Genomic DNA, 113500 nt, shown 5'->3' with positions numbered 1-113500 from the left:
TTCAGCTTGTGGGATTTGGAATAGCTTTTGAAGTTTACCGTATGCCCGCAGTAGTCCATACGTTCCAAAATACCGACAATGGTACTATCCCTCCAATCATAGGGATTTTCGGGAAATGGATTTCCTTTTTTCTTTGCGTAATGGGCTTTGGCAGTCGGCACCTTATCTTCTTTGAGGATTTTTGCTATCTGCATGGGACCTTTCCCTCCAATACATAAATCAAAAATCCGCTTCACCACAGCGGCGGCTTCCTCGTCCACAATCCATTGCTTTTTGTTGGTAGGGCTTACCATGTAACCGTAGGGCGGCTTTGTCAGATGTTCCCCCGCCTGTCCTTGCGCCCGCTTGATTGCCCTTACCTTTTTGCTTGTATCTTTGGCGTAAAAATCGTTAAACAGGTTACGGAACGGGGTAAAATCATTGTCGCCTTTTGCGCTGTCAACACCATCATTGATTGCAATATAGCGCACGTCACGTTCCACGAAAAAGATTTCCGTATAGTAGCCGACTTTTAGATAATCGCGCCCTAATCTTGACATATCTTTGACAATGACTGTCGCCACGTTTCCAGCTTCTATTTCTGCAATCATTCTGTTAAAATTCGGTCTGTCAAACGTCACACCCGATACACCGTCATCAATGAAGAAAACGGGATTTGAAAAGCCGTTGTCCGCCGCATATTTGGAGAGGACTGCTTTCTGGTTCACAATGCTGTTGCTGTCGCCCTCTAACGTATCTTCCTGCGAAAGACGGGCGTATAATGCTGTTATCTGTCCGGGCTTATATGTATTTGCTGTCATATGTTCATTCCTCCTGTAATGAACGCCCGACAAACAGTGTGCTGTCCTTATTATAGCGCATTAATCCCTGTTTGTCATTGGGCGGTTTGACGGTTTCCGATTTTATGAGCCGTATCATCTTGTCGCGGAGCCGTTCCGAGCCGCCGCAGGAGGTAGACACTTCATAGTATGTGCCGCCGATTTTGTAGCAGACAGTTTCCTCTGTCGGTTTCCCTTTTTCCGGCAAATAGCCGCTGTCCTTGATTTCTGGTTCCCAATCCATTCTTTTCCCTTCCTTTCCGTATTTGCGAAATGATAAGTTTCGGAGCAAGCATAGGAAACGGGTACCCATTTCCGTAAATCTGCCCGTCCGCGCTACGGCTTGCCGGACAGATTTTGCTTGTTGGGAAGTTTCCCAAACCCTCTTGAAAATCCTCTCACTACCTACAACACCGCACAGGGCGTTTTTGACGAATATTTGAGAGAAATTTTTCAAAAAGTTTTCCTTGCTTCTTAATACGGGGGAGTTTCAGAAATGCCAAATATGAATAAAAAATAGCAGAGGTTTTTTGTAAGCTGAAATATGGTTTCAGAGTATGTCTATTCAGTTCTATCAGTTAACTAAAATACTTCCTATAATGTAAGGAATGATTTTCTGATTTTGGGGGTATACGGCATTGCTAAATCAAGTTCCCTACTTGACAATAGTTATCAATCGTGCTATCATTCGTTTTGTGAATATTTATAGCGAATATTCGCAAATACAATTCAGAAGAAAGGAGAAGTGAATCTATGCCGTCAAAGCCAGTCCTTTCGGACGCTGATAAAAAAGCAATCCGCAAAAAGCTGGAAGAACTATGCGAGGAATGTTGGATAGCGCAAGGGTACAAAAAGACAAGCATTAAGAATCTATGCGACAAGGCAGTTATATCTATCGGTACTTTTTATACGCTCTACCCGACAAAGGAAGATTTATTCCTTGAAACAATCACAGACATACAAAGGAGGTTGACAGAAAAAATTATCGACATAAACAGGAACAGCCGGACGAAAGAGGGCTTTGCACAGTCCATGAAAAGGCTTTTCCGGGAATACGACAGCAAGCCGTTCCTCTACAATGTCAATACGCCGGATTTTCAGTCTTTTGTAACAAAGCTGCCGGAAGAAACGATTAAGAAAATCAAGTTTGACAGTTTCGATTTTTTCAGACAGGTTATCCATGCCGCAGACCTCAATCTGAAAATGGAGGAAGCACAGGCATATGGAATTTTGAGTGCGCTGCTGTCAACAATCAATGCAAAAGAAACGCTTTCCGTCACTTGTGATTATTTCGCTGTTTTTGATTTTATGGTGGATAGCCTTGTGGCAGATATTTTTGAGTAAAGGAGATTGTTATGACAGAATTTGAGTACAAAACGATAGTAATTGACAGCAAGGAAACAGAACATTCCGAAAAGTCGCTGTCTGATAAACTGAACCATTACGGTAAGGACGGTTGGGAGCTGGTTACTTGTTTCGCCTATCCGTGTATAGGCAGCTCCCAATATTCTCTTATCGGAATCGCACAGAAAGCAACTCTGATATTCAAAAGGCGGCTATGCCCCAAAAAGGGGGCGGGCGAATGACAAATGCGGTTGAAGTCCGGCACTTATCAAAATCCATAGAGGGCAGCCCCATACTGAATGATATTTGCATGAATGTAAGGCAAGGGGAAGTGTACGGATTTTTGGGCGCGAACGGCGCAGGAAAAACTTCGCTGATGAAAACGCTGTACCACGTCATTTTCCCCGATACAGGTACGGTATGTTTATTAGGCGAAACTATCAACAAGGGGAACAATCCCGTTTTCTCCCGTATCGGCAGCATTATTGAAAGCCCTGTTTTTTACAGCCATTTAAGCGCATACGAGAACATGGAACTCCATTGCCGATACATGGGCGCAGGCTATGAAAACATCATGGAAACGCTGTCACTGTTAGGGATTGCAGAAACGGGCAAAAAAGCCGTAGGGAAATTCTCTTTGGGAATGAAACAGCGGCTTGCGCTTGCAAGGGCAATGCTCACGAAGCCGGATTTGCTTATTTTAGACGAACCAATAAACGGCTTAGACCCACAGGGGATTATTGAAGTACGGGAGCTGCTGTTGCGAATCAACCATGAATACCACACAAGCATTTTAATATCCAGCCATATCCTTGACGAACTATCTAAAATTGCCGATACAATCGGAATTATTGACCACGGGGCTATGCTTGCGGAAGTATCAATGAAAGAACTCACAGCCAAAGGGATAGACCTTGAAACCTATTATTTAGGCTTATTGGGAGGAGGTGAAAAAAATGTGGAACCTTATCCGCATGGAAATTAAGAAAGTACCGTTAAAGCCGCATATTGCCGGATTGTTAATCGCTAACTTTATTATCTTTCTGCTTTCCGTCTTTACGTCCAGCCTTTTAACCGCAAGCGGCAATATATCCACGCTTCCGGGATTTGCCCCTGTCCAGTTAGATACAGTTACGTTAGCGGCAATGCTTGTAAGGGCTACTCTGATTGTATGGGAAGCGGTACTGATTTCCGTATTTGTGATTGAAGAATACAGAAACAAAACAATCTGTTTGCTTTTCACTTACCCGATCAGTCGCACAAAACTGATTACGGCAAAACTCATTTTGATATGTGGTATCATGTTCCTGTTCCATGTACTATCAAATATCTTCCAATATGCCACAATCTTTCTTGCGGCAAAATGTTTTGATTTTGTCACGTTCAGCTTTGGAAACATAATGACACAGGCAGTTACAACAATATCCGCAATCCTGTTGGGGCTTCTCCCGCTGTATGTTGGAATGATAAAGAAGTCAGCGATTGCAACCGTTGTTTCGTCTATCATCATTGTTGCCATTGCGTCAAATTCACAGGGAAGCAGCGCAGGACTTTTGTCAATTCCCATTGCGGCAATTATTTTCGGCATCATAGGAATCACTTTTTCAGCAATCACAATGAGGAAAATGATTTTATCAGATTTGAGCAATTAAAAGAAAGGGGGCTATAAAATGAACTTTCCAATTCCCGACTTTGTACCCGTTCCAAGTGCGGAAATTATGCAGACTATTTCAATCATATCATTGATTATCGGTATCTGCCTTGTGGGTGCGGGATTGCTTTTCCTGTTTCTGAACAAGAAAAAAGGGAAAGAAAAGAAAGCCACAGCCTTATGGGTTGTCATAGGCATTGGCGTGTTACTCATTGCAAATCACGGCATACAGTTATTATTTTAGGAGGGCAAAATGATTAAAGAAGTAAACAGGGCTTGCGAAAAGCTGAATGACACACTGGGAATATCCGTAGAGCTTCCCAACCCGAAAAAGAAAGCGTTAAAAACGGCAGCGGTATGTAACTTAGTTGTCGGCGCTGGTCTTGTGGCGGCAGGAATCCTTTTTCCGTCAAAATCTTGTGCGTTATTGGGCGGTATCAGCGTTATCAGCAGTGCTGTACTGAAAAAGGAAAGCAAGAATAAAACCCATGAATCATAACGAGAGCGAGCAATTCAAATGGTTATTATGCCCTGTTTGCGGGAGCAAGACACGTATTAAAATGCGGTTAGATACAGAGCTTCGGAACTTCCCGCTGTTCTGCCCCAAATGTAAGCAGGAAATTTTAATCAATGTAACACAACTTCATATTTCGGTTATCAAAGAGCCGGACGCACAGACGCAGAGCCGATAACACGCAGATTTGAACTGCTGTTATCGGCTCCTTTTTTGATAATTCAATCCAATCTGCTGAATGACGACAAAGAAAAAACTGTTGTTCAGCAGAGAGCTTTTTACACGTTCCTTTTGACGCGATGTCTAAAAAGAGGTACCGCCATGAAGCATAAATCATATCGACAAAATCCAACAATCATTGACCTGTCAAAAAAATCCAAGCCATTAACGAGGATTATTGCGCCTATGAGTATGAATACACATATCATTTAGTATGTCTTAATAACTCATATTACTCAAGAACCTATGCGGATATATTCTGCATGGGTTCTTGTTGTAATAGCCCCCTACTGGGAAGAAAGGGGGTGAGAGAAAATGAGATATTCTGAACAGTTCATGGAGCATATTGAATATGCTTTCCATGCGTTCTGCAAGGTTGTCCTGCGCCATGAAGCAATCAACGCATGGAGGGATTTGAAGCGGAAAATGGAACGGGAAATATCCCTTGACTATCTGATGTCAGAACGATATTTTGAACCGTCTGCTATGGACAGCTACTTTGAAAAGCAGGACAAGCCGACCGTATTTCTTGTGTTGGGAAAGGAAGTTATCGTTGATGATGAACGGTTAGCGACGACATTAGCAAAGTTGCCGGAGTTAAGGCAAGAAGTTTTGTTGCTATATTACTTCATCGGTTATCGTGATGAAGCAATCGGCAGACTGTATGGGCGTTGTAGAAGTACGATAAATCACAGAAGAAATGTCGCGCTGAAACAGTTGCGGAAAGAATGGGAGAGATTGGAACATGAGGAACAAAAAGCTGATACCTTTTGAAGTAATCGAAAAAGCCGTTGCCGGAGAGCCGGAAGCGGTAGACGCAGTATTGCAGCACTACACCGCACACATCAAATACCTGTCTATGTATAAGGGGCATATCAATGACGACACACAGGACAGATTAAAGGCAAAACTGGTTGAAGCCATATTGAAATTCCGCTTCGACCGATAGGAAGTAGCAAAGACGTGAAAAGCTGTCAAGGGTAAACTTCGCGCTACGCGCCCTTGACAGCTTTTCCCGCCTTTGCTAATGGGCAGTCAAGAGGACGAAATCAGTAGACTGCTTTCGCCCTCAATCCAGTATGGAATGATTGTTACACGATAGAGGGTGTTTCTCGCTTGATTTAAGCGCATTACAGCGGCGATAAGGACAAGGGTAAGGGTTTTATACTCCTACCCTTAAAAACGGTGTTCTATTGCGTAACATAGTAAACAATATTTCTTTATACTGCCGTTTCCGTTCCATTCTTTTCCATTCTTGCAGCTCTGTCACTATATTGTGCTTCAAAGGAAAGGGGTTAGGGGAAAGGATAGGAAAGGAATAGATATTTGATTAAGTCTGTATTTGGTTTTTCTTTAGTTAGTTATATCTTTATTTAATTGCGTTGGATTTTCCGATGTCGGATAACCCGGTGTCGGAAAATCCAATATCGGATAATCCAACACCGGGAGTTGTTACGGTGTTCAAAATCCGTCTAATCCAATCGCTTTATAAAACTAATGCTTTCTTGGGTAGGTATGTTACGCAGTAGAGGTTAAAAAGTCCTTGATTTATGCGGCTTTCAGAGCATGGAAAACACTTAGACGATATTTTATATCCCTACCCTCAAAAACAGCGTTCTATTGCGTAACAAAAAGCAGAGAACCGACCACTAATGAAAGTGATGTGTTCTCTGTTCTTGCTTGCACCCTGTTTGTCAGCGTTGATGATAAGTTAGTTTCTATACTTCCTTATCACCGTAAAGCGAAGGTTTTCCGGGGTTTTCTTATACCCAAACAAGCTGATATAGTTTGACCTGATTTGACACAACGAGAGCCATTTTCACCCAATTTTTAGTGGTTAAAAATAGGACAACCGGCAAAAATGGAGGTAAAAAACGGGCTTAGTGGTTAAAAAATAGGACAACCACAGCCCTGATTTCTGGGTATTTCAGAGGCGATTTTTACTCCCTCTCACCCCTCAATTTATACGAGAACAGTTTGGCGTAGTTTGACCGAATTTGAATAATTGAATATGATTTTAATGCAGGCACTCAGTATTTTTTGCTGGGTGCTTTTTGCGTTTCCGGGGAACTGTATTCCGGGATCAGAAAAAGCCGTCACTTTTCAATTTATGAAGTGGCGGCTTTTTCTATTTCCAGAAGCAACCACAACGAATTAGAAACGAGGTGATTATCTTGAACACGCAAATCATCGCCATCGCCAACCAAAAGGGAGGTGTGGGCAAAACCACAACCTGTGCCAACTTAGGGATTGGATTGGCGCAGGCCGGAAAGAAAGTGCTTCTCATTGACGGGGACCCGCAAGGGAGCCTGACCATCAGCCTGGGCAATCCCCAGCCGGATAAGCTGCCCTTTACCCTCTCTGACGCAATGGGCCGTATCCTGACCGATCAGCCGGTCCGCCCCGGCGAGGGGATTCTGCGCCACCCGGAGGGCGTGGACCTGATGCCAGCGGATATTCAGCTGTCCGGCATGGAGGTGTCGCTGGTAAACGCTATGAGCCGGGAAACGATTCTGCGGCAATACCTGGATACCGTAAAGGGGCAGTATTCCCATATCCTCATAGACTGCCAGCCCTCCCTGGGTATGCTCACCGTCAACGCACTGGCCGCCGCCAACAGGATTATAATTCCGGTCCAGGCGGAGTATCTGCCCGCCAAAGGGCTGGAACAGCTGCTCTCTACGGTAGCCAAAGTCAAGCGGCAGATCAACCCGAAACTGCAAATAGACGGTATCCTGCTGACGATGGTGGACAACCGCACCAACTTTTCCAAAGAGATTGCCGCCCTGCTGCGGGAAACCTACGGCAGCAAAATCAAGGTATTCGGCACAGAGATTCCCCATTCTGTCCGGGCAAAGGAAACCAGCGCGGAGGGCAGGAGCATTTTCGCCCATGACCCAGGCGGCAAAGTAGCGGAGGGCTACGCAAATCTGACCAAGGAGGTGTTGAAACTTGAAAAGCAGCGCGAAAAAAGTAGAGCTGGCATCGGTCGATGATCTGTTTTCCACCGAGGAGAGCCGCGCCGATGCGGGGCGGGAAAAGGTGGTAGAAATCTCTTTGAGCGAGCTGCACCCGTTCAAGGGACACCCTTTCAAGGTCAAAGACGATGACGCCATGATGGAAACCGCCGACAGCATCCGGCAGTACGGCGTTCTGGTCCCGGCGATTGCCCGTCCTGACCCGGAGGGCGGCTATGAGCTGGTAGCCGGACACAGGCGGCATCGGGCCAGTGAACTGGCAGAGAAAGAAACCATGCCGGTCATTGTCCGGGATTTGGACGATGACGCCGCCACGATTATCATGGTTGACAGCAATTTACAGCCGGAAAGCCTGCTCCCCAGCGAAAGGGCTTTTGCCTACAAAATGAAGCTGGAGGCCATGAAACATCAGGGAGAACGCACAGACCTAACTTGTTCCCAAGTTGGGAACAAGTCCGCAGGAAGGAAATCCAGCGAAATGTTAGCCGAACAGGTCGGCCAGAGTAAAAACCAGATTTTCCGCTACATCCGCCTGACCGAGTTAATCCCCGAACTGCTGAACATGGTGGACGAAAAGAAAATTGCCCTGAACCCGGCCTATGAGCTGTCCTTTCTCAAAAAAGAAGAACAGACACAGCTTTTGGACGCGATGGACAGCGAACAGGCCACCCCCTCCCTTTCCCAAGCCCAGCGGCTCAAAAAATTCAGCCAGGAGGGGCATCTGTCCATAGATGTAATGCGGGCGATTATGGGCGAGGAAAAGAAAAGCGATCTGGACAAGGTTATGTCCTGGTGGTGGATAAGGTCAACCCCGGCCTGACCGACCTGTTTTTGAAGCAGGCGCGGAAAGTCCTTCAAGCCCCGGAGAAAGGCTCCGTCCTGGAAAAACTCAAACAGGAGCCGCCGGAACGCAAACCCGCCGCCCCTAAGAAACGGGAACCGGAACGATGAGCGCGGCAAAGCGGAAACGGGAGGTACAGGTGAATTTCCGGGTTTCCCCGGAGGAGCTGGCTCTGATTGAGCAGAAAATGTCCCAGCTTGGAACCGTCAACCGGGAAGCCTACCTGCGGAAAATGGCGCTGGATGGGTATGTGGTAAAGCTGGATTTGCCGGAACTGAAGGAGCTGGTGTCCCTGATGCGCTATTCCAGCAACAACCTGAACCAGCTGACCCGTAAAGTACATGAAACCGGGCGGGTTTATGACGCTGATCTGGAGGATATATCCCAGCGGCAAGAACAGCTTTGGGAGGGTGTGCAGAAGATACTGGCCCAGCTTTTCAAGCTCTCCTGACCGGACAATCTGCCCCATCTGCGGAGGGAGGAACGGCGTTCTTCGCCGCGCCTTCCTCCGCTTTTTCTTTTTGACGCTATTTACTTTCGTGCTACAATCATGTATAATAGTAGCACGAAAGGAAGTGAGGGCATGACACAGTTTGAACAGCTGGACACGATTTTAGAGGGACAACACGGTATGCTCCAAACATCAGAGGTGGTGAAACGGGGAATTCCAAAATCCGTTTTTTACAACTATGTGAAGGAAAAAGAATTGGAACAGGCGGCACATGGGGTTTATGTATCGCCGGATGCCTGGGTCGATGGGATGTACCTGCTCCATTTACGATGCAGCCAGGGGATTTTTTCTCATGAAACGGCGCTGTTTTTCCATGATCTGACCGACCGGGAGCCTTCCCCCTATTCCATTACCGTCAGACGGGGATACAGCACGACCAGATTGAAAGCGGACGGGATTTTGGTCTACACCATAAAACCGGAGCTGCATGACGTCGGAAAGAGTACGGCTCGAACCCCTTTCGGGCATACGGTTCCGGCTTATGATATTGAGCGGACCATCTGCGACCTGCTTCGCTGCCGGAGCAGCATTGAGATGCAGACATTTCAAGGGGCGCTCAAAATGTACGCCCGCAGGAAAGAGAAAAACCTGCGGAGGCTGATGCAGTATGCAGGGCTGTTCCGGGTTGAAAAAATTTTGCGGCAGTATTTGGAGGTGCTATTATGATAAAGACAGCAAGGCAGCTGAAAGATTTGATCCGCAATCTCGCAAAGGAGAAATCGGCGGACGCACAGATTTTGATGCGGAACTATATGATGGAGCGTTTCCTGGAACGTATTTCCCTTTCTGAATATCGGGATAACTTTATTTTGAAAGGCGGGATGCTGGTTGCCGCAATGGTAGGGTTGGATGCCCGGTCTACAATGGATTTAGACGCAACCGTCAGAGGGGCCAGCGTGAATGTGGAGGACATTGAAAATCTGATGTCCTCTATCATAGCAGTCCCCATTGAGGACGGTGTGGAGTTCCAGGTGAAAAGCATTTCGGAAATCATGGACGAGGCCGAGTATCCGGGGATTCGGGTCAGCATGGCCACTGTCTTTGACGGGGTGGTGACGCCGCTGAAAATTGATATTTCTACCGGGGATGTGATTACGCCGAGGGCAGTCCGGTACAGGTTCCGGCTTATGCTGGAGGAACGCTCCATTGATATTTGGGCGTACAATCTGGAAACCGTACTTGCGGAAAAGCTGGAAACAATGATTGCCCGGACCATAACAAACACCCGTATGAGGGATTTTTATGACCTCTACATTCTGGAACAGCTTCATGGAAGATCGCTGGATTCCGATATTCTCCGCCACGCGCTCCTTGCTACCGCCCGCAAGCGCGGGACCGAGAGGCGTTTGAAAGAAGCGAAGGAAGTGTTTTCCGAAGTAGAAAACAGCCATGCGATGCAGGCGCTTTGGTCCGCTTACCGCAGGAAATTTTCCTATGCGGCTGATCTGGAATGGAACACCGTTATGGGGGCGGTCCACCGTTTGTATGCTCTGACAGAGGACAGTGAATCGGAATGAAAAAGCGCGGGCATTACTGCAAAATCTGCGGTGAGTATAAATCAAACGAAAAGTTTTCGGGTAAAGGCCATGCGGCGCATATCTGCAAAACGTGCGCCTCCCTGCCGCCGGAAAAGAAATCTGAAATGGCGGCAATGAACCGCCTGTTGAATCTCCCCTGGCGGCTTTCAAAGGAGCGGATTTCCTGGCTGAAAAAGAAGATGCACGATAAACGCCCGGACATTCGGGCGCTCGCAAAGGAACAATATGAAATGCGCTTTTCGCCAGCCCGGTTCGAGGAGGATGAACCAAACGGAGATTTCACAGATTTTCCCTATGACATACTTTGAATAACCAGCAACGGCCTGTTCATCAGGCCGTTATTTTTTTGAGAGGAGGATTCCATCATGGCAACCACACGCATCATGCCGCTGCACATTGGCAAAGGCCGCACCGAAAGTCAGGCAGTCAGTGACATTATCGACTATGTATCCAACCCACAAAAGACAGATAACGGCAGGCTCGTCACCGGCTTTGCGTGTGACAGCCGGATAGCCGACGCCGAGTTTCTACTGGCGAAACGGGAGTACATTTCCACCACTGGACGGGTACGGGGCGCGGACGATGTGCTGGCCTACCATGTCCGGCAGTCCTTTGTCCCCGGCGAGATTACCCCGGAAGAAGCAAACCGGCTGGGCGTGGAGTTTGCAAAGCGGTTCACCAAGGGCAGTCACGCCTTTGTGGTCTGCACCCATATCGACAAGTCCCATATCCATAATCACATCATCTGGAACGCAGTCAATCTGAACTGTGACCGGAAATTCCGAAACTTCTGGGGCAGCACCCGCGCGGTCCGGCGGCTGAATGATACCATCTGCGTTGAGAACGGCTATTCCATTGTAGAGGACCCAAAACCGCATGGAAAAAGCTACAACAAATTGTTGGCGCGGGCGGGCGGGATGAATTCGTGTTTTCCGAATTGGATGGATTCGTTCAGTTTACGGGGGTGACGATGGGCTTGCCGTCCGCGTTCACCAGCACGGTCATCCCCGTGCCGCTTGCTTTATTGTGAGAGCCCAGCACATAATTCACGCCGGTTTCTGTATCGACGACGACTTTCATCACATTCACAATGCCCTGGTTATAGACCTCCACAAAGCGCTCCTTTGCCATTGCGTTTCCCTCCTTTCTCGTCCCGCCTGTCCGCAAAGAGGAGCATACCACTGCCCGGCCCCGCCGGGGGCCGAATTTCCCAAACGGCACAAATTCTTCCTGAGCGGCAAAAATAAAGAGGGAGCCTCAAAAGCTCCCTCTCAATTTCTTCTTCAATTCCGCCTTTCCGGTTCGGGACAGCAAACATATTCTGCCCCCTACCCGGACCTGATTTCCCTTTCCATCCACTGTCTCAATTTTGTCCCACGCCGCCAGAAAGGACCGGTGGACCCGGACAAACCGTCCGTCCAGTTCCTTTTCCAGCTCGTTCAGACTGCCCACGAAATCCAGACGGCTGTCCGCCGTATGAAGATATACATGGTGGGCCTTGGGCGCGGCCTCAAAAAACAGGATGTCGGCCAGGGGAATGTGGCGGGTTTCATCGCCTGTTCGCAGGGAGAACATCTCCGCCGGGTCGCGGCGCTCGTCCAGTAAGCGGGCGTGGACCGCCTCCAGGCAGCGGGCAACGGCAGGGCCGGTCTGCTCTCCCTCCTTCACAATGTAGTCAAATGCCTCCAAATGGTACTGGAAGGTTTTCCAGGCCAGATCGCCATAGCTGGTAATGTAGACCAGCGTGCCATGAGGGTCCCGCCGCCGCAGCTCCAGCCCCAGCGTAAAGCCGTCCCACGCTCCGTCCTTCAAATCCACATCCAGGAAGTAGACGCCCCGGCGGCTGTCCTGCGCCGCGTCCAAAAGCGCCTGGGCGGTGGAGGCGGCGCAAACCACCTTCATATCGTAGTTTTCCACGAAAATTTTCCACTCCAGGGCGGTTTTGAGCTGGTGACGAACACTTTCCTCATCATCACAAAGATAAATTGAAATCATGCTTTTTCTTCCACCACCAATTCCTGAACAAACACGCCATTGGCCCAGCTTGTGGACGCGACCGTATGGGGATAGTCCTTCAAAATCCGCTGATAGCTGGACAGTCCCAATCCCCGGCGCTCTCCCTTGGTGGAAAAGCCCTCCGTCCAGATTCTATCCGGGTCGATGGCCCCATTGTAGGGGTTGGACACCCGCAGAGACAGCCTGTCCTTTTGAGACAGCAGGACAATCTCCACCCAGGGTGTTTCCGCTTCCAAAGCGGCCTCGGCGGCGTTGTCCAGCAGGATTCCCAGGCAGCGGGTGAAATCCCACACGTCCATCCCCACCCGCTCCATGGGGTAGAGCGCTTCCAGGCGGCAGTCGATTTTCTTTTCTCTCATGGCTGCCAGCTTGGACAGCAGGAGGCTGCGCACCTGGGGGACTCTCACATTGCCCAGATGGACGGATGCTTGTATCCTCTCTCCGATGTGCTGGTCAAAGCCCGCGTCCAGTTGGGACAAGGAGGCCCGAAGTTCATCCAATTCTCCTTTTCCGGCCTGTTCAGACAGCCCTGCCAGCAAATTCTTGTAGTCGTGACGGAACGCCCGCACCTCCCGCTGAATCGCCTCCAAATCCCGCTCATAGAGCTGCTGCTGGGCAATGACGTCCCGCTGGACTTCCATCTTCCGGGAGGCGTCCAGCCGCTGGGACAGGTAAATGACCAGCCCCACCGCCAGCCCCGCCATCACCAGCACAAGCGCGTAGTAGGGAACCAGATATTCCGGATGGATTCCCTCCTGCAAAAGAGAGAATGCCTCCATAGCCGCCTCCAGGCCAAAGAAGAACAGGGCCATGCGGCGCTGGACGGAGCTGTCCTCCAGCAGAAGGCGGAACCAGCGCCCGAAGCGGAGCCGGTGCAGCAGCGCGGCGGAGACCAGCGCCACAGCGCCATAGACGGCGATCAACGCCATGTATGGGATCTCGCTGTCCAGAAGCAATATCTGGGCCAGGCCGGACGCGGCCACCTGGAACATGCCCGCCATGCACGCGGCGGCAAAGGCGTGCCAGAACCCGGTCCGCCACGCCCACCGAATCCACAGGGTACACATCAGCAGGATGGCGCAGGAGAACGCACAGTAGCGGACCACATAGTGGTCGGGAAAGCGCGCATACAAAACCGCATCCAGCAGGGTGGCCAGCAGCGGGGAGAGCAGCAGGACGGGCAGCTTTCTCACCACCCGCCGGCCCCGCGCGTCCATAATCACAAACAGATAGACCACCAGGACGGCGTGGGAGATCAGGGAAACTGTAAATTGAAACAGATAATCCTCCAGTGTGAGCATAGCGGACGCCTCCTTTCTGCGGGCTATCATACCACATGGAGGGAATCTTGTCCATGACAGGCCCAATCAGCAATATATCAATTCCTCGAAAAAATTTCCTCCACCTGGGCTTTGCGGCAATTCATCAGCCCCACCCAGGCCAGCGGGTCGCGGGACTTCAAACTCTCGGTGGCCCCAGCCTCCTTTGCCATTCCCGGCATCATGCTGTCCAGCAGGTCATGGGCGGCGTCCTCCACTTCCAGCAGATGGGCGTACAGCTTGCCCTTCATCACATACTCGGCCCAAATGATGGGACGATGCTCTTTCAGATACCGCAGACGCAGCAGGCCATATTTGCCCGGGCCGCGCTTGGGGTACGGCTCCGCTGCCAGGTCGGGGAGGTAGTAATCGCCCACTTTCACATAGTCCAATTCGATTTTCATTGCGCTGCCCTTTCTCCCTTACGGGTCATCGTCCGGCACCAGCGCAATCACATCAGCAATGTCGCAGTTCAGCGTTTCGCAAATCTTAATAAGGGTCTGCATGGAGATATGCTCTCCCTTACCCATGTTGGCGATATGGTTCGTTGTCAAATGTGCCTGGAGCCGCAAATCTTTCTTGCTCATGTTCTTGTCAATCAGTGTTTTCCAGAGCGGTTTGTAGCTGATTTTCATAGCCTGTTCCACCTTTCCGGGCTGGAGCCATCAGAAACGGCCCCGGTCCTATGGCCTTTCGACTATTATACCGCCTCCGTTGAGAAAACACAATGCACTGTTGCAATTCTTCTCCAAAAACTGCGGCATACACAACGCATTTGTCTTTACATCAATTTAGGTGTCAAGTGCTTGATGCCCTGCGACTTGGCCGCAGCGTTGTCCGAGCCGTAGCCCTCCAGCAGATTGACCACGCCCCACACGGCAAGGCCCGCGCCCAGGGCCACAACGAGGGTCTGCAAAGTAGTAACAGCGGTAGAGAAAAACTGCATATAAACCTCCATATTCTCCGGGAATATCATCCCGGCCATGAAAAAAGCCGCCAGTTACGGCGGCAGGTAACATCCTCTGGCCACTCTGGCCAGAAGCTATACAAAAGTGTCCGGGTCGTCCAGGTCATCATAGTTGAGGATGTCCTCGTCCTCTTCCATGTGGCCCCCGTCCGGCACGTCCACCTCGTACACGGTATATTCCTCGCTGGGGTTCAGCTTTTCCATACGCCGCCGGATGAGCCGGGAGAGGTCAAAGGCGTTTTTCTTTTTGTCGGCCTCGGCGGTGTATTTGTAGTTGGGGTGCTGTTCCAAATCGTACTTGGGGGAATAGAACGGCGGCAGGCCCCGCAGTTGCAGGATGCACCTGTCGCCGGGCATGGTGGCAAGCTCGGCGGGGGTCATAAGCTCCCGGCCCAGCCGTTGGGTGTTTTGGCTGAAGCTCTCAGACTGCCCACGGGAACGGCTCTCCGTCTGCATGGAGATCGTTGCTTTCCCCAGCCAGTTTTCGGATATTTCCTTGATGGTGCTGGCCTCCCGGCCCCCCAGGAATATCACGCTGTCCATATTGCCGAGTATCGTTTCCGCGTTCTTGTCGTAGATGGCCTTGCATTGGGCCATCTGCTGGTAGAACAGGGTCAGGCTTACCTCGCGGGAGCGGATGACGGCCACCAGCTTTTCCAGGTTCGGCACTTGGCCCGTGTTGGCCGCCTCGTCCCACAGCACCCGCACATGATGGGGCAGACGGCCCCCGTGTACGTTGTCCGCCCTCTCGCACAACAGGTTGAACATTTGAGAGAACGCCAGGGCCACAATAAAATTGTAGGTGCTGTCCGTGTCGCTGATGATGAAGAAAGCCGCCGTCCGCTTGTCCCCCAGCTTGTCCAGCTCCATTTCATCGTAGCTCATAATCTCCCGGAGCTGGGGGATGTCAAAGGGAGCCAGCCGCGCCCCGCAGGAAATCAGGATCGAACGGGCTGTTTTGCCGCTGGCAAGGCGGTATTTGCGGTATTGCTTCACGGCAAAGCAATCCGGCTTCCGCTTTTCCAGCCCGGCAAACATATAGTCCACCGCGTTCATAAAGTCAGGATCTGGCCCATGTTCCCGCCAGCCGCCAGACGGTAGGCCGTCCCTACTTTCAGACAGGCCCACAGGATGAACAGATAGGGAATGTTAGGCAAAATGTACTTGCGGATATTATCGTTCCTCACGCTCCGCCTCCTTTGTCCGCTCCTTTTGCCGGGGCTGATCGCGTACCAGCTCCTGGGCGCGTTTGAGCTGTTCCCGGAGGGGGACGCGCTGATCCCGGCCACGGTTCATCATCCGGCGGGAGTATTCCGAAAAACAGCCAGTGATGGCGTCCGCCTGTTTCGCCTTGAACAACAGCAGGTATTTTCCCTTTTCCACCCGCTTGATGGCGTAGTCCACGCCCCAGCGCCGGGCCACCCGGTCAAAGTCTTTCACCCGCCCCGGTAGGTCGATGGCGCTGGCCTCCCCGCCGTGGCGCAGAAGCTGCTTCACCGTCTGCTTGCCCTGGGGCGCTTGGGACTTGCGGATTTTCTTGGCCGCCTCCCCCAGCGCGTAGGCCAGCCCCCGCGCCGTCAGCTTACTGGCCCGGACGGAGATTGCGATAGTGCTGCGGGAAATTTCTTCATCTATCATTCAAACGCCCCCTTTCTTGGGCCGCGCACCTCTGGCCAGGATGGCCAGAAGCTACCTGTCCTCCCGGCCAGTGGCAAGCCGCTGTTTCCCCTCGTTCAGCGCGGAGCGGTCAATCACCTCCTGATAGGCCGCCATCTGCTCCCGGATATTGAGCTGGGGATAGGCGAACACCCGATGCTCCGGGGAAATATCCTCTATGCCGTGGTAATGCTCCACAAAGGAGCCGTGGTTGCACATGACATAGCCGCCGGGGGCAAAGTGGCCGCCCTCGTTGATCCGCACATCCCGCCCGTATGCCTCGTAGTCGATGTAGTCAATCAAATGCTCCGGCACAGGAACGGCTTCAAATTCCTGGATATACAGGCGGCCCAGGGCCTCCTCGCTGTCAATATCGGGGTAAAAGTCGTAGCTGTCCAGATTTTGCGTCAGGTTGATTAAATCCTTGACGCTCCCGGTGTATTCGCCGCTGTCCATTACGGCCTCCAGCTTTGCCAGCTCGTCACCGTCCATGCCAGACAGCAGGTGAGCCAGATGGTTCAGCTCGTCAATGCTTTCATACTCGCCCAGGTGGTCGTACAGGCCCAGGATGTCGCTTTCAAAGTCGGTAATGAAAATTTCCTCATACCGAACACCGTCCACCCCGATGCGCTTCAACAGGGCTTGCACGTCCTCGGTGGTGGTGGGGAAATTCAGCGGCGCACCCGCCAGACAGCCCTCGTTGTATTTCCCCAGGTTGGTTACATAGGCTTCAAGAATTTTGCCCTCCATATCAGCGCCGCCTGTGGCCCTGGCCCTTGACGGTGAGGATGCCCTCTAACGTGGTGGCGGTGATCCCCAGCCGCTGGGCGGTGGCGATGTCGTTTTTCATTTCCTCGGTGACGGGGCCGCCGCACACCACCAGAACGCGGGAGCGCCGGAGCAGGTCGCGGCCCATGTCGATGCCTCTCTTATGCTCCTCCGGCACAGCGTCATTGAGGAACAGGGGCAGATACAGCGTGGGGCAGATGGGGGAAAAGCCAGCGTCATACACGGCCCGGCAATACTTGGCCGCCTGTTCCGTGATTTCGCAGGGATCGCCGCGCCATGCGGCGGTCACATAGGCGAGGGGTCGCTTCATATCAAAAATGCCTCCTTTTTATGTTCAGTCGGTGGGGGACGGTCAACCCTATCCCCCCGCCCTTTCCCATTCATGGGAAAGGGGGCGGCTCTGGAGGATATACCCCCGCCGCGCCGCAGGGGATAGCACAGGCGGGGCCGCCCGTCAAGGGCAAGCCGCCGCAAGCGGCGGGGCGTTCCGCCCCCTTGACAGCCGTCCCCGCCTGTACTTTTACGACGGCGGCGACGGGGGATATACCCACCAGAGCCTGGTTTTCCCCTGCGGGGGGACGAGGGACACGGGAACGAAAAAGCCTCTGGTCAGGATGGCCAGAGGTTACTTTTCCATATCCACTTTTTTGTCCCCCTTGCCCAGCTCCGGGGGCTGTTTCTCTTTCCATCCGTCCAGCAGGGCCATGATCTGGTCTTTCATCTGACGGGGCGTGGCCTCCTTGCCGAAATACTTCTCCAGTTCAGCGCCGGAAATAATCACAGAAATATCCTCCTTTTTCTTTTCTTCACTCAAAATCGCGTCTATGGCGTCCGGGTTCAGTTTGTTGTCCTTGTCCAGTTCCCGGAGCCGCTTGGCCTGTCCCTGGGACGGGGAGGACTGCTGGCCCTCAATGGAAACGGCGATATACTTCTGGTGCTTGGGCCGGATGCGGGAAATTTCCACGGCGGGGGTGAAAGACAGCTTGCCAGCGTCCATGACCCCTTTCAGTTCGGGAACAAGGTCGTTCAGCCAGAGATACCGCTGGACGGTTTTCACGCTCATACCGTTGCGCTGGCCCACGCTTTGCAGGGAGAGCTTGCCCGCCTCGTCATCGTCACCCCGCGCCCCCTGGTGCTTGATGGCCTCATACTGCTGTTGCAGGGCCGCCGCCTTTTCGCTGGGCAGGAGCTTTTCACGGTGACGCAGGTTGTCATCGGTCATAGCGAGGACGGCCTGATCGTCCGTCATTTCGCGGATAATACAGGGCATATTCCCAAACCCGGCCAGCTCACTGGCCCGCTGGCGGCGGTGGCCCGCGATGATTTCATAGCCCCCGCCCTCGCGGGGACGCATCAGCGCGGGCTGGTTCACACCGCCGGAGCGGACGGACTCCACCAGCCCCTGCATTTCCGCATCGTCCCGCACACCAAAGGGATGATCTTTGAACGGGTGGAGATCGGAGAGGTTCAGATAGACAACTTCCTCTTTTACGGCGCGGGTCGCGTCACGGGGCTGGGCAGGTTCAGGCGGAGGGGCCGGAGCCTCCTCCTTGGCCGGTTCAGGGGGAGCGCCCTTGCCAGGGGCGGCCCGCTTGCCCTTGCCGGGGGCCTTGTCAGCCTTGGCCTTTGGAGTGCGGCCCCGGCCCTGTTTCTTCTCACCAGCCTCCGGCGCGGCCCGGTCTGCCTTGGGCGGGCGGCCACGGCGGGGCTTTTCAGGTTCTTCCTGGGGCCGCTCCCACTCCTGCTTGGTGTACTCGGTAACGGAGCCAGCAGCGCCCTGCTCCGGGGGAGCCTCCCCAGGGGCGGGGGACTCCGGCCCGGTCTTGTCAGCCTCCGCCCGCACGTCCGACAGGTCGATCACCTTGCCGGAGGGGGCAGGACCGCCGTCCATGCCGGGGATCACCGCTTGTTCCGTCTGCTCCGGCGCGGGAGGGGGAGGGCCGCCCGGCGCTTCCGGCGTGGCGTTGGTCTTGGTTTCGTCTGCCATGTTTGCAAATGCCTCCTTATCATGATTGGGCCGCATACCCACGCGGCCCAGGGTTCAGGGATTTTCCTCCGCATACAAAAACACCGCCTATTGTCCCGTTAGGCGGTGTTTTGTGTAAGGTTGGTAGCACTTTTTTTGCTTCTTTTCCCTGTATGCCCTTGTCAAGTGATGTTTTCTTACATACCTTATAAAGTTCTTTTTCCAGAAGTGCAAACTTTTCTTGCAAGTTTTCATCATTTTTTAATATATCATATGCTATGATAGTATCTCGGTATAAAAATAACTTTTCTATGGGCAAAATTGGGTTCATTAGCTCCTGTAAAATTATTTCAGATGCTGTTTCAAGATATGGTTCTATTGCTTTTATCTTCTCTACTGCAACTATAATTGGTTCCTCTGTTGTTTTATTGTACATCTCTAATATTTCTAAATGTATCCCAGCATAAAAATCCATTAAATTAATATCTGGCATCATAATGCCTGTAAAACAGAAATGAATAGAGATTCCTTTCTTATCGTAATAACACAACACGTAATAACCTAGTTTATCTGAATATCTCTTTAGATAGCAGTTCGTTCCTTCTTGTAAAATAGGCACCTTATGATATCCTTTACTACTTAAAATAACTGTGATTATCTCATCAATATTATTCTCATTATACATAATACGATCTCCCATATACTTCTGTTCTCAACTTCTATTTTTCTCCAAACAATGCTTGTGCATAAATATATGATGACAATCCATATTTTAAGTTTTCTATATCCCTAGTAAAATCCAAGCATTCATAAATCCCTTTCTCTATAAAATAATCTTTTGGAAGTCTATCAATAAAGCTGCTGCAAAGTGCTATTCTTTCTATTCTTTCAGCATTCTCTCCCATTTTCTTATAGTTTTGAAAACATCTATTTTGCAGCAAAACAAACTCTTCTTGTAAATTCTTATCATTCTTTAGTGTATCATAAATTAAGATATATTCACGATAGATAGCCAATTGCCCAAATGGTCTTTTGTTTGAATCAATACAAGGAGATATCAATTCCTGAAGAACAAACTTATAAGAACTGCCTATATACTTTTCTATCACTTTTATTTTATTACCAGCGGCAATCATTACTTTGTCTGTTACTTCCGTATCATACACATCTAATATCTTTACATGAAGTCCCGAAAAAAAATTCATCACACTGTCATCAGGATTCATAAGACCTGTAAAATGCAGATCAATTGTAATTGGACCATTCAAACTTCTGTTATCACGGCATCCAACATAAAAGCCCAACTTTTCTGAATGCCTCTTTATATAATACACCACCCCTTTTCCGAGGGGTGGCGCAAGTTTATATCCATCTGCCTTTAAAATTTTTCCAATTGTTCTCTTTATGTCATTGTTAAACATATATTATTATAGCCTTTCTGTTATTAAAAATCTTACATTTAAGAACAAATTTTGCATATTTTAAACAACAACTTTCTCTATTCCGTTCTAATATTATGCAAAACGCAAATATATTTCGCCGCCGAAAACGGGGAACAGGATTTTACAACCCTGCCCTGCTTTCGTCCGCTTCATTCTAACGGCAAAATCGTCTGCACTACTGCGGCGTCGGTTAGTTTGTCGGTTCAAATTATAGCACACCTTCCCGCTGAAAACAATCCTCGTTCTACGTCCGTTCTGCCTATCCAGACTGTCAAGGGACGAGTAGTATTTTTTCGCAAAGGATGCGAAAAAATCTCCACCCTTAAACCCTTGACCGTCTGGATTTTTGCCGTTGCCATTTCGCCGCCGAAAACGGGGAACAGGATTTAACAATCCTGCCCCCGCTTTCGTCCGCTTCATTCTAACGGCAAAACCGTCTGCACTACTGCGGCGGCAGTCGTTAGGTTTTGCGGTGGCTCTGCCCCCGCGCCCCCGACCTCTCCCAAAGAACAGAATGGATTGTTACGCAATAGGGCTTGAAAAGGCTTGATTTTTAAGGCGTTGCAGACGCGAAAATCCACAGGGTAAGGATTTTATACTACCTACCCACGAAAACGGCTTCTAACCGTCCACAGGCGTATTTTACGCCCCTTTTCCTGCCCGTTTCCCGCCGCACTAACAAGGGCTTGCGTCAATAACTCAAAAAAGCACTTGACAAAACGCTTCATGGGGAACGGAAAAAGACATCAAGCCGTTCACCGACCCCAGGTTTGAAAACAACATCATTCTGACCGGGACGGAATTTCTCACCACCAACACCCGGCCCGCCGTCCCCGCCAACGCCCGGAACCTGAATTGCTGTGTTGTCGGTTCCTCCGGCTCCGGCAAGACCCGGTTCTGGCTCACGCCCCAGCTTCTGCAGGCCCATTCCTCCTATGTGGTGGTAGACCCAAAAGGCGGGGTGCTGGAGCAGGCCAGGTATTTCCTGCAAAGGAAAAAGGGATATAAAATCAAGGTTTTTAACAGCATTGATTTTTCCCGCTCCATGCACTACAACCCGCTGGCCTATATCCGCAACGAGGCCGACATTTTGAAATTCGTCAATACCTTAATAGCCAACACCAAAGGCGAGGGCAAGGAGGGCGACCCGTTCTGGACGAAATCAGAAACGCTCCTATACTGCGCCCTTATCGCCTATATCATCTTCGAGGGCCCGGACGAGGATAAAAACATGAATACCCTTGTAGACATGATTTCCGGCATGGAGGTCAAGGAGGACGATGACGACTTTATGAACGCGGTGGACTATATGTTCGCCGGGCTGGAAAAGCGCAAGCCGGACTGTTTCGCGGTCAAGCAGTACAAAAAGTACAAGCTGGCCAGCGGCAAGACGGCGCGGAGCATACTTATTAGCTGTGGCGCAAGGCTGGCCCCATTTGACATCCCGCAACTCCGGGAGATTATGAGCTATGACGAGATGGAGCTTGACAAGCTGGGGGACAGACGGACGGCGGCTTTCTTCATCATCAGCGATACCGACACCACCTACAACTTTATTGTAGCTCTGGCGTTTTCGCAGATGTTCAATCTCTTGTGCGAAAGGGCGGACAACGTACACGGGGGCCGCCTGCCCCATCATGTGCGGGTGCTGTGGGACGAGGCCGCCAACACCGGGCAAGTGCCGAACCTCGAAAAGCTGGTGGCGGTCATCCGCTCCCGGGAGGTGAGCCTGACGCTGTTCTACCAGCAGTTGGCCCAATGTAAGGCAATCTACGACAAGAACGCGGAAACCATTTTAGGCAACATGGACAGCGTGGTATTCCTCGGGGGCCGGGAGGCCAGCACCATCAAGGAGATTTCCGAGAACTGGCTGGGCAAGGCCACCATCTCCATGCAGACCGAGGGCCGCTCCCGTGGGCAGTCGGAAAGCTACAATCAGAACACGCAACGGCTGGGCCGGGAGCTTATGACCCCCGCCGAGCTTGCCACCATGCCCGGCGACAGGTGCATCCTGCAACTGCGGGGCCTGCCGCCGTTCTACTCCCGGAAATACGATTTGAAACAGCACCCCAACTACCGATACACGGCGGATGCGGACAAGAAGAAAAACGCCTTTTCGCTGGAGCGGCTTATCTGCCGCCGTATAAAAAAGCTCAATCCCAACGAGCAGTACACCGTGTACGAGGCGGACGTGCCGGACGGAACGCCCATAGACGAGGACGAGGACATCCTCAACTATGACGATTTGGACGACCCGGACTCTTTAGTCTTGAGACTGCAGAAACGGAGCAGGAACTGAATAATGTGTTGAAAAGCGCATTGAAAGCGGCAAATATTCTTATGCCTTGGAATGGATATGAAAGCTTTAACCAATTTATGGGTGATAAAAGTGCTAAGTTGGTGTTTGAATAATGTTCGATTGTGATCAGTGTGGGGAATGTTGTCGTCATTTGACTTTATCGCCCCTCTACCAAGAACTTGACCGTGGCGATGGTGTATGCAAATTTCTAGAAGGAAACTTGTGCAGCATTTATGAGTCAAGGCCATTACTTTGCCGGGTCGATGAGAGTTTTGATTTGTTTTTCCAGAGCACTATGAGCCAAGATGAATATTACAAGCAGAATTATGAGGCTTGTCGCAAAATGAAAAATCACATTTTTTGAGGAGAGATGATTATGCCACTACCTTTGATTTTAGGCGCTGCCGCTGCGGTTGCAGGACTGGCTGGAGTAGGGACAGGAATTCATGGCGCTGTTAAAATGAAAGAAGCAAACGATACCATGAAGGCTGCAGATTCCCGCCACAAACGGAATCTGACAAAGTTTGAAAATCAAAATAAAAGAACTAATGGCGATATGGATAAACTGGGATCGTTAGAATTAAAAATTTTGAAAAGTTTTGAGACTTTCTCTGATGTGTTTGAAAAAATTCAAAACAAGCCCGAATTTAAACAATATCAAAAAAATGGTGTCAATATCCCCAAGTATGATGGGGAGGAACTTAAAAAGGTTTCTATCGGCGCTGGAGTCCTTCTGGGGGGAATCGGTGGAGCAGCATTAGGTACGGCTGGTGGATTTGCAGCTGCTGGTGCAACTACAGCGGCTGTCATGGCCCTTGGAACTGCGTCTACTGGAACTGCTATCGCGTCTTTAAGCGGCGCAGCTGCTACAAATGCTACTTTAGCCGCATTAGGGGGTGGAGCAATCGCTGCTGGTGGCGGTGGAATTGCATTGGGGACGACCATTCTTGGTGCAGCCACTTTAGGCGTCGGGTTGCTTGTAGGCGGCGTTATATTTAACTTTACTGGATCGTCTTTATCCAATAAGGCCGATGAAGCATGGGACCAAATGAAACGCGCCGAGGCGGAAATTGATAGAGTCTGTACGTATATGCAATCATTGAGCAGTGTAGCGGTGGACTACACGAAGTCTCTGGATTCTGTTAACCACATCTATCAAGCACATCTCAAGCGTCTGCAGAATATCGTGAACGATATGGAGAAAACCGACTGGAACCAGTTCACCCAAGACGAGAGGCTTTGTACAGAAAATTCTGTGTTGCTTGTGGGTCTGCTATATAATATGTGCAAGGTTCAATTGGTTCAGAAAGCGGCAAACCAAAATGAACTCAATAAGGTCAATACCAAAGAGATCAATAAATCTATGGCAGACGCGAAGGAAATTCTTGCATCACACGATTTCACATTAAACTGATACTGGAGTTTTCTCAGAAAATGCGGACTTGAACGAAGAGACGGTCAACAATTAAAGCGTTTAGAGGAATATGCCCTCTAAACGCTTTTGTTCACATTGGCTTGGCTACTTTATTAAGTTGTTCCTTCTTCTATGTTATCTCTTGTCCTTCAAAACATCTGAATTAGTTTGGTAGGTCTGTTTTGGACTCTTAGGCCGATCCGGGAGTGTCATCCGGATTGTGCCGGATTTCACCAGCGGCTCCAGGTAACGCCGGATGGCATACTGCCCGGAGGCGATCCCCAAAAAGCGCACAATCTCTTTGCGTGTGCGGGGCGTCCTGCAAAAATCCAGCAGCCCACGGTCGTCCGACGGCCGCTCTTCGGCGGGAAGCGCCGGCTTGATTTCCGGAGGCTGTTCCGCTGCCTCCCTGTTATAAAGGCAGACAGAAAATTCCCAGCGGTCATCCCGGAAGACGGGTTCGGGTAGGCCTGCTTCCGCCATGGCGCGGCGAATCCTGGGAATACCAGAGTAGCGGTTTTCCGTCTGGCCCAGGGCTTCCATCGCGGTAATCACCGCCGGATTTCGGGTATCCGGCTGGACTTTTCCCAGTTGATCTACTGTCAGACGGCCGTAAAGCCCGCCGGGGTTCCGGATCTCCACCCGGTCGTGGAACATAATCAGCTGAATGGGCATATTTTCTGTATGCGTGCTGTAGTCCCGGTGGACCAGCGCGTTCAGCACCGCTTCCCGGAGGGCATCAAGGGGATATTCCGGGATATCCTGCCGCTTTCCCGTTCTCGGGTCGATGCGCACAGCAATGCGCATATTGCTGCGCAGGAAGCTGACCGCACCCTCCAGCATTTCCACCAGGGTGCCCTCAATGCGTTTGCTGTCCAGGAAACGCCGCCCTGTTTCGTCCACTTCCCCCATCTCTGTGCCCGGCACACGGGACGCGATGATGCTGAGCTGGGGAAAATAGGCTTGGGGGTACAGGCTGAACAGCAGGACCGCTGTGAGGGTGAACTGCCCCTCCTTTTGCAGTCCGGTCAGCTCATAGAGCTGCTCCGCAGGGACTGAGGCGAAATTGGGGCGGTCCAGCTTGCGCTTCAGCAGATACTGCTCCAGCTGGACCTGATCCAGAGCGGAGGAGGAGATTCCCGCCACCGTTCGCAGATCGTCCCGGCTCCGCTTGCGGTAGGCCTCGTAGCTGTAGACCTCGTACTCGGTCATAGGCTTATCGGCATCGCCCACCCGGATGAAAGCCCCCTTGAGACGGCCCCGCGCTGTTTTGAAGCAGGGGCGCTCTGCCAGATCCAGTGGGGGGATCTCCGCCGCCACAAACAGCATGGTCCCCTCCGCGTAGACCGATAAGACAGGACGTACTACCGGCGTCATGGACTCACCGACCTCCATCAGCTTCTTTTGGAGATCCTGGGCGTCATAGACCCCAACCTTGGCAAAGCCCTGTTTTTCATCCAGGCCAAATAAAAGCATCCCACCCTCGTTCTGGTTGGCGAAGGCAGAAAACGTGTCATAGAGTCGCTCCGGACATCCCTTGTTGGCGGCCTTGACCTCCAAGGTCTGTTCCTCGCAATTTCGCTGCTGAACTCTTAAAAGCAGTTTTCCAAATTCTTCTTCCAGCATAAGCACACTCCTTATTTAAGCCGCAAGAACATAAGAAAGAAAGGGGATAAGTAAGATTTTTCTTATGTTAGTTCTTATGTTGTTATGTTCTTAGAAACATCATAACAGACAAGAGAAGAAAAATCAATCGAAAATGCACAAATCACCCGCAGAGAGCTGTACTCCCTGCGGGTGGGTTCTCTTTCTATTCACTTTACAGGTATAGTCCCGCCCGATATGTAACCATCACCCGATGCCCTATAGCCGTTCTGTCCGCCCGCGCAAAGCTCGCGGTTCGTACGGGTATCATCTTCTTGACCATCTGGCCGCCCACGGAGCCGGCCTGCTTGCTGGTCAGATCGCCGTTGTAGCCCTGCTTCAGGTTGACGCCCACCTCCCTTGGTGTACCTCCTCCATCTTAAGCGGGCTTCTCTTCAGAACATTTTTCGCCGTTTTCAGCCAATTCCCCGATGAATTTGTAGAAGAGCCGCACACTTTGCCGGTAAGGCTGGTTGGCTCGAGCGGGGACCTTGTGTCCGCCGTTTTCGTACACCTTGGGACCGATCTCAATGCGCTCCACAAAGGTCAGCAGGGTATTCCGGTCCAGCGCCTCCAGGTGGGTGTACTGCCTGGCCAGCTCAAAAAAGCGGGCATAATTGTCCACCGCTTCCTGGGCCGCATCGGGGGCATTCAGTTCTTCCAGCGCGACTTTCAGCCCGGCGGATTCCTTTTCCAGGTCGGCCACCATGCGGCTCAGACGGTCGTCGTCCAGCTTACCCATGGCGTTGTCGGTGTAGAGCTTGGTAACGATCTTGTCGATGGTAGCAAGCCGCGCCTCTGCCCGCTCCTTTTTCAGTTGCCGGGTCTTGAGATTCTCCTCGCTGCCCATCCGCCTGACCGCCTCCTGAGCCAGCGCCTCCATGTCCTCATCGCTGAGGGCCAACAGGCTGTTCAGGTCCTGCCGCACCAGCTCCACCAGGTCGGCATAGCGGATGCGCACCCCCTGGCAGGGGTTGGCAATATCCTGCCGCTGGTGGGTGCAGGACAGATACCAGTACTTCTCCCGCTCCCCCTTGTACACCGTGCCGCAGGAGCAGAGAGAGTGCCCGCACTTGCCGCACACCGCCACACCGCCAAATATGCTCTTGCGTACCTGGTCATAGGCCCGGTAGTCTCGGCTGCCCCGGCCCAGGTTTTCCTGGGCCCGTTGGAACAGCGCCTGGTCCACCAGCGGCGGGTGGGTGTCCTCGGTCACTGCCCAGCTGTCCCGGGGGACCGCCACCTTCTTCTTGGACTTGACACTGACCTTTTTGCTCTTGCCCAGCAAGGTGTGGCCCAGATACACCGGGTTTTTCAAAATCCGCTTGACTGTGGTGTAGTTCCAGGTGTCTGAAGCATGGGACGCACCTTCCTCACTGAACTCGTCCCGGTACAGAACCCGGTATTTCAGCGGCGGGATCACCCCGTCGGCGTTCAGGTCCAGGGCGATTTTCCGGGAAGAATCCCCTGCCGCCGCCCGCTGGAAGATGCGCTCCACCACCGGGGCGGTGGCCTCATCCGGAGCCAGGCGGTGCCTGTTCTCCCGGTCCTTCCGGTAGCCGTAGGGCGGACAGGCGCAGTACTGGCCGCTCTCCCGCTTGCTGCGCAGCACGTCCTTCACCTTGCGGGAGCCGTCCCGGAGGTAGACCTCATTCATGGCGAACAGGAATGGCGCCATGATGTTGTCGTGCTCTGTGTCGAAGTTGTCCGCGATGGCGAGGAACTGGATGCCGTGCTCCGGGAAAAACTGCTCGGCGTAGTAGCTGGCCTCCCGCATATCGCGGCCAAGCCGGCTGAGGTCCTTGGTGATGACCAGGTTAGCCTTGCCCTGCTCCAGCTGCTTCAGCATCTCCTTGAAACCAGGGCGGTTGAAGTTGCCGCCGGAGTAGCCATCGTCTACAAATTCCCGGACGAGAGTAATGCCGTTCTGCTTGCAGTAGTTCTGCACAATCATGCGCTGATTGGTGATACTGGACGATTCCCCGTCCTGGGCCTCCTCGTTGGACAGCCGCAGGTAGGCAAACGCCAGTGTGAATCTGCCGGTTTTCATGCTCGCCTCCTCCGGTGAACCGGCCCACTGGATTGATTATACCCCATGGCTGCCACCTCCGTCAACGGGCGGGGCGGTTGGAATATTTTGGACCATCCGCTCCGCCATCAACTCAGAGAGGGGACGTGTACCCTGAAAGACCCGACTCAACTCGTAGGTGACCTGACCCATAGTAATGGTCTGCTGTTCCATTGCATCGCCTCCGGGATTATTCTGCTCCGGAACAGGTCGATTTATCCCACTATTTCCCATCCACACCGTCCTTTGGAATAGCAGCCAGGTAGCCCCGGGTGACGTCAGGCCGCTCGTGGCCCAGCAGCTGGGAGACATGGAGACTGGCGCTGAGCGAACTCATGCCGCTGTCAATCAATTCCTGGTAGGTCCGGGCGGCGAAGCTGTGGCGCAGGCCATGATGGGTCATAGGACGGGTGGAGTCCTCGTCCTGAATCTGGGGCCGCACTTGATAGATGTACTGCTGGAGCCAGGCGATGGCGGCATAGTCCTCGTGACCGTTTACCATACAGGTCGCCAGAAACCGATGGAACTCCCGAACACTCCAGGTACGGTCCACCCCACCGAAACGCCGGCGCTCCAGTTCCACTGCCAGCTCGTCATTGGAGGGCAGACGGTATTTTGTCCGCTCCATTTGTCATGGAAGAAGCGGATGCTCGCTAAATCGGTCTTAATGGCTGCATGGCCTCATAGTAACGCTCTTTGGTGCGGAAGCTGCCCTGTCGGTTGTGCCGGGCGGTCTTGTCCAGTTGAGCGATGAGAGTTTGATAGATACCGGAATTTCTCGTTTTTATGGTCATAGCATTGCTCCTTATTTTTACGGATGATATTCAAATGGGCATAGTTTGCCCGTTGGCACAGGCAGCCGTTTCTGCCTGATTTCTGATAAAACAGACCGCTTCCTCTGTTGTCACTGCTGCTGAAACCCTTGAAATTGCAGGACTTTGAGGACAATGAACAGTGTGTAGAGGACGTTTGTCTCTGTTTGGAATTATACGATAGTGAGTACAATATAGCATATTAAAAAGTAGAGAGGGGGTCTCTTATGCGTACCAGGCAAGAAGTGACTGCAATTATTGCGGAACTGTGCAGTAAGATCGCGATGCTGTTTTCACAAAATAAAATAGAGGCTATCCTGTTTGGCTCCTATGCCAGAGGACAGGAAAGATTGTCCCGGTTAAAAAGGATCATCTGAACGGCTCCATCCCGGTCAGTCACATCAGCGGTTGTTACGGCTATGGCATGGGGCAGCCCCATCGTATCTACGACAACATGGCGTTTGATTCCACATACTTTTTTCCCGCGTCATACCCTTTTTCTTCCGCTGTGTCAGCATTCTGCACACTTTGTGCATCAACAATTCCAAAAGTGGTCTTATCCTGCCGCAGGTCCTCGTTCCGTATCTGCTTTACCAATTTGTGCAGAACCTTGTCAAGAACACTGACGCCTGTCGCATCTTTTTCGGCCCATACCCGGAAATAATAGTACACGCTCTGCCATTTGGGATAATCGCTGGGCAGCATTCGCCATTGTATTCCACCCTGCACCACATACAGCACTGCACAAAACACATCGTACAAATCGTACTGTCTTGGACGCGTTCTTTTTCGTGCTCCTTCCAAATCCTCTCGAATCAAATCATATTCTTCCCGGCTGATATCGCTTGGATATTGATGCATCCTATCCTCATCTCCCGCCTGTTTTCCCTTATTATCTACTTCTCTCCCCCTCTTGTCTAAAGTTTTTAAACAGGCTCTTAGACGAAGGGAGCAGGCCATCCCCGCACAGATTACCCGCAGATCGGGCGGCCAGCGTCCATTGTTTTAATTTGCCAGCAAAAAGAACTTCCCCGCAGGGAGATTTTGTGTTAAAATGTTTATATACAGGACAGGGGGGAGCGTCTGATGAAGATGAAAAAAATTATGGGCCGCGCGCTGGCCGCCGCGCTGGCGGTGTGTATTAGCCTGCCGCTGGCCTCAGCGGCCGGGGCCCACACCCATATCTGGAGTTCTGAATGGGACGCGGACAACCTCTGTCACTGGCACAAGTGCTCTGTCCCCAACTGCCGCACCCTGGTGCCCGCCTGGGCGGACGGCTATTCCTACCATGTTTACGACAGCGTCAATGACCCGGACTGCAATATCTGCGGCTGGGTCCGGGCTGTGGACCCTGGCCACGTCCATACCTGGGGCACCCAGTGGGACAGTGATGAGACAGGCCATTGGCGCCAGTGTACCGATGAAAACTGCCCCGGCGTGGTCCCCGTCCAGGCCATGGACTACGCGGCCCATGTCTATGACGGCTCTCAGGGCACCAGCTGCTCTGTCTGCGGCCGGGTTCGCTTTGTGGACCCTGACCATACCCACACCTGGGGAACGCAGTGGGACAGCAATGAGAGCTTTCACTGGTATCAGTGTACCGGCTCCGGCTGTCCCGGCGTGGTCCCTCTCCAGGCTGAGGGCTGTGCCGCCCATGTCTACGACAGTCCCCAGGCCTCTGTGTGCAGTGTTTGCGGACGCTCCCGCTTTGTGGACCCCAGCCATATTCATACCTGGGGCTCCCAGTGGGACAGCAATGAGACCGGCCACTGGTACCAGTGTACCGGCTCCGGCTGTCCCGGCGTGGTGCCCACTCAGGCAAAGGGCTGGGCTGTTCACGTCTACAACAGCCCCCAGGACATGCAATGCAGCATCTGCGGCTGGACCCGCTTTTTGGATTCCGGCCACACCCACACCTGGGGTTCAGAATGGGAGGGCAATGAGACCGGCCACTGGTATCAGTGTGTCGCCTCCGGCTGTCCCGGCGTGGTTCCCACCCAGGCCAAAGGCTATTCCCTCCACGTCTACGACAGCGAGACAGACCCTGACTGCAATGTCTGCGGCATCACCCGTGTGATTTCTCCCCCCTCCTCCGGTCTGCTGTTTCCCCCTCCAGTGCCTGAGGCCGACGTTACCATCATTGGCCGGGGACAGGTCCGTGCTCGGCCCGCCGATCCCGGCGCAGGAGACAAAGTGACTGTGATCCTCACCCCGGGTGAGCACTATGCCTCCGGTTCCCTCACCGTCACCGGCCAGAGCGGCGCGGCGGTGGAGGTTGTCAGCAATGGCGACGGGACCTGGTCCTTCCTCCACCCCGGGGAGAAGGTGCGGTTTTATGCCGTCTTTCCCCCCGCCTATCAGGCCTGCGGCAAAGACAGCAGCTGTCCCCTGGCCGCCTATGGCGACCTCTCCCCCGATGGCTGGTACCACAACGGGATCCACTACTGTCTGGACTGGGGGTTGATGAGCGGCTGTGACCCGGTCAGCTTTGTCCCGGGAACAGCTGGCCATGATGCTGTGGCGGTACGCTGGCCGGCCCCTGATATCCGAGGGAAATCTCCCCTTTTCTGATGCCGGCGCTCTGTCCCCCTGGGCGGTGGAGGCCGCGCGGTGGGCGGCGCACAGCGGAATTCTGAACGGCCGGGAGAACGGCTGTCTGGACCCCGGGGGCAAGGTCACCCGGGCGGAGGCCGCCTCTATGCTGGTGCGTTTTCTGGAGGGCACGTCTCAGATCTGAGTATGTATGTGAAAGCTCAGAACCATCAAGATTATAAGATAAGGGAGAGAGCCATTTGGCTCTCTCCCTTATTATCGCTTGGGGGATTTTCGGGGATTACTCGTTGGTGATGGCGGTCCAGTTCTCTACCAGATTGCCCTCGCTGCGGCGGGTGTAATCGTGGGAGTTGGTGGCCTCCAGAACCTCGTAGTAATACCAGCTGCCCTCCTGGTTGTCGGGCCACTGCTTGGCCTCGGCCAGCAGGCCTTCCTCATCCACCTCGCGGTCCAGGACGTTGTTGATCAGCGTCATGGCCTCGGCGCGGGTGATGGCCTTCTGGGGCAGGAAGGTGCCGTCGGTGTAGCCGCCGACCCAGCCCTTGCTGGCGGCGAAGGAGATCAGATTCTCAGCCCAGTGGCCGGTGGTGTCGGAGAAGGGGTTCTCCACATTCTCGGTCACAACGTCGAACTGAGCGGCGATAGCCGCGAACTCGGCGCGGGTGATGGTCTGACCGGGACGGAAGGTGCCGTCGGGATAGCCGCTGATGACACCTGCGTTGGCCAGCGTAGAGATGGCCCGGTTGGACCACCGCTCGCTGGCTACGTCGCTGAAGTCATTGACATCAGTGTCGTAGATGGCGCGGGACTCCTCGGTCAGCAGGCGGTAGAAGATGGCGGCAACTTCCTCACGGGTGATGTTGTTGCCGGGACGGACGGTGCCGTCAGCATAACCACTCACGTAGGCGAAGTGGTCATCCTTGTTCAGCTGGGTGTCACCAGCCAAAGGCACTTCGTTGTCCTCGATTGTAGTGGTTCCGCCTCCGGTTCCGCCGGTACCTCCACCGCCGCCGGTTCCACCAGTGCCGCCAGTGCCGCCGCCACCGCCGGTGCCGGTACGGCCAAAGTTGGCGATCACGCTGTAGGTCTGGCCGCCGGCAACCTCGAACTCAACGTCCAGAACAGCGTTGGTGCTCAGGGTATTGGCACCCTGGGTCCAGCTGCTGAAGTAGGTGCGGCTCAGCGTGGTGGTAGAAGCGGTGCTGCTCAGCGTCACAGTGCTTCTGGCGCTCTCCGCGCTCAGGGTGACGACCTGGACAGGCACGCTGACAGTGCCGTAGGCGGTGTTGCTGGAGCTGTAGTAGATAATCGCCTGACGCTCATCGGGGGTGCCGTCAGGCTGGCTGCCGTCGGTGCCGCCGCCGTTGTTGTCAACAGCGTAGCGCACGTCAACAGAGCTTACAGCAGCTCCAACCGTCTTGGGCAGGGTGTCGTTGATCACGTAGTGGTTTCCGTTGGCATCCAGTGCCTCAGGAGCGGAGGTCAGGGTGTAGGGCAGGCCGTTGGTGCCGTAAACGGTAGTGCCGCCGATACGATTGCCGTTGGCGTCCACATAGTTCACCGCAATAGCGCGGGAACCGGCGGGCGCGAAGGTCAGGGTGTAGGCGGCGTCGCCGGTCACAGCGGTGTCAGCGGTCAGCTCGACGTTCCACGTGCCATTTCCGGTAAAGCCGGCGTTGGCAGCGGCGGTGGGCAGAGTGCCAACTGTGACATTCTGCTTCTCCCACTTACCATCGGCGTTCTTCTCATACAGGTTGTAAACCTGAGTCAAAGTGCCGTTCTCATTGGTCCAACCCTCAATGGCATTCCAAGTGCCGCCCTGAACGGTCAGGGTGACCTTGGCCTGCCAGTCGTCGGGAATTCCGTCGGGGCCCTCCTCATTGGGATTCTTCTCATCGACCTCGTCCGCAGCCCACTTGGCGGTGTAGGTGATGGTCATGCCATCATCCGAAACCGTCTTGGTCCAGCCAACAAAAGCAAAGCTTTCCTTGGTGGGATCAGGAGTCAGAGCAACCGCCTCACCTGCACGCACAATGTGCTTAAAGACGCCGTCCACATAAGTCCAATAAGTTCCCACCTTACCGTGCTCCCACTTGCCGCCGTTGGGGTCGACAATGATGATAACGTCCTGATCAACTGCGTCAGTGCCGCTCACGGGGGGAACGGGCTTGCCGTCCTCTTCCTTAGCCTCGGGGTAAGTCACGGTGGCCTTTTGGGCAAAGGTGAGGGTGTAGCTGGCCGCCTCGGTCACAGTTGTTTCAGCGGTCAGTTCGTCGCTCCACACGCCGCTGCCGGCGGTGTAGCCGTCGCTGGCGGTGCCGGTGGGCAGAGTGCCAATAATAGCAGAGGGACTCACCATCTCCTCCACACCGTTAACCAGCTGCTTCACGGTAAAGAGGCGGGTCAGGGTGCCATTGGTCACAGTCCAACCATCGGGAATTTCATCCCAAGTGCCGCCTGCGATATTCAGAGTCACCTCAACCTGATACTTGTCGGGGGTGTTGTCACCGTTGCTGTCAGCGGCAAAGTGTGCGGTGAAGGTGTAAGTCTTGCCGCCATCGACTTTCAGAGTCTCGGGGATGGTAGTGTACTTCTGCTCGCCATCGCTGAGGGTCCAGTAATCAAAGGCATAGCCATTAACGCCCTTCGCCTCAACTTCATTCGACAGAGCTACAGTCTCACCTTCAACCGTAAACACCTGAACAGTGTCGCCGCTGACCCGGCCCTGAGCCAGGCTCTCGCTGACGAACTTCACCAGGGCCTGCTGGTTGTCGGGATTACCGTCGCCGCCGGTCTCGCTGCCGGAATTATTCCAGCTGTCCACGTTGTAGTAGATGTCGATTACCATATTGTCAGTCAGATTTGCATCTGCATTCTCTGTCCGGTCAAAGATGTATTCAACATCATTCCAAGTCGTGTCCTGCTGGCGGCTTGCTACCTGGTCCAGACTACCAACGGCAGCAGAAGCTGTGGCAGTGTAGGGGCCAGTTGTCACAGTAGACTCCGAGCCATCAACGTTCACAAAGTGCTGCACAACGGTGTAGCTCAGCTGGCTCTCCTTCCAGGAGGCAGTAAGAACAATGGTGTTGTCATTACCTTTAACCATCTGATAGAACGCTTCGACGGTCATCTGGAAATGCAAGGACATCAGAGAATCATCGCCGAAATTCCAGCCCACAAACTCACTGTCATCCTCGGTGGGATCATTGGGCTTATTCTCCCCGAGCTTATCAGTGCCCAGCAGGTTCGTGACCTTCTCGATCACATCGTCGCCGTTCTTGTAGACGACAATGTACTTGGTCTCCAGCACGTCGGCGGTGCCGTTATCGTTGGAGTCCACGCCCCAGACCGCGTAGACGGTCTTGTCTGCGGACATATTGACAGCGTACACAATCATGGGCATGGAGTCATCTTTGCCCACAACGCCAAGCTCGCTATCGCTCCAGCCGATGAAGGCATGGCCCTCACGAGAGACCATCTCCTTGCCAGACTTCAGGGAATGTGCGCCTACAAGACCGGTTTCCGAAACTGTCTCCGCGCCCTCAGCGAATGTACCGCCATTGGCGTTGTAGGTCAGGGTGTAGGTCTGCTCCCACTGGGCGGTGAAGGTGACTGTATCTCCGCCTTCCGTCTTTTCCCAGCCCAGGAACAAATGGCTCTCCCAGGTGGGATCGGGCTCCAACTTGATGGTGTCACCAGCCGCTGCAGTGTGAGTGAAGGTGCCATCATTCTCCTCAGTCCAGATACCGATCTGCCCATGCTCCCAGATGCCGCCGTTGGGGTCAACAATGATCTTAACACCAACGTCGACCTGATCGGTTTCCTTACCTCCGGACTCCGTGGGATAGGTGACAGTGGGGATTGTACGGTACTGCTTATGACCACAGTCATCGCAGGTGCGGACCTCTTTGGCAGAATCTGTCTCATCGACCCGCCAAGCACCGTAGCGATGAGCATTCCTTTCAACGTGCTCTTCGCTCAAGGTACAAACGCGTTCGTGCTGTTCATCGTTTCCCTCAATCTCCGACCAAGCCTCAGGATAGCTGTGGGCATTCGCGTCAATAGCAATCTCGACATCTTCTGCTTTCACCGTTGCCTCTTGATCAAGAAAGTTCCCATTGCAGCGGTTGCAGGACCAATACTCAATGGTACCTGGTTGTATACAGGTAGCAGACACGGCGTCATGCTTGGTCGGCTGGTGACCCAGTGCAGAGACCTCATGGCCCTGAGTGCTCACTTCTCCGCAAGCATTACAGGTCACGTCGCCTACACGGCCAGGCTCCGTGCAGGTTGCTACTGTGCTCAAGCCGGTAGTAAAGGGGCCCTCGTGATTACTGCTATTAACAGGAGTCTCAACGCCACCATCCAGCTTTATACCACAGTCCTGGCAATAGGTATCGCCGGTGTAGCCCTTATTAGCACAGGTTGCATCCACGGCACCCCGGATTTCGGTGTTCTCATGCTTGCAACTGGGATCATACTTTCCGTAGAAAGTGGTGTTCTCAGTGACTGCATAAGTTTCGAAATTCACTTGCTCTCCAGAGCACGCCTCATTGTCGTACCAACCATTAAAGATGAAGGTTTCGCCATCGACCACTTTTGTTCCAGGAACTTTGTCTTCACCAGGAACGCTGGTCACATATCCATCTTTCTTAACAAAGCTGGTTGCGTTATCGGCAGCAGCGGAAAAAGAAGTGCTGTTAGGTTGCCGTACCTTGAAGTCAACAGTGCAATAGGTTTTGGACTCAAGGACTACAGAACCGTTGACATGCCACGTCTTCTCTTGGGTGATTTCATGATTGCCATCATCAGCCGTCGTTGCGCCACTGGCTCCAACAACATCATTCCATACAATTTTGAAGGTATCAGGTCCACCCTGTTCATTATATTTGTAGTCCACACCGCCAAGGTGGAGCGTCTTGCACCTATCTGGCATCATTGGTATATCTATCAACAGACCAGATTCCACAGGATAGGACTCCCACCCAGGAGCACCTAAATTGACACTTCCTCGTCCAATATACCACCATTTTGCTTTGTTACCTGTACTATGATCTGGAATTTCTCCATGAGCAGGATTCCAAACATAAAAATAAGCCTCATGTCCTGTTTCAGCCAGCGGTTCTGGGCGGCCCATGCCCAGTTGAGACTGGAGGGACTCCAGCTTCATCAGGGCGCTGTCCACGCCGGGATAGTCGTAGTCTTCCACCTCGAAAGCCTGATACAGGGGCAGGATGTCCTGCATGGCGGCTTCCACGGCGTCGAAGTCCTCGGCGGTCTCAACGCTGTCAGGCAGCGCCGCAACGGCGTTGATGAACTGCTCGGCCACAGTGGGCTCAGCGGGCTCAACAGGCTGGGCGGGATTCAACACAGCTGCGATTTCCCCGGCAGCCTGAGAGAGCTCTTCGTCCTCGGTGGCCTCGGCTACCGCTTCGAACAGGTCCTTGGAGGTCTCCAGGACAATCTCTTCCACAACAGCGCTGGAAATTTCGCCCAGATTAACGCTGTCAGCGTTCTGGACGTCGTCTTCCACACTGCTGTCGGGGGTCTCGTCCTCAGCCTGATCCCCGGCCTCCTCCGCAGGCTCAGACTCGGTGATCTCCTCGGGCTCAGTGGTCTCTTCAACCTCAGCCTCTGTCTCGGGCTCAGCCTCGGGCTCCTCGCACTGCCAGTCAACTGCGTAGCAGCTGTCGCCGTGCTGGTGTTCCTCGGCCTCGCAGGTCAGTTCTTCGCTTGTCTCATAGCATATGTCGCTGTGCTCATGATCTTCGTCCTCGTTTTCACAGATCAGGGTGAGCTCGGTGTTGTAGCACATCTCGTCGTGGGTGTGCTCTTCACACTCACAGACCAATGTCTGGCTGCTCACGCAGTTCCAGCCATCCTCGTTGTGCCAATGACCGGCGGTCCCCTCCTCCGCAAAGACGGAAACGGGCAGCATGCCCATGCACATGATCAGAGCCAGGAACATAGCCAGGCCGCGCCTGCTGAGATTGTTCCAATTTCTCTTAGTCATATAGATATCTTCCTTTCTTTGCAATTTTTCGGATGCAAAGTATCCGGCGGCTGGGCTGCCGTAGCGGTTTTTTGCAAAAAAAACCGCCGTAGGCCCCGTGGCTTTGTGTCCCGTTTTTTCAAACGGTTTACTAGTGTCCAGCAGCCGGGCTAACATAGCACCGCTCCACGAATTCGATGCCTTAGTTCCCATAGCTTTGCAGTCCCACAGTTTCCTATGGTTTGCCAATGTGCCTGTCTGGCCGAGCAAACCGCCCTCCCGCTGCCGCCGGCACTCAACCGCAGCGGGCCATCTCCAGGGTGGATATTCACGTTCCATAGTGCTGCCTCCCTTCAAAATCCGGTCTATGAATCAACCTTCCGCCGCCCCCTCAGAGGCGGCCTGGGCAAATTCCCTCACAAAGCTGTCGTGCAGCTCCTCCTCAGCCCGTTTCCGGGCCCGAACGGCGTCCTCAAACCGGCCATAGCTGCCCAGATACATCCTTCGGCCCTTAAAACAGATCGACGCCCGCCACACCCCCTTGGATGCCCGCCAGTCCACGCCGGGCACGCCGCTTGTGTTGTTGCTTCGCACCGTTTTTGCCGCCAGCATCTCAATGCAGGTGCCATCGATATAAGTCAGCCCCTGGAGGCCCGGACCCCGTGCCCCGGTGCGCTCCCGGCGGGACCGCGGCTGTTCCTCACCTCTCACGCAGCCGCAGCTGGTCGTATGGCCGTCCCGCAGATGGCTGGTCCGGACCACCTTCTCCTGCCCGCAATCGCACCGGCACCGCCAGGCCGTCCTGCCGTTTATACGCTCCGCCGGGGTTAAAACGGTCAGTTTTCCATACTTTTGCCCCGTCAAATCCAACTTTTTTGTAGAATGTCCCATTCTGCACCTTCCTGACTCCATACCTCTTTAGCTTGCAGGAAAGTGTACCTTATAACAAGGTATTTTACAACCTGCTTCTGTTAATAAGATAACACAAAACTATCAAGTATTCAATACTTTCTGAGGAAATTTTTAGAAGGATAGCAGCTTACTAAAAAGTACACTTTTTTGTAACAATGCATTTTGCATAAAGCAGCGCCGCCTGACTGATGTTAAACCAGTCAGGCGGCGCTATCTTGGATCAATATTTTCAAAAACACCAAAACCGCGGGGGCGGCCAAAGGCCGCCTTTATATATAGCAGTGGACGCCCATGCTTTACAGCATGGGCGTCCAGCTTTTCTCAATCTTATCCTACCTTTAAGTCGCGCAGCAGATGGTCCATTACATCCACCAGGTGTCCAATTTCCGGCTTGCTCATCTGCTCGTCAGCACCCAGCTGGCGGCCCTTGATCCGCATCTCCTCACTGATCAGAGAGGAGAAAATAATCAGCGGAACGGGGGCGAAGCGGGGAGTGCTCTTCACCAGCTTTGTCAGCCGGTGGCCGTCCATCTGAGGCATCTCAATATCAGTGATAATCAGTGCCACCTGACTAAAGAGACTATGCTCTTCGGGCAGGGCATTCAGGGCCTCCCAAAGCTCCCGGCCATTGGGGAACATGCGCAGATTGACATACCCGGCTTTGCGCAGGCAGTCCTCAATCATCTTGGACAGCAAAATGGAGTCCTCCGCAATCCAAATGGGCTCGTCACTGCGGGTACGGGGGCCCATCTGATCGATTTCATCCATCTGGATGGTGGTCTCCGGTGCAATCTCAGCCACAATGCGTTCAAAGTCCAGAATAGTCACCAGGTCCTTGCCGCACTGGGCAATGCCGGTGGCCACGCCCTCAGAGCCGCCGGACACCGTTTTGTCCGGTTTGTGGATGTCCATCCAGGAGATCCGGTTGATTCCAACAACCGTGTGCACCCGGAAAGCGATAAACATCTTGTTGAAATTGGTAATAATGAACAGGTCCTTTTCACCCTTCGGGCTGCCAGCACCCAGGTATTCGGGCAGATCGACCACCGTTATCACAATGTCACGGGGCTTGATGATCCCCTCCACAGCCGGGTGGGCGTGAGGCATCATCTTGACCGGGGTAGGCATGATAATCTCCCGCACCTTAGCCACATTGATTCCGTACAAGTTTCCGTCAATCGTAAACTCCATGATCTCGATCTCGTTGGTGCCGGACTCCAAAAGAATACCGCCGTTATGTACCTCCGCCATTTCTGACACTCCTCACTCTATTTAGGATGGCGCCGTCCGGCGCGTTTGGTTCAGGATTTAGAAAATAATGTCTTTCTGGCCGTAGGACCGGATACAGCCCTGGCCGCTGGCCACGTCAAAAAGCAGGGTCCGGGCCACACTTCCGCCCACATTTTCCGCCAAAAGGCGGATATTTTCCCGCTTCAGGATGGCATGGACGCTCTCAATGTTCCGCTGTCCGATATTGCCAAGGCCGCCGCCCCCAGCAATCTCAAACATTTTAGCACCGCCGGCAATCTTTACCGTCATCCGGCTGCGTGAAGCCCCCTTGGCCTCCATCTGCTTCAAGGTCTCCTTAATGCCGGTATCGGCGTACTTTAGCGGATGGGCTCGTCCAGCCTCCATATTCAGCGGCAGCATAATGTGGAGCAGTGCCCCCAGCCGCAGTTTTGGATCATGAAAGCACAGGCCGATACAAGAGCCTAACGCGTAGGTTATCAGGATGCCCTCCCCCTGGAGCATCTTCATATCGGCAATTCCTACTGTCAGTTTGTGCTCAGCCATCGCTAACGCCCAGCTTCCTCATCAAGAACTCTAACGACCGAAGATCGGGGGACAACAGCAGATGGCTGGGGATCTCCTGGCCGTTGCTCACAAAATTGCCGCCAACGGTCATCAAATAGTCGGACATACCGCCATACTCGGCCATCGGCACCGCCAAAATAGCGCCCTGCATATCCACCGCAAAGGCGGGGACCGTCAGGTTGATGTTGACTCCGGCCAGACCGGACAGCGCCGTCACAAAGGCGGAAATCATAATATTGCCGATCTCAATCAGTGCGGACTGCTCCAGCTCAGCCAACTCCTCATAGCCTTGAATTCCCTGGCCCAGCATGGTCTCCAAAATGAAGTTGACCAAGTCAAGCTTCTGTACTGACAGCATGATGCCGCCTACGTCGCCGCTCATCTTCACCAGAACGCCAGCGGTAACCGCCTCTGGACCGCCGATCCACTCGATGGCCTCGTTATAGCCCATAATACGTACCTCCGGCATGGTGATGCGCACCTCTTTGCCCAGCATCTGGGACAGGGCGGTAGCGGCGTTGCCGGTTCCGATACTGCCTATTTCCCGCAGGGTATCAATCTCCAGTGACGACAACTGATCGTAGTTTTTTATCATACCCCAGCTTCCCTTCTTTCTAGTTAGTTAGGTTAGTTAGGCAGGCCGTTGATGGTCTGCTCAATCTCATCTGATGTCTGCACCATCTTCAGCGCGTAGCTGTAAGCCCGCTGAGATTCGATCACCTTGACCAGCTCCTGAGCAAGGTCCACATTGGAGCGCTCCAGATAACCCCGTATCACCTTTCCCGTACCAAGATACAGGTCGCCGTTTTTATCCGTGGGCGAGAAGCGTCCGCTGTCGGCGTGCTGCATACCGTCGTAGATCCGGTAGTCGAAAACACCGATATCCAGATCAGCCTCCCGGTTTTCCGGGTCAACAACAATAAAGTTGCCTGTGCTGTCCAGCACACAGCGCCCCTCGTTGTCGGACAGACGCCACTCCACAGTGTTTTCGGGCGGAATTTCCTCTCCGGTTACAGGGTCAATCTCAGGCTCAGCGTCCTCGTCCGGCTCTACCTCAAACCGGGCCATGATGAACGCGCCGTCCCGGCTGAACGAAACCTCCTGGCTGACCAGATCGTACAGCGCAAAGAAACCGTCTCCGGTAATGGCAAAGTCGAAGGTGAAGCCCGTTTCCACATAGCCGCCGGTCTCGTAGTCCACGCTGGCCTTTACCATTTTGGTGCCGGTGCCCTTGGGCAGCTGCTCCTGGTCGATACCGGTCACATTGCCGTACATCAGGTGATGGAAGGTGGCCCGTTCCGCCTTGTAGCCATAGTTGTTCACGTTGGCAATGTTGTTGGCTTGGACATTCATGCGCTGCTGCTGCTGATAAGCGCCCACAGCGCCGGTGTAGAAGGACATATTCATAGCTTGCTCACGCCTTTCCTTTCCGGATGATTACTGCATCCTGCCGATATCGTTCACAGCCCGGGTGATGACCTCGTCATAGATCTTGCTCATCTGGGCGGCGCTTTGAAGAGCCCGCTGGGTGGTCATCATGTTGGTCATTTCCTCAATCAGGCTTACATTGGACCGCTCTACCCATTTGTGGTGAATGGTCACATTCTCATTGACCTGGGCGCCGTCACCTGTAAACAGGCCATAGGGTGTACGCTCCAGCTCCCCGTTGTCCTCAAACATGAACACACCCAGAGTGGCCAGATACTCGCCGTTCTCGGTGGACAGGTTGCCCTGGGCATCAGCCTCCAGCTTGTCGGTGGGCAGTTGGATCTGATTGCCCTCCCGGTCCAGCACCCGGCCCAGCTCAGACAGGCACAGGTAGCCCTCGTTGTCAAGGGTAAAGCTGCCCGCCCGGGTGTAGGCCACGCCGTCCACTGTCTGGATGGCGAAGAAGCCCTCCCCCTCAATGGCAAAGTCCAGGGGCAGATTGGTCTCCTCAAAGGAGCTCTGGGTGAAGTCGGTATACAGATGATCCGGGGCCAGGATATGGGCCTGATAGGTGGGCAGCTCCTGATAGACTGACTTGTCCTTGTTGCCAATACGCACCGCCATTACCTCGTCAAAGGTGCGGTCGGTGTACTGCTCGGCCTTAAAGCCGGCGGTGGAGATGTTGGTCATATTATTGGCCACAACGTCCAGCCGCCGCCCCTGAGACAGCATTCCGGAAGTCAGATTATAAAACCCCTTCAGCATAGTATAAAACTCCTCTCGTCTTCGGCCTACTTCATGCCGGTCATATAGTGATTCATATAAAGCTTCAGCTTCTGGATGGCTCGGGAGTGGAGCTGGGAAATGCGGGGCTCGCTGACCTCCATCACCTGGGCGATCTCCTTCATGCTGAGGTTTTTGTGGTAGTAAAGGGAGATGACCATCTGCTCATTCTCCCGCAGGGATTCAATGGCCTTTGTCAGCGTCTCCAGCAGCTCCTGGCGGAGCATAGAGTCCTCCGGGCGGCTGTCAGCGGCGCCGTCAGGCACATCCGCTCCGCCGTTCTGCTCCCGGTCCTCAAACAGGGCGTCCAGCGAGAGCACGTTGCACATGGAGGAGTTGGCCAGATCCTCCTGATACTGGTCCTGGGTCACACCCAGGCGCTGAGCCATCTCCTGGTCGGTGGGGTAGCGGCCCAGTTCGGAAAACAGCTCGCTGCTGGCCTGGTCAATATCCCGGGCCTTCCGCCGCACGCTGCGGGGCACCCAGTCCTGCCGCCGGGCCAGGTCGATCACCGCCCCCCGGATTCGCTTGGACACATAAGTTTCAAACTTGATGCCCTTGTCCGGGTCAAATTTGTCCACCGCCCCGGCCAGGGTGAGCAGTCCCTCATTGACAATGTCGTCCACCTGGGCAAAGCTGCTGTATACCCCCCGAACCTGGAGTGCAATGGTCTTGACCAGCCCCACATAGCGCATCACCAAAGGCCATTTCAGCTCCTCATTTTCGGTGCGCTTATAGGTTAAAAGCAGCTCCTCCGTGGTCAGCGCGTCCAGCTCCTCCTGGCTCCAAGTCAGCTTTTCCCGCCCGGACGTCGCCGCCCCGCTCATACCGCTGCCGCCTTTCTCTCAGGCCGGGCCGGCGCAGCGTCCAGGGTGATATTGCCCAGGGACTGGATCTGCACGTCGCTGGTAATCTCGTTAAAGGACAGCACATAGACGCCAGGGTAGAATTGAGACAGCATTCTGCTCAGATAGACACGGATGACCTGACTGGTCAGCACAATGGGGGTCTGAGACAAGTCGCTGAACTTCTTTAAGTAATCGGCCAGCTGGGTGACAATACTCTGCATCAAGTCGGGACCCATGGCCAAGTAGATGCCCTGCTCGTTCTTGCTCAGGGAGCTGATAACCCGCTTCTCCACCTCGGCGTCCAAGGTGACCACCCGAAGCTGACCGTGCTCGCAGAAACGGCGGGTAATGGTGCGGCTGAGCGCCACGCGGATATTCTCGCACACCATATCGATGTCCTTGGTGGTCATCAGGGAGTCCACCGCAGTCTCCAGAATGGTGGCCAGATCCCGGATGGGGACACCCTCCTTCAACAGATTGCGCAGGATACGCTCCAGGTTGGCATAGGACATCACACTGGGGATGGCCTCCTCCACCAGCTCCGGGGCAGTCTTTTTCAGGTTCTCCACCAGCTGCATCACCTCCGCCCGGCCCAACAGCTCGTAGGCGTGGCGGCGGACCACCTCAGACAGGTGGGTCTGCATCACAGACAGGGGGTCGATAACGGTGTAGCCGTAAATCTCCGCCATTTCTTTGTTCTCCGGCAAAATCCACCGGGAGGGGATGCCGTAGGCAGGCTCAATAGTCTCAATGCCGTCGATCTCACCGGCGGGACTGACGGGCTCCAGAGCCAGATAGTAATCCACCAGAATCTCGCCCCGGGCCACCTCTTCTCCCTTAATTTTTACCACATACTGGTTGGTACCCAGCGCGGAGGAGTCGTGGAGGCGGATAGAGGGGATGACAAAGCCCATGTCCTGAGCATACTGCCGGCGGAAAATCACAATACGGCTGATGAGTTTGCCACCGCTGTTCTCATCCACCAGGGGGATCAGGCTGTAACCGAACTCCATTTCAATGGGGTCTACCGTGAGCAACCCGTAGACGTTGTTGATATCCTTATAATAATCGGTTTCGCTGGGAGCCGCCGTCATATCGGTCACCACAGGCTCCTCAGGCTGGACCAACTGGGCGGCCTCCTGGCGCTCCAGACGTCCACTCATCAGATAGCCGAATACGGCCAGTCCCACGCCCACAATGAGCAGGGGGACAGTGGGCGTACCGGGAATGATGCCCAGGATAACCAGCACAGCACCGGCGGTGAGGATGGCCCGGGGCTGACGGGCAAACTGGTTGATGACGTCGGCGTTCAGGCTGCCCTCAGACACCGACCGGGTGACGATCATGCCGGTGGCGGTGGAGATCATCAAAGCGGGCAGCTGAGATACCAGGCCGTCACCAATGGTGGCAATAGAATAGGTCTGTGCCACTGTGCCCAAGTCGCCCACGCCATTGATGGAGCCAATAATAATACCGCCGATCAGGTTAATCGCCGTGATAATCAGGGACATGATGGCGTCGCCCTTGACGATTTTGGTCGCGCCGTCCATAGCGCCGTAGAAGTCGGCCTCCCGCTGGATTTTGGACCGGCGCTCACGGGCCTGCTGCTCGTTGATCAGACCGGAACTGAGGTCGGCGTCAATCGCCATCTGTTTGCCGGGCATAGCGTCCAGGGTGAAGCGGGCGGCCACCTCGGCCACACGCTCGGCGCCTTTGGTAATGACGATAAACTGCACCAGCACGATAATAAAGAAGATAATAATACCCAGCACGATATTGCCTTGAGTAATCATCTCGCCAAAGGTCTGGATGACCTGGGTACCCGGAGTTTCGCCGCTGCTGCCGTCAAAGCTCAGAATAGACCGGGTGGTGGATACGTTCAAGCCCAGACGAAACAGGGTGGTAATCAACAGAAGGGATGGAAAAATAGAGAACTCCAGCGCCTCCGAGATGGTCATCGTGACCATCAAAATCACAATAGACAGGGAAATATTGGTGATGATCAGGATATCCAGAAGGGCTGGGTGCAGGGGGACGATCAGGAACAGAACGATGACCACCACGAGGAGGGCTATGCTGTTTTGAAAAATACGCCGCATGGTGTCATCCTTTCCTTTTTATTTGAATTCCACAAAACGGGAAGAATTCGCAGCTTTATCAGTTTTTTTGGTCCAGCTTCAACACATAGACCAGCACCTCGGCCACCGGGCCGTAGAGCTCGGGGGGGATCTCCCGTCCCAGGTCCACAGAGGCGTACAGAGCCCGGGCCAGGGGGACATTCTCCACTACGGAGACACTGTGTTCCTCCGCTACCTTGACAATGCGCAGGGCCAGCTCATCCATGCCCTTGGCCAGCACTACCGGGGCGCTGTCCTCCTCCTCGTGATAGCGCAGGGCTACGGCAAAGTGGGTGGGGTTACGGATGACTACGTCAGCGCCGGGCACCTGCTGCATCATGCGCTGCTGGGCACGCTGACGCTGGATTTGTTTGATTTTCCCCTTGATCTGGGGGTCGCCTTCGGTCTGTTTATACTCCTCTTTGATCTCCTGTTTGGACATTTTCAGCTGGCGTTCGTAGTCCCACCACTGATACAGATAGTCAAAGAAGGCCAGGGCGGTGAAAGCCACCGCGATCTGAATCACCAGAGTGATGATATCCTGAAAGAGGATACTGCACGACTGGACCAGGCTCATGTCCAGAAACCTGCTGAACGTCAGGGCCACACCGGTGAAATAGTTGTAAATCAAAAAAAGCAGAACAGAGATTTTTAAAATGCTCTTGACAGCTTCAATCACGCTGCGCAGGGAGAACAGCCGTTTTAAGCCCTGCAAGGGGTTGAGCCGGCTGAACTTAGGCTTGATGGACTCTGTGGCCACAAGCATCTTGGTCTGGAAAAAGGTCACTCCCACCGCCAGCAGGGCGGTGACGCCCAAAAAGGGGCCGGCCATCACAAAAAAGGACAGCAGCACCGTCTTAAACAGCTCAAAGAACACTCCAGGGACCATTTCCACCACGCCGGAGCCCATATAATAGAAGCAGAGATTAAACAGAGCTCCCATCTGCTGTACTACCACCTTGCCCATGATCTGGATCATGAACAAACTGCCAATCAGGGTGGAAACGGCAACGGCGTCCTTGCTCATCAGAACATTGCCTTTTTTTCGTTCGTCTCGCCGTTTCTTTGGTGTCGCCTTTTCGGTTTTGGAGTCACCGGCCATGGAATGATCCCCCCTTTGTCAGCCGTTTTGTAGGTTTGCTCAGCCCGACATGAGGGGCAATATATGCTGGAGGGTAAGCAGCATCTCGGTCTCCGCGTCCAGCAGATAGTCGCTGAACGGGGCCAGCAGCAGCATCACCAGCACCAGACCAATGATTACCTTCAAATCAATGTTGATGACAAAGACATTGATCTGAGGAATCACCTTCATCAGAATGCCCATACCCACCTGACCCATCAGCTCCGCCGCCAGAATGGGCATGCTAAGCTTGACACCCAGAATGGTACAGTCAATGAAGATTTGGATCATAGCGGCGTAGAAGTTATCTCCCAGCGCCACCCCGCCGAAGGGAATCACCAGGCTGGAATTGGCAAAGATGCGTATCAGAGTGTGGTGGCCGTTTGCCGCAAAGAACAGCAGTGACATCAACGCGTTGAGCAACGTGGAGGTAGCCGTCACCTGAATGCCCGAGGCGGGATCGTAGGTGGATGCCATAGACAGGCCCATCTGCATATCAATGACAGATCCGGCCATGATGGGAATATAGAAAAAGATATTGACGATCAGGCCCAGCGCATAGCCCAAAAACAGCTCCAACAGGAAGGTGAAGGCCAACCCCAGCAGGGTGGACGGCACCTGGACCTGGGCGGGGCTCATGGAGAACACGCAGATTGACAGCAGCAGGATAAAGCCTGCCTTAATCATATTGGGGATGCCCCGCCGCCCAAGGAGGGGGTTGAACACCACAAAGCCAGTCATACGGCCTGTAATCAGCAAAAAGAGGGTAAGTGAAGTCCAGTCCACAGCGCGCCCCTCCCTATCGGGTGGCCATCAGCTCAAAGATCCCCCGGGTATAGTCCAGCAGGGTCTCCATCATCCAGCCGCCTCCTACAAGGAGCACCAGGATAATCACAGTCAGCTTAAGGATAAAGCCCAACGTCTGCTCATGGATCTGGGTCACCGCCTGAAAGATGGCTACCAGTACACCTACCGCCATACTCAGCACCAGCATAGGACCACCCAGCTTGATTACAACCCAGATGCCCTCACGCAGCTTTTGAGTTATTAATGATGTATCCATGTTCCCTCCTTACCCTAACGAAAAGCCTGCCACCAAGGTGGAGAACAGCAGCTGCCACCCGTCCAGCAGGATAAACAGCAACAGCTTAAAGGGGGTGGAGATCATAGACGGCGGAAGCATGACCATACCCATAGACATCAGGGTGGATGCCACCAGCATATCGATGAGTATGAAAGGGATATACAGCAGGAAGCCCAGTATAAAGGCATGCTTCAACTCACTGGTGACAAAGGCTGGAATAATCACCGTCAGCGGAAGCTGAACCACTTCCTCCTGGGTTTCCGGAGCCTCAACCCCGGACATAGTGCAGTACAGTCCCACGCTTTCCAGCTCCGCCCAGTTCGCCATAAACCGCTTGAGCGGAACCTGAGCCCGGTCAAAGAACTCCTCCTGGGTAATCTCCTCCTGTTGGTAGGGGACAAAGGCCTCCTCATTGATGGCTGCCAGAGTTGGACTCATGGTAAACAGGGTCAGGATCAGGGCCATACCCACCAGCACCATGTTTGGAGGCGTCTGTTGGGTACCCATGGCATTGCGCAGGAAGGAAAAAACCACCACATACCGGGTAAAGGAGCTCATCATGATGATCAGCGAAGGCAGAAGCATCATGACGGTGGTCAGGAACAGGATCTCCAGCGTCTGTACGCTATCACCATTTACATTGATTAGCGCGTCGGTTGGCATCCTTCCTCACCTCGATTCATTCACCGGCACTTCGGGTTATTTTTTCTCTCTCAGCCGCTGCATCAGGGCGCGGAAATCCAGGGGCCGTTTTCCTTCCGGCCCCTCCGGAGACGCAGGCGCTTCCCAGTTCTCTCCTTCCTCCTGGGTCAGCTCAGCCAGTAGAGTCAGTCCAGTGGGGGTACAGCCCAGCAGCAGATAACGCTGCCCAGCCTTTATCAACAGTACAGACTGGTCCCGGCCCAAGGCTGCCCGGTCCAGTATCTGGAGGCGGCTGCCTCCGCTTCGGATCAGCCACCCGCCGGCACCTAAATTTTTTCCCGCCCAGCGGGTGAACACATAGGCTCCAAGCATCACCAACAGGACAACGGCCAGCAGGCCAAGCACGGAGAGAATCTGGGACCAGTAGTACATTAAGGCTCGCCTACAATGGAAGTAACCGTCTTCAGTACGCGCTCGGGCTTAAAGGGCTTAACGATAAAGTCCTTGGCACCGGAACGGATTGCGTCGATAACCATAGTCTCCTGGCCCATGGCGGAACACATGACCACATTGGCGTTGGCATCGGAAGCCCGAATGGCTTTCAGGGCCTCCAGGCCGTCCATGTTGGGCATGGTGATGTCCATCAGCACCAGGTCGGGCTTGAGCTCATTGTACTTCTCAACTGCCATGGCGCCATCCTCGGCCTCGTAGATCTCGCTGTAACCGGCCTTGCTCAGAGTGTCCTTAATGACCTTGCGCATGAAAGCGGCGTCGTCAACTGTAAGAATCTTAGCCATAGTTAAACCATCCTTTTTTTAAAAATAGTTGCTTTTTAGTTGCTTTTTATATACAAAAGGGCTCAGCCCTGGGTCAGCACATTGATATCTGGCTTCTGTAAAATCTCGGTGATCCGGATGCCGAAGTTGTCGTCAATGACCACCACGTCACCCTTGGCTACACACTGTCCGTTGACCAGCAGGTCCACCTGATCGCCCGCCAATTTGTCCAGCACCACCAGAGAGCCCTTGGAGAAGGACAGAATATCCTGGATCTTCCGACGTGTGCGGCCAATCTCCACCGCCACCTCCAGGGAGACAGAGAGGATCAGGTCCAGGTTGTCCTTCTGCTCCTGATTCAGCTGGGTCTCGCTGCTCAGCTCCTTCATGCGGTTGGGCTGAGCGTTGATGACCTTGGGCTCAGGCGGCGCCACAGACTGCTGGGGCGGATACATGGGATAGGGCGGATAGGGATAGGGGTACTGGCCATAGGGGGGATAGCCTGGGTAGCCGGGCATCTCGCCAGCCTGAGGCACGCCAGGGGCAGGGGCGGCGGGAGCTGCGGTCGCACCAGGTGCCGGCTGGGCCGCAGGAGTGGGGGCGGGAGCTGGAGCAGCAGCCGGAGCGCCACCAGCCATCATCTTTTCGATCTCCTCCTGGCTTAGAGACGCCCCTCCGCCGGCAGGGGCAGGGGCGGGCGCAGGTGCGGGAGCCGGGGCCGGTTCGGGGGTCTCCTCCTCCGCGCCCAAGCCAAAGCCGGCGATCAGCTCTTTGCCCAGCTCCACCGACATGACGTTCATAAATTCGCTGTCCAGCACGTCGTCAATGGTCAGGTTAAAGCGCACCACCACCACAGGGCCGTGGGTAACAGGGAAATGCTCCTCCTTCACCTTGTCCAGATCCACCAACTCAAATGACTCGGGGGTAGAGATGTTCACCATCCGGCCCAGCAGGTCTGACAGGGCGGTAGCGGAGGAACCCATCATCTGGTTCATAACCTCGCACACGGCGCTGATAGACAGCTCGTTGAGCTCAAATTCCTCGTCGGGCGTCTCGGTCATCAGCAGAATATCCGTGATGGCCCGTACGTCGCTGCGCTTGAGCAGCATGATGTTGCTGCCCTCCAGGCCGCACACATACTTGATCTCCACGCCTACCGCCGGCTCAATCTTGCCAAGGGTGAAATCCTCCGCGTTGACCACGCTCACCCTGGGCGTTGTGATGTCCACCCGGTGGTCCAGCATGTTGGAGGCCGCAGTGGCAGAGGAGCCCAGGCTGATGTTCATGATCTCCCCGATGGCATCTATTTCCATCGGGCTAAAAATAATATCTTCCATCCAGATTCGCTCCTTTTAGCCTACATCTTGATGTAGGTCTCTCCGATTTTCACGGCCACCTGCTTGTTGCTGGTGCCCATTTTGCCGTCAAACCACCTTCGCCCACCGATGTTCAGGAAGACCGGGGAGTCTTTGGACCGTTTGATGTCCACCACGTCGCCCACATTCAGGTGGTACAGGTCGCTGAGTAATATCCGGGTACGTGCCAACTCGGCCACAATTTCCAGCTCAGAGTCCCGCAGGGTATCAAATATCTCCTCGGACTTATCCTCGCCAGTGGTGCGGCGGCTGGTATTTTTACTGATCTCGGAAAAAACATTGGTCAGCATCTCGCCGGGCAGACACAGGCTTATCCGGCCTGTGCAGTTGGGGAATTTGATATTCAGGCCCACAATTACCACTGTCTCATCATAGCCAATCAACTGGACCAGGGTGGGATTCACCTCGGTGCGGACATAGGAGAAGTGCAGGGTTATGTAGTTCTCCCAGCTGTTGCCCATAATGGGAACCAGGTCTGCAACCAGGCTCTCATACATGTTCAGCTCCAGATCGGTCATGTTGTAGTCGCTTGGTATGGTGGGGTCCGGGTCGCCCTCGCCGCCCATCATGCGATCCAGCATAGACAGCACCACCGGCGTGTCCATATGGACCAGGATAGGATCGTCACCCTGGAGATGCCCCAGGTCAATCTCAGCCAGTGAGACCACGTCACTCTCCGTCAAGCCGTTGGAGAACTCGTAGTAGCGCTGCTCCTCCACACTGTCCACGTCAATTTCGCAGGTGGCATGCAGCAGAGCATTGATTCTGGAGTTGATGACCCGGGCATAGCTCTCAAAGATGCTGTTGAGCATCTTCAGCCTGTCTTTGGTGAACTTGCGCGGGCTGTAAAAGTCATATTTACGATATTTTTGTTCCGCAGATTTTTCCGCCGGTTTGTCTACGTCCAGTTCTCCGCTTCTGGCCGCATTCAAAAGGGCGTCAATCTGACTTTGTGATAAGACTTCAGCCATAACGTTCCCTCATTTTAGAAAATGCTCTTCAAATACCAACCTCAGTTTCCGTTGGTGCTGTAGCTGACGGCGGCGTTGCCATCTGCGGTAAACTCGGTGGTATTGCCGGTATTGGTATCAGACATGGTGTAGTACTGCCGGTAGTCATCGTTCAGCTCGTTTTCCAGGTCGCGGCCGCTGATGATGATCTCCACGCGGCGGTTTCTGGCCTTGCCCTCGGCGGTGGAATTGTCAGCCACGTTGCGCCACTGGCCGTAACCCTCAGCCACATACCGTCCGGGATGGATCACCTCATAACCGATGCTGTCCTGGAAATAGGCCACCACCACGGCGGCGCGCTGGGCGGCAAGGGTCCGGTCCACAATGGAAGTGTTGGGGATGTTGCGGGACTGGGCGGTGTGGCCCAGCACCCGGACCTCGTCGATATAGGGGCCGGCCTCCGCGATAGCGGGAATCAGGGCATCCAGTACAATTTTGCCGTCCTGACGCAGATCGGACTTGTTGCCGTCAAAAAAGACGGCGTCGTCAAAGGAGATGAAGACAAAGTCGTCACCCATACTGACAGAGATACTGTCCGAAGCGGCCGCGCTGCTCTCAATATACTCTGTCAGGTAGTCATACAGCTCAACCAGCGCCTCGTCCACCATGTCATTCTCGTCGGGGAGGGGAAGATCCTTGCCTCCGGTGCCGTCGGGATCATCCACCGGGCCGGGGATGGGCTCCACCTCGTCAATGGCGTCCCGGTTGAAGCTTTTGACAAAGACCATCCACTTTTCCTGGTCAATGGTGGAGATGGAGTAAAGCAGAACGAAGAAGCACAGCAGCAGGGTCACCATGTCGCCGTATGTATCCATCCAGTTGGCGCCGCCGCCTCCGCCGCTTTTTTTCTTGATGCTTGCCATGGTTTCACCTCAGTTCATACAGGGGGACGGGGTTATTCCCCGCCGCCTCCGCCTTTCTTACCGGCTCCGGCGCCGTCGCGCTGCTTCTGACCCATGAAGGTGAGCAGCTTCTCACGCAGGAACTTGGGGTTGGCGCCGGACTGGATGGACATGATGCCCTCCACAATGATAAGCTTGCACAGGGTCTCCTCCTCGTCCCGGCGGCGCAGCTGGGTTGCGATAGGCCCAAAGATCATATGGGCCAGCACGCAGCCGTACAGGGTGGTAACCAGAGCGGTTGCCATGGCGGGGCCCAGGTCGCCGCCGCCGCTCTCCACGTCCATGGCTTTCAGCATGTTAATCAGACCAACCAGAGTACCCACCATGCCGAAGGCGGGGGCCACGGCGGAGGCCTTTTCATACATGCCCGCGCCGTCCTCGTGGCGGGCGACGGACTGCTCAATGTCGTTCATCATGATCTCTTTGGCCTGGTCGGCGTCGTTGTTGTCCACAATGAGCATGATGCACTGCTTAAAAAAGGGGTCGGTCTCCTGATTGCCCTTTTCCTCCAGAGCCAGCAGGCCGTTCTTACGGGCCACCTGGGCCAGATCAACCAGCTTGTCGATAATGGCCATGGGGTCATACTTCTTATTGTTCATGATGGTCGCGAAGTGCTTGGGCACGGCAGCCAGCGCGCTGATGGGGAAGCTGGCTACCAGTACGGCAAAGGTACATCCAATGACGATAAAGATACTGGCCGGGTCGATAAAGTTGCCCAGCTGGCTGATAGTGATAAAGCCATCTGTACCGCCCTGCATCATACCTACGATCATGACCGCAAAAGCGACTACCGTACCGATGATATACGTAATATTCACAGGTCCACACTCCTCTCCCCACCGGGGATGTTATTTCTTTTTCGGGGCGCATTTGAAAGGCGTTGGGTCCAGGCTCAGGAAAGGGCCCCCTCTGCTTCAGGCTTAACGCCTGTCAAATATGCCCCGCAGCCGGCGCTGTCAGCGCCGGTCCACAACAGTCAGGGCACGATGCACATCCTGCACCTTGGCGGAATACTCCATGATACGCTTGATGATGGTGTCCGGGTCCTCGCGGACAATGAAATAGTCCCGGTTCATCATGACAATTTTAGACTCCGGAATCATCTCAATGCTCTCGATCTGGTTGTGGTTTACCAAAAACCGCTCCCCGTTTCTCTTCGTCAGTTGAATCATGACAAACCTTCCTTTCCTATTTCAAAACACTCGTGAGCCTCCCATAAAAAGGGAGGGGGCCCGCCGCTGAAAGCGGCGGAGGAGGGTTCTGCTTCCCATTTTGGAGATAACCCCCGCCCGGCTCACGCCGGGAGCCCCCTCGGAGGGGGCCCGCGGCGCTCAACCGGAAAAATCAATCAGCTTACCGCTTCATGTTCACCAGCTCTTCCAGCATGGAGTCGGTGACAGTGACAATACGGGTGTTGGCCTGATAGCCGCGCTGGGTGGTAATCATCTCAGCAAACTCGTTGGCTACATCGGTACTGGAGGCCTCCAGACCGCCGTTCTTGATCTGGGTGGTCTTCTCAATCAGGACTGCGTCAATAGCCTCAGCGGTTGTACCAGCCGCAGCATTTTGGGTATCAGGAGCCACCTTGTTGCCCAGGTAAGCGGTGGGCAGCTCAATGCCCAGGGTGGACACGCGCACGTTGCCCGCGCCGCCCATGGCCTTGTAGTAGCAGCCGTCCTGGTGGGTCACACCGTCGGGGCTGTCAACCGTGGCCACGGCCACGTATCCCACCACTACCGTGTCGCCGTTGGGGGCAATGCCTGTAATGGAACCGTCTGGGCCAACCTTCATGCTCTTCAGCTGGATAGGCATCACGTCAGAAACCGCATTTTCAGCGGTGTTCTCCGCAACGGCCATACAGGATTTATTCGCGCCGCCAGTTAAATCAGCATTAACGCCTGGAGTCGCGTACTGGTTAGTGCCGCCTGTTGCCGCGCTGAGGAAGGGATAAACCGGGTCACCCTCCTGCCAGTTATAAACATCAGCGCCTCCATTCGCACCTGCTGTAATACCTCCATTAGTCGTGGTGGGGGCAGCGGCGGACAGAGGGACCCGCAGAGGAACCAGATGTGAGCTGATAATGGTTTTGCTGGTAATGTCCTTGCCATTCTGTTTCGCAGCCTCAATCTCTGCGGCTGTAGCATTCGCCTTATAATCAGGGTTCTGCACCCGGGCAAAGCCATAGAGCACCTTATTGTCACGGTTACAGATATAGCCGTCAGGGTCCACCCAGAAGTCGCCCACACGGGTCAGGTCCATCTTAGACACGTCATTGCCGCTGGTAATGCCGCCGACCCAAGTGACGGTGCCGTCCTCATTTTCCACTTTTTCCAGCTTGTCGCCCACCATAAAGAAGCCTTCACCGGTGAGCATGCAGTCCAGGCCCACGCCGGTGGGGGCATAGGTGGAGGGGCTCATGTTCAAGTCGATGGAGCCCACGGAGCAGCCGTAGCCGATTTGGGAGGGGTTGTTGCCGCCCATGGTCACGCCGCCGTTGGAGCCGGACTTGCTGGTGGTGTAAATAGACTCCCGGAAGGTCATACGCTGGGCCTTGTAGCCATAGGTGTTTACGTTGGCCACGTTGTTGCCGATTACGTTCAGCTTGGTCATGTGTGCTTTCAGGCCGCCAATGGCGGCGTACATTGCGCCTGTCATATCGCTAAATTACTTCCTTTCTATGGCGCTGCCGGTCCTCTGTCAGTCGGGCAGAGGACCAAAGCATCCGAAAAGGTCCTGCCTTTGCCTTATTTCAGCAGCACAGCGCCGTCGATATTTGTGAAGATGTTTTCCTGCATCTCCTCCTGGGACATGGTGGTAATCACCCGCCCGTGGGGGACGTTGATGATAAAGGCCCGGGTCGCGTCGAAGGCCAGGATATTGGTGGCTCCCTTGGCCTGGGCCCGCTCGACCGAGTCGGCCAGCTGTCCCATCAGGGCGTCGTCCACCTGGATACCCCGCTCAACAGCCCGGTTCTGGGCGTGCTTGGAGAAGGAGATCGCGGGCTCCGCGACTTTCAGCTCCTGCTGCAGCAGAGCGCCAAACTGTCCGGTCATACTCCGGCTTACCGGGCTGACCCGCTGGACGCGCTCCACCTGGGACACGCCCTGGATGGAATTGATGCGTTCTGCCATTGTCGTTCCTCTTCTTTCTTCACGGACCTCCTGTCCGCTTATTCCGGCCAGATTCCCTCCTGGCCTTTGGCTCACTCTCCGTCGCCGTCGCCGTCTCCGTCACCTGTAGGAGGAGGTGTCTCAGTATCGTCGCTGTCGTCACCTGTGTCGGGGTCTTCCTCCACCTTGGGGGGCAGCTTGCCTACGGCCATGATCTCGCTGAGATAGTAGCCCTTGCCATTCACATAGATGACCTGCTCGCCGTTGTAGGTGCCGGTGCCTTCCACCACGCCTACCAGCTCGTTCAGGTTGCCCTTGCTGTCATACACGCCAATGGTAACGGTCTGTCCCACCAAAGACGCGGCATAGCCCATCACGTTGGCCAGAAGCATCTCGTCCATCTTGGTGGTCAGCTCGGTCATGGCCTGCATAGAGGTCATCTGCACCAGCTGGTTCATCATGTCGGTGGTGCTGGCCTGGTTGTCCATGCTCTGGTTCTGGAACTGCTTGACCATCAGGCCCAGCATGTCGGTAAAGGACAGCGTGGTTTTGTCCTCATAGAGCTGGTCCAGTTTATCCTTTTCCGCCCAGCGGTTTACATAGGCGTCATAGTCAGTCTGCGTGCCGTAGGTTGTATTGCGGTACGCAGCGTCCAATCCAGTGGGCAGTGAAGTATCAGCCATATTGGTTCGCCTCCTTTAAAATCAGTTCACGCCGTCCAGGCCAAACAGTCCCAGGCGGAGCTTTTGCAGGAAATCGCCGTCGTGTCCGCTGTCCTGCTGTTGCTGCTGCTGTTGCTGCTGCTGGCGGTTGTGGCCGTCAGGATCGGCCTGCTGCTGCTGAGCCTGCTGGCTGTCCTCATTGCGCTGGACCTCTACCCGGACCTCGTTGTTCTGCCCGTAGCCCTGGAGAGCCGCGTTCAGGTTGTCGAGGTGCTGATTCAGCAGGTTGGCCGCCTTGGCGTTGGCGGTGTGGAGCACCACCTGGAGGGTGCCGTCGGCACTCTGGGTCAGCTTGACGGTCAGGTTGCCCAGATTTTCGGGGCTGAGCTTGATCTCAATCTGCTTTAAGCCCTGCTGGGCGGCAAAGCGGATGGTATCGGCCAGCTGAGTGTCCATTTCGGGCTCTTCCGTGTCCAGCTGGAAGTTCTCGCCCACCTTCACAGGCGCGGCCTTCACGTCTTTGAACAGCGGCTGGCTGGCTGCCATCTCAGAGGCATCCAGATTGGCGTCGTCCTGCTCCTCCTCGGTTTTAACGGTCAGCTCCATTGTGGGCGCAAAGCCGGTGTCTTCCACCTTCTGCTGCAGCTCACCGATAATGTCCGCCGCAGACCGGGTATCGCCTGTCTTTTGAAGCAGCTGCTCCAGGGCCTGGGTGAACTCCGGGGTGATCTCGTCCAGTACCCATTCACCTGTGGTATCCACCATCATGTCATCCAGGAAGGGGATATTCGCCGCTCCCGGCGCATCCAGCGGCTGGAACACACCGTTCTCGTCCTGAACGGTTACCATCCACACCGTGCCGTCCTCCATGGGAGGAGACAGCTTGGCGTAGCCGGCCACCAGCAGCGCGGCCTCCTCGGGGGTCACATCAATCTGACGCATCCCGGTTTGTGGGTCGGTCTGTACGGTCTTCTGGGTCTTCTGTACGGTCTGGACCGGCTCCTTCTTCTGGACGGTATTCGTCTCCTTGACGGCATTGTCCGGCTGGGAGGACTCCACCTTCTGGTCCTTGGCCTTATCCATCATGTCCTTAAAGCTGTCGCCCTTCTCAGTTTTGGGGGTCTCGCTGTTCTGGCCCGTCTGAGGCAGGGAAGCGGCCATATTGGCGGCCATCTGCTGCATCCGTTCCAGCATCCATTGATCGTTCACATTCATGTCTTGTTACACCTCCTTTCCGGTTTGAGTGGGGTCGCTGGTCTTGCTGGGGCTGTGCGCTTCTGTGACTTCCAAACGGTCCTCTTTGTCCTCCTGCTCCTTGTCCTCCTGGACCTTGTCCTGATTTTCCTGGATCTTGTCGGCCTGTTCAAATGTGAACCGGTCGCCCAGGCAGGACATCAGAACCTGGATGGTCAGGGTCTGAGTGGGATCGAACCAGGCCACCCGCTTGGTGCCATCCTCCTCCACCGTCTCGTGCTGGGCTATGATGGCTTTGCCGGCGTCTGCCAGGGAGTTGGCCGCGGCCATGTCCGTCTTGCCCGCCTCTTTGTCTTCCTCAGAGGCGTTCATGGCGTCGATCATGGCCATCAGGGCATCTTCCTCGGCCTGCTTGGCGTCTTTCTCCTTCTGTTCCTGAACTTTCAGCAGGTAGTTCGTAAAGAACTGCTTGGGGTTCCAGCCGGTCTGCTCCGCCAGAGTCTGCTGGGGAGCGGGCATCTGCCCACACCGTGCGCTGATGTCACAGTACGAAAGCGGAATGCTCATTGCGTTCACCTCCTTCCTGTGACCTATATAGAGAAACACTAAAAAGTGTAACTCACCTTTTAAATACCCATCGCCGCCATGGCGCGGGTGGTGGAGACAAACTCCTCAATGCGCTGCTCCTCGTCCTTCTGCTCCGCCTTGCGGTAGTCCTCCAGCTTGTGCTCCTTCAGCTTCTCAATGGTGGCCGTCTCCTTCCGGGCCTCCACCACTTGGGCGCGCTTGTCTTCCTCCCTCTTCCGCAGCCGGTCCAGCTTGCGGTACTCCTCCTGGAGCTTGCGCTCTAGACAGCGGAGGTACTGTTCATAGCTCATGGCGTCCAAAACGTTGATGCCCTCCATCTTACGCCGGGTAAAATCGGCGTCCGCCTCGCGGTGCTCGGTCTCCAGGTTGTCAATCACCTGCTCCTGTGCCCGAATCTGGGCCAGAATTGCACCGTGCTCCGCCCGAAGGGCGTCCAGCGCCTGGTTTTTGTAATCTAACACGGTTTCCAGAGAGAAGCGAAATTTCTTCATCTATCTGTATGCTCCTTTTCAGGAATATCTCCTGTAGGGGCGCATATCATGCGCCCGCAGCCCGCAGGCGGGCGAATCATATCCACCCCTACAAAAGGCCTATTTCAAAATACGCCGCAGCTGCTCCAAACTCTCCTCATAGGAGAAGGACTCATCCACCCCCTGCATCAGGAACTGATTGATAGCGTCCATCTTGCTCAGCGCGTGGTCCAGTTTGGGATTGGTGCCCGATTTGTAGGCACCGATCGACACCAGGTCGGCGTTTTTCTCATATACGCCCATGATATCTCTCAACTGTCCGGCCAGCTGCCTGTGTTCCGGAGAGACAATCTCCACCATCAGACGGGAAATGCTGGCCCCCACGTCAATGGCGGGGAAGTGGTTGGCATTAGCCAGCTGGCGGGACAGGACAATGTGTCCGTCCAGAATGCCCCGGACCGTGTCGGCGATCGGCTCGTTGGTATCGTCGCCCTCTACCAATACGGTGTAAACGCCGGTAATAGAACCTTTTTCAAAGTTCCCGCTGCGCTCCAGCAGCTTGGGCATCTCGGCGTACATGGAGGGCGTATATCCTCTGGCCACCGGCGGCTCGCCAATGGCCAGACCGATTTCGCGCTGGGCCATAGCAAAACGGGTGAGGGAATCCATCATCAGCAGGACGTCGTAGCCCTGGCCGGAGAAGTACTCAGCAATGCTGGTGGCCACACTGGGACACTTCATCCGCAGCATGGCGGGCTGGTCACTGGTAGCTACCACCAGCACGGAGCGGCGCATGCCCTCCTCCCCCAGGTCCTTCTGCATAAACTCCAGAACCTCGCGTCCACGCTCGCCCACCAGGGCAATCACGTTAATGTCCGCCTTCACGTTCTTGGCAATCATGCCCATCAGGGTGGATTTGCCCACGCCGGAACCGGCGAAGATACCGATACGCTGGCCCTTGCCAATGGTAAGCAGACTGTCAATAGCCTTGACGCCGAACTCCATCCGTTCCCGGATGGGGGGGCGGGCCATGGGGTTGATGTAAGTGCTGTCCACAGAGAAGGTGTCCGCCCGCTGGAAGGGCTCCAGCCCGTCGATAGGTTGGCCCAGGGCGTTAATCACCCGTCCCCGCAGAAAGGGTCCCACCGGAAGCGTAAGCCGCTTGCCGGTGTTGCGGACAAAATTGCCCGCGGAGATACCGCTCATATTGGCGTAGGGCATCAGCAGAATGTGGTCATTTTTGAAGCCTACCACCTCAGCGGGAATTTGCCCGCCGGACTCGTTGGAATAAATACGGCAAATGTCGCCAATGGCGGCCCTGCCGCCGGAGGCCTCAATGGACATGCCCACGATATTTTCGATTTTTCCCGTCCTGCCCACCGTCTCGGCGGAGCGGACGGCGGGAATCAATTCTCGGAACACGTCAATCTCCTCTTACTGGGGCCAGTAGCCCCCCATCTGCTCATAGAGCACATCCCGGATGTTGGACATCTGGGTGGACACGCTGGCATCCACAATTTCCTCCGGAGTCTCCACAATGCAGGTGCCGCTCTCGTCATCCCCCATGGGGACCACCTTGATATGCTGAGACAGAGCCCCCAGGGTGCTGGTCAGCGCTGGGGATATTTGGGCCAGCTGGCGGCTGTCACAACCGGAGATGTAAATATGCACCCACTCCTGCCGCTTCATCCGCTCGGTGGCGGTTTGGATCATGCGGACAATCACTTCGCTGCTGCTCTTCAGGCTGACCCGCACCACCTTTTCGGCTACGGACAGGCACAGCTCCAGCAGCTCGTCCCGACACTGAAGAAGCATCTCCTCCCGGGCCAGGGAGGCCTTTTCCAAAAAGGCCTGGACCTCCTTCTCCAGCCGGGCGGCGGTGGCCTCCCGGTCCCGGACAGAGTCATCCATCGCTTTGGCTATCCCCTGGGCGTAGCCCTCCCGGTAGCCCTCATCCCGAGCACCGCCCCGGATTTCCTCCTGCTCGCTGAGGGCCTTCTCCCGGGCCTGCTCCAGTATCTGCTGGGCTTCCTCCCGGGCCTGATTCAAAATCAACTCCGCCTGGAGCTGCGCATAGTGAACGGGGGTCTCCTTCGGCGGCTCAGGGGGGAGTTCCGGCTCGGGTTCCTCTGGCTCCGCGCCGCCTATGGTGACATCCAAGGCCTGCTCAGGAACCAACTCCTCCTCCACCGGGGGAAGGAATTCCTCCTCCCCTTCAAAATGGATTTCATCAGCACTGGGCAGAACATAGGCCTCCGCTTTGGGCTCCAAAAACCCTTTCAGGATGTTACGCAATGATATCGTCCTTTCCGCCCTTCATGATGATAATCTCGTTTCTCTCCTCCAGGTCCCGGATGACGCTGACGATACGCTGTTGGGCATCCTCCACGTCCTTCATACGGACATTTGTCGTGACCTCCAGGTCGTCCCGGATGCTCTCGGCCATACGGGCGGACATGTTGGTAAACAGCTTGTTTGCCACGTCGGCGTTGGCCGTCTTGAGGGCCAGCACCAGGTCTCTCGGGTCGCAGTCACGGACAAAGCGCTGTACGGAGCGGTCGTCCATAGTGATAATATCCTCGAAGACGAACATCCTCTTGCGGATCTCGTCGGCCAGGTCGGCGTTGTGGGCGGACAGGCCGTCGAAGATGGACTTCTCGCTGGACCGGTCCAGGTTGTTCATAATGCCGGCCACATAGTCTATGCCGCCCACCTTGACATTGGACTGGGTAATAATGCTGGAAAACTTGCGCTCCATCTCCGCCTCGATTGTCTTGATGGCGGTGGGGGAGGCGCTCTCCATAGTGGCGATAGCCTCCACCACTCTGATCTGGCGGCGGGGTTCCAGCTGTTCGATTACGCCTGCCGCCTTGTCGGGGTCCACATAGGACAGCACCAAAGCCACCGTCTGAGGACGCTCGTTTTGCAGTGCGGAGAACAGAGACTTGACATCCGCCTTGTCCAGGAATGCGAACTCCCGGTTTTTCAGGGACTTGGTCACCTTTTCCAGCAGGGCCAGGGCCGTCTGATTGCCAAAAGCCTTTTCTAGCACAGCACGGGCATACTCCAGGCCGCCCTCGGTTACCGCCTTGCTGGTCATGCAGTTTTGATAGAACTCGGTCAGCACCGCCTCGGTCTGTTCCGAATCCAGCATGCCCAGCCGGGCCACCTCCAGGGTAAGGGTCTCAATCTCCTCGGGCTCCATGTGCTGGTACAGGCCGGAAGCCTTATCTGCGCCCAGGGAGACAATGACGGCCGCCGCCTTTTGGGGATAAGTCAGTTCAACTTTTGTTGCCTCAGCCACCAGTGTCATCTCCCTTCAGCCAGGCTTTCACCATCTGAGCGGCGATCTCCGGGTTGTTCTGAGCGAACTGCCGGACTGTCTTACGCAGCTCCATACTCTTCTCGGTGTTGACTTCCATAATATCGGCTCCGCCGGTGGGAGGCGCCGCAGCGATAATGGCGGCCGCCTCGGCCTCCGCCGCGGCCAAGGCCATCTCTTCCTCCAGAGCCTGCTGCCGGGCAAGCTTCTTCTTCCGGTTTCTTCTAAGCAGAAGAATAATGACCAGCAGCAGAATGAGGAACAGGACCAGGCCGCCGATTGCGGCATACAGGACCCAGCTGTTCTGGAATATCGGCCAGCCGGGCGTTCCGGGAGCCACTGTGACATCCTCGTTGAAGGGGGCAATGGTGACGAACACACGCTGCTGCGCGGCCTCCACGCCCTCTGTTCCCACGCCGGCCAGGGTGGCCACGCTGTCCCGCAGGGCGTCAATGGTCATGGCGCCGGCGTTGGGGCAGTTCTGGTTGACGCTCACCGTTACGCGCAGGTCGGCCAGCCGGCCCTCCAGGATCTCCTCCTGCTCGTTGGTGGTGTCAATATTGTGATACCGGTCGACCTGGTTGCCCGCATAGTCCTCGTCACCGGTCAGGCTGCTGTTCAAATCGGGCTGTATCGGGATGTCCGAGTTGCTGGTAGTGCCCACGGTGCCGCCGGTAGGCTGGCTGCCGTCCCGGATGACCTCCTGAAAGAGGTGGTCCTCACTCACCAGTCCGCCGCCTTTCACAGAGCCCTCAGGCTGGTTGTAGAATGTGCTGTCCCGGTACTTGCGGCTCACTTCCACCGTGCTGATGACGCCCACGCTCACATTCTCATAGCCGTAGATGGGGCCCAGGGTCTGGAGAATCTGGCTGCGGACGTTGTTGTTGATCCGCTCCTCATGCTCCAGCTTCAAGGCCGTGGCCTGGCCTGACTGAGCCAGAGTGCTGTTGTCGGAATAGGGGTTGCCGTAGATATCATTCACACTGACATCCTCAGCACTCAGCCGCGCCACACTGTGGCACACGGTATCACGGATGGCCTTGACTACATTGTCATCCAGCTGGCGGTTGCCGTCAGGCGTAATGGTTACCGACACCTTGGCGGGAGTGGCGCTGTCCTGAAGCACATAGACCTGTTTTTCTCCCGGGGTAATCTGCACCCATGCATCCCGCACACCATCAAACATCTGGATAATAGACTCCAGCCGCTGTTCAACGGAAATCCGCAAGGCCTGCTCCTCCTCGGAACTGGTAGAGGTAAGGCCAATATTATCTGTGTAGTAGGGGTACAGAAAACCGCTGTTCAGGTTGCCCGACAGAACCAGCTGAGTCTGGAGCTGCGTTTCCCGCCCGGCGGGCACCAGAATACTGTCGTTTTTGATCTGGTAATCCGTAACCCCGTTGTCACTCAGGAATTTAACGATCGTGCTGGTCTCACTGGCAGTCAGGCCGGTACACAGCGTGGCATATTCCTTCTTGTTCATCTGCACAACGGCAAAGATGATAACAGCGAGGACCACAACCAGGCATACTCCCAGCAGGATCCGGGCCGTTTTATTCAGTTTTTTGAAAAAACCCTTTACTTTTTCCCAGAGCTCTTTCAGCTTTGTCTGAAATTTCTGCAACTTGGATCCCTCCGGACAGTGATCTCAAACTCCCTTATAAGGAGATTCTCATCAACTCATTATAGGCGTCCAGCGCCTGATTGCGCATCTGCATCAGCAGCTCAGCGGCGGTGGTGGCCTTGCTGATGGCCAGAGTTACCTCCGCCGGGTTGTCGATCTGGCCGGTGGCCAGCTTATACTCCAGGTCCACCTGGGTGGCGTTGGTCTGGCGCACGTTGTCAATGGCAGACTGGAACACGCTGGCGAACAAAGACGCTCCGGTGCTCTCCACACTCCGCCCGGACTGGACCTCAGAGGCTCCAAACAGGGGTTGAATAGGTGTAATGGGAGTAAATTCCATGGTAAAAACCTCCAAAACGGTGAATTAAAACAGCTTGTAATCAGGTATCCTATAGTGCAAATCCAGGCCAGACCAAATTTCGCTCCTTGGGCCTCATGCCCTCCGGACAGAAACTCAACCTGACCTAGAATGGTCTTATTTTCCAATCTCCAGTCCTTTGGAAATCAGGGTTTTCAGCAAATTAAACGCCGTGACATTGGCAGAGAACGCCTGGCTGGCCGCCATACCGTCGGTGATTTCCTTCACCAGGTCCACATTGGGCATCTCCACGTAGCCGTCCTCATTGGCGTCGGGATCGTCCGGGTCATATTTCAGCTTGAAGTCAGAGGGGTCCTCGTTAATCTCCGCCACCCGGACACCCCCCTCGGACTCGGAGGCCCAACTGCCCCCCCTTCCGTTCCGGGTGCGGGCCAGCACATCTCGGAAGCGTCCGGTGCTGTCCTGCGCCTGGAAGACCACTACCTTCCTGCGGTAGGGGCCCTCACCGTTTTCGGTGCGGGTGGTGTTCATGTTTACGATATTCTCGGAGATAATGTCAAGCCGCTGCTGCTGGGCGGTAAAGCCGGAGCCAATCACATCAATACTGCTGACAAAAGCCATATGTATCTCCTCCACGATCTATAACGCCGGCGGGGAAAAGCTGTGCTTCTCAGCTGCGCCGGACGGTGCGTTCTATGTGGTTACTGTCCCCGGATCAAAGTACGGAGCAGAGAAAGGTTGCTGTTCAGGGCGTCAATGGTATACTCCATCTGGTAGGCGTTGCGGGTAGCCTCAGTTTCCTGCTCCACAATGTTGACGCCGTTGTCATCCATACGCATGCTCTCGGCCTGGGCCACATGGACAATGGGCTGGGAGCGGTCAATGGCAGAGCGGACGGTGGAAATCTTCCGCTTGTCGGTGCTGTGGAGGGCGGAACGGATGCTGGCGTCCAGGGCCTCCTCAAAGGTGACATACTTCGCCTTATAATTGGGGGTTTCGGCATTGACAATATTGTCGTTGATGGCACACTGCTTGGTCCACTGGAAATTCATTGCGCGCTCCAGCATCAGCTGGGAATTGTTAAACAACAGATTGGACATGGAGGCTCCCTCCTCATAAATAAAATCGACGCAAAAAGTGAGCGCTTGTTATCATACCACGGTTCCTCAAAAAAGGCAAGGGTGGAAAATGACTTTTCACTTCTCTACAAACAACTTCCGTCATCTCAAGCGGCACACTTCATTATAACCCATTTTCCCTGTCATTGCAAGACATTGGGCGAATATATTCTCTACAGATTTTACCTGCGGTTCGTGAAATTGCCTATTCCTGTCTGTGGTGAAAGAGGAACTTTACACCAGCGGTATTTTATAGGATACAGCATATTTCCTGGAATCGCAATGGTAAATACTGTAAATCCTACTCTCCTTCTTTCATCACTTTTTACTTTTTGCCGCAGATGTGTTTTTAGCTCCCTCCAGGCACTACAGGCAAAAGGCTGCACGTCGGTGAACATACAGCCTCTAATGGACGTCCTATTCCTTTTTTTCCTTCAGCACGCCCAGCAGCTCCAGAGGGGACACCTCCTCCTCCGCCGCCTCTCGGTTGGTCTGGGCGGCCACCTTCAGCTCGCTGCGCAGGATGGTGACACTGCGGGGGGCCTGGATTGCCAGACGCACCCGTCCCGCCTCTACGGCCAGGACGCTGATCTCCACCTCGTCCCCGATCAGCAGAGATTCTCCCTCTTTTCGCTGCAGGATCAGCATAGCGCCCCCTCCTCACTGCGTCCGAACTCTGACAGAAGGTGATGCATGTGATAGCCGCCCTCCTCCAGGATAAACTGGGCGGCCCGTCCGGTGTCCTCATTGATGGCTACAGGGCAGCGCAGATTGACTGTGCTGTCCCCCACCGGATTGCGCACTACGCACAGGGCGTAAAAGCTCAGATCCTCGCTGCGCTCCACCCCCATGGCTTTCAGGTCTTTGCCGGTGAGGACCGGGGCGTAGTCCGGTTTCAGGGAAAAGGGATTTACGGCCACAAAGGCCAGGCCGGGGGTAGCCGCGCTCTGGAAGCAGAGAAGGGTGCTGTCGCTGCCCTCAAAGGGCAGAAGGAAGAAGTCCTTCTCCTCTTCAAAGCCGAACAGCCCGTCCGGAAAGTGGAGCTCCTCCTCCTCCCGGCACTCAATTTCGCCAAAATATTTGGTCTTAAGACGCATAGTTCCTCCTAATAATTCTCCTCCCCGCGCGGGGGAGGAGAATCCTTTATACTTTCACATCCACCGGCTCATAGTTGGGGTCGGAGGAGGGCGGGACGTAGATGGGGCCGCCGATATACTTGATCACCACGTCGGGCCGCTGGGTGACAGTGAATTCAACGTCTCCCGGAGTAAACTCAAAGCTGCCCTCATTCATCCGCCAGTCGATATTCAGCTTATCCATCTCATAGCGGATGTTCATTTCGCCCGGGTCCCAGGTGATCTCGGCGCCGGGGTCGGGCAGAAAGTCAATACCCACATTGGTTTTGACATCCTTCATCATGGCGTCCTCGGCGAACTTGGTCACCAGCTCCTCACCCACCTGGGTCTGGAGCAGCAGCTGGCCCTGACGGGCGTAGGTAGCGGTGGCCTCGTAGGCGGCCTGCTGGCCCTTTTGAGCGCTCTGCTCCAGATAGCGGGCCAGGGTGGGGGACAGCGAGTTGCGGGCCTCGAAGGTGTCAATGTTGACCTTGATGGGACGGCTCTTGATCTGAAGATTGCCGTTGTCCCGGGAAATTTCCATTTCGGCGGTTCCACGGGCGTACTCCAGCTTGGCATTGGTGGTCTTCATCTCAATTTGAATGGGAACAGTTGTGATTTCAATCAGCGGTTTCATTGTGTAACACGCGCTCCCTTCTAGTATGATTCGGCATCCTTACCGATATTACACACACTTACATCTAAAAATGTCAAAACTGCGGACAGCGCTCCTCTGGCCGGCCCGTCCGGCGGGGATTAAAGGCCGCTGTCATAAAACACTCAGTTCATATAGTCGATCAGCGACTGGCTGAGCAACTGGTTGCCGATCTTCAACGCGGCGTTGTAGCAGTACATGTCCCAGGAAAAGTTCGTGATGGCCTCGGCCAGGTCCACCTGCTCCACGTCCAGAATCTCCATGTTGATGTCGGTGGCCTGGGTTTCCAGCCGCTCCTGGTTGGTCTGGAGGTAGGAGGACTGGGCGTCCATCTCCACATGGGCGGCGGTGAGCGTCTCCTGGGCCAGCTTCAGCTTATCCATCAGGCGGAAAGCCCTATCCTCCAGCTCCTTGCTGGTCAGGCCCTCGACGGAGGTGCCCTTGGCAAGCTCCGGATTGTAGCCCTGGGGATCGGCGTCCTCATCCCAGCAGTCGAACACGTCGGCCAGCTGTTTCATAAGGATGGCAAAGTTCTTGGGGTCGCCGTCCGCGTCAACGCCGTAGTCCATAAAGTTCAGGGCGGACAGGGCGCTGTTGAAATAGGTGCCCCTGATGGGGTTGTTGGGGGTGCTCTCCTTGGCGCCCATGCCCAGGTCGATATACATCTCCTCCCCGGCCATCTCTTTCAGCTTGATGTAGTCGGCCTGATCCTTGTAGTAGTCGATCCAGCCCTGCTCCACCGGGTCGTCAGAGGCGGCGGGCATGTCTTTGGGAATTCCGTATTCATCCTTATCGCCCCAGGCGGGCTCATCCGCCGTGGGTTTGCCGGCCTGGTGCGCATAATATTGAATCCATTCCTGATCCTTCGCGCTCGGGTTCGGACCGGCAAGGTTATTTAATGTTGTAGTAGGGTCAACGCCATTTTCCGGAATAACATCCGTCTCATGCCTATAATATTTGATCCATGCCATGCCCTGATCATAAGCATCTTGGGTCACAGTACCAGCGGCCAATCCTCCCTTCAGGGCGTCTGACCAGTCATTCAGCCATGTGGGCTCCGGTGCGGTGGGCTTATCCACACCACCGGCGTTAACATTGACGCCCCGGTAATACAGCTCATCGCCCTTCCACTCCAGGGGGGCGCGCAGGCCGTCGTTGCCGGCGAAGATAAAGTGGTCGCCCAGTTGCTGGTTAAAGCCCTGGACCATGGACTCGGAGCTCTCACGCAGAACCTGGGCCAGGGCCTGACGGCTCTCGCCGGCGGTGCCGTTGTTGCCCCGGATAGCGGACACCTTTTCCATGGGGTTAATCAGGTCTTTCAGCATACCTTGCAGGTTCTGCCAGCCGGTGTTGAACTTGCTGTACACATCTTTGGTGTTGGTGATCTGGTTGTTGGTCTGATAGTAGTCCCGGCGCAGGCGGAAGGCCTGAGTCGCGGCGGCGGGGTCCTCGGCGTAGCTGTTGAATTTGCGATGCGTGAGCACCTGGTCCCGGGCGTCTGCCAGCTTGCCGGTGGAGTTTTGCAGATTGTACCGGTAGGAGTTCAACATCATATTTGTGGTAATACGAAAGCCCATCTCAGGTTACCTCCTAATCAAATGGTGCCGTTAATCAGCTTATCCAGCATGGAATCCAGGGTGGTCATCAGCTGGCAGGCGGCGGCATAGGACTTTTGGAACATCATCATATTGGTGGCCTCGTCGTTCAGGTCCACACCGGACACGCTCTGGCGCTGGTTGTCCAAATTCAGCGACGTCAGCTCAAAGCTGTTGTACTCAATGGTGGTGGTCTCCTGGTCGGTGGCCAGGATGGTGTTGATATCGGCCAGGCGCTGCTGGAAGGTGCCCTCAAAGTAGGGCTTGTCGCCGTCCGCCGCGTCGGCCACAATGTCCTTGATCTCATCCGCTGTGAAGGCCATCTTCTCGCCCATCAGCTCAATCATGTGATAGATATTGTCATTGGCGGTGGTATTGTCCAGGATGTTGTATTTCTTGCTGCTCAGCAGACGCACCGAGCCGTTGGCCCAGTCCTTGGCGATAGAGATGTTGGCCGCCGTGATGCCCACACCGTTGGCATCCTGCGTATCGTTGCTGTCGCCGCTGACGCTGAACAGAATGCCGCCGCCGGTAATGGGGTAGCCGTGTCCCTTGGCGCCCTCCACATCCGCGGAGGAGGACAGGTGCTCCTCCTGGAGCTCCTTGATGGCCGTCTGCACATCGGCGGGCAGGCTGGACAGGTCCACCCACTTCTGCTCATCCTGATAGTTGGTCAAGTCCACAACCTTGCCGTCCTTTGTGGTATGCGTGGTATAGGTTCCCAAAAGGCAGTTATCCGTTGTCTTATACTGCTCAACGCCATCCACAATTTCGGTCTCGTAGCCCATCAGGACCGGCTTTCCATCATCCGTTGTATTGGCCGCGTTGAAGCTCTCGGCGAACTTCCGGGCCAGGGCGTCTAAGGCCCGCTGGTAGTAGGGGATACCCCGCTTGCTCTTGGCATTGGGGTCAAAGCTGATGTCGTCCAGGCTGGCGAACTCACCCTCCTCGGTGAGCAGCTCCCGCTTGGCCTGGAGGGAGCCGTACAGGTTGTTGTCCCCCAAATCCACCGTATCAGTGATATCCCGGCCGTACTCGTCCTTCAGGTAGCGGCCCCGCTCATCCTTCAGGGGCTCAAAGCTCATCCACAGCCGGTTGTCGTCCGCTCCCGACTTGGCGTTGTTCACTGTAACCGCCTGATCGGGGTCATCTGTGGTTGCGGCAACGCTGCCGTCCGGGTTGTAGGCGGACACATACTTGTGGCCCGCAATGGCGGAGGCGGAGTAGTTAGGATTCAAAATAAAATTTCCGTTTGCGTCCTGGTCTGCCAACCGTTCCGAATCGGTGGGGTTCCCGTCCGGGTCCAGATATCTCATGCCGGTAATATCGGTCGGGTCATATTTGGGGTTGCGGCCCAGCGTCTCCTCCGGCATGGACAGCTGGGTGCCGTAGACGCCCTCAATCAGCTTGATGGGAGGATTTCCGGAGCCGGCCAGGGTGATGTTCAGCCGCTCCACAGAGGAGAACTCATCCAGCTTCTCCTCGTCGTAGCGCACGTCGATCTTGATATAGGAAGACAGCTCGTCAATCAGCACGTTGCGCTGGTCCCGTAGCTCCAGAGCCTTGTCCCCGTAGATACCCGCGTTGCGAATCTCAACGTTCAGGGCCCGGATTTTTTCCAGGGTGGTGTTTACCGTTTTCACATCCCCCTGCAAATCCTTCAGCTGGTTGTCCTTCACCCTTGTCAGGGCCTCGGCGTAGTCGTGGAACAGGTTCACCAGGCTCTCGGCGGAGGAGCGGACGGTGGTGTCGTACTCCTGGGAGTTGACCCGGTTGTTCAGGTTTTGCAGCTGCTGGAGGAAGTCGTTGAACTGCCGCTCGATAATACCGAACTCGCCCTTGCCCATGCCCACCTCGTCCAGCACGTTGGACAGCTGCTGCAATCCCTTCAGCTTGGCCTCGTAAAAGCCCAGGTGGGAGTTTTCATCCCGGTAGCGGATATCCAAAAAGGGGTCGCGCAGCTGGGACACGCCGTCGGTAATTACGCCGTAGCCAATGTTCAGGTTGAAGCTGTTGGCATAGCGGGCGTCACCGTTGGAATACAGTGAGACCAGGTCCATACGCTGGCGGGTATACCCCTTGGTGTTGATGTTGGCGATGTTGTTGCCCGTCACATTCAGCGACGACTGGGACGCGTAGATGCCCAGCCGCGAGGCGGTGAAGGAACCAAAAGTACCAATAACAGCCATAGTCGTTCTCCTTTATCTTAGCACCGGGGCTCAGGCCCGGAAATCAGTTTGATGGTTTTTACGTGTCTCTTCCGCTTCGGCGGCGTCGCCAGCCTGAACGGCCTGCATGCGCTCAATAGCCCGCAGGTTGACCTCCAAGGTATTCCGGGCCGCCCCGCTGGCAGCCTGAAAAATTTCGTACTGCCGGCGCAGCTCCTCCGCCACGGCCTTGGTCTCCAGCCGCAGCTCCTCGGGGCTGCGGCTCTCCATCTGGTTGAGGGTAAGCCCAGTCATGCCCAGCTCAGCCAGCAGCTTATCCCGTTTCTGGTCATACCCCCGCAAAGTCAGGCTCAGCACCTGCTCCCGCTTCATGCATGCCTCAACCCCCTGCAGATCCCCCCTGGCGGCGGCGGCGTTTTTATCCCGCTCCACCTGGGACAGCTCCTTCATCGTATGGCTCAGGCTGCGCATCAATTTTAAATAGTCCTGCCAGCCCGCCATTTACTCATCCTCCGCCATCAGCAGCATCCTGGCCGCAGTCTCCCGGGCGTCGGGGCGGTACTCGCCGGACGCCACCTGGCTGCGCAGGTCCTGGATCTTGCCCGTAGTATTATAGGTGCGCACCTGCTGAGACAGGCTGACTGCCAGATCCCGGAAGGCTGGGCTGGCCGCCTGGCCGGCAGACAGGGTAATCTGGTCAAAGCTGCTCTCCGCCGACGCCGTCTGGGTACGGCGGGCTCCGGAGGAGCGCACCTTATCCGAAGCCGTGATAGGCGCGGTGGAAAATCTTTCTTGTCTTGTAACCCACATATCGTAACCTCCTGATCCTCCCGCCGGGAGGACGTACGCTTTACAGCTCAAAGAACATTCTGTAATACTTTTATCGGACTGTACAGGGCAAAAAATAACATTCCCGGCGAAAATTTTTTCTCCGCCCTCAATCTTTGTAATTGACCGTTGCACACCGGAGAATTTTCCATTATAATGGATAGGAGAGATTGTCAGGCAAGTCCTGTTAAAAGAGGTGTACAAGATGACTCCATTTTCTCACTGCAAAAAGGCTGAGATTCTTTATCCCAAGGGGGCCGCGCCCATTCTGGCCGTGGTGAGTACCGGCGCCATTGGCGGACTGCTGGTTACCGCCCCCCGTGAGGCGGAATGTCCCCTCCGCACCCCGGTTGACATTCGATTTTTCGACCCCATCCTGGGCGTGGTCCGCTGCCGATGCCGTCTGTCCTCCCCCCTGGTCTCGGGGACCATGCGCTCCTACCGCTGCGAGGTGCTGGAGCAGCTCACCCAGATCCAGCGGCGTGAGGACATCAAGGTCTCCTCCTCCGTCATGGTGGAAGTGGAATGTGAGGGCCTGCGCTCCCCGGCCATGATTCAGAACATCAGCGCCGGCGGGGTCTTTCTGGTCTCCGGCCTGGTGGCCGCCGTGGGTGACCGGCTGTCCTTCCAGTTTAACCAGACAACGCCCCCCATTCTGCTCACCGCGGAAATCCTCCGCGCGGAGCTCCAGGTAAACCAAAACGGCCGGAGCTCCTACGGCTACGGCTGCCGCTTTGTGGATATGGGCGTTCAGCAGGAGTCCCTGCTGCGCAGCTACGTGTTCCAGGAGGAACGGCGGTTCTACAGCCGCACCGCCTCCAAAAAGGAGGATTGACTTTCCCCTTCGGCCGCCCTATTTTCCAGGAAAACAGCGGGTTCCCGGTTAAAACCGGGAACCCGTTCTTTTATTCCATTGCGGCCAGCGCCCGCTCCGCGCTCAGGCAGGCGGTGTAGCGTTTGAGGAAGGCCGCAAATCCGGCCCTCCCAGCGGGATCAGGCAGGGAGCTCTGGCTCTCCGCGCTGCGGAAGACCCTCTGAGTGAAATAATCCTCCATGGTCTCCCCCGTCTCTTTCCGCGCCATGTAGGCGGCCAGCAGAGCCATCCCCCAGGGGCCGCCCTCCCCGGCGGTTTTCATAGTGGTGATAGGCACGCCCAGGGCGTCAGCCATGATCTGCCGTCCCACCCCCTCTGTCTTGAAGAAGCCGCCGTGGCCCAGCAGCCGGTCGGTCTCCACATGCTCCCGCTCAACCAGCAGGTCGATACCCAGCTTCAAGGTGGCCACCGCGCCATAGAGCTGGGCCCGCATAAAGTTGGCCAGGGTAAAACGGCTGTCAGGCAATCGGGCAAACATGGGCCGGCCCGCCTCCGTCCGGGTGACGGGCTCCCCGGAGAAGTAGTTGAAGCTTACCAGCCCGCCGCAGTCCGCTTCCCCTTCCAGAGCCAATCCGAACAGCTTGGGGAACAGCTTCCCCAGATCCGCCTCGTGCCCCATGGCCTGGTAAAACTGGGCGAAGAGCCGCACCCAGGCGTCCGCGTCAGAGGTGCAGGTGTTGGTGTGGGCCATGGCCACCGGCCTGCCCGAAGGGGTGGCTACCACGTCGATTTCCGGGTAACAGCCCTTCAGCTCCCGCTCCAGCACCAAAAGAGCAAAGGAGGAGGTCCCCGCCGAGATGCTCCCCGTCCGGGGCAGCACCGCACCGGTGGCCGCCATGCCGGTGCCCGCGTCCCCCTCCGGGGGACACATCGGGATGCCCGGCTCCAGCAGGCCGCTCTCGTCCAGCAGGGCGGCCCCCTCCGCCGTCAGCACCCCCGCCTCCGCCCCGGCGGGCAGGACGCCGGGGAGAATGTCCCGCAGCTTCCAGGGGCAGCCCCGGCCAGCTATCAGATTGTCAAACAGCTCCACATGGCGGGGAGAAAAATCCCCGATTTTTTGATCGTAAGGGAACATGCCCGAGGCCTCCCCCACGCCCACCACATTCCGGCCCGTCAGGTGCAGGTGGATGTAGCCGCTCAGGGTGGTGAGCAGGTCCACATCCTTCACATGCTCCTCCCCATTGAGGATTGCCTGATACAGATGGGCAATGGACCAGCGCTGGGGGATATTGAACTGAAACTTTTCTGTCAGCTCCGCCGCCGCCTGCCCCGTGATGGTATTGCGCCAGGTGCGGAAGGGAACCAGCAGTTCCCCGGCCCGATCAAAGACCAGATAGCCGTGCATCATGCCTGAGATGCCCATGGCGGCGAAGCGCCGGGGGCGCTGCCCGAATTTCCGCTCCACGTCGCCGGCCAGGGCCTGATAGCAGGCCCGGATTCCTGTTACAACCTCCTCCAGGCTGTAGGTCCATATGCCGTTTTCCAGCCTGTTCTCCCAGACGTAGTCCCCGGAGGCGACAGGCCGGTGCTCCTCGTCAATCAGAACAGCCTTGATTCGGGTGGAGCCCAGTTCCAGCCCCAGCACCGCCCGCTCCAGATCAGGTTTCATGGAAATTCCCCCTTTATTTGAGTTTCCCCGCCCAGCCGGGCGGGGAAATGTTTTTTAAATCGCCTTGGCGTGGGCCAGCAGATACTTCTCCGCCTCCGGATTCCACAGGCCGTTGTGGGCCTTGCACAGCTTATCCAGCTCGGCGAACAGCGGGTCCTCTTTGCCCTTCTCCTCAAAGTCGTCAATGGCAGTGAGGGGCAGGTCAATGTGGTTGTAGATCAGCTTTTTGCCGCCGGGGATTTTGGGCAGGCTGCACACGGTGTCCACCACGGTGTTCAGCCCGCCGATATGGGTGACCATGGCCGCCGGGTTCAGCCTGCCGGCGTTCATCAGCTCCACCGCCTCCCGTAAATCGTCGCTGTTGCCGCCGGAGGTACCTACCACATGGGTATACAGATAGTGGACATTGTACCAGTTGAACTCCGCCTTAAACTTAGAGTCGGTAGGTCCGGCGAAGAAGTTGAGGCAGCCGTCAAAGCCCAGAATATCGCCGGCCTGCTCCACCACCGGCTTGACGGGGGCAAAGCAGATTACGTCGTCATAGCCCGTACCGCCCGACAGCTCCCGCAGATATTCGGTGGCGTTCTCCATTCGGGTGTTGACATAGTGCAGCTCCACGCCCTGCTTTTTGGCCTCCTCCACGGTGAAGATGGACTCCGCCCGTTTCAGCCTGGCGTCGTCAATGTCGGTTACCACCAGCAGGGAGGGCCGGCGGTCACAGTGGAGGGCGTAATCAATAGCGCCCAGGCCCATGGGGCCCACCGAGGCCAGCAGGGCCATCTTGCCCCCCTCCTTGATGCCCATCTCGTGGACATAGGAGCCGCCCTTGGTGTGGTACATGGCATGGAAGGTCCCCACCACACAGCACACCGGCTCGGCCAGGGAGCCGTAAAAATAGGTATCTGAGCTGTAGGGGATCAAGCAGTCCATAATCAGGGTCTCAATGGGGATGTTGGCGTACTGGGAGGAGCCGCCGCAATAGGGGTAGGAGTAGCCGGGAGCGTCCTGGGAGCCCTTGTAGTAGTGGGCGGGCTGGATCACAAATTTGTCCCCCACCTTATATTTGTCCTTCCAGTTTTCCCCCACGGCGATAATGTCGCCGCAAAACTCATGGCCCACAATCACCGGGTGGTCCGCCACGTTGTTGGGCACCCGCTTGTGATCCTCCCCCTCCAGGGCCGCCTTGTGGGTGGACATGCACACGCTGTCGGAAATAATCTTCACCTGCACGTCGTCGGGGCCCACCTCGGGCAGGGCCATCTCCTCCAACCGCAGGTCCATTTTGCCGTAAAGCCGCACGGCTTTGGTATTCATCACGCATTCCTCCTTCTGTTTCATGGCCGGGACTTTCAGCGCAGCGCCGCCCCGGTCTTTTCGTGCTCAATAAGCTTCCAGGTGGCGTCGATCAGATTCTGGAACCGGGGGTCCTCCATAATCTGTGTAATAAAGCTCTGCCGTGGGGAGTTGATATCCTCTCCGGAGACCTGGAACATGCCGTATTTCTCGCACAGCTTCCGCAGCCGCTCCAGCTGGGCGGAGGTATTTCGGGTGGGCATATAGGTGACCGCCCAGACCCCCTCCTCCTTCATGCACAGGAACACATCCTCCAGGTAGCTGTCCTCAAATTTCTGCGCCTTTTTATCCCCGGTGACGCTGTCCACCACATCTCCCAGGTAGGGGTAGCACAAGCAGGCGTCCGTCTCCCGGCACAGCTCCACCACCCGGGACAGCGGTGGGCACTCCTCATCTGCGTCCACATAAACTCTGCCCACAAAGGCCCCCTTGAGGATGCCCAGCAGATCGTACTCGTAAAAGGGGTATTCAGTGTCCTCCAGCTGGGCCCGCTGCTTGTCCGACAGGGTGATGCCCAAGCCGGACAGCCGCTGCGCCATAGCGCTCCCTTTTCCGGTCTGCTCCACCAGCTTTTGGGCCAGGGCATACATCAGGTGGCGCTCGGTGGTCCCGCCCCCCTCCCGGGCCAGGGACAGCGGGAGCACGTCCCGGTCGTAGTCCAGGCCGATACCGGGCAGCAGGGCGTTAATGTTGGCCGTCATATTCCGGTTGCGGACATGTCTCGCCTCCCGGTAGAGGGCAAAAAACCGGTCCAGCACGGGGAACTTGTCGTGGGGCACCGACTGGATGGTCATATAGCTGATTCCCGCCTGATCCGGGTTATTGGTGCGCCGGCCCTCCAGGCGGGTGCCCTTCAATGACACACGGCACTCCATACCCACAGTGGCGGGCATGCCCGCCAGCTCCGCCGCCGCCAGAAACTCTTCCGCTCCAGCGATAGAGTCGTGGTCCACGATGCCCGCTGTACACAGCCCTTCCATCCGGGCGGCGTACACCGCCGCCGTGGGGGAGTAGGGGGAGAAGGAGTAGGTGGTGTGGATATGGTTGTTGATGTACTGGGGCACCGTGGGGGGAAATTTTGTCCCGGCCAGCACGGTTTTCAGGTTGGCCAGCCGCTCCTCCCGGGTGGGGGCGTTGAGCTGCTTTAGAATTTCAATGTCAATCATGGCCGCTCCTTATGCCAGCATAACCTGGCCGCCGGTGACGGGGATGGCCTGGCCGGTCTCATACTGCTGTTCCACGCAGTACATCACAGCCCTCGCCACGTCCAGGGGCAGGCAGCCCCGGTTCATGGGCACCTTGGCCTCGTAAAACCGGCGGACATCCTCCACCGTCTTGGCCCCGGGCACCTTGCCGTCCTCCAGGTACTGGACAAACAGCCCCTTTACCGGATCGGTCCACAGGGGGCCGTCCAGGTAGTTGCCGGGGCAGATGGCGTTGACCTTGATGTTGCAGGCGCACAGCTCCAGAGCAAAGCTCTGCACCAGGCCGATAGAGCCAAACTTGGACCCGGCGTAGGCAAAATTCTTGTTGGAGCCTACCAGGCCCGACTTGGAGGACATGGCAATGATATCAAACATGGCCTGCGGGTCCGCCTCGTGCTGGGCCTGCATGATGATGGCCGCGTACTTGCAGCACAGGAACAGGCCCGTATAGTTGATGGAGGTGACAAACTCCATATCCTTCTTCTCAAAGGTGGCCAGAGGGCCGGAGCGGACCACGCCGGCGTTGGCCAGCATCAGGTCCAGCCCGCCGTACCTCTCCACTGTCTGGGCCACCATGCTGGCCACGCTCTCCTCATCAGACACATTTACCGGGATGGCGCAGGCCCGCTCCCCCAGCTCCCGGGCCACCGTCTCGGCCAGAGGCTGGTTCATGTCGGCGATCACCACGGTGCATCCCTCTTTATACAGCTCCTCCGCGATCCCCTTGCCAAACCCCTGGGCCGCACCGGTGACAATGGCGATTTTCCCCGCCAGACGGCCGGTCCCCGCAGGGCGGTCATGGATACGCTCCTTTGCCAGCTCCTGCCACTTTGTCATATCTACACTCACTGCCGTACACCTCTCATTTCATCATGGATTCCAATTTGCGATAGGCCTGTTCCCACTCCGGGCTGTGGTTGGGCGTGTAGGTGTCCACCTCCACCGTGCCGCGCACGATCTGACGCAGCTCCTCCAGGTCTTTGATATCCCCCAAAGCCATGGCCTGGGTGAGCAGATTGCCCATAGCCGCCCCCTCGATAGGACCGGTAACCACAGTCCGCCCGGTGGCGTCCGCCGCCATCTGGTTGAGCAGCTTGTTTTGAATTCCGCCCCCCACAATGTTCAGGGACTGGATGGCTTCGCCCTTCATCTCCTCCAGCCCCTCCAGCCCCTCCAGGGCCTTGCGGTACTTCAGGGCCAGCGACTCGTAGGCGCACCGGGCAATTTCACCCACCGTCTCCGGAACGCTCTGGCCGGTCCGGGCGCAGTAGTCCCGGATTTTTCTCACCATGTCCCCGCCGGCGTAAAACTCGGGGGCGTCGGTGTCAATGATGGAGCGCAGGGGAGCGGCCCCCCGGGCCTCGTTGACAATGTCGTCCCAGGACAGGTCCTTGCCCTCCTTCTGCCAGTCCCGGCGGCACTCCTGGATAATCCACAGGCCAATGATGTTTTTCAAAGGCCGGAAGCCGCCCTGGATGGTGCCCTCGTTTGAGAAGCCGGAGCCGGCCCCCAGCTCCAGCACAGGCCGGTCTGTCTCCACTCCGAAGAGGGACCAGGTGCCGCTGGAGCAGAAGGCAAAGCTGCCCTGCCCGGGAATGGCCGCCACAGAGGAGGCGGTGTCGTGACTGCCCACCGCCACAAAGGCGGCGGGGTTCAGCCCCAGCTCCTGGCACAGCTCCGGGCGCAGTTGGCCCCGGATAGTGCCGCTGGGCTGAATCGGGGTAAAGATGTGCCGGGGCAGGCCCAGCTGGTCAATGGTCTCCCAGTCCCAGTCCCGGGCGGTGGGGTTGTAGAGCTGGGTGGTGGTGGCGATGGTATACTCTGTGCCCACCGCGCCGGTGAGAAAGTAGCCCAGCAGGTCCGGGGTGAGCAGCAGCTTGTCCGCAATCTCCAGCGCCCCGTCCCCCTCCCGCTGGCGGCGGTGGAGCTGGTAGAGGGTATTAAAGGTGAGGGAGGGATCAATGCCGCTGCGGCGGTAGAGCTCCTCCGCCGGAATTTTGGCGGTCACCGCGTCCACGTCCTCCTGCACCCCCAGCCGGTAGGACCGGGGCACCCCGGCCAGGTGGCCGTTTTTGTCCAGCAGGCCGAAGTCCACCCCCCAGGTGTCAATACCGAAGGAGTCCAGCTGGCCAAAGCCCCCCTGGCGGAAGGCCAGCAGTCCCTGCTTCAGCTGGCTGTATAGATAGGGCGTGTCCCAGTAGAACACCCCATTCATTTCGACGTAATTGTTTTCAAACCGGTGCAGCTCCCGCATCTCCAGGCGCTGTCCGTCAAATCGGCCCAGGATGGCCCGGCCGTTGCTGGCACCCAGGTCAAAGGCAATCATGTTGCGTGTCATAGGCAATATCCTCCTGTTCGGAGCAGTATGTCGGCGCGCCGCCGCGCCATTTAAAAGGCCGGCGCCGCAGAGGCTGCGGCGCCGGCCGGAATTGCTTCAGCCTGAAAATCAAATGATATTCAGCCTTAGATTAGTCATAGACCAGCAGGGCGATCATCTCGTCGTCAATGTTGTCGGCATTGTACCACTGGGCGCCGGTGTCCACGTCGGAAACGGGCTCACCCTTGGCGGCCTTATAGGCCATCTCAACGGCGTTGTAGCCAATGGAGTAGGGGTCCTGGGTGACGGAGCCGTAGAACCAGCCCTGACGGACGGCGTTCTTCTGAGCGGCGCCGGCGTCGAAGCCAGCCACGACCAGGTCGGCGTAGCGGCCGCCCTCTGCCAGGTCCTCACCGTCGGAAACGGCGGCCAGGAAGCCGGTCACAGCACCCTCGTTGGAGCAGAACACGGCAGCCAGGCCCTTGGTGCCCAGCAGGGAGGTGGCGGCGGTCTGGACAGCGGTAGCCTCAGTGGTGGCGGAGATGGCAACCTGGATGATGATAGCGGGATCAGCAACCTTCTTCTCCCAAATGGTGTGGCCCTCAACAGAGACCTTGCCGGGCTGATACTTCTCAGCGACCTCAGCCATCTTGTTCACAAAGCCGGTGGTACGGCCCATAACGGAGGCGGAGACGGCATCCTGAGAGATACAGCCGATAACCACAGGGTTGTCGGGGGTAGCAGCCTGCATCTTGGCAACCAGGCCCTCGTGCTCGCCGAACTTCTCGGCGGCGATGGCAGCGGCGGCCTCATTGTTGGTGGCGGCGGTGGCCTTCACGGCGCCGCTGGTGTCGTCGGGCACGCCGGAGTCAAAGCCGATTACGGGGATACCCTTGGCGGCGCACTCCTCCAGGATCTCCTTCACAGCGTCGGTGGACAGGGCGGCCAGGGCCATGGCCTTGGGGTTCTTGGCCATCTCGGTCTTGACCATGTTCACCTGCTTGTCGATCTCGGTCTCAGAGGCGGGGCCGTCGAAGTAGATCTCCACGCCCAGGTCGGTAGCGGCGGCCTCGGCGCCGGCCTTAACAGCCTGCCAGAACTGGTGCTGGAAGCCCTTGGCCATAACGGGGATGTAGATGGTCTCATCACCGCCGGTAGAAGGGGTGCTGGCGGCAGGGGTACTGGTGGCAGGGGTGCTGGTGGCAGGGTTGCTGGAGGCGGCTCCGCCACCGCCGCCGCCGCAGGCGGCTAAGGCGAGCACCATGGACGCGGACAGGATCGCTGCGAGCAGTCTTTTCTTGTTCATTACATTTCCTCCTTAAATTTTTCGGTTCGATATCTATTAAGCGGACAGACGCGCCGCGCTTAATACCCAAAACTCAGGACTTCTTCACCCGGTTGGCCGCCTTGGTGCGCTGGATATCCAGCAGGACGGCGCCGATTACCACCAGTCCGGTAAAGAAGGTCTGCCAGGGGGCCTGGAGGCCGCAGGCGGACAGGCCGGTTTTCAGCACGGACATGATGAACACGCCGATCAGGGTGCCCACCATGGTGCCCGAGCCGCCGGACATGGAGGTGCCGCCAATCACCACACCGGTGATGCCGTTCATCTCCTGGCCGTTGCCGGTGCCAGGGGTGATGGTGGTGTAGGCGGCGGCGTACATAATGCCGGACAGGCCCACAAAGATGCCGCTCAGGGTGTAAACGGCGATTTTCCAGTTGTCCACGTTGATGCCGCTGAGGCGGGCGGCCTCCTCATTGGAGCCAATGGCAAAGACGTAGCGGCCGAACTTGGTCTTGTGGAGAATCAGGGCGGCAATAACAAAGAAGCCAATCAGCCAGAACACGCCCACAGGAAAACCCTTCACGCCGAACAGGTCGTTGCGGATAAACACCTTTTTGAACCAGCCGCCCACAGGCTCGGTGGCGGTGGGCCAGGTCTGGGACTGCACCTTGGTGATGATGGAGCCAAAGCCCTGGCTCATCATCATGGTGCCCAGCGTGGCGATAAAGGGGGGCAGCTTCAGCTTGGCCACCATCACGCCGTTGAGGAAACCAAAGCCCGCACCCACCAAAATCGCCACAAGCAGGGAGACGACCAGGGGCCAGTGCAGCTGCTTAAAGGTGTACGCGCCCAGCAGGGCCGCGCACATCATCACCGTGCCCAGAGACAGGTCAATGCCGCCGGTGATGATGATAAAGGTGACGCCGAAGGCCATGAAGCCGATATAATAGCTGGATTCCAGAATAGCCTTAAAGGTGTCCAGGGTAAAAAAGCTCTTGCTGGCAAAGGAGAAGAACACATAGAGGATGACCAGCGCCGCCGGCGCCAGCACCTTTTGCATATCAATCTTTTTTTCACTCAATTTCATACCGCTTCCTCCAGTTCACGTTTGGTGGCCAGGGTCATGATCTTCTCCTGAGTTGCCTCGGAGATATCCAGCTCTCCGGTGATCCGCCCCTCACACATGACAACCACACGGTCAGACATACGCAGCAGCTCAGGCAGCTCGGAGGAGATCATGATAATGGATTTTCCTTCCGCCGCCAGCTGATTCATCAGTTTGTAAATCTCGCTCTTGGCACCCACGTCGATACCCTTGGTGGGCTCGTCGAAGATAAGCACATCGCAGTCCCGGTGGAGCCATTTGGCGATTACCACCTTTTGCTGGTTGCCGCCGGACAGGCTGCGGATCAGGGTTTTTACCGAGGGCGTTTTAATGCGGATCTTATCCACATATTCGGCGGTGGCCCGGTTGATCTTACCGTCGTCCACAAACAAAGGGCCGGACAGCTTATCCAGGGAGGGCAGGGCCGTGTTGTCAGACACCGCCAGTCCCAGGCACAATCCGAACAGCTTCCGGTCCTCAGACAGGTAGCCAATACCGGCGTTCACCGCGTCCTTGGGGCTGCGGATGTTGACCTCCTTACCCTGGACCCGGATGGTGCCGCTCTCCCGCCTGTCGGCGCCGCACAGCAGGCGCATGGTCTCGGTGCGCCCGGCGCCCATCAGTCCGGCAAAGCCCAGAATCTCGCCCTTGCGCAGCTGGAAAGATACATTCTTCACATCCAGCGACCTGAGCCCCTCCGCCTCCAGCACAACCTCGGCGTCAGGGGGAACGTTGGAGTGGCTCTTGGGCTCCTCGTAAATCACCCGGCCCACCATCATCTGCACCACCTGGTCAATGGTGGTGGAGGCGGTGTCCACCGTTTCCACATATTGGCCGTCCCGCATAACGGTGATCCGGTCGGTGATCTGTTTCAGCTCATCCATCCGGTGGGATATGTACACAATGCCCACTCCGGTGGCCTTGAGCCGGCGGATAAAGGTGAACAGGTCCTCAATCTCGCTGGTGGTCAGGGCGGTGGAGGGCTCATCCATAATAAGCACCTTGGTATTCTGATAGGAGAGGGCCTTGGCGATCTCCACCATCTGCTGCTTGGCCACCGTCAGCCGCTTGATCTGCGTCTTGGCGGATATGTTCAGGTGGAGGGAGGACAGCAGCTCCTGGGTCATCCGGTTCTGCTCTGTCTTATCCAGGAAGGGCCCCTTGCTGGGCTCCCGGCCAATGAAAATGTTCTCCGCCACCGTCAGGTCCTGCATCAGGTTCAGCTCCTGGTGGACAATGCAGATGCCCTTGGCCTGGGCGTCTCTGGGACCATGGATCTCAATCTCCTGGCCGAAGTACTCAATGGTCCCGCCGTCCTTTTGATAGATACCCGTCAGTATCTTCATCAGGGTGGACTTGCCCGCGCCATTCTCGCCCACCAGGGCCATCACCTCTCCGGCGCGCACCTCCAGATGCGCGTTGTCCAGCGCGTGGACACCGGGGAAGTATTTTTGGATGCCGTCCATTTTTAGGATCACTTCACCCATTCCAGTTCTTCCCTCCCAATCATAAAACTCCGTCTATCCTTTTGAAAACCGTCCTGCCGCCAAGTATCCGTTGTTTTGCACAGTTATCCCGGTTCTTTTTTGGTATTATTATATAAATCAACAACGCAAAACTCGAATCGTTTCGTTTTTTTGGCGGCATTTCAAGGCCGGTTTCGCTGTTCAGGTTTTCATTATAATAGACTTCTCCACAAAAAGCAAGATATTTTTTATAAATTTTTGTATTGACAGCACAAAAGTTTTTCTATATCATTAAATAGTGCAGGGCAGTATCCGACTTTTTAGTCGAAACGATTCGTTTTTACGGGAGGAACCATGGCGACAATCAAGGATGTAGCCCGGATGGCCGGCGTTTCCCAGTCCACTGTTTCCAAATACATCAACGGCGGACAGGTGCGCCCCGCCAATCTGGAGGCCATCCGAAACGCTATCGCCGCCCTGGACTACCGGGTCAACCCCTTCGCCCGCAGCCTTAAAACCCAGCGCAGCCACTCTATCGGCATCCTGCTGCCCACCCTGAGCATCTCCTTTTACAGCTATATCTTCACCGCCCTGGACAAGGTGTTTCGGGAAAACGGCTATCACACCATTATCTCCTGCTACTCCTCCGACCACGGGCTGGAGCGGGACTACCTCAATTTCCTGATCGGCACCGGGGTGGACGGCCTGATCTATCTGCCCGAAAATCTGACCTCCGACGAATTTCTGGAGATCACCGCCAACCGGGGCGTGCCGGTGGTCCAGGTGGACCGGGTGATCCCCGGCATTTCCGCCGACGCGGTGCTGACCGACAACACCGAGTCCGCCTGGCAGGCCATCAGCTACCTGATCCGCAGCGGCCACCGCCGCATTGCCGCTATCAGCGGCCCCAGCTCCCTCCAAACCGCCCGGGAGCGAATCGCCGGCTATCTGCGGGCCCTGGAGGAAAAGGGCGTCCACTATGACGACTCCCTGATTGTCCGGGGGGAACACACCTTTGCCACCGGTTATCAGGGCTTTGTGGACCTGATGGCGCTGCCCGCCCCCCCAACGGCCATCTTTTCCACCAACAGCGACACCACCATAGGCATTATCACCGCCGCCCGGGAGCGGGGGGTCAACATTCCCGACGACGTGACTGTGTTCGGCTACGACTGCCTGGATATCTGCTCTATGATGACCCCTCCCCTGCCTGTGATCCATCAGCCGGAGCAGGAGATCGGCCGCACCGCCGCCGCCTGGCTCATCCAGCGGCTGGAGGGGGACGACAGCCCGCCCCGCACCGTCCGGCTGAAATGCACCATCCATCTGTAAGTATATTACGCTTTCCACAAGCGTCTTATAAGTCCATTTCCAAACAACGCCGCCAGAAACCGGCGGAGCAGTAAATGCAAGGAGGAAGATTATTATGGCAAAGAACCGGTACATTGGCGAGTACCCCGTTATCGGCATCCGCCCCACAATCGACGGTCGGCGCGGCCCCCTGAAGGTCCGGGAGTCTCTGGAGGAGCAGACCATGTCCATGGCCCAGGCCGCCAAGGCCCTGTTTGAGCAAAACATCTGCTACTCCAACGGGGAACCGGTCAAGGTGGTTATCGCCGATACCACCATTGGCCGGGTGGCTGAGGCCGCCGCCTGCGCCGCCAAGTTTAAAAAGGAAAATGTGGACATCACCCTCACTGTCACCCCCTGCTGGTGCTACGGTGCCGAGACTATGGATATGGACCCCATGACCATCAAGGGTGTATGGGGCTTTAACGGCACCGAGCGCCCCGGCGCGGTGTATCTGGCCTCCGTGCTGGCCACCCACGCCCAGAAGGGCCTGCCCGCCTTTGGCATCTATGGCCACGAGGTGCAGAACCTGGATGAGGTAACTGATATCCCCGAAGACGTGAAGGAAAAGCTGCTCCGCTTTGGCCGGGCCGCCGTGGCCGTGGCCACCATGCGGGGCAAGAGCTACCTTCAGATCGGCTCCATGTGTATGGGCATTGGCGGCTCTATCATTGACCAGGAGTTTATTCAGGACTATCTGGGCATGCGGGTGGAGTCTGTGGACGAGGTGGAAATTATCCGCCGCATGACCGAGGGCATCTATGACGAGGCCGAGTTCCAGAAGGCCCTGGCCTGGACCAAGGAGCACTGCAAGGAGGGCTGGGACAAGAACCCCGACTTTGTCAAGGCGTCCCCTGAGAAGAAGGCGGAGGCCTGGGAGTTCACGGTTAAGATGTACTGCATCATCAAGGATCTGATGAACGGCAATCCCAACCTGCCCGAGGGCTGCGAGGAGGAGATGGTGGGCCACAACGCCATTGCCGGCGGCTTCCAGGGCCAGCGCCAGTGGACCGATTTCTACCCCAACTGCGACTATCCCGAGGCCCTGCTCAACTCCAGCTTTGACTACAGCGGCGCCCGCGAGCCCTACATTCTGGCCACCGAGAATGACGTGCTCAACGGCCTGGGCATGCTGTTTATGAAGCTGCTCACCAACCGGGCTCAGATCTTCGCCGACGTGCGCACCTTCTGGTCCCCCGAGGCCACCAAGCGGGCCACCGGCTATGAGCTCACCGGCGTTGCCAAGGAGAATGGCGGCTTTATCCACCTGATTAACTCGGGCGCCGCCTGCCTGGACGCCTGCGGCGAGTGTCTGGACGGCCAGGGCAAGCCCGTGATGAAAAAATGGTGGGAGGTCACTGCGGAGGACATTGAAAAGATGACCGCCGCCACCGACTGGCCCTCCGCCGACTATGGCTACTTCCGGGGCGGCGGCTTCTCCAGCCACTATATCACCCGCGCCGAGATGCCTGCCACCATGATCCGCCTGAACCTGGTCAAGGGGCTGGGCCCCGTCCTCCAGATCGCCGAGGGCTGGACTGTCAGCCTGCCCGACGAGGTGACGGAAAAGCTTATGCGCCGCACCGACTATACCTGGCCCTGCACCTGGTTCGCCCCCCGGTGTGACGGCGTGGAGGGCAGCCCCTTCCGCTCCGCCTACGACGTGATGAACAACTGGGGCGCCAACCACGGCGCTATCTCCTACGGCCACGTCGGCGCCGACCTGATTACTCTGTGCTCCATGCTGCGCATCCCCGTGTGCATGCACAATGTGCCCAACCAGGATATATTCCGTCCCGCCGCCTGGAACGCCTTTGGCATGGACAAGGAGGGCCAGGACTACCGCGCCTGCGCCGCCTACGGCCCCATGTACCGCAACATCCGCTGAGTTTAAGCGTCCCCTCCCCTCACGGGGAGTCAAATAAGGAGGCATTTCCATGTTAAAGAATATCCCCCCCATCCTCTCCCCTGAACTGCTGAAGGTGCTGGCCGAGATGGGCCATGGCGACCGCATTTGCATCGGTGACGGCAACTTCCCCGGCAAATCCATGGCCCAGGCGGGCGGGGCCATCCTGGTCCGGGCCGACGGCCACGGCGTGCCTGAGCTGCTGGACGCCATCATGCAGGTCATCCCCCTGGACGCCTATGTGGCGACCCCCGCCATGACCATGGAGCCTATGGAGTGCGACAAGGACTTGGATATCCCCGTTGTGGAGGAGTACAAACAAATTGTCGCCAAGTATGACGAGCGGGGCGCAGCCGCCTTCGGCACCTATGAGCGCTTTGAGTTTTATGAACAGGCCAAGGGGTGCTGCTGCATCCTCCAGTCCGGCGAGACCTCCATCTACGCCAATCTGATCTTGCAGAAGGGTGTTATTAAGTAAACATTGTAAAACAGGCCCGCAGACATTAACGGGGGGCCTCATAAGGAAGTATTTTCATTTGGAAGAAGTGGCGTAGTCGAAAGGCTACGCCACTTCTTTCTTGGCCTTTGGGGTGGGGAGCATATTTCAATGCCGGAAGTCTGCAACTTGGCTAATAGATCTATTCCGCACGGGAAATCGTAATTGTCCCCGTGTTTCTCTCATGCGTTTGCTCTTTCATAGCTTTAATTATACCATAAAATCAGGCAAAAAACCAGCTTTCTCCACGATTGCCTCTTATTAGACAATGTTCAACCCAGACATTGTCTTGTGTGCCCTTGGCTGCTCCACGCTCAGTCCCCCCATCAGCCACCGGTACTGCTGTGCCGTGAGTTGCCGCGCCTCCTCACCGTTCCTCGGCCACTGGAAACTCCCGTTTTCCAGCCGCTTATACACTAGTACAAAGCCGTCTCCCTCCCAGTACAGCCCTTTGAGCCGATCCTTTCGCCGCCCACAGAGTATTCGGTTTTAGCCTCGTTGGAAAGGTGCAGACGCGAAGCGGGTGTACCTTTCCGGCGAGGGCGCAGGGGGCGCAGCCCCTTGTACGGAGCGGAGCGACGCAAACGGCCCGGACTTTCGGAAGTCCGGGCCGGGCCTCGCAGAGCGCACGATACATGGCCGCAGACCATGTATAGAAGTGCGCCCTTGCTTTGCGGCGGGATTTTTTACTCAACATCTTTAGGTCGCCAAAACGTATATTCAGTGTGTTTATCTGGATGAAGGTTAAATGTTTTTAGGATTGTCCGTCCCCGATTATCATCGTAGTGAAACATATCAATCCACAAACAAAACAATTCGATTACCTCTAAAGGTTCATCTGCGGAATAATAAATTAGATACCTATTCTTCGATTTCTCCAATTTCCTGTTGTATAATGCAATTTGTATGCCATCCTTGAACAGAGAATAACGTTCATGGCTGTGAGAGTAGATGCGGTAGTTATTATTTCGTATAGAAAAACTACTTATCGGCTTTATCCATCTTTCCTGTGAAAATCCAATTTCTTCTTCACCCTCGAAAATGGAGTATTGCCGGTTAATAGAGCCGAGCACCAGTATTATAAAAACGAGAAATAGTGATACCCACAATGCTTCATACTGCGGGAAAAAAATAAAAAGCGTGAAGCAGAGTAATAGGACACATATGGGAAGGACGGAATTTAACGCCCAATTTAATCTGTTTGATTCCTTCAATCGGAATTTTACTTGCCCGTCTTGAAAAATTATCAGTTTACCCTTTGAAAAGCGGGAGTATTTATTAGTTAGTCCAACGGTCAAACTACCAAACAAGAATGTGCGCTCATGAGGGATTTTAATGTTAATGCCATAGACCAAACCGGGGGCGTTTCCTTGTGAAATCTATATCATGGGCATAAGCCATCCTCCTAACCGGGGCAAATGTCGAGTTCAGTATAGCACGACAAATTACCCAAATCAACCAGCCGGAGCCGAAACTTTCCCGGCCTCCTTTGCGGCCCGCTGTACCTCCCTCACCCGGCGCATACGCAGTTTGTTTTGCTCCGTTCCCGGTTCCTCGCCGCCAACGCCTTTTGCGCTTTGCTTTTTCCCCGGCGGTCAGAATAACCTCCGGCCTGGGCGGGACGAAACAGCCGATGAAGTTAAAATATATATCAACCTTCTGCCGCCTGTCCCCGGTGGATTTGTCCACTTCATGGACAACGACTTTCTCAATAAACTCGTTGAGCATAGGATTCTTGAGGCGGTCAGCGGTGGGCCGCTGGAAGGTACGAAAAAAACAGGGGGCCTGGTTTCGGCCTCCTGTCTTTTCGGTTTTAGGGTTTGGCTGTGGGTGGGTTCTTCCTTATCTGTACCCACCTAACGGAAGGGAATTTTTGTTATCTGCCCAGCAAAAACAAATTTTTATCGGTGGCAAAGTTGTAGAAGCTGTACAGTACAATCACTGTGTCGATGTTGTGTTCCTCCACATAGCCCTTGATGCTGCTCAGATTGTCCCGGGGATCAATGAGGTGGATTTCAGAAAACCGATCTGTCAAAAATGGGGTGAGGGAGTCGGAGTAGGAATCCCGGACAAGGAGCACCTTAGGGCCGGTGCTGCCCTCCTTCTCCACCACGCACAGGGGCTGACGCCCCCCCAGAAAGTAGGAGTACTTGTCCTTCACATCCAGGTAGCTGTCCACATACAGGCTGCCCGGCTCAGGCGCGCCTTTAAACCAGGAGGTCACCTTGATTCCCTCATCCGGGACATAGGTGTCAATGGTATCCGGGGGCAGCCAGCGCACGCCGGAGGTGGAAAAGCTGGTGCCGTTAAACTGATCTGTGACGGTAACCTTCTGATAGTCGTCCAGGTTCAGCGGCTCCAATCCCATGGCCTCAAAGATGGCATTGGCTCCGTAGAAGGCCCCCAGGCTGGTCCAGTGGTGGTCGGTGCGGTAGTAGATGTCCTCACCGCTGTGGGCCGCCAGAGCGCTGTACAGGTCAACGGTAGAGGCCCCGGTGGAGAAGTAGAGGGAGTGAATAATAGATTTTTCGTCCGCGGTGGGAGCCCCCTCCGGGAGCCGGTCTTTCCAGATTTCGGCGGCGGAGGGGATCAGTCCAAAGTACACCGGCACAGACACATTGCCTGTCAGCGCATCCAGGTAGCCCATATCTTTTTCCAGTTTGCCGGGGTCCGGATCGTCAACCCGGTTGATTAGGGTATCCTGCTTCCCAAAGTACACCCCCTCGTTCTCCTTTTTGCCGGACAGCCGCTCGCTCCAGGCCTTCATGGACACCCACAGGTCCCGGCCCATAATGTGGTCAGAGACATAATCCTCGGCATCCTCCATAAACCTGCCGCTGTTCAGGTTCTCCAGCGACAGCTTGGGCGGGTCCTGGAGGTAACGGTTCTCCAAAGGAGAAAACTTCACATCCGGGAGCAGCAGACTGACAACGCAGACGCCGCCCAGAAAGGCGCAGAACAGAGCGCTGAGAAAGATGCTGAACCTTTTTGTCATATTCGCGCCTCCTTAAAAGTTAAAGTACAGGAAGGGGTTGTAAGTGCCGGCCACCAGATAGGCGGTACAGATCATCAGTCCACCGGCCACCAGGGCAGTGCAGGCGATTTGCTGTGCCTTTGTGCCCAGGCGGCGGTAGAGTGCCCCGCCCAGCGGTGTGGAGGCCAGCGCCGCCGCGCAGAGGGTGGGCAGGTAGCTGGTCAGATAGTAGCCGAAAGCGCCGTCCGCCAGGGGGACGCCCCCCAGGCCGAACATGACCTTGAGATATCCTCCCAGCTGCCCCAGGTCCTCAATGGCGAAGATGGCCCAGCTGACCATAACCAGCAGCATGGTGTACACATGTCCCACCAGGGCGGGGGCCCGCTCCAGCTTGTCCAGCAGAAAGAATTTTTCTATCATCAGCAGGACAAAAAAGTAAAGCCCCCAGAACAGAAAGGTCCAGTTGGCCCCGTGCCAGATGCCGGTGGCGGCCCAGACCACCAGCAGGTTGAACATCTGCCGGCCCTTTCCCCTGCGGTTGCCTCCCAGGGGGATATACAGATACTCCCGGAACCAGGTACTGAGGGAGATGTGCCACCGCCGCCAGAACTCGGTGATGCTTTTGGAGATGTAGGGGTAGTTAAAGTTGGGCAGAAATTCAAAGCCCAGCATCCGCCCCAGGCCCACGGCCATGTCAGAGTAGCCGGAGAAGTCAAAATAAATCTGGAAAGTGAAGGCCAGCACCCCCAGCCAGGCCCCGGCCACTGTCAGCTCGGACAGGGCCATGGCCTTGTAGCTGTCCCAGAGCATACCCACATTGTTGGCAATGAGCAGCTTTTTGGCCAGGCCCACCATAAAGATTTGTACACCGGAAGCAAATTTTTCGCTGGAACAGGTCCGCTCATCAATCTGGTCACCCAGGTCTTTGTACTTGATAATGGGGCCTGCAATGAGCTGGGGGAACAGAGTGACAAAGGTACCGAAATTGAAGATATTCCGCTGAGCCCGGGCGTCCCCCCGGTAGACGTCAATGGTGTAGCTCATGGTCTGGAAGGTGTAGAAGGAGATGCCGATGGGCAGATGGACCCCCAGTACAGGCATAAAGGTGAGGCCGGCGGACTGTAGGGTCCCGGCGATAAAGTCCCAGTACTTGAAAAAGCACAGCAGGGCCAGATTGAACAGGATGGAGGCGGTCACCGCCGCCCGCGCCCCCCGGTCGTTCCCCTTTGCCTTGCACCGCTCCACCAGCAGGCCGTGGGTGTAGTCAATAGCGGTGGACAGGAACATGATGGACACATAGGCCCGCTCCCCCCAGTAGTAGAAGGCCAGAGAGGCGCACAGCAGCACCGGGTTGCGCAGCCTTCGGGGCACCACATAGTACACCGCCAGGGTGAGAACCAGGAAATAAAACATGAAAATGGGGGTGGAAAAGACCATGGGGAACCTCCTCATACAAACGGCGGACGATTCTTCGTCCACCGTTTGGCGTAATGTTTAGAACAGGGCGTTAAAGTCGTCGACAATGCTGTCGCAGTCCGGGTGGACAATCAGCATCACGCAGTCGCCGTTGACAGCGATGCGGGCGTTCTCCTCCCACATGGTCTGCTCCATGGGGTAGAGAGCGCCGCCGGGGCCGTTGCCGTCGCCCACCATGTAGTCGATGCGGGCCTGGAAGATGGCCTTCACCGTATCCGCATTCTTGGGGTCGGACACCTGGACCAGGGCGAAGTCACCGTGGGGAGAGGGGCTCATGCCGCACAGGTAAAGGACCTGCTGGGACAGCGTGAGGTTGGACAGCCCGGCGAAGAAGGTGGACAGCATGGTGTCATCGGCCTCCATCATAAAGGAGAACTGATACTTGCCGGTGATGGTGGTGTAGAAATCGGACAGGTTCACGCTGGCGGCGGGGGCGGAGCTGCTGGAGCCGCCGGAGCTGCTGGAACCGCTGGAGCTGCCGGAGCCGCTGCTGTCGGGCTTGGAGGCGTCGGGCTTAGGGGTGGGAGCGGGCTGGCTCTCCTTCCAGCTGCAGTTGACGGAAGCGGTGGCAGTGGCCCCGTCGTAGGTCACGGTGATGGTGGCCTTGCCGGGGGCAACCGCTTTGATGGTGCCGTCCTCCGCGACCGTGGCCACCTTGGTGTCGCTGGAGGTGAAGGTGGGAATGCCGTCGGTGTCGGGCTCGGCGGTATAGCGCAGGCGGAAGGTGGCCCCGGCCTTATTCAGCTCGATGTTGGTGCGGTTGAGGGTAAGGGTGACCTTCAAGCCCTCCGCCGAGGAGGCGCTGCCGCCGGCGGAGCCGCTGGCGCTGCCGTCGGGGGCGGAGGCGTCGGGCTGGGAGCCGTCCGGGCTGGAAACGTCCGGATTGGAGCCGCCGGGCGCGGAGCCGTCCGGCTGGCTGGAGCTGACGGAAGAGCTTCCGCCGGGGGTGGAGGAGGCGCTGCCGCCGCCGTTTCCGCCGCCGCAGGCGGCAAGGGACAGGGCCAGGGCGCTGGCCAGGGCCATAGCTAGGATGCGTCGTTTCATGATAAGTAAACTCCTTTTCTGTTGGGGTTATGGTTTGACCCGGTTTTGGGTTCTGAGAGCTTTGACGCAGAGCGCGGAAAAAGGTTCCCGGCTGGGAGAAAAAAATTTGCGGCAGGAATATTATACTGTCTTTCTCCCATGCTGGCAAGGGCGCCGAAAAAAATTCCCGGTCCCCCTTGACAAAGGGGGGGCTGTGTAGTATGATAATGCCAACACATGAACAAGTGCTCATATGTTGAAAGGAGAACGCTATGGAAGGGAAAGCCATCCCTCACTGCGAGGAGGAGTGCGTCCACCTGGACGCCGTGGAGAAGGTCCGCGCCCAGCTGCCCCCCGACGAACAGCTATACGACCTGGCCGAGCTGTTTAAAATATTCGGCGACAGCACCCGGGTCAAAATCCTGTACGCCCTGCTGGAGTCGGAGCTGTGTGTGTGCGACATCGCCAAGCTGATGGAGGTCACCCAGTCCGCCGTCTCCCACCAGCTGCGGGTGCTGAAAAACAGCAAGCTGGTAAAATTCCGCCGGGAGGGCAAAACTGTGTACTACTCCCTGGCCGACGACCACGTCATTCATATCCTGGCCCAGGGTATGGAACATATTTTAGAGTGACAGAAAGGATGTTTTATCATGAAAAAGACTTTTAAGCTCATTGATCTGGACTGCGCCAACTGCGCCGCCAAAATGGAGACCGCCATCAAAAAGCTGCCCGGCGTCACCGGTGCCTCTGTGTCCTTCATGACCCAAAAAATGACCATTGAGGCTGATGATGTGGACGCTGTGATGAAGGACGTGGTGAAATGCTGTAAAAAAGTGGAGCCCGACTGCGAGATCGTGCTGTGAGTACCTTTTGGGACCGGGTGGCCTGGCTGTACGACCTGGTGGAGCGGAGCAACCGGGCGGTCAATACTGCGGCGGCCGCCCGGACGGCCCAGCTGGTTCCAGCCGGGGCCAGGGTCCTGGACTGCGCCGCCGGGACGGGGGAATTCTCCCTGGCGGCGGCAAAACGGGCCGGAACGGTGCTGTGTACCGACCAGTCCCAGGCTATGCTGAAGCAGGCCCGGAAGAAAGCAAAAAAGCGGGGGCTGACCAACATCACCTTCTCCCGGCGGGACGTGACTGCCCTGTCCGACCCGGACGGCAGCTTTGACGCGGTGATTGCCGCCAACGTTCTCCATCTCCTCCCCCAGCCGGAGGCTGCGGTGCGGGAGCTGTGGCGGGTCACCGCCCCCGGCGGGCGGCTCATCCTGCCCACCTACCTCCAGGGAAAGGTGGGGACGGCCTACGGGACCATGATTAAAATTTATCAGGGTGTGGGCTTCCACTATGAACACGCCTTCACCCCGGAGACCTACCGGATGCTGCTGGAGCGCCTGAGACTGGCCCCAGTGGCGGTGGAGGTCATTTCCGGCCGGGTGCCCGAAGGTATCGCCGTGCTGGAGAAGCCCACATAAAGAGGTGTTTTATATGACCCGAAAGCAAAAAAAGACCCTGTACCGCATCCTCATTGCCTTTGTGCTGTTTGTTGTCTGCTTACTTTTGCCCACTGTCCGGCTGTCTGGCCCCATTCCGCTGCTCAGCGTGGTTCAGGACCGGGATGGCTGCGGAGCGTACACCCTGGCGAAGTGGCCGCTGTTCCTGATTCCTTATCTGGTGATCGGATGGGATGTTCTCTGGAAAGCTGTCCGTAATATCATGCACGGCCAGGTCTTTGATGAGAACTTTCTCATGTGTGTGGCCACCATTGGGGCACTGGTCATTGGCGAGTACCCGGAGGCGGTGGCGGTGATGCTCTTTTATCAGGTGGGCGAACTGTTTCAGAATGTGGCCGTCTCCCGGTCCCGGCAGTCCATCTCCGCCCTCATGGACATCCGCCCCGACTACGCCAACGTGGAGCGGGACGGCCAGCTGGTTCAGGTGGACCCGGATGAGGTGGCGGTGGACGACGTAATTGTCATCAAGGCCGGGGAGCGGGTACCCCTGGACGGAACCGTTCTGGAGGGAACCTCCGCCCTGGACACCGCCGCACTCACCGGCGAGTCCCTGCCCCGGGACGTGTCCGCCGGGGACGAGGTGATCTCCGGCTGTGTCAATCTCTCCGGACTGCTCCATGTAAAAGTGTCAAAGCCCTTCGGCCAGTCCACTGTGGCCCGGATTTTGGATCTGGTGGAAAACTCCAGCGAGAAAAAAGCCCAGGCGGAGCATTTTATCACCAAATTTGCCCGGTATTATACCCCCATCGTGGTCTTCGCCGCCCTTGCCCTGGCGGTAATTCCGTCGCTGATGGACGGCCAGTGGGAAACCTGGGTGCCCCGGGCGCTGAACTTCCTGGTGGTGTCCTGTCCCTGCGCTCTGGTCATCTCCATCCCTCTGTCCTTCTTCGGGGGCATTGGCGGAGCCTCCAAACAGGGCATTCTGGTCAAGGGGAGCAACTATCTGGAGGCCCTGGCCCAGGCGGGGGTGGTTGTCTTTGACAAGACAGGCACCCTGACCCAGGGGAAATTTTCCGTCACGGCGGTCCACCCCCAGGGCATGTCTGAGCAGGAGCTGCTGGAGCTGGCCGCCCTGGCTGAGCAGTTCTCCACCCACCCCATCTCCAAGTCCATTGTAGCAGCCTGGGGCGGTCTTGCCGACCAGAGCCGGGCCGCCGGGGTGGAGGAGATCGCAGGCCATGGGGTTCAGGCTGTCATTGACGGGCGCAGAGTTCTGGCCGGCAACCGGAAGCTGATGGACCGGGAACAGATCGCTGTCACCTCAGACCACGACCACCCCGGAACGGTCATCCACGTGGCGGTGGACGGCCAATACGCCGGACATCTGGTCATTGCCGACCAGCCCAAGTCCACCTCCGCCCAGGCCCTGCGGGAGCTGAAGGCGGCAGGCGTGAGGCAGACTGTCATGCTCACCGGAGACGCCCAGGGGGCGGCCCAGGCTGTGGCGGAACAGCTGGGATTGGACCGGTTCTACGCCCAGCTCCTCCCCGCCGGTAAGGTGGAACGGGTGGAGGAGCTCCTCCGGGACAAGGGCCCCAAGGAGAAGCTGGTCTTTGTGGGGGACGGCATCAACGATGCCCCCGTTCTGTCTCGGGCCGATATCGGGGTGGCCATGGGAGCCCTGGGCTCGGACGCCGCCATTGAGGCCGCCGACATCGTCCTTATGGACGACGACCTGCTAAAGCTCCCTGTGGCGGTGCGTATCGCCCGGAAGACGCTGGCAATCGTCCGGCAGAACGTGGTCTTTGCCCTGGGCGTGAAGCTGCTGGTGCTGGTGCTGTCCGCCATGGGCAGGGCCAACATGTGGGCGGCAGTGTTCGCCGACGTGGGGGTTTCCGTGCTGGCCATTCTCAACGCAAGCCGAATGCTGAAAGCCAAATAAACACCAATTCCCTCCCATTTGGGAGGGAATTTTGTTGCAGGCAGACTTCCTCTGTAGTATAATATATTTTTTAGCATCAAAACACCGGATTTTGGAAGGAGGAACCAACATGAGAGAGATTGATCCGTCCCAAACCAAGCGCGCTGCGGCCTTTGAGTTGTGGATGCATGCGCCTATGCCTATGGTAACGCTGTTCAAGACCCTGGATGTCACCCCGTTGGTACGGTGGAGCCATAAGTACCACTGCAAGTTCAATATGATGATGTGCTGGTGTATCGGCAAGGCGGCCTCCAAGGTGGAGGAATTTTTCCTGCTGCCAGTGGGGGACACCCTGGTGGAATACAACCGCCTGGCGGTGAACACGGTGGTCGCCCTTCCCAACGGTGAAATCAGCACCTGTGACATCCTCTACTCCCCCGACCTGGCCCAGTTTGAGAAGGACTACCTGGAACTGACCCAGCGGGTTCGGGAAACCTGTCACCCCCACGACCTGGAGGACTGCATGGTGATCGGTACCTCCGCCCTGGTGCAGACCGAGCTGGACGGCGCGGTGAACATCTACGCCGGCTGCTACAACAACCCCTATCTGATCTGGGGCAGGGTTCAGAGAAAGGGCTTTCGGTCCCTTTTGCCCATCTCCTTTCAATTTCACCACACCCAGATGGACGGGGCCCACGCCGCCCGGTTTCTGGAGTTCTTGCAAAGTACCATAAAAGAATTGTCCCCGTAAGTCAACATCCCCTTCCAACGGAGGGGATGTTACATTTATGGCAATCGCCGGTATGCAGGGGCGGCCGCAGCCCGCCCCTACAGGTCCGGTATCCTCAATTTCGAAGCCTGCCAGCGTTGAAGCGCATTTTCCGCAAGAGGCGGTTGCGAAGGTTGGAAGACAATGTTATAATAGGAAAAACAGCCGGGGGCCATGTTACAGGTTGTTCGGCCCTGTGCACGGCTGCAAATTCACCGGGAAGGTGTGACGACATGAAAAATAGACCTGTTTTTTTGCCAATTCTTCTGGCAATGCTGCTGGGTTTGACCGCCTGCGGGGGACAGACCTCCCCTGAGGAGCCGGCACCGGCCAGGCAGACAGTAGCGCTCACCGTTTGGGGGGCGGAGGAGGATGCGGATTTGCTCCAGGAGCTGATCGACTCGTTCCAGGTCCGCTACGCCGGTGAGGCCGACTTTCAGATTACCTGTCAGCCCCAGGGCGAGGCCAGCTGTAAAGATGTTCTGCTGGGGGATCTGGAGGCGGGAGCGGATGTCTTCACCTTTGCAGATGACCAGGTAGCCGCCCTGGCCGCCGCCGGCGCGCTGGACCCCATCACAAATGCCGGGACCATCCGGGGGACAAACCTCTCTGCGGCGGTTGAGGCCGCCAGCGTAGGCGGAACGCTGTACGCCTACCCTCTTACGGCGGACAATGGCTACTTTCTCTACTATAACAAGGCCTATTTCTCCCAGGAGGACGTCCAGACCATGGACCGCCTGCTGGAGGCGGCCGCCCAGGCGGGAAAACTGTTTACCATGGACTGGTCCTCCGCCTGGTATGTCTACTCCTTCTTTGGCAACACCGGCCTGGAGGTCGGCCTGAATGACGACGGTTTGACCAACTACTGTACCTGGAACAGCACAGATGGAGACATCACCGGCCTGGATGTGGCCCAGGCCATGCTGGATATTGCCGCCAGCCCGGGCTTTTCCAGCCGGACGGACGAGGAGTTTATGGCGGGTGTCCGGAACGGCGAGGTCATTGCCGGTGTCAGCGGCGTGTGGAACGCGGTGGCCATTCAAGAGGCCTGGGGAGAACAGGCCGGAGCGGTCAAACTGCCCACCTTTACCTGCGGCGGACAGCAGGTGCAGATGGCCTCCTTTTCCGGCTGTAAGCTTATCGGCGTAAACGCCTACTCCCAGCATCCGGAATGGGCCGCCCGCCTGGCGGAATGGCTGACCAGTGAGGAGAGCCAGCGCCTGCGCTTTGAGCGCCGGGGCCAGGGGCCCTCCAACAGCGCGGCAGCCTCCTCGCCGGAGGTACAGCAGTCGGCGGCTATCGCGGCGCTGCTGTCCCAGGCTGAGTTTTCCCAGGTCCAGCGGGTGGGAGGAAACATTTGGGACCCGGTGGCGGAATTCGCCTCCAGCATGGCCCAGGGAAATCCCTCCGGCGCCTCTCTCCAGGCCCAGCTGGACCGTATGGTGGAGGGCGTAACAGCGCGGTAATCCGAATCAGAAACATATGGAGGCAAAACATATGAAAGGGAAGCTTACATTGCAGCAGCGTCTGATTTTACCCATCATTCTGCTGGGACTGGTGACGCTGCTTTCCAACCTCCTGGCGGTGTTCAGCATCAACAATGTCCACTCCAACGCCGGAACCATAGTGGACGAATATATGGTCAGTGAGGCCAAACTGGAGGAGATCCGCCGCTCCATGATGGATATACACCGCCTGGCTCTGTCCCATATTGTGGCGGCGGACCACGGCAGCATGATCCAGCTGGTGCAGGAAATCAAGGCGGAGGAGGCCGTGCTGGACGGGCAGCTGAAGGACTACGCAGGCTTTGTGTCCGCTGGAGACGAGGCAGTGTACAACGGCCTGCTGGAGGACTATGACGCCTTTAAACACGCGCTGGTTGGCCTGGTCTGCGCCAGCGCCGACAGCAAAACCCAGGACGCCTACGCCATGGCCAACGGAACGGTGGCCGACCAGAGCGCCGCCGTGGAGGCGGGGATCGACACCCTTTCAAGCTCCGTCAGCGCGCAGGCGGAAAGGGCCCAGGGCCGCCTGTTCACGGTCTATGTCATCTCGCTGGTCACCAGCGCCGCCACGCTGATAATTGGTATCCTGCTGGTGTGGGCGGCCCTGCGGATCATCCGGACCTATGTTATAGCGCCCATCCGAAGCGCTATGGGCACCTTGCAGGACAGCTCTGAGCGCCTTGGCGGCGTGGTCAAAGAAATCCGGGGGCGGACCAAAACCTCCAGCGTCAGCGCCAGAGAGCTCTCCGGCCTGACGGAACAGCTGTCCGCCGCCCTTGAGAAGATATCCCGGAACACCGCCGCCATCACGGCCAGCGCCTCCAGCACCCAGGAGGATACCGCCCGTGTGGCCGACGCCTGCGCCGCCCTCAACAGCTATTCGGTGGAGATGCGCGGGCGCTCGGAGGAGATGGAGCAGTCCGCCCGGCGGGATATGGAGGTGGTACACCGCAGAACGGAAGAGATCATGGCCATTTTGAACGAGGCCATTGAACAGAGCAAAAATGTGGACAAAATCGGCATTTTAACCCAGGATATCCTGTCTATTTCCTCCTCCACGGACCTCATTGCCATCAACGCCTCCATTGAGGCCACCCGGGCCGGGGCGGCGGGGAAGGGCTTTGCCGTGGTGGCCCAGGAGATCCGCCGCCTGGCGGACGCCTGCGCCGAGGCCGCCGGCCATATCCAGGAGGTCAGCGGAATTGTAACCGGTGCGGTAAAATACCTGTCCAGCAGCGCCCAGGAGCTGGCGGACTATCTGGGCCAGGCCATTGAAATCCAGCTGGCCCGGTCGGTTCAGTCGGGACAGCAGTACCGTGAGGACGCCGCCTACATTCAGCGCTCTATTGAGACCTTTAATCATCAGGCGGACGGACTCCAGACAGCTATGGCGGAGGTTGCCGACTCCATTGCCTCCATCTCCAGCGCGGTGGACGGCGCGGTTACCGGCGTCACCGGCGTCACTGGCAGCACCCGTGTTCTGGTTGACGACCTGGCCGGTATCGTGGGGGAGCTGGATAAAAACCAAAAGATCGCCGGCGAGCTGCACCATCAGGTAGAGGTTTTCGCCAACCTGTAAATGCCAGCTCACACCGGGACCCATTCCGGACTGCAAATACCGGGCACACTGAAGCCTTATCGGCTGTCAGTGTGCCCGGTAAATTTTATGCTGTCATCATCCAAAATTGCTGACACCGGCGCCATAGAGGCGGCCACAGGCTGCCCCTGCACATATGGCAGCAAATTTGATGATTGCGATCTGTCTGGGGTTACGGTGCCCGGCTCAGGCACTGGGAAATCTTGTACCCGCCGGTGCTCAGGTTGTCCAATACGGAGTTTCGGGTCTCCAAATCGTTGAAGTGCCACCACTCAGAGGCCAGTGGGGTCAGTCCCGCCTCAGTGCAGCAGCGCTGGAGGGCCATGGCGGGCTTGTTGCTGCTCATGGTGTCGGTCAGCTGGGCGGACTTCCAGGCGGTAGGGGAGTGGCTGGCCACCGGCCCCACAAAGGTGGCGGAGGCCTTGCTCAGCTCGTGGATGGGGGTGGGCATGGTATACTCCTTGTACTCCCGTACCCGCACCACCTGGTGCCCCCCAATATTTTGTAACTCCGCCCGCTCCACCTTGGCCAGGGTGACGTCAATGGCAAAGCCCCGCTGATGGTTGGAGTACCCCCCGGCAATGAACCAGGAGATGTTCCAAGGCGCGCCGGTTACCGCCTCTTTCACCTCGGGGTTGCTGCGGCTCAGTGCGGTGAGAGCCTTGTAAACCGTGGTCTGCACCTCATGGGGGCGGTAGCCCTCATAAAGCACCAGGGTATTTCCCTGGGCCAGAGCCACCTGCTGGGCCTGACAGATTTGTTTGGACATGGGGTAGAGCACCGGCATCATGAACTCGTTGCGCTCCAGCCGGCGGTTATAATTTCCCCTGGGGTAAAAGGCCCGTCCGGTGACGTTGGGGATATTCCGCCCCAAGGTAACAAATCGGGAATCGTAGGAGTTGGTAGCGTTGTAGACCATAGAGGGGATCACGTCGGGCAGGTTAATCAGGCAGTAGCGGTTTTCAATCCAACCCTCGCCCTGTGTACACTCCACCCACCACCAGTCCCCCTCCTCGCTCTCCTCTGCAATGAGAAAAGCGGTGCCAGGCTCCAGCACGGCCAGCGCGCCCTCAAAGGGATCCACATCCGGGTCCTCCTCAACCTCGGGAATGGGCTCCTCGCCCGGGGCGTAGATCAGTTCGCCGTCAGGGCCCACTGTGGGCTGGGAGGGGTCGCTGATATCCTCGTCCTGAGAGAAGTCGGGCAGAAAGGGGGATGAGGGCGCGGGAGTAAGCCCGTTGGAGGAGCTGGCCCCCTCCTCCCAGTCGAAGGCATCTCCGGGCAGAGCGGAGGAGCCGGACTGAGAGGCGTCCCCAATCTGGGAAACATCTCCCGTTTGTGAGCTGTCACCAGTCTGTGAGGTATCTCCTGATTGGGAGCTGTCACCAGTCTGTGAGGCATCTCCAGGCTGGGAGCTGTCGCCGGGCTGAGAGGCATCTCCGGGCTGGGAGCTGCTGCCAGAGCCAGAGCCGCTCTCATCTCCAGGCTGGGACTCCGGGTCTTCCTCCGAACCCTCCTCCGCTTCCTCCTCTGGCACCTCCGGGATCTCCTCCCACAAAGGCAGCTGCACCGAGGCGTAGCCGGTAGCGCCCTGAACGGGCAGCTCCAAGCTTCCGTGGGACACCCGGGGAATTGAAATATCCAATGTGTAATTGGGGTCATACTCCACAGGGGGCTCAGCCTCGGGGAGGGGCTGTCCGCTGGCGTCCTCCGGGCCGCTCCCGGTGAAATCAGGGCCAAGATAGGAGGCGGTGCCGCCCCCCGGCGGCTGGGAGCTGCCCGAGCCGTCCACAGGGGCCGTTCCGCTGCGACAGGCTGTCAGCGCACTGAGAAGCAGCGCCGCCGACAGCAGGATAGACAGTTTTCCTCGCATGGTCCTCTCCCTTACACCACGTCCTGGACGGTCTCCGTGCCGTTAACCCGGTAGGTATAGACGGTAAAGCCGTCGTAAAACAGCTCACCGTCCTCGCCGTCGCCCAGACAGCTGGGGGCGTAGTCGCTGCCCTTGGGCTGGCCAATGGCTGCGATCAGGCTGGATACGCTTTTGCCGATATAAGCCTGAGCATCCGCCTTGGTGGGGGCGGACTGGGGCTCCGGCTCTGCCGGGGGATTATCACCGCCCGGGGCAAGGGGTAATTCGCAGGTTTCCTCGGAGGTATCCGGTGTCTGAGGCTCCGGTTGAGACTTGGGTTCCGGTTTTGTGGTCACCTGAGGCTTGGACACCACCGCAGGGGGCACCTCCTGCTCCTGGCTGCCTTCGGAGGGCTGGCCGGGATCCGTTCCACCCTGGGAGAAGGCGGCAGCGGAGCTGTCACTTGGCTGTCCGGCGTCGGGTATAGAGGCGTCAGGCAGAGTGAGAAGGGGGGCTATCGTGCTCTGGGCCGGGGGCTGGCTGGCGGAGGACTCCACCCAGTCACCATTGTTGGCGGAGGACCCTCCTCCGCAGGCAGACAGCGCCAAAGCGCCAGCCAGCAGCCAGGGCAAAATACAAAGCTTGTTCATTTCAATCGGTCCTTTCCAAACATTACATATTTGCCGGCAGCAGGGTGCGCAATTCGCCCTGCTGAATGTAGAGCACACAAGCGTCCTCCAGACAGGCGTCCTGGGGAACATAGAGAGTAAAGGGACAGCCGCCGTCCCAGTCCTCACCGGCGGGGGTGGCCTCATAGAGGGCCTCACCCAGCCGGACATAGACGGGGGAGTTCTCGTCCACTCCGGTGAGCGTGCCCGTCAGGCGGGTGTACCCCTCCAGCGGGTACTGCTGGGAGAGGGCCAGCCGGGCTGTCCCCGTCCCCTGCGGGGGAGTGCCGGTGAGCAGCCGCTCCGGGGCAGGGAAAATGGGGGGCCGGGTGGCCAGGTAGTCCAGATTTCGCTCCACCAGCTCAAAAATCACCGTGTCCGCCCCAGTCTGGTCCAGCAGAGACAGCTGACAGGGCATAGACCGGGAGAACAGCGCGGAGCCGTATTCCTCCGCCATAAAGGGGTATAGGCTGTTGCCGAAGGAGTCCCGGAACATGAGCAGAGAGCCCGTTTTGGCGGGATTTTCCGTCTCAATCCGCTGGTCGTCCGGCCCTCTGGGCTGGCGGACATGGTTGAAGGTAAAGGGCCGGTCAAACTGGAGGTCTCCGTCCTGTTCGGTGCCGGTGGGGTAGACCATCTCATACAGGTCCCCCCGGTGGCCGCAGGGGGTAAAGGCGTCCGAATCGGTCAAGGGGTCCCGGCCCTCTAAAAAGGGCTGGTGCTCCTTGTCCAGGGCGCTGAGCAGCGCCTGCTGGGCCATCGCGGCTCCAATGGTATTCCAGTGAGAATCCCGGGGAAAATAGGTGGCAAAATGGGGGTATTGAAGGGCCCCGCGCAGGTCGGCCCAGGGCACGCCCTCCTCCTCCATCAGGGGAATCAGGCGGTCCAGATTGCCCTCCGCCTCCAAAGGTGTGCCCACATAGGGCAGATATTGGGGGTAGAGCGTCGCTTTGTTGGGAGCCGCCGTAAACAGCAGCCGGGCCCCGCGGTCCTGAACGTACTCCTGCACCAGAGCCAGCGTGTGGGCCGAAGCCCAGAGCTGACGGCCGGTAAGGGGGTTGGTGCGCAGATAATCGTCCACCGTCTCGGCATAGAACAGCCAGCCGTCCCGGCCCAGAACCACGTCCTCCTCAGCGGACACATGGAACAACGCCGCGTTCAGGGCGGCGTCCGCTGTAATCAGCTCCTGACGCAGGGCGAAGTGGTCGGCGATATAGTCGGTGACCTCCTGGAACAGGTTCAGGTTGAAGGAACCGTCCGTCTTGGTTATGACGGGGGGCTGGACCAGCTGCTGATTGGCGGCGGCGCTCCGCTCCGGAATAACCAGCATACCCGCCGATGGGACCAGACAGGCGGCAAGAAACGCGCCCATGGCCAGCCTGGCCTTTGTTTTTGCCTGCATTGCTGTCACCGCCTAAAACTGGAAGTAGATGAAGGGATTGAAGGTGGCCTTGGACAGGTTCAGCACGCACAGGGCAAAGATCCCGGCGTAAAGCAGCGCCTGTCCCCCCTGGGTCAGGGCGGGCCCGGCCTCACTGGAGGCCCGCTTTGCCAGCCGCTGGGGCAAGCCAAAGGCCAGCAGAAGGGCGGCGGTCAGGGAACATACCGTTTTGGCGTCCAGCAGGGCAATCAGGGTCAGTGTATTGGCGGGAGAGACGGAAAAGCCGGTAAACATCTGGCTGAACATGATCCAGGCCGCGCCCAGGCTGTCCGCCCGGAAGAGGGTAAAGCCCAAAACCACCACAAGCATGGTGTAGAGATGCCCCAAAAAGCTGTTTCGCAGCCACTTGGGAATCAGGCCCGCGTCCTCCAGCGTGGAGAACAGTCCGTGCCACAGCCCCCACAGCACAAAGGTCCAGTTGGCCCCGTGCCACAGGCCGGTGGTGAAAAAGACGATAAATTTATTCACGCCGGTGCGGAAGGCCCCCTTCCGGTTGCCTCCCAGGGGGATGTAGAGGTACTCCCGGAACCAGGTGGACAGGGAGATGTGCCACCGCCTCCAGAACTCCTTGATGGAGCGGGAAATATAGGGCAGATCAAAGTTTTCCCGGAAAGTAAAGCCGAACATGGCCCCAAGGCCAATGGCCATATCGCTGTAGCCGCTGAAATCAAAATAAATTTGCAGGGTATAGCACACAGCTCCCAGCCAGGCCAGCCGGGCGTCCAGCTGCCCGGCGGTGAGGGCAAAGACGGCGTCGGCCACCTGCCCTGCCGTGTTGGCCAGCAGAAGCTTTTTTCCCAGGCCGGTGATGAACCGGCGCAGTCCGAAGAGGGTGCCCTCCGGAGTAATCTCCCGGCTGTCGATCTGGAGGGAGACGTCGTGATATTTGATGATGGGTCCGGCAATGAGCTGAGGAAAAAAGGAGATGTACAAAATCAGCTTGCCCAGGCTGCGGGTACCCGATTTTGGGTCCCGGTAGACGTCAATCACGTAGCTCAGGCCCTGGAAGGTGTAAAAGGAGATGCCAATGGGCAGCGTAATGCCAAACAGGGGCAGGTCCAGGCCGGACAGGGCATTGACGATGGACACTAGAAAGTCCAGATACTTAAACCCGCCCAGGGCCAGCAGGTTGCACACTACCGCCCCGGCCACAGCCAGCTTCCGCCCCCGGTTGGAGATGAGGCACAGGCCAAAGAGATAGTTGACCAGCACACTGGCCAGCAGCAGCGGAAGGCAGCGGAGCTGGCCGAAGGTGTAAAACACCAGACTGGCCAGGGCCAGCCAGAAATTCCGGCTGCGGACGCCCGGCAGCAGCTGATAGATCAGATAGACAACCGGCAGAAAGGCGAACAGAAAAATGGGGGAACTGAATACCATAGTTTCACTCCTAATATTATATTCTATTGGTATTCATTTAAGGCGTTCCCCCGCTCAGCTTTTTATAGGTGTGGCCGGTGTTCTGCGGAAAAACCTTAAAGAGGTTGTGGCTCTTGTAGCCGTAGTCGTGGACGTAGCGCCACTCCAGCTGGGGGTCGAAGGTGTAGTTTTTCCCGTCCAGCTTAATCTCCACCCAGCCGTGGGGAGAGGCGTTTTTGCCCAGTCCGCCAATCACGGTGTAGGCCGGCTGGCCAATTTCACGGGCCAGCAGACAGAACAAAGAGGAGAAGCTGAAACAGTTGCCCTTCCCCATAGACAAAAAGGCGGAGGCGTATTCAGGCTCCCATCCAGTGGCTCCGGTCTCCAGAAGGGGCCGCTTTAAGTAGGAAAAATTGTCCCGGCAGTAGTTGTACAGGGCCCGCAGCTTCTGGTCCCGGGTCATGGAGGAGTCGGTATACTGCTCCACCAGGGCGTTGAGCTGGTCGTCCAGGGCGGTGTCGCCGGTGGTGTAGCGGCCCTCGGCGTCAAAGTAAAAGCACTCTATGGCGGCGGAGCGGAGGAACTGGCCTTCGCTGACGCAGTAGAGCCGTCCGTTGATGCGGTAGAAGCCGTCGGCCAGGGGGACAGGCTCTGTCTGCACATCCTGCCACCGCTCACCGGAGCCGTTGGAGATGTGGCTATGGGTGGTGGCGGCCTCCATAACCTGACCGTAGGCCCAGTGGGTGGTGGGGACGTCGGGAAAATAGCGCAGGTTTTGGGCGTAGATGGCGCTGGAATCAGGGATACGGCCCAACAGCTTGTTGAAGACCACAGCGGCCTCCGCCCGGGTAAAGCCGGCGGAGGGGTTAAAGTTCCCGACGTCGTCTCCGCTGAACAGGCCGTAGCCGCCTACGGCGGAGATGTCCGAGTAGTTGGGGTGGCTGGTGGGTACATCACGGAAAGCCCTGGCCGCGCCGCCGGAAGGGATGAGCTGCGCCAGAGCGGCGGCGCTCTCCGCCCGTGTCACGGCCTGAGTGGGACGGAAGGAGCCGTCGCTGTATCCGGGCAGGATGCCCAGGCCGGCTATGTCGCCCACCGCCTGGGCGTACCATGCGTCGCTGGAGACATCAGAAAAACCGGCCCCGGCGGCGGGCCGCTCAACCACCACGCTGTACAGCATCTGAGCCAGCTCCGCCCGGGTGAGGGACTCGGAGGGATGGAACAGGCCGTCGTTGGAGCCGCTCATATACTTGGTGTGGCTGCCCGTTTTAATGGTGAAGGCGGCGGGCCGGGAAGGGCTGCTCTGGCCTTCCTGCCCCGATTGGAAGGAGGGCGGGGTCTGGGAGAAGACGGCGTAGAGGTCCATGTCCCGGGTGAGGTAAAGCTGGTCTCCGGGCAGATAGTCTGCAGAGGCGGAGGCGCTGCGCTGTGACCAGCCTATAAAGTACAGGTCCGTCAGCCCGGTGGGGGCGTAAATCTGGGTCTGGGGCAGAGTAAACTGCTGGCCCTGCTCCCCGGACATGGGGGCGGGCGCTTCACTGCTGCCTCCGTTGGCGTGGAAGCGAATGGTCACCTGGGCGGCGGCCACGGTGGCCGCCGGGCGGGAGGGCTCTATCGCCAGCACATGGATTGTCAGGCATAAAAGGACCGCCGACAAGGAGGCGGAAACCACACGGCGTAACTTCTGGCTCATTACGATTCCCCGTTTCTCTCTGGGTATGCCCGCGGAAGCGGTACACACAAAAGCTTCCAGCAGTTCATAGTAAGGATACCACATAATGGAACAAGATTCAATCTTTTTCGCAGGATTTTGCAAATAAAACGCCAGGCGCCATTATTTGATGGTCCTTTAGAGAATAGAATTTTTGTGAAAATTGACCTTTGAAATGAAACATTCGTTTTGTTATACTAAAGCCTGTAAATTGAATACGGCCATTCAACGACACATGTGGTGCATTGCACGTAAATCTGATTACGGTACAGTAATGTTTCGCGTGTGTCGTTTTGTCGAAAAAAGGCGTGTGCGGAAGCACGCGCCTTTTTTGGGCTGTATACACATCAAGGGAGGTATCTTTATGGAAGAAAACAACTATCTTGGCAGGGAGCGGGTGGGCAAGCTGCTGGTGCAATTTGCCGTGCCCAGTACGCTGGCTCTGATTATTTCCTGCCTGTACAACATTGTGGACCAGATCTTTGTGGGCAACGGCATTGGCTACCTGGGCAACGCCGCCACCGGAATCATTTTCCCCATTACTGTGGTGGGCTGGGGCGCCTCCGTCCTGTTTGGCGACGGAATGGCCACCTTCCTCAGCCTGTCCCAGGGCCAGGGGGACACCTCCGGAGCGGGGCGGTCTGTGGCCAACAGCATGCTGGGCTCCTTTTTCTCCGGTGTGGTCATTATCGCCGTATGCTACGCCCTGGGGGACAGCATCTTGTACACCCTGGGCGCCACCGAGGCCACCATTGAGCTGACCCGGGACTACGGAAACATTATCTTTATTATGATGCCCTTGGCTCTGGTGCAGAACACCCTGGCCTCCATCATCCGCGCCGATGGAAGCCCCAAATACTCCATGGCGGCTATGATGGTGGGCGCGGTTATCAACATGATTGGTGACCCGGTAGCCATCTTTGTGCTGGGCTGGGGCATCAAGGGGGCAGCCATCGCCACCATTCTGGGCCAGTTTGTCAGCTTCCTTATCTGCGTTGCCTATCTGCGCCGCAGCCGGGTGTTCCGGGTGAAGGCGTCTGACTTCATCCTCAGCTGGAAGCACCTCAAGCCCGTTCTGCCCCTGGGCGCAGGCAGCTTTTTGACCCAGCTGTGCATTGTGGCCACTACTATTGCCAACAATATCCTGCTCAAGTCCTACGGCGCTCAGAGCATTTACGGCCCTGACATCCCCCTGTCCGCCTTTGTGGTCATTATCAAGCTGTTCCAGATCATCCTGAACATTGCCTGCGGCATTACCGCCGGGGCGCTGCCCATCATGGGCTATAACTACGGCGCCAAGCTGTATGGCCGGGTGAAGGAGACCTTTAAGCTGGTTGTTCTGTCCACCCTGACAGTATGCGTAATTGCCACCGTGCTGTTTGAAAGCGTGCCTATGGTCTTTGTACGCATGTTTGGCGACAATGGTGGTGAGCTCTATTTCACCTTTGCCGCCAGCTGTCTGCGCATCTACCTGTCACTGGTGATTTTTACCTGCCTGCAAAAGGCCTGCGCCATGTTCCTCCAGTCCATTGGACATGCCAAGGCCGCGGTTCCCCTGTCGGTACTGCGTGACCTTCTGCTCATCATACTGGCCATTACAATGCCCATGAAGATGGGGATTATGGGCATTTTGTGGTCCGCTCCTGTGGCCGACTTTATCGCAATGGTCATTACTGCGGCGGTAGTGGCCCAGGTGTGGAAGCATCTGAGCCAGGAGGGCGAACGGCAGGCCAGTACCGCCAAAACAATTTTGCAGCCCTCCCGCCCGGGCGTCATCATCACCATTGCCCGGGAACACGGCACCGCCGGCAAGCGCATCGGCCAGCTGGTGGCCCAGCAGCTGAACGTCCCTTGCTACTACAAAGAGATGACCGCCCTGGCCGCCCAGGAGAGCGGTCTGGCTGAGGAGTTTATCTCCGGCATCAATTCCGACAGAAACGCGGTCATGCGGGAGCTGTACCTCAGCACCAGCGCCGTCCACCAGGCGGTCATTGCTCAGGACAAGGCTATCAACATGATTGCTGACATGGGCGCCTGCGTCATTATAGGCCGGGCTGCGGACTACGTTCTGCGCGACCGCGACAACCTGGTACGTATTTTCATCCATGCGCCCAAAGATTACCGGGTAAAAAAGGTGATGGAGATGTACGGCGACACAGAGCAGGAGGGCAAAAAGAGCATTGCCCGCTCCGACGCGGCCCGCGGGGCCTACTACCAGAGTATCTCCGGCCATGAGTGGGGCGATGCCCACCAATATGAGCTGAGTATAGACAGCTCCATCGGTGCGGAAAAGGCCGCCGGGCTGATTTGTGACTATATCAAGCGCATGTAAACTATTTATATAAAATGGTTGATTATCTCAAAAAAAGCCTTGATTTATGGGCATACAAGCAGGATTTCAAGCAGAATTCACTACCAATTTACTACTTTTGAGGGAAAGAGCCTTGATATGCCGCCCGGAACCCTGCAAGCCCAGCCACCAGCACACAGTATTGAGAAAGAATAAATGAAAACTGAATACGACGCAGACGCGGCGTTTCTCTATCCCTAACGGGAGAACAGGAACGCCGCTTTTTTTATGCCCTCATGTTACGCAGTAGGGGCAAAAAGAGCCTTGCTATATGCGGCTTTGTGAGCGCGTTTTTGCCAGGGATAAGGATTTATACCTAACCCCAGCAAAATGGCGTTCTATCGTGTAACATATGAATACAGGTTCTAAATAAAAGCCGAATTGGTCAGTTTGTCAAACAGGTTTTGAATAAAGTGCCAAAAATCAGGAAAAAACTGTTGCATATGAAAAAAATGTGTGGTATACTACCAAGGCATTATGCGTGGGAGTGCGGATCATCCGCCCGGTGCCCGGACAAACCGGGTTGGCGGAGGATATGATGCCCCCAGAAGAATAACTGAAAAACAGGAGGAAACAAACAATGGCAGTCGTATCTATGAAGCAGCTGCTGGAGGCCGGCGTACACTTCGGCCACCAGACCCGCCGGTGGAACCCCAAAATGGCCACCTACATCTACACGGAGCGCAACGGGATCTATATCATTGATCTCCAGAAGACCGTGAAGAAGCTGGAGGAGGCCTATAACTTTGTCCGCTCCCTGGGCGAGAAGGGCGAAACCCTGCTGTTCGTGGGCACCAAGAAGCAGGCCCAAGAGGCCATCAAGGAAGAGGCCAGCCGGGTAGGGATGTACTGGGTGAATGCCCGCTGGCTGGGCGGCATGCTCACCAACTTCAAAACCATGCGGGGCCGTGTGGACCGTCTGGCCCAGCTGAAGAAGATGCAGGAGGACGGCACCTTTGACATGCTGCCCAAGAAGGAAGTCATCAAGCACATGGGCGAGATCGCCAAGCTGGAGAAGTACCTGGGCGGCGTCACTGAGATGAAGAAGCTCCCCGGCGCCCTGTTCGTGGTGGACCCCCGCAAGGAGCGCAACGCCATCAACGAGGCCCGCAAGCTCCACATCCCCATTGTGGCTATTGTAGACACCAACTGCGACCCCGACGAGATTGACTACGTCATCCCCGGCAATGACGACGCCATCCGCGCCATCAAGCTGATCTCCTCCGTCATGGCCAACGCCATTCAGGAGGGCCGCCAGGGCCAGGATGCTGCCCCCGCCGAGGAGGCCGCTCCCGCCGCCGCGGAGTAATATTGTATTTGTGTAGGGCGTGACGACCCCGGTGTGCTGTCCTTTTCCGGCAAAGACGGTGTGCGGCGTGGCGAGTCGTTGCGCCCTGCGAATCATAACAATTTGGAGGTAATATATTATGGCGATTTCCGCAAAAGACGTACAGAAGCTGCGCGAGATGACCGGCGTAGGTATGATGGACTGCAAGAAGGCCCTGGTGGAGGCCGACGGCGACTTTGACAAGGCCATTGAGTGGCTGCGGGAGAAGGGCCTTGCCGCTCAGGTAAAGAAGGCTGGCAAGGTGGCCGCCGAGGGCGCCTCCTGCGCCTTTGTGTCTGATGACGGCGTGGGCGTTATTATCGAGGTCAACTCCCAGACCGACTTTGTGGCCAAGAACGAGGTGTTCCAGGGCTTTGTCAAGGACGTGGCCTCTGTGGTGGCCGCTGAGAACCCCGCTGATGTGGAGGCCCTGAAGAACTGCAAGTACCCCGGCACCGACCGCACCATTGCCGACGTCACCGCCGACAAGGTGCTGGCTATCGGTGAGAACATCCAGATCCGCCGTTTCGTCCGCTACGCCGAGGGTGTCAGCGTGCCCTATATCCACATGGGCGGCAAGGTAGGCGTGCTGGTCAACCTGGCTGTTGAGGGAATCGACGCCGCCAAGGTGGTGGAGCTGGGCAAGGATGTGGCCATGCAGATCTGCGCCATGAACCCCAGCTATCTGGATAAGTCCGACGTGAGCCAGGAGGTTCTGGACAAGGAGAAGGAGATTCAGCTGGCCGCCATGGCCAACGACCCCAAGATGGCCTCCAAGCCCGATAAGGTAAAGGAAGGCATTGTCATGGGTAAGCTGGGCAAGTACTATGAGGAGAACTGCCTGCTCCAGCAGGCCTTCGTCAAGGAGAATAAGATCTCCGTGGAGAAGCACGTGGCCGCTGTGGCCAAGGAATTGGGCGGCAAAATCACTGTGAAGGCATTTACCCGCTTCGCCACCGGCGAGGGCATTGAGAAGGCTGAGGACGACTTCGCCGCTGAAGTCGCCTCCATGATTAAGTAATCGGTTCTGAAACAGAAAACGAGAGGCCAAGGTGAATGTGTCCTGGCCTCTCTATTTATAGATAAGTGAAGTGTTGTGGCATGAAAGAGATTGGAATTATGGAGATAGGCGGCTTCCAGGTGGGACATGCTGAAAATCAGGAGGCGGCCACCGGCTGTACGGTGATCCTGTGTGACCGGATGAGCCCCGCCGGGCTGGATGTGCGGGGAGGCGGTCCCGCCTCTAGGGAATCTCAGATATTGAATCCTGTGGCCGCAGCAGAGGGTGTCAACGCCGTGCTCCTCTCCGGGGGCAGCGCCTTTGGCCTGGACGCCGCAGGGGGTGTGCAGCGGTATCTGGAGGAGCGGGATATCGGGTTTGACACGGGGGTGGCCAAGGTCCCTCTGGTCAGCCAGTCCTGCCTGTTTGACCTGGGGGTGGGGGACAAACATGTGCGCCCTGACGGGGCCATGGCCTACGCCGCCTGTGAGAATGCAAGCTATGATGAGCCTGCCCAGGGTAATGTGGGCGCCGGGACCGGCTGCTCCATAGGAAAGTACCGGGGAATGGGACGGGCAATGAAGTCGGGCTTTGGTACCTGTGCCCTCCAGGCCGGCGGGCTGAAGGTGGGAGCACTGGTGGCAGTCAACGCCCTTGGGGACGTGTATGGCCCTGACGGGAAACAGATTGCCGGGCTGTTAAATGAGGGTTGGACCGGCCTGTCCTCCACTCTGGAGGAGCTGTTCCGGGATGTGACCCTGGCGGAAAACCTCTTTGCTGGAAACACCACTTTAGGAGTGGTGGTCACCAACGCCAAATTGGACAAAACCCGCCTGACCAAGGTGGCCGGTATGACCCACAACGGCTATGCCAGGGCTATTCGACCGGTCCATACTACTGCTGACGGGGACAGTATCTACGCCCTGTCCCTGGGGGATTTCCCTGGTGATGTCAACGTGGTGGGAGCTATGGCTGCCCAGGCTATGGAGCGGGCCATTGTCAGAGCGGTTCAGTCCTCCGATTCCGCCTACGGGCTGCTGGGGTGGAGGGAGCTGTCCAAAAACTGAGGGTCGCCCGGCTGACATTGCCGGTTATTCCCTGGCCGCTATTGCCTCAGGCCGGTTGGCAGGCCCCGGGATAGGCTTGAATTCCGGCTCCGGGTCCATGGGCTCTTTGGTCCCAACACAGCGGTTGATGGGCGTCCCCATCAGATGAAATTTTTCCTCGTAGTCTGTCATAATTCCCCGTATGCTCTGGCCGTGAAGGTTGCGGGTCACCTCAGACAAAGCAAAACCCGCCTTGGGGAATTGAAACAGGGACCACTCGAAGAGATCGTGGTTGTCACTTTTAAAGTGAATTTCTCCCTTTTCCCGCAAAACGCCCCGGTAGAGAATCAGAAACTGCTCGTGAGTCAGCCGCCTCCGGGCGTGCTTCACCCCCGGCCAGGGGTCACAGAAGTTGATGTAGAGCAGATCGACCTCGTCGGGTGCAAAGTAGTCCCGCAGCAGAGCCGCGTCCCCGTCAATAAAGAAAATGTTGGTCAGCCCCTTGGCCTGACAGCGCTCCATAGCGACAATCATGGCGTCCGGAACCCGCTCCAGAGCAATGTACAGTACATCAGGATTTTGTTCCGCCGTCTCAGCGGAAAACCGGCCCTTGCCGCAGCCAATCTCCAGCCGCACCTCCCGGGCCTCCGGGAAAAGCTCCCGCCACCGCCCTCGCATCGCTGCAGGGTTGTCAATCCGCATTGCCGCACACCGCTCCATCCGGGCCGACAGGTTTGGCTTTTTTCTCATTCGCATGGTTTTGTCACCTCTGTGTAGAATTTCAAAAATATCTTAACATATTTATCAGAAGACTTGCAATCGTTTTTAAAATATATTATACTGTTGTAGAGATTTTGAACGATATGCTGTCTGCGGACCGTTTTAGGAATGCCAGCAGAATAAGAGATCGGGGTGTTGCGCAGTTGGTAGCGCGCCTGCTTTGGGAGCAGGAGGCCCGGGGTTCGAGTCCCCGCACTCCGACCATGCGGAGTGTCCTTATAGGATTTGAGTATCCTCGGAGGACACTCCGCATTATTTTTGCTCAAAATCCTATACGGCGATCCGCGACCGGGAGTAGCTGACGGCTACTCCCTTTCTTGTCCCCATCGTGATTTCCACAGCCGGGATGTTCCGGCGGTCAGGGACGGAGAAAGCGCCGATACAGTTGTAATAGATGGTGATATGCTGGGTGGTAACGCCGTCCGGCTTGGTGTAAAATCTTGTGTAAGCGAAAATCGACAAAGTCAAGAAGTGGCGCGATGGAAAGTGCACAGGCTGGGGCTGAATCCCTTGGCCACCTAGGGTCCCGGCGGGCGGGGCGGTATGCACGCCGCAGGTGTGAATGCCGGCCTGCTTGCCGGGACATTTTACAGCCAGGGATCAGCCAACAGCACGGCCGGAGAACAGGATCTCCAGCTGGCTGAGCACCAGGTCCCAGTTCTGGCATCTGGTGCGCCAGCGCTTCGTAATGCGCTGGGAGGCCAGGTAAAGCATCCTGCGCAGGGAATCATCGTTGGTAAAGCAGGGTTTGTTCTTCGTGATCTGACGGAACTGGCGGTTGAGGCCCTCGATAATATTCGTCGTGTATATGATTTTACGAACTTCGGGCGGATATTCATAGAAGGTACTCAGAACTTCCCAATTCTCCTCCCAGCTTTTCACGCAGGAGGGGTACTGATTCCTCCATTTTTCCGAGAACTGAAGCAGGTTCTCTTCCGCCTCATCCAGTGTGACGGAGGTATAGATCTTCTTCAGATCAGCCACCACGTGCTTGATGTCCTTCCAACTGACAAAGCGGGTGGAGGAACGGATTTGATGAACGATGCAGCGCTGCAAACGGCTCTGGGGATACACCGCACGGATGGCTTCCATCATCCCGCACAGGCCGTCCGTACAGAACAGATACACATCCAAAACTCCCCTGCTTTTGAGGTCATTCAACACATTCAGCCAGAATTTGCTGCTCTCATGCTCCCCGATCCACACCCCAAGGATGTCCTTCCGTCCATCCATGGTGATCCCCAGGACCACATACGCCGCCTTTGTCACGTACCGGTGGTCCTCCCGAACCTTGTAGTGGATGGCGTCCATGAAGATGAACGGATACACCGCCTCCAGAGGCCGGTTCTGCCA

Annotated in this window: 114 protein-coding genes, 1 tRNA gene, 7 pseudogenes and 2 riboswitches (1 of these 124 cut by a window edge); of the genes and pseudogenes, 37 read left to right on the top strand and 85 right to left on the bottom strand. The window is 56.5% G+C overall.

What is annotated here, in order from left to right:
• Together NFS22_RS00600 and NFS22_RS00595 are read right to left on the bottom strand one after the other, a co-directional pair.
• Positions 1-800, bottom strand: partial view of a recombinase family protein gene (locus tag NFS22_RS00600; protein ID WP_251315825.1) — the 5' end (the start) only. It extends 832 nt beyond the left edge of the window; the window shows 800 of its 1632 coding nt (coding positions 1-800); the start codon lies at positions 798-800; its stop codon lies beyond the left edge, outside the window.
• 4 nt (positions 801-804) lie between these two features.
• Positions 805-1062: a hypothetical protein gene (locus NFS22_RS00595; protein ID WP_251315824.1), complete on the bottom strand. Its 258-nt coding sequence runs from the start codon at positions 1060-1062 to the stop codon at positions 805-807.
• 509 nt (positions 1063-1571) lie between these two features.
• On the opposite strand from NFS22_RS00595, the gene NFS22_RS00590 reads away from it, so the two are divergent.
• From NFS22_RS00590 to NFS22_RS00515, 16 genes and pseudogenes are all read left to right on the top strand, one after another.
• Positions 1572-2162, top strand: coding sequence for a TetR/AcrR family transcriptional regulator (locus tag NFS22_RS00590; protein ID WP_016289076.1), 591 nt, complete (start codon positions 1572-1574; stop codon positions 2160-2162).
• Positions 2163-2173: 11 nt separating this feature from the next.
• On the top strand, positions 2174-2404 hold the full coding sequence (locus NFS22_RS00585) for a DUF4177 domain-containing protein (protein WP_016223861.1): 231 nt from the start codon (positions 2174-2176) through the stop codon (positions 2402-2404).
• A complete protein-coding gene (locus NFS22_RS00580; RefSeq protein ID WP_120398246.1) occupies positions 2401-3147 on the top strand; it encodes an ATP-binding cassette domain-containing protein in 747 nt (248 codons plus the stop codon). The genes NFS22_RS00585 and NFS22_RS00580 overlap by 4 nt, the downstream gene beginning before the upstream one ends.
• Positions 3119-3814: an ABC transporter permease gene (locus tag NFS22_RS00575; protein ID WP_016223863.1), complete on the top strand. Its 696-nt coding sequence runs from the start codon at positions 3119-3121 to the stop codon at positions 3812-3814. Before NFS22_RS00580 ends, NFS22_RS00575 begins: the two co-directional genes overlap by 29 nt.
• An 18-nt stretch (positions 3815-3832) precedes the next feature.
• Complete coding sequence (locus NFS22_RS00570) at positions 3833-4057, top strand: hypothetical protein (protein WP_120398247.1); 225 nt, start codon at positions 3833-3835, stop codon at positions 4055-4057.
• A gap of 9 nt (positions 4058-4066) precedes the next feature.
• Positions 4067-4312, top strand: a complete 246-nt coding sequence (locus tag NFS22_RS00565) for a hypothetical protein (RefSeq protein ID WP_120398248.1) — start codon at positions 4067-4069, stop codon at positions 4310-4312.
• Complete coding sequence (locus tag NFS22_RS00560; RefSeq protein ID WP_251315823.1) at positions 4302-4505, top strand: cysteine-rich KTR domain-containing protein; 204 nt, start codon at positions 4302-4304, stop codon at positions 4503-4505. Before NFS22_RS00565 ends, NFS22_RS00560 begins: the two co-directional genes overlap by 11 nt.
• Positions 4506-4861: 356 nt before the next feature.
• Complete coding sequence (locus NFS22_RS00555; RefSeq protein ID WP_016303721.1) at positions 4862-5320, top strand: RNA polymerase sigma factor; 459 nt, start codon at positions 4862-4864, stop codon at positions 5318-5320.
• Complete coding sequence (locus tag NFS22_RS00550) at positions 5292-5495, top strand: helix-turn-helix domain-containing protein (RefSeq protein WP_016223867.1); 204 nt, start codon at positions 5292-5294, stop codon at positions 5493-5495. Before NFS22_RS00555 ends, NFS22_RS00550 begins: the two co-directional genes overlap by 29 nt.
• A 1225-nt stretch (positions 5496-6720) precedes the next feature.
• The gene (locus NFS22_RS00545) at positions 6721-7542 is read left to right on the top strand and encodes a ParA family protein (protein WP_251315822.1); all 822 of its coding nucleotides are present in this window, start codon (positions 6721-6723) and stop codon (positions 7540-7542) included.
• Positions 7499-8308 (top strand): annotated as a pseudogene (locus NFS22_RS00540) (ParB/RepB/Spo0J family partition protein); the annotation flags it as partial. The gene NFS22_RS00545 and the pseudogene NFS22_RS00540, both read left to right, overlap by 44 nt.
• Positions 8309-8471: 163 nt before the next feature.
• Positions 8472-8816 (top strand): plasmid mobilization protein, encoded by a 345-nt coding sequence (locus tag NFS22_RS00535; RefSeq protein ID WP_251315821.1) that lies wholly within the window; start codon positions 8472-8474, stop codon positions 8814-8816.
• Between the two features lie 132 nt (positions 8817-8948).
• Positions 8949-9542: a type IV toxin-antitoxin system AbiEi family antitoxin domain-containing protein gene (locus tag NFS22_RS00530; RefSeq protein ID WP_251315820.1), complete on the top strand. Its 594-nt coding sequence runs from the start codon at positions 8949-8951 to the stop codon at positions 9540-9542.
• Positions 9539-10393, top strand: a complete 855-nt coding sequence (locus NFS22_RS00525; protein ID WP_160562122.1) for a nucleotidyl transferase AbiEii/AbiGii toxin family protein — start codon at positions 9539-9541, stop codon at positions 10391-10393. Before NFS22_RS00530 ends, NFS22_RS00525 begins: the two co-directional genes overlap by 4 nt.
• Positions 10390-10722, top strand: coding sequence for a hypothetical protein (locus NFS22_RS00520; RefSeq protein WP_251315819.1), 333 nt, complete (start codon positions 10390-10392; stop codon positions 10720-10722). The genes NFS22_RS00525 and NFS22_RS00520 overlap by 4 nt, the downstream gene beginning before the upstream one ends.
• Before the next feature lie 57 nt (positions 10723-10779).
• Positions 10780-11316 (top strand): annotated as a pseudogene (locus NFS22_RS00515) (relaxase/mobilization nuclease domain-containing protein); the annotation flags it as partial.
• A 49-nt stretch (positions 11317-11365) separates the two neighbouring features.
• Here the strand turns inward: NFS22_RS00515 and NFS22_RS00510 are convergent.
• From NFS22_RS00510 to NFS22_RS00450, 14 genes and pseudogenes are all read right to left on the bottom strand, one after another.
• Positions 11366-11545, bottom strand: coding sequence for a DUF6440 family protein (locus tag NFS22_RS00510; RefSeq protein ID WP_251315818.1), 180 nt, complete (start codon positions 11543-11545; stop codon positions 11366-11368).
• A gap of 126 nt (positions 11546-11671) precedes the next feature.
• Complete coding sequence (locus NFS22_RS00505) at positions 11672-12409, bottom strand: LytR/AlgR family response regulator transcription factor (RefSeq protein ID WP_251315817.1); 738 nt, start codon at positions 12407-12409, stop codon at positions 11672-11674.
• Positions 12406-13731, bottom strand: a complete 1326-nt coding sequence (locus NFS22_RS00500) for a sensor histidine kinase (RefSeq protein ID WP_251315816.1) — start codon at positions 13729-13731, stop codon at positions 12406-12408. The genes NFS22_RS00505 and NFS22_RS00500 overlap by 4 nt, the downstream gene beginning before the upstream one ends.
• A gap of 77 nt (positions 13732-13808) precedes the next feature.
• Entirely contained in the window at positions 13809-14153 is a 345-nt protein-coding gene (locus NFS22_RS00495; RefSeq protein WP_251315815.1) for a TnpV protein, read from the bottom strand.
• Positions 14154-14171: 18 nt separating this feature from the next.
• Positions 14172-14384, bottom strand: a complete 213-nt coding sequence (locus NFS22_RS00490) for a helix-turn-helix domain-containing protein (RefSeq protein ID WP_251315814.1) — start codon at positions 14382-14384, stop codon at positions 14172-14174.
• A gap of 164 nt (positions 14385-14548) precedes the next feature.
• Positions 14549-14695: pseudogene (locus tag NFS22_RS00485) on the bottom strand (Maff2 family mobile element protein); the annotation flags it as partial.
• A 96-nt stretch (positions 14696-14791) separates the two neighbouring features.
• Positions 14792-15784, bottom strand: a pseudogene (locus NFS22_RS00480) (VirD4-like conjugal transfer protein, CD1115 family); the annotation flags it as partial.
• Positions 15769-15903 carry a hypothetical protein gene (locus NFS22_RS23650; RefSeq protein ID WP_277614728.1) on the bottom strand — a complete coding sequence of 45 codons (135 nt, stop codon included), beginning with the start codon at positions 15901-15903 and terminating at the stop codon, positions 15769-15771. The pseudogene NFS22_RS00480 and the gene NFS22_RS23650, both read right to left, overlap by 16 nt.
• A complete protein-coding gene (locus tag NFS22_RS00475) occupies positions 15890-16354 on the bottom strand; it encodes a PcfB family protein (protein WP_251315812.1) in 465 nt (154 codons plus the stop codon). The genes NFS22_RS23650 and NFS22_RS00475 overlap by 14 nt, the downstream gene beginning before the upstream one ends.
• Before the next feature lie 51 nt (positions 16355-16405).
• Entirely contained in the window at positions 16406-17122 is a 717-nt protein-coding gene (locus NFS22_RS00470; RefSeq protein WP_251315811.1) for an antirestriction protein ArdA, read from the bottom strand.
• Between the two features lies 1 nt (position 17123).
• Complete coding sequence (locus tag NFS22_RS00465; protein WP_251315810.1) at positions 17124-17471, bottom strand: DUF7768 domain-containing protein; 348 nt, start codon at positions 17469-17471, stop codon at positions 17124-17126.
• Between the two features lie 315 nt (positions 17472-17786).
• Positions 17787-19148, bottom strand: coding sequence for a ParB/RepB/Spo0J family partition protein (locus NFS22_RS00460; protein WP_251315809.1), 1362 nt, complete (start codon positions 19146-19148; stop codon positions 17787-17789).
• Positions 19149-19167: 19 nt separating this feature from the next.
• The gene (locus tag NFS22_RS00455) at positions 19168-19812 is read right to left on the bottom strand and encodes a hypothetical protein (protein ID WP_251315808.1); all 645 of its coding nucleotides are present in this window, start codon (positions 19810-19812) and stop codon (positions 19168-19170) included.
• A gap of 34 nt (positions 19813-19846) precedes the next feature.
• The gene (locus NFS22_RS00450) at positions 19847-20548 is read right to left on the bottom strand and encodes a hypothetical protein (RefSeq protein ID WP_120390632.1); all 702 of its coding nucleotides are present in this window, start codon (positions 20546-20548) and stop codon (positions 19847-19849) included.
• A 739-nt stretch (positions 20549-21287) separates the two neighbouring features.
• On the opposite strand from NFS22_RS00450, the pseudogene NFS22_RS00445 reads away from it, so the two are divergent.
• From NFS22_RS00445 to NFS22_RS00435, 3 genes and pseudogenes are all read left to right on the top strand, one after another.
• Positions 21288-22868, top strand: a pseudogene (locus NFS22_RS00445) (VirD4-like conjugal transfer protein, CD1115 family); the annotation flags it as partial.
• 112 nt (positions 22869-22980) lie between these two features.
• Positions 22981-23232: a YkgJ family cysteine cluster protein gene (locus tag NFS22_RS00440; protein WP_251315807.1), complete on the top strand. Its 252-nt coding sequence runs from the start codon at positions 22981-22983 to the stop codon at positions 23230-23232.
• Positions 23233-23244: 12 nt separating this feature from the next.
• Positions 23245-24282 (top strand): hypothetical protein, encoded by a 1038-nt coding sequence (locus NFS22_RS00435; protein WP_251315806.1) that lies wholly within the window; start codon positions 23245-23247, stop codon positions 24280-24282.
• Between the two features lie 135 nt (positions 24283-24417).
• Here the strand turns inward: NFS22_RS00435 and NFS22_RS00430 are convergent, their stop codons facing one another.
• The 8 genes and pseudogenes from NFS22_RS00430 to NFS22_RS00400 form a co-directional block, all read right to left on the bottom strand.
• Positions 24418-25908 (bottom strand): ATP-binding protein, encoded by a 1491-nt coding sequence (locus tag NFS22_RS00430; protein WP_251315805.1) that lies wholly within the window; start codon positions 25906-25908, stop codon positions 24418-24420.
• A 283-nt stretch (positions 25909-26191) separates the two neighbouring features.
• Positions 26192-26284 (bottom strand): annotated as a pseudogene (locus NFS22_RS00425) (alpha/beta-type small acid-soluble spore protein); the annotation flags it as partial.
• Between the two features lie 21 nt (positions 26285-26305).
• Complete coding sequence (locus NFS22_RS00420; RefSeq protein ID WP_251315804.1) at positions 26306-27976, bottom strand: recombinase family protein; 1671 nt, start codon at positions 27974-27976, stop codon at positions 26306-26308.
• 36 nt (positions 27977-28012) lie between these two features.
• A complete protein-coding gene (locus NFS22_RS00415) occupies positions 28013-28168 on the bottom strand; it encodes a hypothetical protein (protein ID WP_251315803.1) in 156 nt (51 codons plus the stop codon).
• A gap of 49 nt (positions 28169-28217) precedes the next feature.
• Positions 28218-28622 (bottom strand): hypothetical protein, encoded by a 405-nt coding sequence (locus NFS22_RS00410; protein ID WP_251315802.1) that lies wholly within the window; start codon positions 28620-28622, stop codon positions 28218-28220.
• A 25-nt stretch (positions 28623-28647) separates the two neighbouring features.
• Positions 28648-28788, bottom strand: coding sequence for a hypothetical protein (locus tag NFS22_RS00405; RefSeq protein ID WP_251315801.1), 141 nt, complete (start codon positions 28786-28788; stop codon positions 28648-28650).
• 346 nt (positions 28789-29134) lie between these two features.
• Entirely contained in the window at positions 29135-29245 is a 111-nt protein-coding gene (locus tag NFS22_RS23965; RefSeq protein WP_420908815.1) for a hypothetical protein, read from the bottom strand.
• A 5-nt stretch (positions 29246-29250) separates the two neighbouring features.
• Positions 29251-29667 carry a transposase gene (locus tag NFS22_RS00400; RefSeq protein ID WP_251315800.1) on the bottom strand — a complete coding sequence of 139 codons (417 nt, stop codon included), beginning with the start codon at positions 29665-29667 and terminating at the stop codon, positions 29251-29253.
• A 225-nt stretch (positions 29668-29892) separates the two neighbouring features.
• Here NFS22_RS00400 and NFS22_RS00395 point away from each other — a divergent pair, with 225 nt between their 5' ends.
• Both NFS22_RS00395 and NFS22_RS00390 read left to right on the top strand, forming a co-directional pair.
• Positions 29893-31377, top strand: a complete 1485-nt coding sequence (locus tag NFS22_RS00395) for a hypothetical protein (protein ID WP_251315799.1) — start codon at positions 29893-29895, stop codon at positions 31375-31377.
• Positions 31316-31543 (top strand): S-layer homology domain-containing protein, encoded by a 228-nt coding sequence (locus NFS22_RS00390; RefSeq protein WP_251315798.1) that lies wholly within the window; start codon positions 31316-31318, stop codon positions 31541-31543. Before NFS22_RS00395 ends, NFS22_RS00390 begins: the two co-directional genes overlap by 62 nt.
• A gap of 96 nt (positions 31544-31639) precedes the next feature.
• On the opposite strand, the gene NFS22_RS00385 is transcribed toward NFS22_RS00390, so the two are convergent.
• The 40 genes from NFS22_RS00385 to NFS22_RS00190 all read right to left on the bottom strand — a co-directional run bounded on the left by NFS22_RS00385 (position 31640) and on the right by NFS22_RS00190 (position 70914).
• Entirely contained in the window at positions 31640-37372 is a 5733-nt protein-coding gene (locus NFS22_RS00385) for an S-layer homology domain-containing protein (protein WP_251315797.1), read from the bottom strand.
• Positions 37373-37414: 42 nt separating this feature from the next.
• Positions 37415-37508: riboswitch (cyclic di-GMP riboswitch) on the bottom strand.
• A riboswitch (cyclic di-GMP riboswitch) is annotated at positions 37509-37608 on the bottom strand.
• Positions 37609-37723: 115 nt separating this feature from the next.
• The gene (locus NFS22_RS00380) at positions 37724-38242 is read right to left on the bottom strand and encodes an AP2 domain-containing protein (protein WP_251315796.1); all 519 of its coding nucleotides are present in this window, start codon (positions 38240-38242) and stop codon (positions 37724-37726) included.
• A gap of 348 nt (positions 38243-38590) precedes the next feature.
• Entirely contained in the window at positions 38591-39514 is a 924-nt protein-coding gene (locus NFS22_RS00375) for a chemotaxis protein (RefSeq protein WP_251315795.1), read from the bottom strand.
• A gap of 57 nt (positions 39515-39571) precedes the next feature.
• Complete coding sequence (locus NFS22_RS00370; RefSeq protein ID WP_251315794.1) at positions 39572-40057, bottom strand: chemotaxis protein CheD; 486 nt, start codon at positions 40055-40057, stop codon at positions 39572-39574.
• On the bottom strand, positions 40050-40673 hold the full coding sequence (locus NFS22_RS00365) for a chemotaxis protein CheC (RefSeq protein WP_251315793.1): 624 nt from the start codon (positions 40671-40673) through the stop codon (positions 40050-40052). Before NFS22_RS00365 ends, NFS22_RS00370 begins: the two co-directional genes overlap by 8 nt.
• A gap of 32 nt (positions 40674-40705) precedes the next feature.
• Positions 40706-41485 carry a flagellar hook-basal body protein gene (locus tag NFS22_RS00360; RefSeq protein ID WP_251315792.1) on the bottom strand — a complete coding sequence of 260 codons (780 nt, stop codon included), beginning with the start codon at positions 41483-41485 and terminating at the stop codon, positions 40706-40708.
• 30 nt (positions 41486-41515) lie between these two features.
• Positions 41516-42271: a flagellar hook-basal body protein gene (locus NFS22_RS00355; protein WP_251315791.1), complete on the bottom strand. Its 756-nt coding sequence runs from the start codon at positions 42269-42271 to the stop codon at positions 41516-41518.
• A 26-nt stretch (positions 42272-42297) separates the two neighbouring features.
• Positions 42298-43116 (bottom strand): sigma-70 family RNA polymerase sigma factor, encoded by an 819-nt coding sequence (locus NFS22_RS00350; RefSeq protein WP_251315790.1) that lies wholly within the window; start codon positions 43114-43116, stop codon positions 42298-42300.
• The gene (gene flhA / locus NFS22_RS00345; protein WP_251315789.1) at positions 43113-45236 is read right to left on the bottom strand and encodes a flagellar biosynthesis protein FlhA; all 2124 of its coding nucleotides are present in this window, start codon (positions 45234-45236) and stop codon (positions 43113-43115) included. The genes NFS22_RS00350 and flhA overlap by 4 nt, the downstream gene beginning before the upstream one ends.
• Positions 45237-45294: 58 nt before the next feature.
• On the bottom strand, positions 45295-46356 hold the full coding sequence (gene flhB / locus NFS22_RS00340) for a flagellar biosynthesis protein FlhB (RefSeq protein WP_251315788.1): 1062 nt from the start codon (positions 46354-46356) through the stop codon (positions 45295-45297).
• A 39-nt stretch (positions 46357-46395) separates the two neighbouring features.
• Positions 46396-47160, bottom strand: coding sequence for a flagellar biosynthetic protein FliR (locus tag NFS22_RS00335; RefSeq protein ID WP_251315787.1), 765 nt, complete (start codon positions 47158-47160; stop codon positions 46396-46398).
• Between the two features lie 13 nt (positions 47161-47173).
• Positions 47174-47437, bottom strand: coding sequence for a flagellar biosynthesis protein FliQ (gene fliQ / locus NFS22_RS00330; RefSeq protein WP_251315786.1), 264 nt, complete (start codon positions 47435-47437; stop codon positions 47174-47176).
• Between the two features lie 9 nt (positions 47438-47446).
• Positions 47447-48121, bottom strand: a complete 675-nt coding sequence (gene fliP, locus NFS22_RS00325; RefSeq protein ID WP_251315785.1) for a flagellar type III secretion system pore protein FliP — start codon at positions 48119-48121, stop codon at positions 47447-47449.
• 36 nt (positions 48122-48157) lie between these two features.
• The gene (fliO, locus tag NFS22_RS00320; protein WP_251315784.1) at positions 48158-48532 is read right to left on the bottom strand and encodes a flagellar biosynthetic protein FliO; all 375 of its coding nucleotides are present in this window, start codon (positions 48530-48532) and stop codon (positions 48158-48160) included.
• Entirely contained in the window at positions 48532-48897 is a 366-nt protein-coding gene (locus NFS22_RS00315) for a response regulator (RefSeq protein WP_251315783.1), read from the bottom strand. The genes fliO and NFS22_RS00315 overlap by 1 nt, the downstream gene beginning before the upstream one ends.
• Positions 48898-48959: 62 nt before the next feature.
• Entirely contained in the window at positions 48960-50213 is a 1254-nt protein-coding gene (gene fliN, locus NFS22_RS00310) for a flagellar motor switch protein FliN (protein ID WP_251315782.1), read from the bottom strand.
• Between the two features lie 20 nt (positions 50214-50233).
• Positions 50234-51223: a flagellar motor switch protein FliM gene (locus NFS22_RS00305; protein WP_251315781.1), complete on the bottom strand. Its 990-nt coding sequence runs from the start codon at positions 51221-51223 to the stop codon at positions 50234-50236.
• Between the two features lie 41 nt (positions 51224-51264).
• Positions 51265-52125 carry a flagellar motor protein MotB gene (locus tag NFS22_RS00300; protein WP_277614727.1) on the bottom strand — a complete coding sequence of 287 codons (861 nt, stop codon included), beginning with the start codon at positions 52123-52125 and terminating at the stop codon, positions 51265-51267.
• Between the two features lie 32 nt (positions 52126-52157).
• Positions 52158-52982 carry a motility protein A gene (locus NFS22_RS00295; RefSeq protein ID WP_251315780.1) on the bottom strand — a complete coding sequence of 275 codons (825 nt, stop codon included), beginning with the start codon at positions 52980-52982 and terminating at the stop codon, positions 52158-52160.
• A 138-nt stretch (positions 52983-53120) separates the two neighbouring features.
• Complete coding sequence (locus tag NFS22_RS00290) at positions 53121-53336, bottom strand: flagellar FlbD family protein (protein ID WP_251315779.1); 216 nt, start codon at positions 53334-53336, stop codon at positions 53121-53123.
• Positions 53337-53517: 181 nt separating this feature from the next.
• Entirely contained in the window at positions 53518-54819 is a 1302-nt protein-coding gene (locus tag NFS22_RS00285) for a flagellar hook-basal body complex protein (RefSeq protein WP_251315778.1), read from the bottom strand.
• A gap of 89 nt (positions 54820-54908) precedes the next feature.
• Positions 54909-55295, bottom strand: a complete 387-nt coding sequence (locus tag NFS22_RS00280) for a flagellar biosynthesis protein (RefSeq protein WP_251315777.1) — start codon at positions 55293-55295, stop codon at positions 54909-54911.
• A gap of 71 nt (positions 55296-55366) precedes the next feature.
• Positions 55367-55957, bottom strand: coding sequence for a flagellar hook capping FlgD N-terminal domain-containing protein (locus NFS22_RS00275; RefSeq protein ID WP_251315776.1), 591 nt, complete (start codon positions 55955-55957; stop codon positions 55367-55369).
• Positions 55958-55978: 21 nt separating this feature from the next.
• A complete protein-coding gene (locus NFS22_RS00270; protein ID WP_251315775.1) occupies positions 55979-57151 on the bottom strand; it encodes a flagellar hook-length control protein FliK in 1173 nt (390 codons plus the stop codon).
• Between the two features lie 6 nt (positions 57152-57157).
• Positions 57158-57697: a hypothetical protein gene (locus tag NFS22_RS00265; protein ID WP_251315774.1), complete on the bottom strand. Its 540-nt coding sequence runs from the start codon at positions 57695-57697 to the stop codon at positions 57158-57160.
• A 59-nt stretch (positions 57698-57756) separates the two neighbouring features.
• Positions 57757-58209, bottom strand: a complete 453-nt coding sequence (gene fliJ, locus NFS22_RS00260; protein ID WP_251315773.1) for a flagellar export protein FliJ — start codon at positions 58207-58209, stop codon at positions 57757-57759.
• 99 nt (positions 58210-58308) lie between these two features.
• Positions 58309-59610 (bottom strand): flagellar protein export ATPase FliI, encoded by a 1302-nt coding sequence (gene fliI, locus NFS22_RS00255; protein ID WP_251315772.1) that lies wholly within the window; start codon positions 59608-59610, stop codon positions 58309-58311.
• A 12-nt stretch (positions 59611-59622) separates the two neighbouring features.
• Positions 59623-60483, bottom strand: coding sequence for a FliH/SctL family protein (locus NFS22_RS00250; protein ID WP_251315771.1), 861 nt, complete (start codon positions 60481-60483; stop codon positions 59623-59625).
• A complete protein-coding gene (gene fliG, locus NFS22_RS00245; protein WP_338147907.1) occupies positions 60476-61492 on the bottom strand; it encodes a flagellar motor switch protein FliG in 1017 nt (338 codons plus the stop codon). Before fliG ends, NFS22_RS00250 begins: the two co-directional genes overlap by 8 nt.
• A complete protein-coding gene (gene fliF / locus NFS22_RS00240; RefSeq protein WP_251315769.1) occupies positions 61485-63134 on the bottom strand; it encodes a flagellar basal-body MS-ring/collar protein FliF in 1650 nt (549 codons plus the stop codon). Before fliF ends, fliG begins: the two co-directional genes overlap by 8 nt.
• A 34-nt stretch (positions 63135-63168) precedes the next feature.
• Positions 63169-63474: a flagellar hook-basal body complex protein FliE gene (gene fliE, locus NFS22_RS00235; RefSeq protein WP_251315768.1), complete on the bottom strand. Its 306-nt coding sequence runs from the start codon at positions 63472-63474 to the stop codon at positions 63169-63171.
• Between the two features lie 135 nt (positions 63475-63609).
• Positions 63610-64074: a flagellar basal body rod protein FlgC gene (gene flgC / locus NFS22_RS00230; protein ID WP_251315767.1), complete on the bottom strand. Its 465-nt coding sequence runs from the start codon at positions 64072-64074 to the stop codon at positions 63610-63612.
• A gap of 80 nt (positions 64075-64154) precedes the next feature.
• Entirely contained in the window at positions 64155-64553 is a 399-nt protein-coding gene (flgB, locus tag NFS22_RS00225; RefSeq protein WP_251315766.1) for a flagellar basal body rod protein FlgB, read from the bottom strand.
• A gap of 435 nt (positions 64554-64988) precedes the next feature.
• Positions 64989-65219 carry a carbon storage regulator gene (locus NFS22_RS00220; RefSeq protein WP_251315765.1) on the bottom strand — a complete coding sequence of 77 codons (231 nt, stop codon included), beginning with the start codon at positions 65217-65219 and terminating at the stop codon, positions 64989-64991.
• A complete protein-coding gene (gene fliW, locus NFS22_RS00215; protein ID WP_251315764.1) occupies positions 65213-65668 on the bottom strand; it encodes a flagellar assembly protein FliW in 456 nt (151 codons plus the stop codon). Before fliW ends, NFS22_RS00220 begins: the two co-directional genes overlap by 7 nt.
• A 46-nt stretch (positions 65669-65714) precedes the next feature.
• Positions 65715-66323, bottom strand: a complete 609-nt coding sequence (locus NFS22_RS00210) for a DUF6470 family protein (protein WP_251315763.1) — start codon at positions 66321-66323, stop codon at positions 65715-65717.
• A 143-nt stretch (positions 66324-66466) separates the two neighbouring features.
• Positions 66467-67918: a flagellin N-terminal helical domain-containing protein gene (locus tag NFS22_RS00205; protein WP_251315762.1), complete on the bottom strand. Its 1452-nt coding sequence runs from the start codon at positions 67916-67918 to the stop codon at positions 66467-66469.
• Between the two features lie 17 nt (positions 67919-67935).
• Entirely contained in the window at positions 67936-70125 is a 2190-nt protein-coding gene (locus NFS22_RS00200; protein ID WP_251315761.1) for a flagellar hook-associated protein FlgK, read from the bottom strand.
• A 30-nt stretch (positions 70126-70155) separates the two neighbouring features.
• Entirely contained in the window at positions 70156-70605 is a 450-nt protein-coding gene (locus NFS22_RS00195) for a hypothetical protein (RefSeq protein ID WP_251315760.1), read from the bottom strand.
• Positions 70606-70914: a flagellar biosynthesis anti-sigma factor FlgM gene (locus NFS22_RS00190; protein ID WP_251315759.1), complete on the bottom strand. Its 309-nt coding sequence runs from the start codon at positions 70912-70914 to the stop codon at positions 70606-70608.
• A 223-nt stretch (positions 70915-71137) separates the two neighbouring features.
• On the opposite strand from NFS22_RS00190, the gene NFS22_RS00185 reads away from it, so the two are divergent.
• Entirely contained in the window at positions 71138-71767 is a 630-nt protein-coding gene (locus tag NFS22_RS00185; RefSeq protein WP_251315758.1) for a PilZ domain-containing protein, read from the top strand.
• Between the two features lie 70 nt (positions 71768-71837).
• On the opposite strand, the gene NFS22_RS00180 is transcribed toward NFS22_RS00185, so the two are convergent.
• The 8 genes from NFS22_RS00180 to NFS22_RS00145 all read right to left on the bottom strand — a co-directional run bounded on the left by NFS22_RS00180 (position 71838) and on the right by NFS22_RS00145 (position 82167).
• Complete coding sequence (locus NFS22_RS00180; protein ID WP_251315757.1) at positions 71838-73415, bottom strand: xylulokinase; 1578 nt, start codon at positions 73413-73415, stop codon at positions 71838-71840.
• A 54-nt stretch (positions 73416-73469) separates the two neighbouring features.
• Positions 73470-74729, bottom strand: coding sequence for a zinc-binding dehydrogenase (locus tag NFS22_RS00175; protein ID WP_251315756.1), 1260 nt, complete (start codon positions 74727-74729; stop codon positions 73470-73472).
• Between the two features lie 35 nt (positions 74730-74764).
• Positions 74765-75934, bottom strand: a complete 1170-nt coding sequence (locus NFS22_RS00170) for a PHP domain-containing protein (protein WP_251315755.1) — start codon at positions 75932-75934, stop codon at positions 74765-74767.
• A 9-nt stretch (positions 75935-75943) separates the two neighbouring features.
• Positions 75944-76810 (bottom strand): SDR family NAD(P)-dependent oxidoreductase, encoded by an 867-nt coding sequence (locus NFS22_RS00165; protein WP_251315754.1) that lies wholly within the window; start codon positions 76808-76810, stop codon positions 75944-75946.
• 25 nt (positions 76811-76835) lie between these two features.
• A complete protein-coding gene (locus NFS22_RS00160) occupies positions 76836-78311 on the bottom strand; it encodes a rhamnulokinase (protein WP_251315753.1) in 1476 nt (491 codons plus the stop codon).
• A 130-nt stretch (positions 78312-78441) separates the two neighbouring features.
• Entirely contained in the window at positions 78442-79596 is a 1155-nt protein-coding gene (locus tag NFS22_RS00155) for a substrate-binding domain-containing protein (RefSeq protein ID WP_251315752.1), read from the bottom strand.
• A gap of 73 nt (positions 79597-79669) precedes the next feature.
• The gene (locus NFS22_RS00150; RefSeq protein WP_251315751.1) at positions 79670-80662 is read right to left on the bottom strand and encodes an ABC transporter permease; all 993 of its coding nucleotides are present in this window, start codon (positions 80660-80662) and stop codon (positions 79670-79672) included.
• Positions 80659-82167 carry a sugar ABC transporter ATP-binding protein gene (locus NFS22_RS00145; protein ID WP_251315750.1) on the bottom strand — a complete coding sequence of 503 codons (1509 nt, stop codon included), beginning with the start codon at positions 82165-82167 and terminating at the stop codon, positions 80659-80661. The genes NFS22_RS00150 and NFS22_RS00145 overlap by 4 nt, the downstream gene beginning before the upstream one ends.
• Before the next feature lie 333 nt (positions 82168-82500).
• Here NFS22_RS00145 and NFS22_RS00140 point away from each other — a divergent pair, with 333 nt between their 5' ends.
• The 3 genes from NFS22_RS00140 to NFS22_RS00130 all read left to right on the top strand — a co-directional run bounded on the left by NFS22_RS00140 (position 82501) and on the right by NFS22_RS00130 (position 85880).
• Positions 82501-83478: a LacI family DNA-binding transcriptional regulator gene (locus NFS22_RS00140; RefSeq protein WP_251315749.1), complete on the top strand. Its 978-nt coding sequence runs from the start codon at positions 82501-82503 to the stop codon at positions 83476-83478.
• 94 nt (positions 83479-83572) lie between these two features.
• Positions 83573-85384 (top strand): L-fucose isomerase, encoded by a 1812-nt coding sequence (locus tag NFS22_RS00135; protein WP_251315748.1) that lies wholly within the window; start codon positions 83573-83575, stop codon positions 85382-85384.
• Positions 85385-85433: 49 nt separating this feature from the next.
• Positions 85434-85880: an RbsD/FucU family protein gene (locus tag NFS22_RS00130; protein WP_251315747.1), complete on the top strand. Its 447-nt coding sequence runs from the start codon at positions 85434-85436 to the stop codon at positions 85878-85880.
• Between the two features lie 279 nt (positions 85881-86159).
• Here NFS22_RS00130 and tnpB read toward each other — a convergent pair whose 3' ends face one another.
• The 5 genes and pseudogenes from tnpB to NFS22_RS00110 form a co-directional block, all read right to left on the bottom strand.
• The gene (gene tnpB / locus NFS22_RS23960; protein ID WP_420908821.1) at positions 86160-86381 is read right to left on the bottom strand and encodes an IS66 family insertion sequence element accessory protein TnpB; all 222 of its coding nucleotides are present in this window, start codon (positions 86379-86381) and stop codon (positions 86160-86162) included.
• 855 nt (positions 86382-87236) lie between these two features.
• A pseudogene (locus NFS22_RS00125) lies at positions 87237-87632 on the bottom strand (DUF4368 domain-containing protein); the annotation flags it as partial.
• A gap of 142 nt (positions 87633-87774) precedes the next feature.
• Entirely contained in the window at positions 87775-88893 is a 1119-nt protein-coding gene (locus tag NFS22_RS00120) for a DHHW family protein (RefSeq protein ID WP_251315745.1), read from the bottom strand.
• A 12-nt stretch (positions 88894-88905) separates the two neighbouring features.
• Positions 88906-90309 carry an MBOAT family O-acyltransferase gene (locus tag NFS22_RS00115; RefSeq protein ID WP_251315744.1) on the bottom strand — a complete coding sequence of 468 codons (1404 nt, stop codon included), beginning with the start codon at positions 90307-90309 and terminating at the stop codon, positions 88906-88908.
• A 57-nt stretch (positions 90310-90366) separates the two neighbouring features.
• The gene (locus NFS22_RS00110) at positions 90367-91392 is read right to left on the bottom strand and encodes an Ig-like domain-containing protein (protein ID WP_251315743.1); all 1026 of its coding nucleotides are present in this window, start codon (positions 91390-91392) and stop codon (positions 90367-90369) included.
• A gap of 251 nt (positions 91393-91643) precedes the next feature.
• Between NFS22_RS00110 and NFS22_RS00105 the strand changes: the two genes are divergently transcribed.
• From NFS22_RS00105 to NFS22_RS23645, 7 genes are all read left to right on the top strand, one after another.
• A complete protein-coding gene (locus tag NFS22_RS00105) occupies positions 91644-92003 on the top strand; it encodes an ArsR/SmtB family transcription factor (RefSeq protein ID WP_251315742.1) in 360 nt (119 codons plus the stop codon).
• 18 nt (positions 92004-92021) lie between these two features.
• Positions 92022-92234 carry a cation transporter gene (locus tag NFS22_RS00100; protein WP_251315741.1) on the top strand — a complete coding sequence of 71 codons (213 nt, stop codon included), beginning with the start codon at positions 92022-92024 and terminating at the stop codon, positions 92232-92234.
• Positions 92231-92845, top strand: coding sequence for a class I SAM-dependent methyltransferase (locus NFS22_RS00095; protein WP_251315740.1), 615 nt, complete (start codon positions 92231-92233; stop codon positions 92843-92845). The genes NFS22_RS00100 and NFS22_RS00095 overlap by 4 nt, the downstream gene beginning before the upstream one ends.
• Positions 92846-92858: 13 nt before the next feature.
• Positions 92859-94766: a heavy metal translocating P-type ATPase gene (locus tag NFS22_RS00090; protein WP_251315739.1), complete on the top strand. Its 1908-nt coding sequence runs from the start codon at positions 92859-92861 to the stop codon at positions 94764-94766.
• Positions 94767-94875: 109 nt separating this feature from the next.
• Positions 94876-95496: a CatA-like O-acetyltransferase, family 2 gene (locus NFS22_RS00085; protein WP_251315738.1), complete on the top strand. Its 621-nt coding sequence runs from the start codon at positions 94876-94878 to the stop codon at positions 95494-95496.
• Positions 95497-95747: 251 nt separating this feature from the next.
• Complete coding sequence (locus tag NFS22_RS00080; protein WP_251315737.1) at positions 95748-96980, top strand: extracellular solute-binding protein; 1233 nt, start codon at positions 95748-95750, stop codon at positions 96978-96980.
• Between the two features lie 31 nt (positions 96981-97011).
• Positions 97012-98598 (top strand): methyl-accepting chemotaxis protein, encoded by a 1587-nt coding sequence (locus NFS22_RS23645; protein ID WP_277614726.1) that lies wholly within the window; start codon positions 97012-97014, stop codon positions 98596-98598.
• A gap of 190 nt (positions 98599-98788) precedes the next feature.
• On the opposite strand, the gene NFS22_RS00065 is transcribed toward NFS22_RS23645, so the two are convergent.
• From NFS22_RS00065 to NFS22_RS00045, 5 genes are read right to left on the bottom strand one after another with little or no spacing between them, the layout of a single operon-like run.
• Positions 98789-100489 (bottom strand): M15 family metallopeptidase, encoded by a 1701-nt coding sequence (locus NFS22_RS00065; protein WP_251315736.1) that lies wholly within the window; start codon positions 100487-100489, stop codon positions 98789-98791.
• 11 nt (positions 100490-100500) lie between these two features.
• On the bottom strand, positions 100501-101118 hold the full coding sequence (locus NFS22_RS00060) for a hypothetical protein (protein WP_251315735.1): 618 nt from the start codon (positions 101116-101118) through the stop codon (positions 100501-100503).
• Between the two features lie 22 nt (positions 101119-101140).
• Positions 101141-102538, bottom strand: a complete 1398-nt coding sequence (locus NFS22_RS00055; RefSeq protein ID WP_251315734.1) for an alginate O-acetyltransferase AlgX-related protein — start codon at positions 102536-102538, stop codon at positions 101141-101143.
• A gap of 12 nt (positions 102539-102550) precedes the next feature.
• On the bottom strand, positions 102551-103954 hold the full coding sequence (locus NFS22_RS00050) for an MBOAT family O-acyltransferase (RefSeq protein WP_251315733.1): 1404 nt from the start codon (positions 103952-103954) through the stop codon (positions 102551-102553).
• Between the two features lie 37 nt (positions 103955-103991).
• Positions 103992-105626 (bottom strand): S-layer homology domain-containing protein, encoded by a 1635-nt coding sequence (locus NFS22_RS00045; RefSeq protein WP_251315732.1) that lies wholly within the window; start codon positions 105624-105626, stop codon positions 103992-103994.
• Positions 105627-106008: 382 nt separating this feature from the next.
• Between NFS22_RS00045 and NFS22_RS00040 the strand changes: the two genes are divergently transcribed.
• The 4 genes from NFS22_RS00040 (at position 106009) to NFS22_RS00025 (ending at position 111388) form a co-directional block, all read left to right on the top strand.
• The gene (locus NFS22_RS00040; RefSeq protein WP_251315731.1) at positions 106009-107976 is read left to right on the top strand and encodes a cytidylate kinase family protein; all 1968 of its coding nucleotides are present in this window, start codon (positions 106009-106011) and stop codon (positions 107974-107976) included.
• A gap of 598 nt (positions 107977-108574) precedes the next feature.
• Positions 108575-109303 (top strand): 30S ribosomal protein S2, encoded by a 729-nt coding sequence (rpsB, locus tag NFS22_RS00035; protein WP_251315730.1) that lies wholly within the window; start codon positions 108575-108577, stop codon positions 109301-109303.
• A 118-nt stretch (positions 109304-109421) separates the two neighbouring features.
• Positions 109422-110342 (top strand): translation elongation factor Ts, encoded by a 921-nt coding sequence (tsf, locus tag NFS22_RS00030; protein WP_251315729.1) that lies wholly within the window; start codon positions 109422-109424, stop codon positions 110340-110342.
• 80 nt (positions 110343-110422) lie between these two features.
• A complete protein-coding gene (locus NFS22_RS00025; protein WP_251315728.1) occupies positions 110423-111388 on the top strand; it encodes a P1 family peptidase in 966 nt (321 codons plus the stop codon).
• A 24-nt stretch (positions 111389-111412) separates the two neighbouring features.
• On the opposite strand, the gene trmB is transcribed toward NFS22_RS00025, so the two are convergent.
• Positions 111413-112123 carry a tRNA (guanosine(46)-N7)-methyltransferase TrmB gene (gene trmB / locus NFS22_RS00020; protein WP_251315727.1) on the bottom strand — a complete coding sequence of 237 codons (711 nt, stop codon included), beginning with the start codon at positions 112121-112123 and terminating at the stop codon, positions 111413-111415.
• 152 nt (positions 112124-112275) lie between these two features.
• Here trmB and NFS22_RS00015 point away from each other — a divergent pair.
• Positions 112276-112351 (top strand) — tRNA-Pro (locus tag NFS22_RS00015).
• A gap of 66 nt (positions 112352-112417) precedes the next feature.
• On the opposite strand, the gene NFS22_RS00010 is transcribed toward NFS22_RS00015, so the two are convergent.
• Both NFS22_RS00010 and NFS22_RS00005 read right to left on the bottom strand, forming a co-directional pair.
• On the bottom strand, positions 112418-112639 hold the full coding sequence (locus NFS22_RS00010) for a hypothetical protein (RefSeq protein ID WP_251315726.1): 222 nt from the start codon (positions 112637-112639) through the stop codon (positions 112418-112420).
• A 108-nt stretch (positions 112640-112747) separates the two neighbouring features.
• A partial coding sequence (locus NFS22_RS00005) for an IS256 family transposase (RefSeq protein WP_251315725.1) occupies positions 112748-113500 on the bottom strand: 753 nt, incomplete at its 5' end.

This window comes from Flintibacter muris (assembly GCF_943192995.1).
Lineage (GTDB): Bacteria > Bacillota > Clostridia > Oscillospirales > Oscillospiraceae > Lawsonibacter > Lawsonibacter muris.
Note: the sequence above shows the minus strand (reverse complement) of the source record. Positions and strands in the feature narration are given on the sequence as shown.

Coding starts and splice junctions, on each gene's coding strand:
- NFS22_RS00595 (WP_251315824.1), bottom strand. CDS start 1,062: ATGGATTGGGAACCAGAAATCAAGGACAGCGGCTATTTGCCGGAAAAA.
- NFS22_RS00590 (WP_016289076.1), top strand. CDS start 1,572: ATGCCGTCAAAGCCAGTCCTTTCGGACGCTGATAAAAAAGCAATCCGC.
- NFS22_RS00585 (WP_016223861.1), top strand. CDS start 2,174: ATGACAGAATTTGAGTACAAAACGATAGTAATTGACAGCAAGGAAACA.
- NFS22_RS00580 (WP_120398246.1), top strand. CDS start 2,401: ATGACAAATGCGGTTGAAGTCCGGCACTTATCAAAATCCATAGAGGGC.
- NFS22_RS00575 (WP_016223863.1), top strand. CDS start 3,119: ATGTGGAACCTTATCCGCATGGAAATTAAGAAAGTACCGTTAAAGCCG.
- NFS22_RS00570 (WP_120398247.1), top strand. CDS start 3,833: ATGAACTTTCCAATTCCCGACTTTGTACCCGTTCCAAGTGCGGAAATT.
- NFS22_RS00565 (WP_120398248.1), top strand. CDS start 4,067: ATGATTAAAGAAGTAAACAGGGCTTGCGAAAAGCTGAATGACACACTG.
- NFS22_RS00560 (WP_251315823.1), top strand. CDS start 4,302: ATGAATCATAACGAGAGCGAGCAATTCAAATGGTTATTATGCCCTGTT.
- NFS22_RS00555 (WP_016303721.1), top strand. CDS start 4,862: ATGAGATATTCTGAACAGTTCATGGAGCATATTGAATATGCTTTCCAT.
- NFS22_RS00550 (WP_016223867.1), top strand. CDS start 5,292: ATGAGGAACAAAAAGCTGATACCTTTTGAAGTAATCGAAAAAGCCGTT.
- NFS22_RS00535 (WP_251315821.1), top strand. CDS start 8,472: ATGAGCGCGGCAAAGCGGAAACGGGAGGTACAGGTGAATTTCCGGGTT.
- NFS22_RS00530 (WP_251315820.1), top strand. CDS start 8,949: ATGACACAGTTTGAACAGCTGGACACGATTTTAGAGGGACAACACGGT.
- NFS22_RS00525 (WP_160562122.1), top strand. CDS start 9,539: ATGATAAAGACAGCAAGGCAGCTGAAAGATTTGATCCGCAATCTCGCA.
- NFS22_RS00520 (WP_251315819.1), top strand. CDS start 10,390: ATGAAAAAGCGCGGGCATTACTGCAAAATCTGCGGTGAGTATAAATCA.
- NFS22_RS00510 (WP_251315818.1), bottom strand. CDS start 11,545: ATGGCAAAGGAGCGCTTTGTGGAGGTCTATAACCAGGGCATTGTGAAT.
- NFS22_RS00505 (WP_251315817.1), bottom strand. CDS start 12,409: ATGATTTCAATTTATCTTTGTGATGATGAGGAAAGTGTTCGTCACCAG.
- NFS22_RS00500 (WP_251315816.1), bottom strand. CDS start 13,731: ATGCTCACACTGGAGGATTATCTGTTTCAATTTACAGTTTCCCTGATC.
- NFS22_RS00495 (WP_251315815.1), bottom strand. CDS start 14,153: ATGAAAATCGAATTGGACTATGTGAAAGTGGGCGATTACTACCTCCCC.
- NFS22_RS00490 (WP_251315814.1), bottom strand. CDS start 14,384: ATGAAAATCAGCTACAAACCGCTCTGGAAAACACTGATTGACAAGAAC.
- NFS22_RS00475 (WP_251315812.1), bottom strand. CDS start 16,354: ATGATAGATGAAGAAATTTCCCGCAGCACTATCGCAATCTCCGTCCGG.
- NFS22_RS00470 (WP_251315811.1), bottom strand. CDS start 17,122: ATGGAGGGCAAAATTCTTGAAGCCTATGTAACCAACCTGGGGAAATAC.
- NFS22_RS00465 (WP_251315810.1), bottom strand. CDS start 17,471: ATGAAGCGACCCCTCGCCTATGTGACCGCCGCATGGCGCGGCGATCCC.
- NFS22_RS00460 (WP_251315809.1), bottom strand. CDS start 19,148: ATGGCAGACGAAACCAAGACCAACGCCACGCCGGAAGCGCCGGGCGGC.
- NFS22_RS00455 (WP_251315808.1), bottom strand. CDS start 19,812: ATGTATAATGAGAATAATATTGATGAGATAATCACAGTTATTTTAAGT.
- NFS22_RS00450 (WP_120390632.1), bottom strand. CDS start 20,548: ATGTTTAACAATGACATAAAGAGAACAATTGGAAAAATTTTAAAGGCA.
- NFS22_RS00440 (WP_251315807.1), top strand. CDS start 22,981: ATGTTCGATTGTGATCAGTGTGGGGAATGTTGTCGTCATTTGACTTTA.
- NFS22_RS00435 (WP_251315806.1), top strand. CDS start 23,245: ATGCCACTACCTTTGATTTTAGGCGCTGCCGCTGCGGTTGCAGGACTG.
- NFS22_RS00430 (WP_251315805.1), bottom strand. CDS start 25,908: ATGCTGGAAGAAGAATTTGGAAAACTGCTTTTAAGAGTTCAGCAGCGA.
- NFS22_RS00420 (WP_251315804.1), bottom strand. CDS start 27,976: ATGAAAACCGGCAGATTCACACTGGCGTTTGCCTACCTGCGGCTGTCC.
- NFS22_RS00415 (WP_251315803.1), bottom strand. CDS start 28,168: ATGGAACAGCAGACCATTACTATGGGTCAGGTCACCTACGAGTTGAGT.
- NFS22_RS00410 (WP_251315802.1), bottom strand. CDS start 28,622: ATGGAGCGGACAAAATACCGTCTGCCCTCCAATGACGAGCTGGCAGTG.
- NFS22_RS00405 (WP_251315801.1), bottom strand. CDS start 28,788: ATGACCATAAAAACGAGAAATTCCGGTATCTATCAAACTCTCATCGCT.
- NFS22_RS23965 (WP_420908815.1), bottom strand. CDS start 29,245: ATGGGGCTGCCCCATGCCATAGCCGTAACAACCGCTGATGTGACTGAC.
- NFS22_RS00400 (WP_251315800.1), bottom strand. CDS start 29,667: ATGCATCAATATCCAAGCGATATCAGCCGGGAAGAATATGATTTGATT.
- NFS22_RS00395 (WP_251315799.1), top strand. CDS start 29,893: ATGAAGATGAAAAAAATTATGGGCCGCGCGCTGGCCGCCGCGCTGGCG.
- NFS22_RS00390 (WP_251315798.1), top strand. CDS start 31,316: ATGATGCTGTGGCGGTACGCTGGCCGGCCCCTGATATCCGAGGGAAAT.
- NFS22_RS00385 (WP_251315797.1), bottom strand. CDS start 37,372: ATGACTAAGAGAAATTGGAACAATCTCAGCAGGCGCGGCCTGGCTATG.
- NFS22_RS00380 (WP_251315796.1), bottom strand. CDS start 38,242: ATGGGACATTCTACAAAAAAGTTGGATTTGACGGGGCAAAAGTATGGA.
- NFS22_RS00375 (WP_251315795.1), bottom strand. CDS start 39,514: ATGGCGGAGGTACATAACGGCGGTATTCTTTTGGAGTCCGGCACCAAC.
- NFS22_RS00370 (WP_251315794.1), bottom strand. CDS start 40,057: ATGGCTGAGCACAAACTGACAGTAGGAATTGCCGATATGAAGATGCTC.
- NFS22_RS00365 (WP_251315793.1), bottom strand. CDS start 40,673: ATGATAAAAAACTACGATCAGTTGTCGTCACTGGAGATTGATACCCTG.
- NFS22_RS00360 (WP_251315792.1), bottom strand. CDS start 41,485: ATGAATATGTCCTTCTACACCGGCGCTGTGGGCGCTTATCAGCAGCAG.
- NFS22_RS00355 (WP_251315791.1), bottom strand. CDS start 42,271: ATGCTGAAGGGGTTTTATAATCTGACTTCCGGAATGCTGTCTCAGGGG.
- NFS22_RS00350 (WP_251315790.1), bottom strand. CDS start 43,116: ATGAGCGGGGCGGCGACGTCCGGGCGGGAAAAGCTGACTTGGAGCCAG.
- flhA (WP_251315789.1), bottom strand. CDS start 45,236: ATGCGGCGTATTTTTCAAAACAGCATAGCCCTCCTCGTGGTGGTCATC.
- flhB (WP_251315788.1), bottom strand. CDS start 46,356: ATGGCCGGTGACTCCAAAACCGAAAAGGCGACACCAAAGAAACGGCGA.
- fliQ (WP_251315786.1), bottom strand. CDS start 47,437: ATGGATACATCATTAATAACTCAAAAGCTGCGTGAGGGCATCTGGGTT.
- fliP (WP_251315785.1), bottom strand. CDS start 48,121: ATGCCAACCGACGCGCTAATCAATGTAAATGGTGATAGCGTACAGACG.
- fliO (WP_251315784.1), bottom strand. CDS start 48,532: ATGTACTACTGGTCCCAGATTCTCTCCGTGCTTGGCCTGCTGGCCGTT.
- NFS22_RS00315 (WP_251315783.1), bottom strand. CDS start 48,897: ATGGCTAAGATTCTTACAGTTGACGACGCCGCTTTCATGCGCAAGGTC.
- fliN (WP_251315782.1), bottom strand. CDS start 50,213: ATGGAAGATATTATTTTTAGCCCGATGGAAATAGATGCCATCGGGGAG.
- NFS22_RS00305 (WP_251315781.1), bottom strand. CDS start 51,223: ATGGCTGAAGTCTTATCACAAAGTCAGATTGACGCCCTTTTGAATGCG.
- NFS22_RS00300 (WP_277614727.1), bottom strand. CDS start 52,125: ATGGCAAGCATCAAGAAAAAAAGCGGCGGAGGCGGCGGCGCCAACTGG.
- NFS22_RS00290 (WP_251315779.1), bottom strand. CDS start 53,336: ATGATTCAACTGACGAAGAGAAACGGGGAGCGGTTTTTGGTAAACCAC.
- NFS22_RS00285 (WP_251315778.1), bottom strand. CDS start 54,819: ATGACAGGCGCAATGTACGCCGCCATTGGCGGCCTGAAAGCACACATG.
- NFS22_RS00280 (WP_251315777.1), bottom strand. CDS start 55,295: ATGGCAGAACGCATCAATTCCATCCAGGGCGTGTCCCAGGTGGAGCGC.
- NFS22_RS00275 (WP_251315776.1), bottom strand. CDS start 55,957: ATGGCTGATACTTCACTGCCCACTGGATTGGACGCTGCGTACCGCAAT.
- NFS22_RS00270 (WP_251315775.1), bottom strand. CDS start 57,151: ATGAATGTGAACGATCAATGGATGCTGGAACGGATGCAGCAGATGGCC.
- NFS22_RS00265 (WP_251315774.1), bottom strand. CDS start 57,697: ATGAGCATTCCGCTTTCGTACTGTGACATCAGCGCACGGTGTGGGCAG.
- fliJ (WP_251315773.1), bottom strand. CDS start 58,209: ATGAAGAAATTTCGCTTCTCTCTGGAAACCGTGTTAGATTACAAAAAC.
- fliE (WP_251315768.1), bottom strand. CDS start 63,474: ATGGAATTTACTCCCATTACACCTATTCAACCCCTGTTTGGAGCCTCT.
- flgC (WP_251315767.1), bottom strand. CDS start 64,074: ATGGCTTTTGTCAGCAGTATTGATGTGATTGGCTCCGGCTTTACCGCC.
- flgB (WP_251315766.1), bottom strand. CDS start 64,553: ATGTCCAATCTGTTGTTTAACAATTCCCAGCTGATGCTGGAGCGCGCA.
- NFS22_RS00220 (WP_251315765.1), bottom strand. CDS start 65,219: ATGCTGATCCTGCAGCGAAAAGAGGGAGAATCTCTGCTGATCGGGGAC.
- fliW (WP_251315764.1), bottom strand. CDS start 65,668: ATGCGTCTTAAGACCAAATATTTTGGCGAAATTGAGTGCCGGGAGGAG.
- NFS22_RS00210 (WP_251315763.1), bottom strand. CDS start 66,323: ATGAAACCGCTGATTGAAATCACAACTGTTCCCATTCAAATTGAGATG.
- NFS22_RS00205 (WP_251315762.1), bottom strand. CDS start 67,918: ATGGGCTTTCGTATTACCACAAATATGATGTTGAACTCCTACCGGTAC.
- NFS22_RS00200 (WP_251315761.1), bottom strand. CDS start 70,125: ATGGCTGTTATTGGTACTTTTGGTTCCTTCACCGCCTCGCGGCTGGGC.
- NFS22_RS00195 (WP_251315760.1), bottom strand. CDS start 70,605: ATGGCGGGCTGGCAGGACTATTTAAAATTGATGCGCAGCCTGAGCCAT.
- NFS22_RS00190 (WP_251315759.1), bottom strand. CDS start 70,914: ATGTGGGTTACAAGACAAGAAAGATTTTCCACCGCGCCTATCACGGCT.
- NFS22_RS00185 (WP_251315758.1), top strand. CDS start 71,138: ATGACTCCATTTTCTCACTGCAAAAAGGCTGAGATTCTTTATCCCAAG.
- NFS22_RS00180 (WP_251315757.1), bottom strand. CDS start 73,415: ATGAAACCTGATCTGGAGCGGGCGGTGCTGGGGCTGGAACTGGGCTCC.
- NFS22_RS00175 (WP_251315756.1), bottom strand. CDS start 74,729: ATGAATACCAAAGCCGTGCGGCTTTACGGCAAAATGGACCTGCGGTTG.
- NFS22_RS00170 (WP_251315755.1), bottom strand. CDS start 75,934: ATGATTGACATTGAAATTCTAAAGCAGCTCAACGCCCCCACCCGGGAG.
- NFS22_RS00165 (WP_251315754.1), bottom strand. CDS start 76,810: ATGACAAAGTGGCAGGAGCTGGCAAAGGAGCGTATCCATGACCGCCCT.
- NFS22_RS00160 (WP_251315753.1), bottom strand. CDS start 78,311: ATGACACGCAACATGATTGCCTTTGACCTGGGTGCCAGCAACGGCCGG.
- NFS22_RS00155 (WP_251315752.1), bottom strand. CDS start 79,596: ATGAACAAGAAAAGACTGCTCGCAGCGATCCTGTCCGCGTCCATGGTG.
- NFS22_RS00150 (WP_251315751.1), bottom strand. CDS start 80,662: ATGAAATTGAGTGAAAAAAAGATTGATATGCAAAAGGTGCTGGCGCCG.
- NFS22_RS00145 (WP_251315750.1), bottom strand. CDS start 82,167: ATGGGTGAAGTGATCCTAAAAATGGACGGCATCCAAAAATACTTCCCC.
- NFS22_RS00140 (WP_251315749.1), top strand. CDS start 82,501: ATGGCGACAATCAAGGATGTAGCCCGGATGGCCGGCGTTTCCCAGTCC.
- NFS22_RS00135 (WP_251315748.1), top strand. CDS start 83,573: ATGGCAAAGAACCGGTACATTGGCGAGTACCCCGTTATCGGCATCCGC.
- NFS22_RS00130 (WP_251315747.1), top strand. CDS start 85,434: ATGTTAAAGAATATCCCCCCCATCCTCTCCCCTGAACTGCTGAAGGTG.
- NFS22_RS00120 (WP_251315745.1), bottom strand. CDS start 88,893: ATGACAAAAAGGTTCAGCATCTTTCTCAGCGCTCTGTTCTGCGCCTTT.
- NFS22_RS00115 (WP_251315744.1), bottom strand. CDS start 90,309: ATGGTCTTTTCCACCCCCATTTTCATGTTTTATTTCCTGGTTCTCACC.
- NFS22_RS00110 (WP_251315743.1), bottom strand. CDS start 91,392: ATGAAACGACGCATCCTAGCTATGGCCCTGGCCAGCGCCCTGGCCCTG.
- NFS22_RS00105 (WP_251315742.1), top strand. CDS start 91,644: ATGGAAGGGAAAGCCATCCCTCACTGCGAGGAGGAGTGCGTCCACCTG.
- NFS22_RS00100 (WP_251315741.1), top strand. CDS start 92,022: ATGAAAAAGACTTTTAAGCTCATTGATCTGGACTGCGCCAACTGCGCC.
- NFS22_RS00090 (WP_251315739.1), top strand. CDS start 92,859: ATGACCCGAAAGCAAAAAAAGACCCTGTACCGCATCCTCATTGCCTTT.
- NFS22_RS00085 (WP_251315738.1), top strand. CDS start 94,876: ATGAGAGAGATTGATCCGTCCCAAACCAAGCGCGCTGCGGCCTTTGAG.
- NFS22_RS00080 (WP_251315737.1), top strand. CDS start 95,748: ATGAAAAATAGACCTGTTTTTTTGCCAATTCTTCTGGCAATGCTGCTG.
- NFS22_RS23645 (WP_277614726.1), top strand. CDS start 97,012: ATGAAAGGGAAGCTTACATTGCAGCAGCGTCTGATTTTACCCATCATT.
- NFS22_RS00065 (WP_251315736.1), bottom strand. CDS start 100,489: ATGCGAGGAAAACTGTCTATCCTGCTGTCGGCGGCGCTGCTTCTCAGT.
- NFS22_RS00060 (WP_251315735.1), bottom strand. CDS start 101,118: ATGAACAAGCTTTGTATTTTGCCCTGGCTGCTGGCTGGCGCTTTGGCG.
- NFS22_RS00055 (WP_251315734.1), bottom strand. CDS start 102,538: ATGCAGGCAAAAACAAAGGCCAGGCTGGCCATGGGCGCGTTTCTTGCC.
- NFS22_RS00050 (WP_251315733.1), bottom strand. CDS start 103,954: ATGGTATTCAGTTCCCCCATTTTTCTGTTCGCCTTTCTGCCGGTTGTC.
- NFS22_RS00045 (WP_251315732.1), bottom strand. CDS start 105,626: ATGAGCCAGAAGTTACGCCGTGTGGTTTCCGCCTCCTTGTCGGCGGTC.
- NFS22_RS00040 (WP_251315731.1), top strand. CDS start 106,009: ATGGAAGAAAACAACTATCTTGGCAGGGAGCGGGTGGGCAAGCTGCTG.
- rpsB (WP_251315730.1), top strand. CDS start 108,575: ATGGCAGTCGTATCTATGAAGCAGCTGCTGGAGGCCGGCGTACACTTC.
- tsf (WP_251315729.1), top strand. CDS start 109,422: ATGGCGATTTCCGCAAAAGACGTACAGAAGCTGCGCGAGATGACCGGC.
- NFS22_RS00025 (WP_251315728.1), top strand. CDS start 110,423: ATGAAAGAGATTGGAATTATGGAGATAGGCGGCTTCCAGGTGGGACAT.
- trmB (WP_251315727.1), bottom strand. CDS start 112,123: ATGCGAATGAGAAAAAAGCCAAACCTGTCGGCCCGGATGGAGCGGTGT.